The sequence below is a fragment of the Nocardiopsis sp. CNZ308 genome (assembly GCF_004217075.1).
Window position 1 is genome coordinate 2,359,862 of the sequence record NZ_SHKJ01000001.1, and the last position, 114,756, is coordinate 2,474,617.

Sequence of the window (114,756 nt, forward strand, 5' to 3'; positions counted from 1 at the left end):
CACCGGCCCGGTGGCCGCGATCCTGGGCGCGGCGTTCAACCGCTCGACGCTGCTGGACACCGCCGAGCACCCGGTCACCGACCCCGCGGCGTTCTACAACCACGAGACCACCAACCGCTACGCGGCGGTCTTCCACGAGAACACCGTGGACGGCAAGGCCTACGGCTTCGCCTTCGACGACGTGTCGAACTTCGCCTCCTACGTCCAGGACCACGCGCCGGTGTCCCTCGACGTGACGCTGACCGCGTTCTAGCGCCTCCCGGGCCGGGCCCTCCCGAACCGGAGGCCCCGGCCCGGCCCCTGCTCCCGGCCGTTCCTCCCCGAAACCGAGGTGTTCCCCGTGCCCACCCGCATCCGTCCCGGCCACATCGCCCTGGCCTGCGCCGTCGCACTCCCCCTGACGGCCTGCGCGACGGGCTCCCCCGTCGAGGTCGAGCCCGTCGCCGACCAGACCTCCGCGTCGTGCGGCCTGTTCTTCGACGACTTCGACTACACCGGCCCCGACGACCCGGCCCTGCGCGACCAGGGCTGGAACGTCCGCAGCTGGCCCGGCGGCCCCGGCGTGCCCGGCGCGTCCTGGGACGCCGACAACATCTCCTTCACCGAGGAGAGCGGCGACTCCCTGCTGCGCCTGACCTCGACCACGGACGGCACCCCGGCGGGCACCAGCCAGGCCGAGCTGACCTTCGGCGAGGAGAAGTTCCACGAGGGCACCTACGCCGCCAAGGTCAAGTTCGCCGACGCCCCGGTCTCCGGCCAGGACGGCGACACCGTGCTCCAGACCTTCTACACGATCACGCCCCTGGCCTACGACAACGATCCCGCCTACAGCGAGCTCGACTTCGAGTACCTGCCCAACTCGGGCTGGGGCGCCCCGGCGGAGGCCATGTACCTGACCTCTTACCACACCTACCAGCGCGACCCCTGGGTCGCGGACAACACCAGCGACGTGGTGAACCGCTCCTTCGACGGATGGCGCGACCTGGTGGTCCAGGTGACGGACGGCGTGGTCCGCTACTACGTGGACACGCACCTGGTGGCCGAGCACAGCGGGAAGTACTACCCGTCGTCGCCGATGTCGATCAACTTCAACCAGTGGTTCGTCGACATGAGCGGCCACACCGGCGGCCCGAGCACCTACGTGCAGGACGTGGACTGGGTGTACCACCAGCAGGGCGAGTCCGTGGCGCCCGAGGAGGTCAACCGGCGCGTGGGCGCGCAGCGCAACGCCGGTGTCTCCCGCGTCGACGGGGTCGCCCTCGGCGGAACCTGCTGACGCCCCGACCCGCGGCCTGACCCGTTCCCGGGCGGCGGCCCCGACAACGCGCGAGCGCGTCGGGGCCGCCGTCCTGCCGTCCCGGGCCGCCCGGCGGACGGGGACCGGCATGACCGGTCGCACACTCACAAAACGGTTCGAGGCCCTCTGGCACCGTGATAGAGTCAAAGACGTCGCCAGGGAGACCGGGCGACACACAACTGAACAACCTGCACTCGTAGCTCAATGGATAGAGCATCTGACTACGGATCAGAAGGTTGGGGGTTCGAGTCCTCCCGAGTGCGCCACCTTGAGACAGTGGAGAAGAGCGCCCGACCTGCTAACCACAGGCCGGGCGCTCTCTTTTGTGCCACCCCGTGCGAAGACGCGATCAGGGCCGCAGTGCACATGCATCGCACACGGACCCTCAGGCGGCGAGTACGCGCGTCCGGGCGGCGTCCACGGCCTCGGCGACCTCGTCCAGGCGGTCGGGGAACAGGTGCCCCTAGCGGTCCAGGGCCAGGGACGCGGTGGCGTGCCCGGGCATCGCCTGGACCACCTTCACGTCGGCCCCGGCGGCGATCGCCAGGGACGCGGCGGTGTGCCGGAGCCGCGGCGGCGGTGACCCGACCGTACTTCGTGTGCAGAGCACCGCCCGCGGCCGCCAGCGCCTCCACCTGGGCGTGGTCGAGGCAGACGTGTTCGGCCTCTCGGATGACGATCTCGCCCCAGTCGGCCTTCGGGTCCGGCTCCTGCCCTGACCGGCTGTCCGGGTCCCACCAGAGCCGGGACAACCGAGCGTTCGTCCACCTGGACCCGGCCGCCTGAACGCAGGGAGATGGGAGGCGGGTGCGGCTGTGGCGTTACGCGGTCAACCTCGCGTCACCACAGGCCGAGCGCAAGGAGGCGGCCGAGCCGGCGGGTGCCGGTGTCACCAGCGAGTGGACGCCCTTCACCGCCCCGAGCGGGTCGGGACGGTGCGGGCCAAGACAGCTGACTCCCAGCACGGGACCTGTCCGTGCTGGGAGCCCTTGACATTCCGACGGGTTCCGACCAGAGGGAACCTCTCGCACGTGAGGCGCAGGCCGGGCGGTATCAGCGGTCGGCGGCCGTCCCGGGCCGGGACGGGACGGCCGCGTCGCTCAGGGCGAGGGCGTCGCCCGGTGGGGCGGCTCGTCCAGGGGGTGCACGGCGATGGCGACCTTGCCTCGTGGACGCCCCCGGCCCTGGCCGGAGGAGCCGCCCTCCAAGAGCGCGTGCGCCTGGGCGATGTCGGCCAGCGGTAGCACGGAGCCGATCACCGGCCGGAGTTCGCCCTGGTCGACCAAACGGCCGAGGGCTTCGAGCTTCGCCCTGTCGGGGCTGACGAAGAGGAAGTGGTAGGTGGCGTTCACGCCCCACGCGGCGAGCAGGTTCTGGGGTTCGGGGGTGTCCACGATGGACACCACGCGGCCCCGGTCGGCGAGGACCTCCGGGCTACGGGAGAGGGTGTCCCGGCCCACTGTGTCCAGCACGACGTCCACCCCGCCCAGCTCGCGGACCCGCTGCACGTGGTCACCGGCCGAGAAGTCGATCGCGACGTCGGCTCCCAGTCCGGTGACGAACTCGTGATCCCTGGCCCGTGCGGTGGTCACCACCTCGGCTCCCAGCGCTTTGGCGAGCTGGATGGCGGCCGAGCCGACCCCGCCCGCTCCGCCGTGCACCAGGATCCGTTCCCCGGCCTGCACCCTGGCGCGTTCGACCAGCGCCTCCCACACCGTCATGCCCACGAGCGCGAGGCCGGCGGCCTCGACGTGCGACAACCGTGCGGGCTTGCGGGCGACCAGGGTCTGGTCGACCACGTGGAACTCGGCGTAGGTTCCCTGTCCGGCGAAGATCGGCGCCAGGTACCAGACCTCGTCACCCGGCTGGAAGCCGTCCGCCCCGGGACCGGTCTCGACCACCACGCCGGACACGTCGTTGCCGATCACCGAGGGCAGTGCCACCTGGTCCCGGTAGTCGCCGCGCCGGGTCTGGAGGTCGAGGGGGTTCACGGACGTGGCCAGCACGCGCACCAGTACCTGGCCGGGCCCGGCGGTGGGTCTCGGCAGCTCGCGGGAGGCGAACGCGGTGTTCGCGTCACCGAAGCGGACGAGTTCCATCACACGCATCGAAGTAGACATGCGTCGACCCTAGATCGTCATATCCCGAATCGTCAATATGACTCGGATCGTCATATCCCGATTCGTCAATGGATGTGCGCTACGATCAACACATGTTCTCGGAGACGGAGTTGCTGGCTGTGTTCCGGGCCCTGTCCAACCCGGCCCGCCGCCAGATGCTGGTGTGGCTCAAGGAGCCGATGAGCTTCCCCGGCCAGGAGCCCGGCGACGTTGAGATCGGCGTCTGTGTGACCGACATTCAGCGGCGTGCAGGCCTGGGGCAGTCGACCACCTCGCAGTATCTCGCCATGCTGCGGCGAGCGGGGCTGGTCGTCGCCACGCGGCGGGGCAAGTGGACCTACTACCGCCGCGACGAGGCGAACATCGCCCGCCTTCTGGAGACCTTGGGCGACGTGTTCTAGATCCCATGCCGTGTGGTCAAGGCTGTTTGAGCGTGGTCAAGGACCGGTCCCGGCCAGGATGCCGGTGCTGATCGCGGCCTTGCAACCGGTCCGGTCCACGTCGCCTGTGGCGTTGCACTCGGAGACCACGCGTTCGACCACGCGGGGCCGGACCCGCACCCGCCGGTCGGGTGGCAGGTCTGCCGGAACACGGCGCCGATGGTACCGACGCGCACGGGGAATCGGTTCCGCGGCAGCCCGTCTTCTCGGCGTCGGCGGAAGCCGTGTGGTTATCACCTCCACGGAGGATCGCGTCTTCGAGCGGGTCACGGGACCGCGCGCCGCCGGTATCCGAGCGGAAGGGGTGGCCGCCGAGCTCACTGAGGAACCGATACTGACACCCGAACGCCGTGTTCGAGGAGGAGTCGGGAAGGACCCTCCTCCTTGCCGAGGAGTTCTTTGGATTTCAGGGATGTCTGAGCGGTGCCTGTGTCGATTCCGTCGTCGGTGTGTTTTCGGAGTTCGGAGTCGACGCGAGACTCCGATGGAGTCGAGGCAGCCTGCCGGGGTCCCGCGGGTGTGGTTGCGAGACCCCGGTGGGTCGCGGGTCAGGAAGTGGTCGAGGAGCGTCCGCCGAGGTGGCGGGCGAGGAAGCGCTCCAGCGTGGTGTACAGCTCGATGTTGCTGTCGGCGTTGACGAACCAGTGGCCCTCGTTCTCGTTCAGCAGGTACTCGACCTCGGCGCCTCGGGCACGCAGCGCCTCGAAGACCCGGTCGGAGTGGCGGCGGTGGACCCGGACGTCGTTGGCTCCGTGGACGAGCAGCACCGGCGCGGTGATGTCGTCCACCCGGCTGATCGGGGAGCGGGCCAGCATGTCGGCCCGCTGCTCGGGGATCTCGGGGTCGCCGAAGTAGCGCAGGTAGTTGTTCACGAGGCTGCGGCGGGCGAACGGGACGATTCCCTCGGCCAGCTCGGCCAGGTCGGACATGCCGGTGTAGCTGACCGCGGCGGCGAATCGGTCCGGGGTGAACGCGGCACCCACCAGGGCGGCGTAACCGCCGTAGGAGACGCCGTAGATGCCGACCCGGTCGGGGTCGGTGTGGCCCTGGGCGATGGCCCAGTCCAGGGCGTCGATCAGGTCGTCGTGCATCCTGCCGGCGAACTCGCCGATCGCGGCCTGGGTGTGGGCCTTGCCGTAGCCGGTGGAGCCGCGCATGTTCACCTGGAGCACCGCGTAGCCGCGGTTGGCCAGCAGTTGCACCTCGGGGTCGTAGGTCCAGCTGTCCCGGTACCACGGCCCGCCGTGCACCAGTACCACCGTGGGCAGGTCGCGCTGTTCGACCCCGACCGGCAGAGTCAGGTGGACGGGCAGGGACAGGCCGTCGCGGGCGGTCAGCGTGATCGGGGTGACCGGGGCGAGCCGGGCCGGGTCCAGGTGCGGGAAGGGCCGGAACAGGCGGCGAGCCCGCCCCGTGGTGTGGTCGTAGAACCAGGTCACCCCGGGATCGCGGTCGTGGGTGAAGTCCATCACCCACTTCTGGCCGGAGGCGTCGTTGGACACGAACGCCAGGTCTCCGTCGGAGAGCTCGGCCAGATGCGGCAGGACCTCGGCGAAGTGCGCGTCGAGCGGGTGGATCTCCTGGCGGGCGCCGAGGTAGCGGACGCCGAGCAGCTCCCCGGTGGTCGAGTGCACGATCACGGAGGAGGGGAAGCGAGTGTCGGCCTCGGGGCGGGGGGTGTCCAGGTCGAAGGCGGGATGGGAGTCCACCTCGGTCTGCTCGCCGGTGTCCAGGTCCAGGTGGACCAGACGGGTCAGGTCCGAGCCGGAGGCCGAGCCGATCCACAGCCCCGTGCCGTCCGGGGTGGGCACGATCGGTGTGATCCCGAAGGGCGTGTCGGTGCCCAGGAAACGCGCGACCGGGTGCGGCTCGCCCTGGTTCCACCGCGAGAAGACGTGGTCGCCGTTCTCCTCGATGGTGTGGGCCACCACCCGACTGCCGGTGGCCATCCAGGTGAAGACGTCGCCTGGGTTCTCGGCGACGGTGGTCAGCTCACCGGTGTCCAGGTCGAGCTCGAACAGGTCGATCAGGTCGGGGCGGCGCTTGTTGAGCTGCACGTAGATCGTCCCGGGGCGGTCCGGGGACTGGCCGGTGCCCATCAGCCGCACCCCCTCGTAGGGGGTGAGGTCGGCCTCGGGCTCCTCGGGCCGGGTCACGTCGACCCGGTACAGGTGCGTGTTCTCGTCGCCGTTCTTGTCCTGCTGGTAGAGCAGGTAGCGGCCGTCGGCGGTCCAGAAGGCGGCCTCGATGTTGCGCTGGTCGTTGGCGGTGACGCGTCGCGCCCCTGAGCCCTCGATGTCGTCGGGGGCGGACCAGTCCGAGTCCAGGTCGCGGACGAACACGTTGAGCCGGTCCCGCCAGGGGGCGAGGTAGGCGACCTTGGTGCCGTCCGGGGACAGCACGGCCCGGCTGCGGGCGGGCGGGTTGAAGAACTCCTCGACGGCGATCAGGTTCGACGGGGCGGTCATGGCGGTTCCTCCTGGTCGGTGGCTGCGGACACGGTCCAGTCCAGACTCCGACGTCGCGTCGGAGTCAAGGCCGCTTCGCGTGGCCTGGGCCACAGAGCTCGGTGGAGCCGGAGCACAGCGGTTTCGGAGCCCGGAGGGTTCAGGGCACGACGGGGTGAGGAAATGGTCAGCCCTGCTCGGGCCCGGTCGGGCGCCGCCTGTGCTCCAACCGCTGCAGGACCCTGCGCAGTACCCGGTGCTGGACGGGTTTGAGGGCCTGCTCGTTCAGTTCGTCCAGCAGGGCGGAAACCTTCGGGTCGGGCGCAGGCGTACCGGCCAACTGCTCTGACAGCGGTTCCAGTCCGGTGACCCAGGCGTCGATCAGGGACGCGACCTCGTCGTCGCGGGTGTCGGGCCCGAGGGCGTAGAACCGCGCCGTCAGCGGTTCCAGCCCCGCGAGTATCTCCCCGTCCACCCCGCCGAGCAGTGCGGCGAGTCGCGCCGGGCCGTCCTCACCGAGCAGGTGTCCGAGCAGGACCAGCTGTTCATGTTCGTGCCGGACCATGTCCTCGGGCAGCCCGGCCCCGGGACCGGAGCGCAGTACCGACAACTCCGGGGGCAGGTCGGGCGGGGAGCCGCTGCCGCGCAGGGCGGCGATGCTGGCCCGCCGGGCGTTGAGCCGTTCGATCTCGGCGGACGCCCGGCGGTCGAGCTCGTCCAGCAGCACCTCCGCGGCCTTCGGATCATCCAGCACCGACGGGAGCGCGGACAGGGGTACGCCCAGCGCGGTCAACCTCGTGATCCGCAGGAGCCGCACGAGGTCGCCCACGTTGTAGCGCCGGTAACCGCCGGTCGAGCGCGGGGGCTCGGGCAGCAGGCCGATCTGGTGGTAGTGGCGCAGTGTGCGGACGGTGACACCGGCCAGTTCGGCGAGTTCACTGCTGAGCATCGGGCGACTCCCCCTCCCCTGTCTACCCTGACCGAACGTAACCCGAGGCGGGACGTCCCGGCCGCCGGGGTTCGCCGCCGTCGTGATGTGGGCTGACTTCGATGAAGTGTCAACGAACTCTGTAGACTGCTCCTATGAATGAGGAACCACGCTGGCTCAGCCCGGACGAGCAGAGGGCCTGGGAAAACTTCATTCGTATGCAGGAAGCACTCATCGGAAGGCTGTCCCGCCTCGTCCGCTCCGACTCCGGACTGTCCGCCGCGGACTACATGGTGCTCGTCCGGCTCACCGAGGCGAAGGACGGGGAGATGCGCTTCCTGGAACTGGCCAAACTCGCCGAATGGGAGAAGAGCCGCATGTCCCACCAGGTCACACGGATGGCGAAGCGCGGACTCGTGACCAAGAGGGAATGCCCCGACGACGCGCGCGGAGCGTTCGTGGTCGCCACCCCGCTCGGCTACCAGGCGATCCGGGAGGCCGCGCCCGTGCACGTCGAGCACGTCCGCCGCCTGTTCATCGATGCCCTGACCCCGAACCAGCTCACCACCTTCGCCCGACTCTCCCATCGCGTCCTGGAACATATGGAGAAGCAGGCGGACTGATTCGGCGGCACGGCCTTCGCGCGGATCCGCGCCGGCCTTCCCTCATGGTCAGCGGTGCTCGGGGTTGGCGTTGTCGGGACTGCAACCGGCGTCCCAGGCCGCGCGCTGGTTGCCGTAGGCCGGGAAGCCGCCGGCGCGGCGGAGCATCGCGGCCGTGTGCATCAGGTTATGGGTCATGAAGCTGATGTTGCGGTTGGCGAAATCGTTCTCCGGGCCGCCGGAGCCCTCGTCCAGGTAGGACGGGCCGGGGCCGACCTCACCGATCCAACCGGCATCAGCCTGGGGCGGGATCGTGTAACCGATGTGCTGCAGGCTGAAGAGGATGCTCATCGCGCAGTGCTTGAGGCCGTCCTCGTTGCCGGTGAGCAGGGTGCCGCCCACGCGCCCGTAGTAGGCGTACTGCCCCTGCTCGTTGAGTACGCCGGAGTAGCCGTAGAGCCGCTCGATCACCCGGCGGGTCACCGAACTGTTGTCGCCCAGCCAGATCGGTCCGCCGATGACCAGGATGTCGGCGGCCAGAACCCGCTCCAGCAGCGCGGGCCACTCGTCGGTCTCCCACCCGTGCTCGGTCATGTCCGGACGGACTCCGGTGGCGATGTCGTGGTCGACGGCGCGGAACTGGTCCACGCTGACCCCGTTCGCCTCCATGATCGCCGCACTGCGGTCGATCACCCCCTGGGTGTGGCTGCGCTGCGGGGACCGGTTGAGAGTGCAGTTGATGTAGAGCGCGTGCAGCCCGCTGAAGTCGGGCTTCTCGCTCACGGGTACGGTCATTGAAAGTCCTTTCGGAAGTCCGGTAGCGCTGACCGGTGACTCGGTGCCGTCCGGTCCGCTGGTCGGCGTCGAAGAGAAGGCGGGACAGGGCGGGCTAACGGCTCGGTGAGGGCCCGGCGTGCGGTCTTCAACCGGCCTTGAGGGTCGCCTCGATGGCGCAGTAACCACCGGCCGAGGCCATGACCGTCCTGTCGGCGACGAACCCGGCAGCGCCCAGGAGAGCCGTGTACTCGGACTCGGTGCGTTCCCGTCCGCCCGCCATCGTCAGCATGATCAGATCGCTCAGCTTGCTCGGGTGCGGCTCGTCGCCCGAGGGCAGCAGCGACTCGATCACCACGAGCCGGGCGCCCGGTCGGGCCGCCTCGGTGATGCGCGCGAGCAGCCGCGCGCAGTCCTCGTCGGACCAGTCGTGCAGGACAGCGGAGAGCAGGTAGACGTCGGCCGAGGGCACCCCGGCGAAGAAGTCGCCGCCGACCGCGCTCACCCGGTCGGCCAGCCCGGCCGCGCTCATCCGGGAGGTGGCGGCGGGGACGACCTCGGGCAGGTCCATGACGATGCCGCGCCGCCCGGGGTCGTCGGCCAGGAGGGCTGCGAGCACCGAACCGTCGGCCCCGCCGATGTCAGCGACGACCTCGCCCTCCGGCAGCCGGTAGTCGGACAGCAGGGCCCGGCGCGGCCCCCCGTTCAGCTCGGCCATCGCGGAGGTCAGGGCGGGCAGGTGCTCGGGGTGCTCGCGCAGGTAGGGGACGAACTCCTGGCCGTGGTGCAGCGCGAACCCGGTGCGGCCGGTCCGCAGTGTGCCGAGGAGTTCCCCGAACGCCTCGTAGTGGGTCTCCATCCACATCAGCGCGGTTCCGTGCAGGGAACCGGGTGTTTCCCGGGCCAGGGTGGCGCCCAGGTCGGTGACGGCGAAGCGGCCGCCCTCCTGGTGGGTCACCACCCCGGCACCGCTGAGGGTGTGCAGGACCCGGCGCAGCGGGTCCTCCGGCACGCCGGCTTCCTCCGCCAGCTCGGCCGGTGTGCGCGGCCCCGCGAGCAGCTTCGCCGCGAGATCGAGCTTGGCGACCGCGTAGAGGGCCTGGGAGAGGGCGAACCCCGACAGCATCCCCGCCATCCGGGCGGAGAGCGCGCCGGAGGACTGCTCGTTCGAGGGGGCCGATGCCACTTCTGGGGCCATGGTGAATCTCGTTTCCCTGGGTTCGGGCCGCGTGCTCAGCAGTGCGGCCGCGCTATCGGCCAAAATTGAGGTTAGACATTGTGCATTGAATACGTCAAGTGTGTAGAAGTTAGAATCCGGACGTGTCTTCCGAGCCCAGGACCTACCGCTCCCCCCGCCGTGAGCGCGACGCCGCCCGCACCCGCGAGGAGATCCTCGACGCGGCGCGGGGGCTGTTCGTCAGCCGCGGGTACCTGCGCGTGACCATGTCCGACATCGCTCGCGAAGCCGGTACGGCGGTCAAGACCGTGTACGCCAGCGTCGGCACCAAGTCCGAACTCCTGCGCGAGCTGCTCAGGCTGGACGTGGCCGAATCCGCGGCCTCCGCGACCATCGAGGAACTCCGTTCCGCTCCCGACCTCGCGGCGGCCGCCGCCTGCCTCGCCCGGGGAACCCGGTCCGACCATGAGCGCTTCAGCGACTCGATCGACCTGCTGTACGCCTCGCTGGGCGACGAGGGCGCCGACCGGATCTGGGAGCAGGTCATGGGGAGCTACCGCGGAGCGCTGCGCGAGGCCGCGGCCGTCCTCGTCGCGAAGGGGTTCGTGTCCGAGCGCCTGGACGTCGAGGAGGTCTCGGACCGCCTCTGGTTCTGCTTCGGAATCGCCGCCTGGCGCACCCTGCTCAAGGACTGCGGCTGGGACTACGGGCGGGCCGAATCCTGGCTCGGTGCTCAGGCGGTCGCGGCCCTGGGCGGGCCGGGCTCCGGCTGACCTCGTCTGCAGAATCACCCTTCCCCCAACGGTCTCCCGGTGGCCGGACCGCCGGCGCTCCGGCGGCGATGCGCATGATTAAACCCCATTGGTTGACTAGTCATCAAATTTTGGGGTTGCTGGGAAGCGCCGGAAACCTGCCCCGAAGTGGGATTTTGGTGTCACGAAAGTCGATGCCTGGCCGGTCAATTTCTGGCAAGTGAGTTGATGCGTCAACTACATATTGCTAGCGTGATGGCGAGGTCAAACCCAACAGGCCCGGACCGACCGAAGACGGGCACCGCGGTGGCGGGGCAGGCATGAGGGGCCAACGCGGTCCGCCTCAGCGTGGTCCCGGCCCCGAAGGACACCGCGGCTCCGCCGAACAGCAGGAGCGGCCGGAACACGCCTCTGACGTGGACTTTCAGCTCAACCGCCGGATTCTCCGGCAGCGAGAGGCAGGAAAACCATGACCGCGCAGTTGGTCGGCAAGAGCTACAGGTTCGACCTGGGGCCGTTGAAGGTGAGGTTCACCTTCGACTCGCCGTCGCGGGGCAGCTTCGTCGTCGAGGAGGGCGGCGGGCTCGCCCCGGACGGTCACGCCGAGACGGTCAGGCTCAACCTGAGGAAGATCCGCGAGGGCGTCTACCTGAACTCGTGGACCGAGGCCGGCGGCGCCACCGTGACCCATGTGGAGGACTTCGCCAATTCGACGCTGTACTCCAACGTCACCGTCGACGGCGCCCTGTACAACCTCGTCGGAACCGTAACGGAGGCATGACCGTGATCCCCAGCACCGTCACCGAAACCGATCTGGCCAGGCGCAACACCGAGATCGTGCTGACCGCGATGCGCGAGCTCTTCACCGAGAAGGACCTCACCGCGCTGGACCGGTACTGGGCCGAGCCGTACGTGCAGCACAGCCCGCAGATGCCCGACGGCCTCGACACGCTGCGCGCCGTGGTGCCCGGCCTGGAGGGGTTCTCCTGGGAGCCGCAGCGGACCGCGGCCCAGGGCGACCTCGTGTTCACCCACAGCCTGGTCCACGGCTGGGGGCCCGGCCCGGTGGTGATCGTCGACATCTTCCGGCTGGAGAACGGCCGCATCGTCGAGCACTGGGACGTCGTCCAGGACCTCACCGGCCCCGAATCCACGGCCAGCGGAAACCCCGTGGTGTGAGCCCGTGTCCGGATGGACGGCCCCGGATCGGGTGCCCACGGGCAGGGCGGCCCGAAGAATGTCGGTCGAACCGAGCTGAAAAGCAGTCCCCCCCGGCCCGGTTCCGGGAACAGGGTCTCCCCTGGGCATGGAGGACTTCCGCGCCGACGTCGAGGCGGTCCGCGCCAGCGGCAAGCCGGCCCTGGTCCTGCACGGCACCGCGGACAACATCCCGCCCATCGACGCCACGGCCCGCCGGTTCCACAAGCTCCTGCCCCAGGCGCGGTACGCGGAGGTCGAGAACGCTCCGCACGGGCTGCTGTGGACGCACGCCGAGGAGGTCAACACCGCCCTCCTGGACTTCCTCGGCTAGCGGTCGGCCGCCCGCCGGATGCCGAGGAGAGCTGGCCGTCCCCGACGCACCCGGAGCCGTCGCACTCGTCGGCCTGATCGTCTGGGCCGCGTGGAGGCGTCGCGTACCGGTGGGGCGCACTGACGCCACCGGCCCGGGGCGGTGGTGGGCCGCACCGGCAGAGTAGTTGACTCATCATCTAAATTGAGTGAGTGTACGTCCGCGTCCGAAGACGTCAGAAGGAGAAGACATGTCTGTAGAAGTGAGTGACGCGCCCGAGGCGAAGCGCTACGAGGCCCGAGTCGACGGAGCGACCGGCGTGGCCGGTCTGGCGCAGTACATCCGCACGGACGAGCTCATCGCGTTCGTGCACACCGAGGTGTCGCCGGAGCACGAGGGCCGGGGGGTCGGATCGGCACTGGTGCGTACGGCTCTGGACGAGGCCCGCTCCGCTGGTCTGGGGGTCCTCCCGACCTGCCCCTTCTTCGCGGGCTGGATGTCCCGCCACCCGGAGTACCAGGACCTGCTGTACCGGTCCCGCAGCAAGGTCAGCGACTGATCGGACCCCGCCCGGAGGACGACCAGGGGCAGCACGGGGACCTTCGCGCTGACGAGGAGGTCCACCCGGGTCGGACGCCTACCTCTACTTCTTCTCCCACGTCCCACCGGAAGAGGGCCTGGAGAGGTACGGCGCCTACCACGGAGCGGAGGTGCCCTACGCCTACGACAACCTCGGCGCCGACAGCGACGCCGACTACACCGAGACCGACTACCGGCTCCGCGGCCAGATGAGCGTCTACTGGGTCAACTTCGCGCGCACCGGCGACCCCAACGGGCCCGGCCTGCCCGCCTGGCCCACGGTGGCCCAGGAGCCCGAGCAGGTCATGGAGTTCGACGGCGGCAGTGCGGTGGCGCCCCGCCCGCGCCCGGAGGCGGTCGACTTCTGGATGGAGTTCGACGGCCCGGTCCCCTGATGAGGGGTCACCGCCGTACGTGCGCCCCGCCGCTGTCGGGGCGCACGTACGGCCCGGCCCCGATCCGCTCAGGGGCCTGGAGCGACGCGAGGAACTCGTCCGTCCTCCGGACCTCGTCGGGGTCGTAGGTGCTGACGTTCGCGAGGACCTCCGAGGCACCAGTGCGCTCGATGAGCTCGGTGGGCGAGGCCTCCACCTGCGCCTACCCGATCACCGGGTGTCCGCTGGCGATCGAGATGCGGTTGAACGCGTTGATCAGGGTGGTCGTCCACTCCACCGCGGAGATCTGGGCGGTGGTCAGGTGGGCGGCCGCACGGGCGTTGACGGCCTGCCGGTCGAGGGCCGGATCGATCACGGTCAGGGACTCCGCCAGTTCCAGCGCGGCCCGCTGCTGATCCGTGAACAGCTTCGTCTCGCGCCACGCGGGCAGCACGTCCAGGGTGCTCTGCTCCACCCCGGCACTGCGGGCCTTGGGGAAGTGGATGCTCAGGCAGGTCGAGCAACCGTTGATCTGGGACACCCGGATGTTGACCATCTCTATGAGGTCGTCGCCCAGACCGGCCTCGTGCGACGCGGTCCGGGAGGCCTTGGCCGCCTTGAGCATCGCCCCGTAGACCTTGGGGTGTTCCTTGTCGATGAAGGGGCGTTCGGCGTTCACGCGTCACCCGCGTTCTCGACCGTCTCCTTGACCAGCGCGAGGTCGGCCGGCCTGGGTCGGCGGAACTTCCCTCCCTCGGCCTCGTACTCGTCGCCGTGCTCCTTCAGGTACCTGGCGAACAGCGGGCACACGGGCACGACGGTGAGGTTCCTGCGGATGCTGTCGGCCAGTGCCTCGCGGACGAGCAGCCCGGCCAGGCCCCGCCCGCCGAACTCCTCAGCGACCTCGGTGTGGAAGAAGACGCGCTCGTCGGCTGCCTGCGGCGGGTCGACGAAGTCCGCGCGCCCGGCGGGGGTCCCCCCGTCCACGCTCACGGTGTAGGCGCTGACGGCGCGCTCCTGGTCGAGCGCGATGGACACGGGCGCACCCGTCTTGTCCGTTCGCTGTTCGGTCATGTCGGACGCCTCTTCCTGTTTGCCTGCGGGCACGGTGTTCGGCCCGGTCTCTGGTGGGTGCGTTGGACGCGGCTGTCCCCGGTTCCTGGCGGGGCCCGTGTGCGCGGCGCCGGTCAGCCGTTGAACTGTGCGTGCGGCGGCGGGTTCTTCCTGGGGCGCATCCGCACCGGCGGCAGCTCCGGGGCCGGGATCCTCGCCATCCCCTCGCGGTTGCGGCCCGGGCCGCCGTGCCCCACGTAGCCCTCCACCTCCCCGAACCGCTCGCCGTGGTTCTGCCACTCCTCCCGGTAGCGCGTGATCTCCTCCGTCGTACGGCCCAGGAAGTTCCACCACATGAGGACCTCCTCGCCGAAGGGGGTACCGCCCAGGAGCACGAGCCTGGCCTGTTGGCCGCCCTCGTTGGCCACCCGCAGGGTCTGCGCACCCACCCCGGTGTAGCCCACGGCGTCCTTGGGTACGTGCACTCCTTCGAGTCTGACCTGATCGCCGGTGTCCACCAGCAGGCCGTGTTCGAACCCGGGGTCGACCGGCAAGGCGAGGACACCGCCGGGTTCCAGCCTGAGCTCGGCCCCTACCAGGGGCGTGTACATGCGCACCGGCGACCGCGAACCGAGCAGGGAGCCGAGGAACACGAGCGCCGTGCCCGCGTCGAACTCGACCGGCTCGGGCACGTAGTGCTCGAACCCGCGTTCCGGGCTGTGCCGGACCTCGTCGGGCAGGGCGACCCAGAGCTGCACGCCGTGGATCCGGACCGCCTCCGGGGTGGAGGTCTCGGAGTGGCAGATGCCCGACCCCGCCGTCATCAGGTTCATCTGGCCGGGCAGGATGGTGCCCGCGTTCCCGCCGGAGTCGTTGTGCTCGATGGCGCCGTCGAACAGCCAGCTGACCGTCTGCAGCCCCGTGTGCGGGTGCGGGGCCACGTCCATTCCGCCGGTGTCCGCCACCTCGTGCGGGCCGAAGTGGTCGACGAAGCACCACGCGCCGATCAGCGAGCGCTGCCGCTGCGGCAGGGTGCGGCGCACGTTGATCGCGCGCGGCCCGCCCAGGGGCACGTCGCGGGCGGTGATGATCTCGACCGGAGCGCCGCCCTCGCACGCGGCCAAGGGGCCGGGGAGGCCGCCCCCGCTACATACGAAGGCGTCCGGACGGGTCTCTGTATTAGTCATGGCGGTGCTCTTCCTGGTTCACGGACGCGGACGCGGATACGGGTGCGGGCGCGCCCCGGCGGGCGGGCGCGGATCGGAACGGGTGTCCGTCCCGCGGGTTCGCCGTCGCGCCTCAGCCCGTCGCCGCCGCGGAGGCCTCCCCGGCGGCGCGGGCGGCGAGCAGCGAGGCGTGGGTGGGGGCGTCGGGCACGCCGGTCGGCCGGTTTCTGGCGAATTCCCTCCTCAGCTCCGGCAGGACCTCCTCACCGAGGATGTCGAGCTGCTCCAGCCCGGTCTTCAGGGGGACCCCGGCGCCGTCGACGTTGAACAGCTGGCGCTGGTAGTCGCCGAAGTCCTCGCGGAAGGTGAGGGTCTTGTCGACGACCTGCTGCGGGCTGCCGACGGTCAGCGGGGTCTCCCTCCCTGTGGTCGCTGCTTCGACTGGTGTGGTGAACGAGGCGCCGGGCCCGGTCGCGCCTGTCCCGGCATCGTCGCCGTCCGGTGGGTCAGGCAACTGCAAGCTTCGGATTTTTTGTTGTCCTATCAACCATATTCGTGCTCGCTTGCTGATCGCGGCCGCCGGTTGCCTCCGGTGGACACCCGGTCAGCTTCCGTCGCTCCCCGCGGTCGCGGGTGTTCCGTGCCACCGCAGGGGGTCGTCCTCCAGCGCGGAGCGGTCCCAGCTCCCGAGGTCCGCGGCGGCCTCGTAGGTGGTGCGCAGGAACTCGGCCACCGCGCGGTCGGGATCGGGCGCGGTGCGGGCGGCCTCGTAGGGCAGCAGGAACTGCTGGAACTCGGCGCTGTAGTACGCGCCCTCAGGACCCACCGGCCGGTCGGCGAACCCGCCGGGTGCGGGGTAGGCGTAGGAGTAGAAGGCGCCCTCCTCGCCGCCGCCGGGCCAGAACCCGCAGCTGGACAGCTCCCGGGAGTAGCCCTCGACCATGACCCAGTCCCCGCAGTTGGGCGCTCCGCCCGGGTGGGGCGGGGCCGTGCGCCCGGAGAAGCGGGTGCAGGCCAGGTCCATCGCCCCCCAGAAGAAGTGCACCGGACTGACCTTGCCCACGAAGTGCGACCGGAACTCGCCCATCACCCGGTTCGCCTGGAGGAGCTGGCGCCAGAACAGGGCGGCCGCCTCCCCGTCGTAGGAGGCGTGCTCGTGGTCCTCGGCGAAGGGGATCGCGGGCTCGACCTCGTTGGGGCTCGGTCGGATCGGGGCCTGGATCCCGAGTCGGCCGAGCGTGTCCATGATCTGGGTGTAGAACTCGGCGACCGGCATCGGCCGCAGCGCGAAGCTCCGCTCGCCGCCGTCGCTGCTGCGGATCCGGAGCTGGTGGCCGACGAAGTCGAACTCGATCTCGAAGGCCCCGGTGCCGTACGGGACGGCTGAGGTCGTCAGCCCGCGCGGGCTGACGTAGAGGGTCACCTGCCACCAGTGGTTGATCAGCGGAGCGTGGGCCATGCGGATCTTGCCCACGATCTGGGTCCACATGTGCAGGGTGTCGCGGGTGGGGGTCCAGTCCGAGACCCGCAGGCTCGGCCAGTTCGTCGCTGACGGGCTGGTCATCGCTCACTCACTTCCTTCTCCCCGGTGTCGCGGACCTCGGGCGTTCAGGGCCGCACCATCCTGATAGTAGATGATCCATCAACTTCTGCGTGAAGCCCGCGGAGGAACGGGGCTGCCCCTGCATTTAGTTGATGCATCATCTGTTGATCCTATTGGATGATGAATCAACCAATTGGACGGCGATGCGTCGTCCGAGCCCCCAGGAACACGAGACCCCGGAGAGGGACCCCCTATGAGCGCCAAGGCCAGAAACGGACTCGACGCGCTGCTGACCCCGCAGGAGAGCGTCCTCCTCCTGATCGACCACCAGCCGTTCCAGGTCGCCAACCTGCACAGCCACGAGCCGTCGATGGTCGTCAACAACACCGTCGGCCTCGCCAAGGCCGCCGCGCTGTTCGACCTCCCGACCATCCTGACGGCCGTGCTCGCCGAGCGCGGCGGCCACCTCGTCCAGGCGATCCAGGACGTGTTCCCGGACCAGGAGCCGATCGACCGCACGCTCATCAACACCTGGCAGGACGAGCGCGTCGTCGACGCCGTCAGGGCGACCGGCCGCAAGGAGCTGGGCATCGCCGGTCTGTGGACGGAGACCTGTGCGGCCATGCCGGCGATCCACGCCGCGGGCGAGGGCTTCGAGGTCTTCACCGTCACCGACGCGTCGGGCGGTGTGTCGGCGGAGGCCCACGACATGGCCGTGCGGCGCACGGTCCAGGCCGATGTGTCGCCGCTCACCTGGCTGGCCGTGGTCGCGGAGTGGCAGCGTGGCTGGGCTCGTGAGGAGACCGTGCAGGGCCAAGCCGAGATCCTGATGCAGCACGGCGGTGGCACCGGTGTCGCCTTCGCCTGGGAGACGCAGCTGCTGGCCGGCCGAGCCTGAGAGGGGGCGGCACGGCAGCGGAACGGACTCCGCCAACGGTCGGTGGTCCGCGGAGTCGGTGACGGCGGCTCTGTGGCGCGGACCACGGTGCTGTGGCCTTGAGCCGGACGCGGCGTCGGAGTTTTGACTGGGCGGCGTCCCCACGGACCGACCTTCGGCGGCGCACACCCCCGCCCGGTCCGGCCCTCAACACCCTCACCTTCATCTTCTGGATCGCCCTGAACGCCGACATCTCCATCAGGCTCGACCGCTCGGCCGGAGGGTTGGACACCGCTCTGCTGATCACCGGGTCCCTCGTCCTCATCGGCACCGCAGTGGTCGTGTGGTTCCGGACCCGCAGGACCGGCCCGGCCACGACGCCGCCGGAGCCGCGCGGGGGCCGGGGCGACCGGCTCGACCCCGTCTCAGGAACGGCTTGACCCTGTCCCGGCGACACGGTGTCCGCCGTCCCCGGGACACCAGCCGTACCGAAGGGGGCGGGGGCATGGCGCGCACGTGGTCCAGGAGCGCCCCGGTCCGCGCCGGGGTCCAGACCATGGCCGGGCCGCCGCCGGGCCGGGTCAGGCCGGGGTGATCCCGGAGACCGTCGACGCGCCCATGTCCGGGTTGGCGCAGACGCGGTCGTTCCCACCCGTGGGCACGTAGGCGGCGCCCTCGTCGTTCTGGAGGAACAGGTGGGCCCCGGCCACCTCGGTGGGGCCGCACTCCTCGGGGTCGTAGACCTCCGGGTTGGGGCGGGACACGGTCACCGTGGCCGCGTCACCCGGGTACAGCGCGAAGACGCCGCCGCCCTGGCCCTCGACCTCCGCGTCGGCCCCGATCCGGTTGCCCTCGGAGTCGCCCCAGTACATGTTCGCGGCGGAGGGGTACATGGTGCACGCCACGTCGTCCTGGGGGTTGAGCGGTTCCTGCTTGACCATCTCGAACTCGACGTGGACGGTACCGGCCGCGCCCTCGCGCGCGGTCTCGGAGATCTCGAAGTCCGCCGCGGTGCAGTCGCGGACGCTCATGGCCCCCGCACCGGAGTCGGCGTCCTCCGCGACCGCGGGCGCGGACGCGAGCAGAAGAGCGGGCAGCGACACCGCGCCCAGGGCCGCGACTCGGACCGAACCAGTGCGAAATGCGCTCGTCATGGCGAACATCCCCTCATTGCGTGTTCCGTCTGTCGACGTCGCTCCATGCTCGGCTACGGGTGATACGACGTCGGTCCCCCCTGTGTCGTTCTCTCCCGAAACCGATTTAAACAACGTTTACCTATGTCGTGCCGGCAGACGGTGCCGAGACGCCCCGGCGCACCGGGCCCCGAACCCCCGCCGGAAGGCCCGGAGACTCATGGCGCGGTCCCCGGGCGCACCGGGCGAAGGGCCGCCCGGCTATCCTCCGGGAAGCCGCCTGCCGTGGCGGCGCCCGGGAACCGGAAACCGTACACCGCCTGCCCCCACCCACGGAGCGCCCATGTCAGCACCGCACGCGCAGACCACCAACTGGGCGGGCAACGTGACCTTCGGCAGCCCGCGGGTCCACCGGCCCCGGACGCTGGACGAACTGCGCCGCGTCGTCCGCGACAGCGCGCGGATCCGCGCCCTGGGCAGCGGCCACTCCTTCAACCTCGTCGCCGACTCCGACGCCGACCTGGTGCGCCTGGACGGGCTGCCCGCGGAGGCGGAGATCGACGCCGAGGGGCGGACCGTCACCGTCACCGCAGGCACCCGCTACGCCGAGCTGGTCACCGCGCTGCACGGGCGGGGGTTCGCGCTGGCGAACCTGGCGTCGCTGCCGCACATCTCGGTCGCGGGCTCGTGCGCGACCGGCACCCACGGGTCCGGGGACGGCCAGCGCTGCCTGTCCGCCGCCGTGCGCGCGGTGCAGCTCCTGGGCCCCGACGGCGACCTGGGCTGGCTGAGCCGCGACGCGGACCCGCAGGTCTTCCCCGGCGCGGTGGTCGCGCTGGGCGCGCTCGGCGTCGTCACCCGGCTCTCCCTGGAAATCGAACCGGCGTTCACGATGACCCAGCGGGTCCGCGTCGGGGTGGCCCTGGACGAGGTGGCCGACCACGTCGACGACGTGTTCGGCGCGGCCTACAGCGTCAGCCTGTTCACCGACTGGCTCGGGGAGGGCTCCGTGTGGCTCAAGCAGCGCACCGACCGCCCCGGGGGCGCCTGGAGGGGCGGTCGGCCCGCGTCCGGGCCGGTGCACCCCGTCCCGGGGATGCCTCCGGAGCCCGGCACGGAGCAGATGGGGGTCGTCGGCCCCTGGCACGAGCGGCTCCCGCACTTCCGTCCCGAGCTGGAGCCGAGCGCGGGCAGGGAGTTGCAGTCCGAGTTCTACGTGCCGCGCGAGGCCGCGGGCGCCGCGTTCGCCGCCCTGGGCGGGATCGGGCACCTGCTCGCTCCGGCGCTGTACGTCGCCGAGGTGCGCACGGTGCGTGCGGACGACCTGTGGCTGAGCCCCGCCCACGGCCGGGACTGCGTCACCTTCCACTTCACGTGGCTGCCGGACCCGCGGGCCGTGGCGCCGGTCCTGGCGGCCGTGGAGGAGCGCCTCCTGCCGCTGGGCGCCCGCCCCCACTGGGGCAAGCTCACCGCGATGGACCCGGCCGACATCACCGCCCGGTACGAGCGCGCGGCGGACTTCGAACGCCTCACACGCGCGCTCGACCCGGCCGGGAAGTTCCGCAACGCCTTCACCGACGCGCTCTTCCCCCGCGGGTGAGACCGGGCCCGCGGCGGCGGGCCGCCTCGCCGGGCCCCCGACGAGGCGGCCCGGCGGCGGAGCGCGGTCAGGCCGGGTCGACCCGGTACAGGGTGGTCGTTCCGGAGACCTCGTTGGCCACGGCCAGCATCGGCACGCCCCGGATCGGCGAGTCCGAGGCGCTGATGAAGGCCAGGCCCTCCGCGCCGAGGTCGCCCGCCTCGCCGGTGCCGGGATCGGCGGTGAAGTCGCGGTTGTTGAGGTACTGCACGAAGGACGCCTCGCGGGGGTCGGTGACGTCGTAGACCATCACCCCGCCCACCCGCTCCAGGCCCACGAACGCGTAGGTGCGGCCCGCCACCTCGCCGAGCACGACCCCCTCGGGCTCGGGGCCCTTGTCGTCGCTGCGGTTGTCGAAGGCGTTCTCCGAGTGGTTGGAGTTGAAGAACTCCGGCTCGGCCTCGGCGGTGATCCGCTCGAAGTCCGACCCGGAGTCGAAGAGCAGCTCGCCCTCGGTGGTGAAGATCGAGAACGAGCGTCCGCCGAACGCGTACACGTCCTCGTAGCAGCTGCCGTCCTCGCGCAGGCCCTCGGCGGCGGTGACCGTCAGCCTGCCCATGTTGGCCTCGTCGAGCAGTTCCCCGGTGCTGTCGACGCCCAGGTCGTTGTCGGCCAGGAACTCCCGCAGGCGCGGGGAGTCCTCGCACAGCGGGGTCTCCTCGGCCAGGTCGCCCAGGCGCGTCTCCTCGGAGTAGCCGTCCCAGTCGCGGGTGTCGCCCTCGTTCGCGGTGACCATCAGGGTCTGGCCGCGCCAGCGGTAGGTGTCGAACCCGTCGGGCTGGTACATGCCGTACACCGGCCAGTTGGCGATGCGGATGGCGTCGTCCCGGTTCGACACGTCCAGCTCGTTGCCGGGCTCCATGTGGTCCTTGAGGCCCAGGGGCACGATGTCGGTGAACTCGGCGGTGCGCAGGTCCAGCAGCGCGACGGCGTTGGCCTCCTGGAGCACCACCTGGGCGCTGTAGGCGGTGTCCGCGGAGATGTACTCCGGTTCCAGGTTGCGCGCCACCCGGCCCGGGGTGCCCGGTTCACCGGTGGACAGGTCCGGCCCGAACACCCGCACCCCCGGGGGCAGCTCCCGCTCCCCGTCCCAGGCACGGAAGTCGGCGGTGCGCACGTCGTCCTGGGTGAGGGCGGCGGGCCTGCGGTTCACTCGGATGACGCTCACCGAGCCCTCGGGGTCGGCCGAGTAGTCGTCGCTGGGCTCCCCCTCGTTGGCCACCAGCAGCAGTCTGCCCTCGGGCGTGAAGGCGGCCATGTCCGGCAGGGCGCCGACCCGGACCGCGTTGAGCGCGGTGCCGTCGGTGTCGTAGAAGACCACCCAGCCGTCGTGGGTGCGGTCGGGGGCCTCCACCGCCACGGCCACGGTGTCGCCGTGGACCGCCACGGAGTTGGCGACCGCGCCCTCCGGCACCACCGAGCCGTCGGCCGCCTCGACCCCGGGCGTGCGCAGGTCGAACAGCTTGGCGGGGGCCGTGGGGTCGGAGACGTCGAGCACCTCCACGGTGGCGGCCAGGGCGTTGACCACGTACAGGCGCTGGGCGCGCGGGTCGTGGGCGACGATCTCCGCCGCCGCCTCGTCGAAGGAGCCGGTGCGGTAGCTGCCGAGGGCGGACAGTTCGACGCCGTCGCGCCCGCCCTCGCGGGGCTCCTGCCGCTCCGCGTGTGCGGGGGCCGCCGTACCGGTGAGGGCGACGGCGAGGGACACCGCGACCGCCGTGGTCTTGCGCATACGTGCTTCCTGAGGGCTCTGGGGGAATGGGCGCGGTCACGCCCGCGCCGAAGCCAACCAGGGGCGGACGAGGTCGGGCTGAACGCCCGGTGGCGCGGGGGTGAAGGCGGGTGGCGACCGGTCCGAGGCGGCGGGGCCCGGTGGGAGGGGACCGCGGGCTTCGGGCACGGGTGACCCGTGGCCGGACGGAGAGCCGGGCGCTCGCGTGCCAGCGCCGTGACGGCGGCCGTCCTCTGGCGACCCTATCGGTCGCGGGAATGTGCTTGACGCTGTCCTACCTGTGGAAATTCCGCGCGCATGATGCCAAATCGGTGCATTCGCAGACCGGCGCACCGGAGAAATCCGCGGAAAGGGCCGCCGCGGGCACGTGCCCGAACGGCACGGGAAAAGGGCGCGGCGCGGGTTCGACGGGTGTCGGGCCCCGGTGGCGACGGATGCGGCGGGGCCGCCGGGAAAGGCCGGGGGAAAGCCCCGGGGAACTCAGTGACCGGCCGACCGGAGCCTGTGCCAGGCGGTCGTCCAGCGCTGGCGCTCGGCGGCGTCCTCGCCGGCGCAGGCGGTCACGAAGGCCATCAGGAAGACGTACCGGGGCAGCTGGGTCCCCTCCAGGACGTCGCGGAAGGTGGTCGCACGCACCGCTCCCCCGCACAGGTACTCCAGCTCCAGGTAGGACCAGTCGCCCGCCCAGACGAGGTAGCGGCGCATGACCAGCAGGAACTCCGCGGGCGTCTCGGCGTCCAGGGGGTTGGGCCGACCCTCGTAGCCGTCCAGGGCGCGGACGGTCGGGTGGCGCTCGACGGCGGAGCTGGGGGTCGTGAGGACCCGGTCGAGCCAGCTGGTGCGACCGAGGGACCGGTTCGGTCCGGTGGGTTCGAGGACGCCCGTGGTGGTCACACCTTCTCCTTTTCACCGGTCGAAATCGACGTCATGGGGGTTCTCTCGTACGCGCCGCGCCTGTTCGGCGCGCACGTGAGCAGGGGGATGGAGAGAACGACGAAGGCCGGATACCAGCTGTTGTGGGGAGAACTCCGACGCTTCGGTTACGGAGAAACCTACCGGATGAACACGGAACGCGAAAGCGCCTGGCGGCACGGTTTCGGAGAGGCGTTGGTCTCCCCCGTGTGTGACGTCGCCGCTGTCGCTTCCACTGTTGTGTGCTTTTACCGCAAAGGACAACAAAGGACATCTGGAACACCGAGCAAAACGTCCCCCGTGACGGTAGTGCCCGAAACGCGACCACCTGGGACGTCAGGGGGGAGGCTCCCGGGTCCACCAGATTAGTTTGTCCGAATAGGTAATTTAAGGGCGACCGTAACCAGGGTCACGGTGTCCACGCCAGCACCGTGGCGTCGTCGCTCCCCTTGCCGCGCGGATGACGGAGCCGGTCGGGGTCGGCGGCCTCCAGTCCGCGCACCCGGTCCAGCAGGGCGCGCGGCCCCCTGTCCGAAACCAGGGCGAAGGCCCGGTCCCAATCCAGGTCCCCGAAGAGGTCCACCACCCGGCTCGCCCCGTCGGTCATGGCGGTGAAGCGTCCGAGGGGCAGGGTTCCGGTCAGCGCCTCCTCGGCCGCCCGGGGGTGGGCTCCCGCCGTCCAGAAACCCCCGGGAACGTTGCGGTACGCGCGGATGGCGTCCCAGGGGCTCCCCCGGCGGGCCAGATCGCCCCTGAGGTCGTCCAGACGGGTGTCGGTGAGCACGCGCACCCCGCCCCCGTCCTCCACCAGCAGCACGGAGTCGGACAGCACCAGGTACTCCAGCGCGTCGGAGTCCGCCCGGACCGCCACGACCGTGGCGGACGGGCTCTCCTGGTTGGCCAGGTCGCAGGTGTGCGCGTGCAGGGCGGAGGCCGTCGCGATCGCCTCGGCCAGGGCCTCGCGCAGGGGGAGTCCCGCGTCGGCCCCGGCCAGCAGCAGCGCGCCGAGCCGCCGGGTGTACCAGGCCACCCCGTGGGAACAGCCCGTCTCCACGTCCCGCGGCGCGCTCGCCCCGTCCAGGAGGACCGCGCTGGTCGCGGTCGCCGCGGCGAAGTCCTCGTTGGGTCGGCCGGGGTCACCCGGCTCCGTGGCGACGTGGAAGGGCACTGCCGGATCTCCCGTTCACGGACGGCGCGTCTGTCGTGGTCACCGCGGCCCCGCCCCGGAGCCGCGATGACCGCTCCCTACCCCGGGAAGTCACACCCATGGAAAGCACATCTTTCGGGTAGGTGAACAGTTCAGTATATTTCTGGAGGCCACCGGCATTGCGCGATCCGACTCGGGTGAGGGCGCGGGCAGAGGAAACACGCTCCGCGACGAAAGCGGCGACCCGCACACGCGGGGACCAGAAAAGGACGAGAAGCCGACAAAGGGACGGATCCCCATGCGGAATATTCCCTACTACTTCCGGAGAGCCAGGCGAATACTCAGGAGAATGGTTCCGGTCCCGGTCAGGAAGGTGCTCTTCCTTCCCGTCTCGTGGAGGCACCGGAGGAGGGACCCGGAGCTCACCGTGTCGACCTACCGGCGCGAACCCGTCCTCGCACGGCGCTGGTCCGGTCCCTTCGACGTCGAGGACTTCGTCGCCCGGCAGACGAACCGCTTCGCCGACCTCCTGCGTGAACGGGGGATCGACTACTTCTTCTCCCGGTCCAACGGCGTGTACCACCGTTCGGTCGCCGTGTCCGAGGAGGACAGGGCCGAGGTCCTGTCGGTCCTCGCCTCCCGCTACAGCCTCCGCGGCTCGTACGTGAGGACCCCGGCCGGGTACCGGCCCCTGTCCCCGCTCCGGCTGCGCCGGCTCCGCCGCGCCCCGGTGATCCGGCTCGGGGAGCACGTCGTCGGCGACCGGGGCCCCGCGGCCGTCGGCCCCGCCCACGGCTTCACCGTGGAGTTCTGGCAGGAGGGCGAGAGGTTCCTGGCCTCCCCCGACCACGAGGAGAGGCTCGACCGGCTCCGGGTCGTGGCGCCCGAACACGTCCTGCGGGAGTCGCTCATCGCGCCGCAGCCCAACCCGGTGAGCGAGGTGATCCCCGGCAAGGCCCGGAAGACCGCCGAGATCAGGGTCGGCGACCGGACCCATCCCACTCTGGACGCCTTCACCTGGGAACTCGCCACCGACCTCGCCTTCGAGATCGACGCCGTCTACACCTGGGTCGACGGGGCCGACCAGGCCTGGCGCGCCAAGCGCGACGCCCACCTCGGGGCGAACGCCCCGGCCAACCCCCACTCCGCCTCCGACTCCCGCTACACCAGCCGGGACGAACTCCTCTACTCCCTGCGCTCGCTGGAGATGTTCGCCCCCTTCGTACGCAACGTCTACATCGTCACCGACGGCCAGACGCCGCCGTGGCTGGACACCGACCATCCACGGGTACGGGTGGTGGACCACACCGAGATCTTCACTGACCCGTCGGTCCTCCCGGTGTTCAACTCGCACGCCATCGAGTCGCAGCTGCACCACATCGAGGGCCTGGCCGAGCACTACCTGTACCTCAACGACGACGTGTTCTTCGGTCGGCCCGTGTCCCCCTCCCTCTTCTTCCACCCCAACGGGCTCGTGAAGCTGAACCCCTCCCCCTACCGTTTCGGCCTGGGCGAGGTCAGCGAGGAGGACCAGCCCGTGGACGCCGCCGCCAAGCGCAACGGCGCGCTGCTGGAGAAGCACTTCGGCAAGGTGCCCGTGTCCAAGTTCAAGCACACGCCCATCCCGCAGCGCCGGTCGGTGGTCCAGGAACTGGAGGAGAGGTTCCCCGAGATCTTCAGGCGGACGGCGGCGTCGCGGTTCCGGCACCCGGACGACCACTCCGTGCCGTCGTCCCTGCACCACTACTACGCGCTGTTCACGGGCAGGGCGGTGATGGGCGGCCTGCGCTACACCTACCTCAACCTGGCCGACCTGGACGCGGTGCGGTACCGGACCGCGTCCCTGCTGGCCCAGCGCGACTTCGACACCTTCTGCGTGAACGACACCACGGAACCGGACGAGGAGGCCGAGAGGTACGTCGACGGGTTCCTCGGCGACTACTTCCCCTTCAGGAGCGGTTTCGAGAGATGAGGGGCCGCCAGGTGGGGGCGGGGCGGCCCGGCCGCGACCGGGCCGCCCCCGGGGTCAGCGCACCAGGACGGTGGTGTGCACGTCGATGTTGCCGCTCTCCCAGAGCCAGTCCATCGCGGCCAGGCTCACACGGGCGCACCCGTGGGAGGCGGGCTGGGCCGGGACGACCGGGTACCCGTGCACGGCGATGCCGCCGTTGAAGTACTTCGGTCTGTACAGCGCGCCGTAGGGACCGGGGTCCCAGGCGTCGACCTCGCGGAAGACGGTGTAGGTGCCGGTCGGGGTGGTGGCGATCCGCTCGGTGCCGTCCGAGGACTCGTAGGGCTGGCCGGATCCGGTGGAGGTGTTGAGGACGCGCTCCACCTCGCCGCCGGAGACCACCAGCAACAGCTGCCGGTCCAGGTCGATCTCCAGCAGGTCGCCGGAGGTGCTCTGGGCCTCGGGGAGCACGCCCTCGGCGAGGGCGGCGCGGGTGGCGGGGCCCACGACGCCGTCGCGGGCGATCCCGGCGGCCTTCTGGAGCGCCACGACGGCCTGCTCGGTGTGGAAGCCGAACTGGCCGTCCACGCCGTCGATCCAGTAGCCCAGTTCGGCGAGGCGCTCCTGGACGGCGCTCACCCCGGCTCCGGAGCTGCCCTGGCGCAGTTCCGGTCCGGTGCTGACCGAGGTCGGGGCGGCGTGCGCGGACGGGGCCGCCACGACGACGCCCAGGATCAGGGCGAACGCCGCGGCCACGGCCAGGAGGAGGGTGTGCTTCGGGTGCGGTGTCGGGAGGAATCGGGGGGTTGCCATACGTCCTCCTTACCCACCCGGAGCGCGGTTCTCCCCGCCCCGCGGAACCTGTGGACGACTCTCCTCTCCGTGCGCGGGCGGACGTGTGCGGACGCGCTGGCGGTTTTTCGGGCCGCGCGCCCGCCGCGACGACACGCGGACGCTGACGGCGGGCGGCGGCCGGACCCGAGGCGCCCGGCGCCGGCCGTCAGGGACGCCTCCCACCACGCGCTCGGCGCGCGGTCCGGGGCGGGCCCGGCCGGGTTCAGCGCCCTCCGGGTCCCGGATCGTGCGAACGCGCGTGCAGGGACGAGGCGACGTGGGCCAGGGCCCGGCACCGGGCGAACTCCACGGCGGTGAAGGGGATGACCTCCCGGCGGACGGTCAGGACGCCGCCGTCGGGCGCCGGAAGGGTCATCACCGTGCCGGACAGGTCCTCGCGGGCCGCTCCGGCGGGCGGTTCGGCGGTGTGCTCCACGGCCCGTGCCGAGGCCAGGGACAGCAGCGAGCGCTCCAGCGTGGTCGCCCCGGTGACCAGGGCGCTGACCAGGGCGAGCGTGCGGCTGGTGGTGTCGCTGAGCTCGTGGACGTCGGCGCGGCGCACGGCGGCTTCGCGCCCGCCCGCCTCCCGTACGGCGGTGTACAGGTCGCCCTCCCCCACGTGCGCGGGAGCGCTGACGAAGAACTCGTCCACGGCGTCCGCCCCCGCCGGGTGCACCTGCATGAGCCGGATGTCGATCCCGAGGGCGGCGAACCGCGCGGTGAGCGCGGCCAGGCCGCCGGGCACGTCGGCGACCGTCGCGCGGACGCTCCACAGCAGGTCGTCGGACGGCGCCGTGTTCCCGGACGGCGCCGTGTTCTCGGATGTCCCGGTGCCGCGGGACGCACCGTCGCCGCCGGTCAGCCCGCCGTTCGCGTACGGTCCGGTACCCGCGGGCGGCCCGGCGCTCCCGGACGCGTTCACCGCTCCGGAGCCCCGGGGCGGCCGGGGAGCGGACGCGGCCTTGTGGCGGCGCCACCGGTGGACCGCGGAGACCGCGAGCAGCAGCAGTCCCACGGTGATCAGGACGCGGACGCCCGCGTCGCTGTGCCCGAGGGAGAGCACCACCAGGTGCGCCGCACCGGCGGCGAGGAGCAGGGTGCCCAGGTCGAGTGCCTCGCGGCCGAAGAAGCCGTGGCGGTGGTCGTCGGTTCCGTGCTGTCCTTCGGAAACGTCCATGGGACCGAAGATCCCAGGGCGACGTTGCGCCCGTTCGCCCCCGCGTGAAGGACCGGTAACGGCGGAGGGTGACTCTGGCCACTCCGACGGTACGCGCACGTCCCCGAGGCGGACGCGCCCGGAGGCGGACGGCTCCCGGCCGGGGCCGGGAAACGGCTGCCGCACCGGCGTTCCCGCGACCGTGACGCTCTCCGAAAGCCCGCCCGAACAGCGGGGACGTCGGCCGTCCCGGTTTCGCGCACACGGAATGTGCCGTGCCGCACAGCGCTTCTACCGTGAGGTGGAACGACACCGGTGTGTCCTCCCCATGACGGCACCCTCCCCGTTGGACGCCTTCCGTCCACAGACGCATGGAGCACGCGGAACACATGAAGCGCGACGTGACCAGGACCGGACCGCAGAACAGGGCCCGCCATCCGCACCCGCGAACACCGGGCGGTTCCGAGGCGCCGGTGCGCACACTGCGCGCCCGGCACCCGCTGCCGCTCCTGGTCACCGGGGCCGCCGCCTCCCTGGTGGCCCTCCTGGCGACCGCCGAGATCACCGCCACCCTGGCGGGCAGTCCCCTGCACCACCAGAGGTCGGCCTGGTTCGACGCCCACGGCCACGACCAGCTCTGGGCGACCCCCGAGACGATGCTCGCGTCCGCGCTGCTCATGTCCCTGGGGCTGACCGTCGTCGTGCTCGCGCTCGTTCCCGCGCGCGGCGACTGGATGGCGCTGTGCGACGACGGGGTCCGGCCCGCCGACGGCGTGCCCGGCCCGGTCCGCGAGGCGGAGGAGCAGGCGCCGACGGCTCCGCCCTCACCGTCCCGGGGCCGGGTCGTCCAGGTCGACGACATCGATGTCGAGGCGGGCGACGGGCAGACCGAGCCGCTGTTCGGCCAGGGAGCGCATGGCGCGCCGGGCGGCGTCGGCGGCGTCCGGGATGGGGAAGCCGACGGCGACCCGCGCCGTGGCCCGGACGGAGAGGCCCTCGCGGGTCTGCTCGACGCGGCAGCGGCCGACCACGACCCCCGGAACGGACTCGACGGAGGTCCGGAGCATGGCCGCCACGGCCGACTCCCTGACCTCGGTGCCGCCGGGGCCTGAGCCGCTCAGGACGATCGTCCCCTCGGAGCGGCGCTCGGCGCGCACCACGCGCATGACGTCCGTGAGCAGCCCGGGAGGCGCGGTGACCTCCTCCTCGTCGTCCCGGCGCACCGCTTCGACGAGTGGGCGCAGCTCGCCCGCCTCCGCCCGGCAGTGCTCGCAGGAGGACTCGTGCTCGGTGAGCCGACCGGACAGCAGGTCCCTCAGGAGTGCGTCCACCGAGGTCCCGCAGGGCAGTCGGTCGTGGTCGTCGGACGGGTCTACCGCCATGGCTCAAGCGCCTCCACGAGATGGGTACGCGCGCGGTGAATACGTCCACGCACAGCGGTCGGGGTCGTGTCGACGATCTCCGCTATCTCTTCATAGCCCAATCCTTCCATTTCGCGCAGAACCCAGCAGATCCGCTGCGGGGGCGGCAACCCCGACAGCGCTTCGAGCAGCGCCTCGCGCAGGTCGCCCGCGAGCGTCTCCCCCGCCGGTCCGGGTTCCCTCGCCTCCAACCGTTCGTCGTCCTCCACCGGTTCCACCGGTCTGCGGTCCCGCAGCATGTTCAGGGCGCGCCGTCCCACGATGCGGTTGAGCCAGGCGGGGAAGCTCTGCGGGTCGGCGAGTTCGGGAAGCCTGCGCCACGCGGTGATCAGGGCCTCCTGGGCCGCGTCGCGCGCGTCCGCGGGATCGCGCAGCACACGCAGGGCGATCCGGTAGACGGTGTCCTGGTGCCGACGGACGAGGTCCTCGAACGCCCTGTCGTCCCCGTCCTGGGCGCGCTCCACGAGCACGCTCTCCGGAAGTGCGGTTTCCCTGTGCATCGCCGCCGCGGCCACCCCTCCCCGTACACGAGCACAGAGAAACTACCCCAGGTTCGTGCCGAACTCGGCGGTCCCGCACCCGCGCCTCCTCCACACTAGTAGTGACACAGGTCACACGATGATGGCCGTGAGCCGACGGCCCTTCCCCGTGTCCTCCCCTGTGACGGCGCCACGACGGGTGGCGCCGAGCGAGCGAGGAGAACCAACCATGGCCGCGAAGAGCGCCCAGAGCAGTGAACTCGCCCCCGCCGAGCTGCGCGAGGCGGGCGGCGCGAGCAGCGTCCCCGTGCGCGCCCAGAACTCCCATGAGCTGAACACCGGCACCGGGCGCACCTCGATCGCCGACCACGTGGTCGCCAAGATCGCCGGTATGGCCGCCCGGGAGGTCCGGGGCGTCCACCACATGGGCGGCGGGGCCGGACGCGCCTTCGACGCCGTCCGCGAGCGCATCCCCGGCTCCACCTCCACCGGCACCGCGGCGCGCGGCGTGGCCGTGGAGGTCGGTGAGCGCCAGGCCGCGGTGGACATCAACCTCGTCGTCGAGTACGGCGTCTCGATCCCCGACCTGGCGGCCGCCGTGCGGCGCAACGTCATCTCCGGCGTGGAGCGGATGACCGGTCTGGAGGTCACGGAGGTCAACGTGACCGTGGACGACATCCACCTGCCGGACGAGGAGGAGAGCCGTTCCGCCGCCGAGCCGAGGGTCAGGTGACGGCGGAGCGGACAGCGGCACACCGGCAGACACGACGTGAGGGAGTGAGGACCCATGTGGTCGATCGTCGGACTCGCCTTCGGGGCGGTCCTCGGGCTCGCCGCCGCCTTCGGCGGCTTCGGGGCCTTCCTCCTGGTCCTGGTCCTGGGAGCCGCGGGCTTCCTGGCCGGGAGGGCCTACGAGGGCGAGGTCGACCTCGCCGAGCTGTTCACGCGCCGTGAGCGCGGTGGTCGCCTGTGAGCGCCGCCGAGGCCTCCCCGGGGAGCCGCGGACCGGCCCCCGGGGAGGACGCCGCGGGGACCGGGGCGGCCGTGGAGGCCTCCGGAACACCCGGCGCGCGCACCCGGTCCGGCGCCGGGCCGGACCGGCACGCGCCCCGGGTGCCGCCCGAGGAGCGCGGCACCACGGTCGTGTCCGACCGGGCGGTCCGCCGCCTGGCGTGCGCGGCCGCCGCCGAGCACCGGTCCACCCGTCCCCTGGGCGACCGGCTGGGCGGGCTGGCGGGCGAGGGCCGCGGGGCCCGCGCCGAGGTGCGCCGGGGCGGCTCCCGCGTGGGGCTGCGCCTGGAGATCGCCGTCGCCTACCCCTCCCCGCTCGCCCGCACCGCCGAGGAGGTCCGCGCGCACGTGGCCGCCGCGGTGGAGGGCCTCACCGGGCTGACCGTCCACAGCACCGACATCGAGATCGTCGAACTCGTACCCGCGCCGCGGGTGCGCTGAGCCATCGGAGGAAGCGGAGATGACTCCCCTCCAGGAGGAGGCGCGGACCCACGAGGCGTCCGCGGACCCGGGCGGCCCCCCGCCCGGGGGCCGGCGCGGGGACCTCGGGGCCCGGCGGACCGCGGTGAGGGTCTTCCGGCCCCGGCGGACGCTGCCCGCCGTCGTGGTCGCCGCCTCGGTGGCGGTGGTCTCCGGGCTGGTGCTCGCCGTGATCACCGCGAGCATGGTCGGCGCGCCCGCGCCGTTCCCCGCGGTGGACGGCGTGGCCGCCCGCGCCGCCACGGTCCCGTGGGAGGCGCCCGAGACCATGCTGGCCTCAGGGGTCGCCGCCGCCCTGGGCCTGACTCTGCTGACCGCGGCGTCGCTGCCCGGGTACGGCGGCCACCTGGTCCTGCGCACCGACGACCGCGACATGGCCGTGGGCCTGTCCCGGCGGGCGCTGCGCGACCTCCTCGCCGTCTCGGCGCGCGGGGTGGACGGCGTCCGCGGCGCCCGGGTGCGGGTGGGCCGCCGCACGGTGCGGGTGCGGGCGCGCACGCACATGCGCGGCGCCCACTGGCTGAGGCGGGACGTGGACGCGGCCGTGCGCCGGAGGCTTGAGGAACTCGTTCCGGTCCGCGCTCCGAGGGTCCGCGTCCGGGTGCGGGAGGAGGCGTGAGCATGGACGGACAGCGATCCGCACCGGAGCCGGACCCGTCCGGAACGACACGCGCCGACGCGCCCCGCCCGGACTCTCCGACCCGGTCCACGATCCGGGGATTCCCCCACCGCCGCAGCAGGAGGACCGCGCGGGGCAACCGGATCGGGCTGTTCCTCACGGGCCTGGTGCTCCTGGTCGGCGGCGCGGCCGGACTCGCCGTCGGCGGCGGCCTGTTCGGCGACGGCCCCGCCGCCGCCCCGCTGACCGGCCTCGAACCGGTGGCACGGGCCCTGGCCTGGCCCTGGACACCCCATGCCGCCGCGGCGGTCGCACTGGTGCTCACCGTGCTGGCCGTGCGATGGCTCCTGGTCCAGGGCCGCGCCCACCGCCCGCGCAGGCTGATCGTGGGCGCGGACACGGCGGCGGGACGGACCGAGGTGTCGCCGTCCGCCGCCGGGAACGCCCTGGTCGCCCGGCTCAGCGCGCACCCGCGCGTGGTGCGCGGCAGGGCGAGGTTCACCGAGTCCGCGCGGGAGCCGCGCCTGTGGCTCGACCTGGTGCTGACCGAGGACGCCGATCCCGTGGAGGTGTGGCACGCCTGCCGGGACGAGGGGGTCGGCTCCCTGCGCGAGTCCCTGGAACTGGAGCGGCTGCCCACCGTCATGCGCATGTCGGCCTCGGGGCGCGGCGGGGGCAGAGACCTCGCCTGACCCCGTACGCCCCACTGGGGAGAACGGAAGCCAGGCCCCGCCTGGCCCCGTACTCCCCGCTGGACACACGTGGGTGAGGCCCCCTGTCCCGCACGCCCCGTTGGAGAGAGGCGGGCGCGGACTCCTCACCTGCCCCGCACCCCCGCCGAGGGGGCGGGAGCGAGGACCCCGCCCGGTCCGTGCGTCCCCGATGAGGGGAGGGGGACGTGACCGGGCGGGCGACGGGGGCGGCGCGGTCCGCCGGTGGATCGGGGAGACACCGGCGTGACCCCGCCCCCGTCATCACATGCGCCTTCCGCGCGCCCGGCTCTCACCGCGACCGGGACCTGTGGCGGCCCCGCGTGTGCTATCTTCGCCACTCGCGGCGACCCGGACCTGAGCCCCGTGCGTCAGGGACGTGCCGGACCCCCGTGTCTCCCCCGGCCCCCGGTGTCGAGACCGGTAGTTCACCACCTGCACGTCTCGACACACCAGGAGTCCACGCCCGTGCGCGTCTACTTCGCGGTGTACGCCCGAGGGCTGCACCGCTACTCCACCTACCGCGCGGCCACGATCGCCGGGATCTTCACCAACTCCGTCTTCGGCACGATCAACGCCACCGTCATGCTCGCCCTGTTCGCGGCGCGCCCCGAGATCAACGGCTACGACGCCGGGGACGCCGTCACCCAGGTGTTCGTCAGCCAGGGCCTGATCGGCATGGTCGCCATCATGGGTCCGCCCCTGGAGCTGGGCGAGCGGGTGCGCTCGGGCGCCGTGGGCACCGACCTGCTGCGGCCGGTCTCCCTCCAGGGCTGGTGGCTGGCCGAGGACCTGGGCAGGGCCACGTTCAACCTGGTCTTCCGCGGGGTGCCGACGTTCGCGGTCGGGATGGTGCTGTTCGATTTGGACCTGCCCGGCGACCCGCTCCGCTGGGCCGCCGTCCTGCTGTCCGCCGTACTGGCCACGCTGGTCTCGTTCGGGCTGCGCTACCTGTACGAGCTGGCCGGGTTCTGGATCCTGGACTCCAGCGGGGTCTGGGCCGTGGCCGGGCTGCTCGGCCCGGTGGCCGCCGGGATGCTGCTGCCGCTCACCCTGTTCCCCCCGGCGCTGGCCGACACCCTGCGTCTGCTGCCGTGGGCGTCGATGGTCCAGATCCCCGCCGAGATCATGCTCGGCAAGGACACCCTGCCGGGCGGCACCGTGCTCGGCGGGCTGGCCCTCCAGGCGTGGTGGGCCGCCGCCCTGTTCGGCCTGGGCGCGTGGGTCACCGCCCGCGCGACCCGCAGGGTGGTGGTCCAGGGTGGCTGACCTGCTCTCCCGCGCCCGCGAGTCCGTGGCCTGGCCGCTGCGCGCCTACCTGCTGCTGGCCTGGACCTGGTGCCGGGCCCTGGCCCAGTACCCGACCTCGCTGGTGCTGATGACCCTGGCGACCTCGATCGGGGTGTTCGCCGAGATCGGCGCCGTCCTGGTGGTGTTCGGCCACGCCGGGCGGCTGGCGGGGTTCGACCTCGCCGAGGGGCTGCTCATCGCCGGGCTGGCCGCGACCGCCTTCGCCTGCGCCGACATGCTCCTGGGCAACGTCGAGCGGCTGGGGGAGCACATCCGCACCGGGTCGCTCGACGTGATGCTGGTGCGCCCGGTGCCGCCGCTGGTGCAGATGGCGACCGACCGGTTCGCGCCGCGCCGTCTGGGCCGGATCGTCCCGGGCTCGGTCGTGACCGTCTTCGCCCTGGCCGCGTGCGACATCGACTGGACCCCCGGCAGGGTGCTGATGCTGCCGCTGCTGCTGGCCTCGGGGACCGCGATCTGCTGCGCGGTCTGGGTCATCGGGGCGTGCCTCCAGTTCCTCGTCGCCGACGCCCGGGAGGCGGCCAACTCGGTCACCTACGGCGGGCAGGCCCTCACCGAGTACCCGCTGGCCATCTACGGCCGCGACCTCGTGCGGGCGGTGACCTTCGTGCTGCCGCTCGCCTTCGTCACCTGGCAGCCCGTCCTGTACCTGCTCGACCGCCCCGACCCGACGGGGCTGCCGGACGCCCTGCGCCACGCCACGCCCCTCGTCGCCGCCGTCCTGTGCCTGCTCGCCGCCGCCTGCTGGCGCTTCGGGCTGCGCCACTACCGATCCTCCGGGAGCTGAGCATGACCTCCGTCCGCGAGTCCGACGCGTCCGCCGCCGAGCCGATCATCGAGGCCGTCGGCCTGGGCCGCGACTTCGTCCTGTCCGAGGGGCCGTTCCTGCGGCGCAGGCGGCGCACCGTCAGCGCCGTGCGCGACGTGAACCTCACCGTGCGCCCCGGCGAGATCGTCGGTTACCTGGGCCCCAACGGCGCCGGGAAGAGCAGCACCATGAAGATGCTCACCGGCATCCTCACCCCCTCCTCCGGACACCTGCGGGTGACCGGCCTGGAGCCCTCCCGCCAGCGGACGAGGCTGGCGAGCCGGATCGGCGTGGTGTTCGGCCAACGCACCACCCTGTGGTGGGACCTGCCGCTGCGGGACAGCCTGGAGCTGACCCGGCACATGTACCGCGTTCCGGCCGCCGACCACGCGCGCCGCCTGGCCGAGATGACCGAACTCCTCGAACTCGGGCCGTTCCTCGCCACCCCGGTGCGCCAGCTCAGCCTGGGTCAGCGCATGCGCGGCGACCTCACCGCGGCCCTGCTGCACGGCCCCCGGCTGCTGGTGTTGGACGAGCCGACCATCGGTTTGGACGTGGTCAGCAAGTCGAGCATCCGCGAGTTCCTGCTGCGGCTCAACGCCGAGGAGGGCACGACCATCCTGCTGACCACGCACGACCTGGGCGACGTGGAGCGCCTGTGCGAGCGGGTGGTGGTCATCGACCGGGGGAGCCTGGCCTACGACGGCGGTCTGGACGGGCTGCGCGCGAGCGTGCCCGCGCCGCGCGTGCTGGTCGTGGACCTGGCCGAGCCCGCCCCGGATATCGAGGTGGAGGGCGGCCGGTGCGTGCGCGTGGACGGCCCCCGCCAGTGGCTGGAACTGTCGGAGAACCCGGCGGCGGTGATCGCCCGCGTCGCCCAGCGGCACGAGGTCGTCGACCTGACCCTGCGCGAGCCCGACATCGAGGGCGTGGTGGCCGCGCTGTACCGGGGGACGGCCGTCGGCGGGGTCTAGGGCCTGTTTTTTGAACCGGTCTCAGCTTGTGGGGGGGTGGTTCGGGCGCCCACGGGGTTCTGGAGGTGGCGGAGGCGGGTTCGTGAGGAACGAGCGAACCCGCCGGAGACACCGAAGGTTCCCGTGCTCCGGGCGCCCGAACACGGACCGAAGCGAAGCGGAGGTCCAAAAAAACACTGCCTAGGGCCGGCCGGAGGCACCGCCGGTGCCCCTCTCCGCGAACCGCTTCTTCGCCGGGGTCCCCGTGCGGTCGGAAACCCCGTGCCGACCGAGGTTTTCCGGCCCCCGAGGCGCCCCGGGCCCGGGGCGGCGGGATCATCGCTGTCATGGAATCAGGCGTGGTGTCGGGGATCGCGTTCGCGCTGCTCTCGTGTACGGCCTACACGGCCGCCGCGGTGGCCCAGCGCAGGCTGGCGGTACGGGTGGCCGGGCCGCTCACCGGCGGTGGGCAGGTCGCGGCCCTGCTGCGGCACCCGCTGTGGTGGCTCTCGCTGCTGTTCAACGGGGGCCGGGCCGGTTTCCAGGTGGCGGCGGTGAGCAACGCGCCGCTGACCGTGGTGCAGCCGCTGGGCGTGCTGGTGCTGGTGTTCGGCATCCCGTGGTCGGCCCGGCTGGACGGGCGGCGGGTCACCCGCGAGGAGTGGCGGGGCGCGGCGTTCACCTCGCTGGCGCTGGGCGTGCTGCTGGTGGTGACGGTGACCGGCGATCAGGGCGGTGTCCTCGACGACACCGGCTCGGTGGTGGTCGGCGGCGGTACGACCGCGCTCCTGCTGGCCACCGCGTGGGCGGCGGGCCGGGTCCGCTCGGCGGCCTGGCGCAGCTACCTGCTGGCGGGCGCGGCGGGCGCGGCCTTCGGGGTCTCCTCGGCCACGGTCAAGACGGCGGTGGCGGTCATCGGGGAGGCCGGCGCGGTCGGGCTGGTGCACGCGTCCTCGCTGGCCACGCCCGTGATCGCGGTGCTCGGGCTGTTCCTGGCCCAGGCCGCCTACCAGGGCATGGAGCTGGGCGCCCCGCTGGGGATCACCACCTTCACCAACCCCGTCTCCGCCACGGTGGTGGGCGTGGCCTTCATGGGCGAGACCTACGCGGGCGGGTGGATCGGCGGCGCGGTCGCGGTGGTGTGCGCCCTGCTGGCGGCGTACGGGATCCGGCTGCTCACGGTTCCGCGGGGTCCGGCCCCCGAGCCGGGGCCGGAGAGGCGGCGGGAGTCCGAAAGCGTGACCGGGGAGCACTGAGCGGTCAGCGCGCCCGGACGGGACGACGGGTCGGGCGCGGCCATTGCGTTGGTGGTTCGGAGTGCCCTTCGGACGCTTTTCCGTTGGCCTGAAGGTGACGAAACCCGTTGCGTAGCCGATCACGATTTCGTTGCGTTGTTTCGTCACCTGAAAACGCGTTCGGTCGCACCCTGCCGGGCACCCTCCCGGAGGCGCGGCCGGGCCACCGCGGCGGTGCCCGCCGGGGTCGGCCTCCGCGTCCCGGTGTGTGCGGCGCGGCCGCCCGGGGGTACCCGCCGAAAACGCGACCGGGCGTGCGGCACCGCCTCCGGCACCCTCGGAAGACGTCACCACGCACGCGCGGCGCGATCGGACCGCGCCTGACGGGAAGCGCGACCGGGCGTGCGCACACCGTTATGGGAACGCTCCCAAAAAGGGGGATGGGCACCCTCTGAAAACTGGGGGATACTGACCGCCATGGCCGGTACGGTCCCGCTCCGACTGCCGCGCGCCACGGTGTTCGCCGCGGTGTGCACGGGTGTGTCCTCCACCGGCCACGTCCTGGCCTCCGGGCACGCGGTGTCGCCGCTCGGCCTCGCGGCGGGGTTCGTCCTCGTCCTCGCCGTCGCCCACGGGCTCTTCCGCTCCGAGCAGCGCCTCGGTCCCCTCGTCGCGACGACGCTGTGGGGGCAGACCGCCCTACACCTGCTGTTCGCGGTCGCGTCGCCGGGCGGCTCCGCGTCGCACGGCGCCGCCCACGCGGCCGGTTCCGGGGCACTGGCCGGAGCCGGGGTCGGGCCCGGCATGCTCCTCGCCCACGCCGCCGCCGGGGTGGTGTGCGCGTGGTGGCTGCGCCAGGGAGAGCGGGCGGTCCTCGCCCTCGTCGACCTCGTGCGCTCCCTGTTCCACCGCCTGCTGGTCCTCGCCTCGGCCCCCGCCGTTCCCGCGCGCGGCGGGTCCGCGCGGATCCGCGGACGCACGCCGCTCCGGCACGGCGTCGTCCTCCTGTTCCTGCGGCACGTCCGGATCCTGCGCGGACCGCCCGCGGCCTTCCTGTCCTGAGCCATCCGCCGGTGCCGCCAGCGCCCGGCCTCCACCGACACGTCGGTGCCCCAGGCGTGCCCGCACCCCCCGGGCCGCTCCGAACCAGACCCAGGAAGGTCGCCCCCATGACGTCCCATGCCCCCGACCGGCTCGACTCCCCCGAGACGCCTCCCCCTCCGGACCGCCGCTCCCCCGTCTGGGCGGCCCTGCGCCAACTCCTCCTACGCCTGCACTTCTACGCCGGAGTCCTCGTCGCGCCGTTCATCGCCGTGGCCGCCCTCACCGGACTGCTGTACGCGTACGCGCCGCAGCTGGAGCAGGTGCTCTACGCCGACCAGCTCCGCGTCACCCCCGGAGACAGCGCGCTGCCCCTCCAGGAACAGGTGGACACCGCGGTCGCGGCCCATCCCGAGGGAACGCTGAGCGCCGTGCGCCCGGGCACGTCCCCCGACGAGAGCACCCGCGTCCTGCTGGACGTGGAGGGCCTCCCCGAGAGTTACCGGCTCGCCGTCTTCGTCGACCCCTACGACGGCGAGGTCCTCGGCGAGACGACCAGCTACGGCAGCAGCGGCGCGCTGCCCGTGCGGTCGTGGCTGTCCGAACTCCACCGCCACCTGCACCTGGGCGAGTTCGGCCGCCTCTACGGCGAACTCGCCGCGAGCTGGCTGTGGGTGGTCGCTCTGGGCGGGGTCGTGCTGTGGACCGCGCGCCGGCGCAAGGCCCGCCGCCTGCGCCGCACCCTGCTGCCCGAGCCCTCCGCCAAGGGGCGGAACCGGACCATGTCCTGGCACGGGTCGCTCGGCGTCTGGGCCGTAATCGGCCTGCTGATGGTGTCCGCCACCGGGCTGACCTGGTCCCGGTTCGCCGGAGCCAACGTGACCGACATGCGGGTGGCCCTCGGCTGGACCACGCCGTCGCTGTCGGCGCCCGCCCCGTCGGAGCACGCGGACCACGAGGAGCAGGCGGACCACGCGGGGCATGAGGGCCACGGCGACCACGCGGACCACGGCTCGGCCGGACAGGACGTGGACCTGGACACGGTCCTGGAGTCGGTGCACGCCGCGGGGATCGACGGCCCGATGGAGATCTCGGTGCCCGTGGAGGAGGGCGCGCCCTTCACCGTCCAGGGGACCGGGCGGAGCTGGCCCGTGCACCAGGACGCGGCGGCCGTGGACGCGACGAGCGGTGAGGTGGTCGAGGAGCTGCGCTTCGAGGACCATCCCTTCGTCGCCAAGATGGCCACGTGGGGGATCGCCTTCCACATGGGCCTGCTGTTCGGCCTGCCGAACCAGCTCCTGCTGACGGGGATCGCCCTGTCCGCGCTCTTCCTCGTGTTCTGGGGCTATCGGATGTGGTGGCTGCGCCGCCCGACCCGGGACACCGCGTTCTCCATGGGACGGCCGCTCGCCCCGCGCGGGACCTGGCGGGGGCTGCCGTGGTGGTGCCTGGCCCTGGTCGCCGCGGCGGCGGTGGGCGTCGGCCTGTTCCTGCCGGTGTTCGGGGTCTCCCTGCTGGCCTTCCTCCTGGTGGACGCGGCCCTGGGCCTGCGGCGCGGGCGCACGCGCCCGGAGTCCGTCCCGGAGCCGTGACCGCGCCGCCGGGGCCGGACACACCCGACGCGTCCGGTCCCGGCGGGTCCGGTCGTCCGCGCAGGACCGCCGACGGGCGCGGATGAAGAGTTCCTCATGTTCGTTTCATCTCGTATTCCCCCGCGCCCGGAAGGCTCGGGGAGTATGAGATCACCACTGTTGTTGCTGTTAGCGGGCACCGTCGCGGCCTTCCTGGCCGCGGGGGCGGTCCTGGTGTGGGCGATGCCCGAGCGCACCCCGGACACCGCCGCCCCGGGTGAGGTCGTGGTCGGGGAGTCCCCCGGCGCCAGCCCCGCCCCTCCCTCCGACGAGGACGTCGTCGCTCCCCCTCCCCCGATCACCGACCACGACGGCGACGGGACCCCCGACGCCGAGGACCCCGACCACTCCGAGGCGTCGGCCGGACCCTCGCCGTCCCCCTCCTCGACTCCGAGTCAGACCCCCGCCCCCACCTGCGGCAACGGCGGCGACGATGATGATGACGACTGCGACGACGACAACGACGACAACGAGGGCGGCGACGATGACGACTGAGGGTCGTTTCGACGGGGACTCCCCGACCGAGGACCTCAGCGGCGTGGTCGGCGGGCACTCCTGGAGCGCGTCCGCGCACACCGACGTGAACTCCACCATGGTCATGAGGGGACCCCAGCCGGAGGTACCGCAGAAGCGGCGCATCCCCGCCAGGCTCCTCATCATGGCCTGGGTCGTCCTGCTGATGGCCGCCGTCCTCGTCCTGGTCAACATCCTCACCTGGAGCGCGCTCACCGCGCGCAACGACGAGCGCGTGGACGGGGCGCTGTCCCAGGAGATCGGCGAGTTCCAGGAGTTCGCCGCCGTGGGCGTGGACCCGAACACGGGGGAGCCCTTCACCGACGTCTCCACCCTCATCCGGCTCCACCTGGCCCGCCAGTACCCCGACCGGGCCGAGATCCTCTTCGGCTGGGTGGAGGAGTCGGCCTCCGGCGGCGGCGCGGGCGGCGCCCCGGACGCCGCGGCCCAGCCCGGGCGCATCCGCCAGGGCCAGGAGCCGCCCTTCGACGTGTCCGCGGATCCCGCGATGGTCGCGGAGGTCCTGGAGGCGTCCAGCGCCCGCGGCACCCTGGACACCCCCGCCGGTCCGATGCGCTGGGAGAAGATCCGCGCCCTGCCCCCGGGCGGCGGCACCGACGCCGAGGGCGCGGGGTGGTTCGTCATCGGCTACTTCACCGAGGCCGACGAGGACACGGTCACCTCCACCACGCAGACGATCGCGCTGGTCAGCCTGGCCGGGCTGATCGCCGCGAGCACCGCGGCCTGGTGGGTGGCGGGACGCTTCCTCGCACCCGTGCGCCTGGTCCGGCAGACGGCCGCGCACATCACCGAGGAGGACCTGACCCGGCGCATCGACGTGTCCGGTCGGGACGACATCGCCGCGCTCGCCGAGCAGTTCAACAGCATGCTGGACCGGCTGGAGGGCGCCTTCACCGCCCAGCGGCAGTTCGTGGACGACGCCGGGCACGAGCTGCGCACGCCCATCACCATCGTGCGCGGCCACCTGGAGCTGATGGGCGACGACCCCGAGGAGCGGCGCGAGGTCCTGCGCCTGGTCACCGACGAGCTGGACCGCATGAGCCGGATCGTGGAGGACCTGCTGCTGCTCGCCAAGGCCCAGCAGCCCGACTTCCTGCGCGAGGAGGAGGTGTCCCTGGCCGAGCTGACCAGCGACATCGACGCCAAGGTGCGCAGGCTCGGCGACCGCGACTGGCGACTGGAGTCGCTGGCCGAGGGGGTCGCCAGGCTCGACCCGCAGCGCGTCACCCAGGCCGTGGTGCAGCTGGCCGCCAACGCGGTGCGCCACACCGCGCCGGGGTCCACACTGCGTGTGGGCTCGGGGTTCAGCGGCGACGACGTGCTGTTCTGGGTCTCCGACCAGGGACCCGGTATCCCGGCCGAGGAGCACGGCCGGATCTTCGAGCGCTTCTCGCGGGGCAGCGGAGCGGCCAGGGGGGACCGGGGCGCCGGTCTGGGCCTGGCCATCGTCCGCGCCATCGCCGAGGCCCATCACGGACGGGTGGACCTGCGCTCCGCGCCGGGCGTCGGTTCGACGTTCACCCTCGTCATCCCCACCGGAAAGAGGTACGTGTGAGTCGCATCCTCATCGTCGAGGACGAGGAGCGGATCGCCTCGTTCGTCCGCAAGGGCCTGGACGCCAGCGGGTTCACCACCACCGTGGTGGGCACGGGGGCGGAGGCCGTGGACTACGCGGTGACCGGCGGGTTCGACCTGATGCTGCTGGACCTGGGCCTGCCGGACACCGACGGGTTCGACGTGCTGCGGCGCGTGCGCTCACTGGGCGTGGACATACCCGTGGTCATCCTGACCGCGCGCGACGGCGTGCGGGACACGGTGACCGGCCTGGAGATCGGGGCCGACGACTACGTCACCAAACCGTTCCGGTTCGAGGAGCTGCTGGCCCGGGTGCGGCTGCGGATGCGCAACGAGCGCCCCACCGAGCTGACGGTGCTGCGCGCGGGCGGCCTGGCCCTGGACCTGCGCACGCGGCGGGTGGCGGTGGAGGGGACGTCCGTGGACCTGACCGCGCGCGAGTTCTCCCTGCTGGAGCTGCTGATGCGGCACCCGGGCCAGGTGCTCACCAGGCAGCAGATGCTGTCGCACGTGTGGGGCTACGACTACGATCCCGGGTCGAACGTGGTGGACGTGTTCGTGCGGGCGCTGCGCCGCAAGGTGGGCGCGGAGAGGATCGTGACCGTGCGCGGGATGGGCTACCGGTTGACCGGGTGAAACGGGTGGCCCGGGCGGCCCTGTGCTGACTCGGGTGGCCCGGGTGGTCCGGGTCCCGAGCGACCGGCGTGACACGGACGACCCGGACCGCCCGGGCCATGAGCGGCCAGCGTGATACGGACGGCCCGGTGTGACCCCGGATGACCGGGGCGCTCCGGGTCGGCAGGGTCCCGGTGCGCGGCGGGCGATGTCCTGGTGACGAGGGGGCGGGGGTGTCGGTGACACCCCCGCCCCCTCGTCCGTGTCGCGGATGACCGGTGCGTGACAAACATGAGGGTTCCCTCATCCGCTCCTCATGGGTTCCTCACCGCCCGTCCAGAGGATGAACGCATGTTCTGGTTCGCACTGGCGGTCAACACGACCGCGATCATCGTCCTGTCCTACGCCATCTACTTCCGCCGCCACGGGCGCCGCGACCTGCTGCTGGCCTACGTGGCGCTCAACACCGGCATCTTCGCCGTGGTGTCCATGCTGACCAACCAGGAGGTCGGCCTGGCCGTCGGCTTCGGCCTGTTCGGCGTGCTGTCGATCCTGCGCCTGCGGTCGGACCTCATCAGCCAGGGCGAGATCGGCTACTACTTCACGGCGATCGCCCTGGGCCTGGTCAACGCGGTGGCGGCCCCGATGCCCTGGGTGCTGCTGGGCCTCAACGCCCTGCTGCTCACCGGCATGTACGCGGCCGACCACCCGCGCCTGCTCTCGCGGCACGAGCGCCGCATCCTGACCCTGGACGTGGTGCACGAGGACCCCGTGGCGCTGCGCCAGGACCTGGAGGCCCGGCTGCGCGGCCGGGTCACGAAGATCGAGGTCACCGAGGTCGACTACGTGCGCGACCTGATGGTCGTGGACGTGCGGTTCCAGGCGCCCCGGATCGCGTCGGTCCCGGGCCCCGGACGCGGGTTCGGGCAGGGCTTCACCTCCGTGGCGGGACGGACGGGACGCCGATGAGCACGGCCGCCCTCGCCCCTGCGGAAGCCCCCGTCACCGTGGAGAGACCCATGATCCTGGACGCCCTCGGACCCGTGGAAACGCCCGCTCCGGTGGATGTTCCCTCCCCGGTCCTGGCGGCGCTGCGCCCGATGTCGCTCGCCGAGATCAACGAGCGCGCCGCCCTGGTGACCCGGACCTGCCGCAAGTACCTGGTGCCCGTCGAGCTGCTGGAACCTCTGTTCGCGGCCGCCGGGGACCGGTTCGGGGTGCTGACCATCGACGGTCAGCGGGACTTCCAGTACTCGTCCACCTACTTCGACACTCCCGACCTGCGGACCTTCCACGACCACCGCCAGGGGCGGCGGGTGCGCTTCAAGGCCCGGACGCGCACGTACGTGGACACGGGGACGCGCATGTTCGAGATCAAGCTCAAGGGCGCGCGCGGGATCACCGACAAGACGCGGATCGCCTACACGGGGCCGCCGGACCGGATGACCCCCGAGGCCCGGCGGTTCCTGGACGACACCCTGCTCTCATACGGCATCGAGGCACCCGACGTGCTGGCCGCCAGCGCGGTGACCGACTACCGGCGCACGACGGTGGTGGCCTTCTCGGGTGAGGAGCGGGTGACGGTGGACACCGGCCTGGTCGGCTACCGGGCGGGCTGGTCGGTGCGGATGCTCCCGGAGGTGGTGCTGCTGGAGATCAAGACGCGCGGCGGGCTCACCGCGACCGAGCGCAGGCTGCACGAGCACGGGGTCCGGGAGGCGCGGTTCACCAAGTACGGGGCGACGGTGGCCGCTCTGGAGCCCCGGCTGCGGGGCAACCGGTGGCACCGGGCGATGGGCGCGTGCCTGGACCACCCGGCGCCGTGCGCCCTGGAGCGGGCGCGGGTGGGGACGGCGCCCGCCCTCCGACGGGGCCGTTGACGGGCACGGGAACCCGCACCGTCCGGGTCCGCCGGGTGGCCGACGGCCCGTCACCCCGCGTCTCGGGGCGCCGTTCCCTCCGTCCCCGCACGGAAAATCCGGATGCGCTCCCCGCCCCCGGTCTGTGACCATGTCCACCGCACGACAGAGGGAGGCCGGGATGCGGGACCAGGACGGGTGTCTGATCCTCTCGGGAATGCCCGGGGCCGGAAAGTCGACGGTGGCTCCGTTGGTGGCCGCACGGTATCCGCGTGCGGCCCACATCAGCGGGGACGTCCTGTCCTACATGGTCGTCCAGGGACGCGTCGGCTTCAACGGGCGGCCCGCGGAGGAGGCGCGGCGCCAGCTGCGGCTGTGCATGCGCAACATGTGCGACCTGGCGGCCAACTTCGCCGACAACGGCGTCTTCCCGGTCATCGAGTACACCATCGACAACCGCCGGATGCTGGACGCCATGGTGGAGATGCTGCGGCCCAGGCCGGTCATGTTCGTCGCCCTGTTCCCGCCCCTGGAGGTGTGCCGGCGGCGCAACGCCACGCGCGACCCCGAGCACCGCGTCGACTTCGACTTCGCGCCGTACTACCGGGCGATGCGGGAGGATCTGGGCGGAGTCGGCTGGTGGTTGGACACCGCGGCCCTCACTCCGGAGGAGACCGCCGACCTGATCCGCGCCCGCGCGCACGAGGAGGCACTCCTCTGACGGACCGGTACCGAGGCCCCGGAGCCCGACCGCGCGGGAAACGGCACCGGCGCGACGGGGGCGACGCTCTGAACTGGGGCGAGACCGACCCGAAGCTGTGGGGCGCGGTGAACGAGGTGGGCGCCCGGCCCGCCGAGGACCTCACGCCGATCTGCTTCCGAGGCCGGGCAGGTCCCCGGGGCGGATCGGACGGGGCCTCCGAACGCCTCGTGCACGAATACTTTCAATTCCGGCATGAGGGATTTTTTGGATGGGGCCATCATTGCGCACTGGCCCCTTTCTCATGCCCGCTGAGCTGGCACGACAGAGCCGGAACGAACTTTTTCCGGCCGCTTCGCGGAAAACGTGCTCCGCCCGAACAGACGTGCCCTAATCTGGCTGCGACCACACAACTGAACCCGCACGATGACCCCGCAACGGTTGATTGCCGTTCGGGGCCGTGGCCAGCAACATCCACCCTTTAGACACAAGGAATTGCCAGCATGCGCCAGTTTAGCGCTGCCCTTCTCAGCCGTGCCCTCGGCCCGCTGATCGCCCTCCTCTGCGCACCCTGCGGACGCCACTCCACGGTGGCCGGACGCCGCCGACGCCGCTCCACCCGCGTGCGACGCTACGTCCCCGCCCCTCCCCCGGCCCCGCTTCCGCCTCCCCGCCTGGCACCGCCCGGCACGCCCTTTCCGGCCGAGGACATCGCCCTGGTCAGGCCCTACTTCACCGCCCACGAGCGTTCGCGCGCCGCCGCGTCCGGCGTTCCCGTGCCCCGCGTCCCGGCACCCCGTGTTCCCGAACTCCACGCTCCTGTGCCCCGGATCCCCGCCGCGCCACGGGATCCCGAACTCGCCTCCGAGACGGAGGAGGTCCGGCGCGCGTTCGCCCTCGCCCTGGAACGCGCCGCCGCCCTGTGCCAGCAGTGGAAGGACGATCCCGGCGGCGATCTGCTCGGCGAACCCGCGCCCCGTTTCGGGGCGGTCAGGGGGCGGGACGCGTTCTCCGGCCTGCCGCACACCCGGCCCGTCCGGCAGCGCCAGACCGCATCCGCGTGACTTCAGCCCCGACAGCCCCGACAGCCCCGACAGCCCCGACGAGGAGACGTATGCCCGGCCGAGAACACTGGATGAGGGCTTGATGGCCTTGGACACCTACAAGTGGCAGAGCGACTTCACGCGCAAGTACGTCGGTATGGGCCGAGAAGAGGGTCGCGAAGAAGGCCGGGAAGAAGGCCGTGAGGAGGGCCGTACCGCCGAGGCGGCGAACAGCGTCCTGCTCTTCCTCGACGCACGCGGCCTGACCGTCTCCGACGAGGTCCGCCAGCGCGTCGAATCCCGCACCGACCTGGAGACCCCCCGGACGTGGATCCGTCGCGCCGGCGAGGCCGAGCGCGCGGAGGACGTCTTCGGCTGACACGCCCGCGACCAGCTCGAAGGTTTCACGTGAAACCTCGCTGAGCTGCGAGAACGAGGCAGCCACCGTCCCGTATCCGATCGGGACGGTGGCCTGTCGCGATGCCCCTCCCGCTACCGGAGGGACGCCGCGATCCTCCAGAGATTACCGGGTCGGGTTCCGCCGTTGACGGGACCTTCGCCCCTCAGGAGGAGGCGCTCAGGTCCACCCGGCGCAGCAGCTGGGCGTTGAGCGCCACTATGATCGTGGACAGGCTCATCAGCACCGCTCCCACGGCCGGGGCGAGCACGATCCCGACCGGCGCCAGCACCCCGGCGGCCAGCGGGACTGCGGCGACGTTGTACCCGGCGGCCCACACGAGGTTCTGCACCATCTTGCGGTAACCGGCCGCCGACAGCTCGCGGACCGCCACCACGCCGCGCGGGTCGTCCGAGGCCAGCACGACCCCGGCGGACTCGATCGCCACGTCGGTGCCCGCGCCGATCGCGATGCCGACGTCCGCCCTGGCCAGGGCGGGCGCGTCGTTCACACCGTCGCCGACCATCGCCACCCGGTTCCCCCTCGACTGGAGGTCGCGGACCACGGCGTCCTTCTGGTCGGGCAGGACCTGGGCGAAGACCTCGTCCAGGCCGAGCCGCTCGGCCACGGCGTCGGCCACGTTGCGGGCGTCGCCGGTCACCATCGCGACGCGCACGCACCGTTCCTGGAGCCGCCGGACGGCCTCGGCCGACTCGGGGCGGACCTCGTCGGCCAGCGCCAGGGCACCGGCCACCCCGCCGTCCACGACCACGTGCAGCACCGTCGCGCCGCGCTCGCGCCAGGGACCGGTGCGTCCGGCCAGCTCGTCCGGCTCGGTGAGACCGAGCGAATCCAGCAGGGACGGGCCGCCCACGTGCACGTCGGAGCCCTCGACCGAGGCGCGGACACCGCGCCCGGTCAGCGACCGGAAGCCGGTGGCGGCGGGCACCGCGCCCGCCTCCCGCGCCGCCCGGACGATCGCCCTGGCGAGCGGGTGCTCGGAGTCGGCCTCGACCGCACCGGCCAGGGCCAGCACCCGATCGGAGGTGTGTCCGGAGGCGGCGACGGTGTCGGTGACGGCGGGGGCGCCCCTGGTCAGGGTGCCGGTCTTGTCGAAGAGCACGGTGTCCACGAGGCGGGTGCGCTCCAGGGCCATGCGGTCCTTGACCAGGATGCCGTTGCGGGCGGAGACGGCCGTGGAGATCGCGATGACCAGCGGGATCGCCAGCCCCAGGGCGTGCGGGCAGGCGATGACGAGGACGGTCACGGTGCGTTCGACGGCCTCGGTGACCTCACCGAGCAGGGTCCACACGGCGGCCGTGAGCACGGCGGCGACCAGGGCGAACCAGAACAGGAGGGCGGCGGCCCGGTCGGCGAGCGCCTGCGAGCGCGAACGGGACTCCTGCGCCTCGCTGACGAGCCGCTGGATGCCGGCCAGGGCGGTGTCCTCGCCGACGGCGTCGACGCGGACCCGGACGGCGGAGTCGGTGGCGACGGTCCCGGCGACGACACGGTCGCCCTCGGAGCGGGTGACCGTGCGGGACTCGCCGGTGATCATCGACTCGTCCACGGCGGCGCGGCCCTCGACCACGGTGCCGTCGGCCGGGACGCGCCCGCCGGAGCGCACCAGAACGGTGTCGCCGGTGCGCAGGTCGGCGAGGCCCACCTCCTCGACCCCGCCGTCGGTGCCGACCCTCTCGGCGCGGTCGGGCAGGAGCGCGGCCAGGGCCTCCAGGGCGCCGGACGCCTGGCCGAGGGCGCGCATCTCCAGCCAGTGGCCGAGGAGCATGACCACGACCAGCAGGACCAGTTCCCACCAGAAGTCGAGTTCCATGCCCACCACGCCGAACGTGGCGAGCACGCTGGAGCCGAAGGCGACGGTGATCGCCATGGCGACCAGGGTCATCATGCCGGGCCTGCGCCCGCGGAGCTCGCCGACGACGCCGGAGAGGAAGGGCCAGCCGCCGTAGAGGTAGACGACCGTGCCGAGGATCGGCGGCACCCAGGTCAGCGCGGAGGGGACCTGGTAGCCGAGCCAGCCGGAGACCATGTGGCTGGTGAGGACCACGGGAACGCTGAGCAGCAGGCTCCACCAGAAGCGGGCCCGGAACATCGCGGCGTGGTCCCCGTGACCACCGTGGCCTCCGTGCCCGCCATGGCCTCCGTGACCGGCGTGTTCACCGTGTCCCGGGGCGTCTCCGCGACCCTCATGAGCGGTGTGCTCACCGTGTGCGGAGGCACCCGCGTGCGCGGTGTGGTCGCCGTGGTCGTCGCGCGGACCGTGACCCGAGGTGCCCGTGCGCCCGGCACGCCCCTCGGAGCCCTCGTCCAGCCCCCGGGCCCGGTCACCTCCGCGGCCGTGCGGCCCGTGTTCACCTGCGGTCATGTCGTTCTCCCCCTCATTCTCGCAACATACCCCTTAGGGGTATCCACGGGACAGACGCCCACCCCGTCGGCGTGTCACTACCAGCAATATACCCCCATGGGGTATTCCCACAAGGGGTGACGGCGCACTCCCCGTTCTCGAACCGACCTCTCCCACTGCGGTCCCGCCTCTCCGGAGGCAACGGGGCGGTCCGCGCCCAACCCCGGACCCGGGCGTCCGGCACGGCGCCACCCAGACCGGCAGCCCGACGCGGCACCCCGCGAACAGCGCGGCCCCGCACAGCGCCGCCCGGGTTCCCTCCCGGGACGCTGGGGTAGGCCGGTGCCGAGTGGACCTGGAGGGACACCATGGCCGGACGCGAGATCGACGAACGCGGGCTCCTGAGCGGCCCGAACACCACCGAACGCCCCCGGGCCACGAGCACGGCGGTCTACACGGCCCACTTCGACGCGCCGCCCGACCGGGTCTTCGCGTTCTGCACGAGCCGGTCTGGCCTGGAGGACTCCATGCCCGGAGGGGTGCGCGTCCTGCGCTGGCCCGAGGCGGGCTTCGCCGAGGGCGAGACGATGGTGATGCGCTGGCGCCTGGCCGGGCTCCTCCCCGTACGCTGGGTCGGCGTCATCGACTCCTTCGAGGAGGGCGACCACTTCACCGATCTCCAGCTGCGCGGTATGTTCCGGTACTTCCGGCACACGCACACGACGGCACCCGAGGGGGCCGGGACCGCCTACACGGACCGGGTGGAATTCGCCAGCCTCTTCGGTCCCATTGTGGACAGAACCGTACTAAGGTTTGTGATGGACCGGATGTTCCTGCAACGTCTGGCCCGCATGCGGGAACTGGTGGAGGCCGGAGCCTGACCGCGGGGAGCCCTCCCGGCTCCCCCACGTCAGTTCCACGGACCCGCCAGCGCCCCCACCAGCACGTACGCGGAGGCGTCGACACGTCGGCGCACCCGGCACCGTCCCGGACGGGCGTCGGGACCGCGGACAAGCGCGGCGCCCGCCGGACCGGGTCCGACGGGCGCGGTGCCACGGGTGGGAGAGCGGCTCAGCCCCTCGCGGGAAGCGCGCCGTCCCCCTCTCCGTACCAGGGCCACCACTGCGTGGTGCGCCCGGACGGGATCATCCGGTCCAGCCGGATGGTCACCCGCAGGGCGAAACCGCCCGCGACCATCCCCGCCACCAGATCCGTGAACCAGTGGAAGTGCAGGTAGATCGAGACGATGGACTGGAGCAGGGCGATGCCGACGATGCAGTACGCCAGGCGCCGGATGATGTGCGGACGGGCCGCCCCGAACCGGATGATCAGGAAGAGCACCAGGCCGTAGATGAGGATCGCGTTCGCCCCGTGCCCGGACGGGAAGGCCACGTTGCCCGGCCCCATGAAGAAGTCGGGGTTGAACTCCTTGGCGTGCCCCCGGTTGATGGCCAGCTTCATCACCGACACCAGGGACATCATCCCCACGACGCCGACCGCGCCCAGCACGATCGGACGCCAGCTGCGATGCCAGTAGGCCAGCTGGAGCGCGGTGACGCCCAGGACCGGCAGCGCGACCGCACGGGAGGCGACGGTGTCCGGCCACAGGATCATGGGCTCGCGGAGCGTGTCCCAGTAGGGCCGGGGCAGCTCGTTCAGGAAGTTGTCGACCGGGTGCAGCGGCCCCGCGGCCAGCATCGTCATGACGAGCAGCGCCACGGCGAGCATGATGGCGACGCGGTCGGACGCGATGCCCCACGCGATCTCGCTCACACTGGGCCAGCGGACCGGGCGCACGACGGGCCGCCCAGGGTCGTACACGGTGGTACGCACCATGGGGATCGGCCCGCTGTAGGGTCCCGGGAGCGGTGTCGCCCGCTCTTGCCTGTCGTGTGGCTCGGTCAACTGCCTCGCCCGTGGATGTCGTCGTGTCCTCGAAGAGTGCGTCATGTGCTCAGTGCTGTCTCACACGTCGTGGGCTTGCCTGTGGCACTTGTGAAGCGTGGGGGACGGGCTAGCCGTGGTTACTGGAACTGATCTGACGTCCTCAGCGCCGACTCGGAGTGGACATGACGGAGAGTTCACTACTCTCCGCCCACTCCGTTCGACGGCCGGTCCTTCGGGCTGGTTCACTACGTCGTGACCGGCCTCTGGGCAGGATCGGCGTCCGAGGAACAAGGGGTGTCGACAGTGGCGTCTGCGGTGCGCCTGATGCCCGGCCCGAACCAGTCGGCGCGGACCGCTCGGGCGCGGGTGAAGGCGGCGCGGGTCGGGGCGCCTCATCGAACTCCTCGTCGTTATGCGCGTCACGCTCCGTACAGCTTTGTGTGAATATTGCCGACAGATGAGCCTACCTGGACAGTTCCCCCCGTCGGTGGTGTGGTGGCCCACGTACGTTCGCCGCCACCTCGGACTTTGCCCCACGCCCCGGCACTGGACGTTGGCGGTTCACCGCCATGCGACCTGTTCGTGAGCCTTCTGTTAGCGGTTCGAGGCCTGCTGTCCGGTTGACCCGCAGGGGTGTGGCACTCTTCAAGGAGTTTGTACGACGCTGAGTGAGCCGGTCCGCGCACGGGCCGTGTGCTGGACGTGGAACGGAAGGGCTCTGGATGGTCGACCTGCCCCAGCTGCCGGATGATCCCTCCAAGCTGGCTCGCGAGCCGCTCAGGGAGCAGATCCGGCAGGTACTGGTCGAGGGCCTGCTGTCCGGTCGCTGGCAGCCCGGCGAGCGGATCGTGGAACGCCGCGTCGCCACGGAGCTGAGGGTGAGCCAGGCCCCGGTGCGCGAGGCGCTGCGCGAGCTGGAGACCCTGCGCCTGATCGAGACCGTCCCCAACAAGGGCGCCCGGGTGCGGGCCTTCGGGGTCCAGGACATGGCGGAGATCTACCCCGTGCGCGCCGGACTGGAGCTGGTCGCGGCGCAGTTGGCCGCGCCCCGGCTGGCCGACGACCCCTCCCCCCTGGAGCGGGAGGTGGAGGCGCTCCAGCGGGCGACCGCCCGGGGCGACGTGTCCGAGCAGATCCGGCACAGCGTGGAGTTCCACCGCGAGGTCGTGCGCGCCGCCCGCAACAGCGTGCTGCTGCACACCTGGGAGTCGCTGGGCGTGGAGGTGTGGACCGCGCTGTCGGTGCGCTGGCTGAACATGGAGCTGCACGCCAAGGCCGCCGACCACGCCCAGATCACGCGCGCCTTCATCGAGGGCGACCCCTCGGTGGGCCAGATGCTCAGCGACCACGTGCTCAACTACGTGGAGGCGGCGCTGAAGTCCCACGAGAGCGCCCGCTGACCCCTGGCCCCTCCGCCGCCCGATGCCACCGGCCCGTGGGGGCGCGGTGACCTGCCCCGTCGCACCGAAACCGGACCTTCTGGCATAGAGTTGTATTGATCGATCATCGATCAGACCGTAGAGTGTGCGCGACACACATCACACACGAGCGGACCCCTCCCGGGCAAGCGGAGTCGTTCATCCGGCCGGTGGACGAACCCGTGCGACCGGCACCGCCGCGTCGGGCCACGAACGCATACGCCGGTGCAGACCGGGAAGCAATGCGGCAGGGGTTCTGCGGACAACTGCACACGAGACCCCACCAGCGCTTCGTGTCCGGGGGAGGACGAGCCACCTTCCCCCGGGACGCGCCCCGCAACAGCCACAGAGCGCCGCCACCGCATGAGCCGGGTGGCTGCGCACGCCACGGTCGCACCCGACAGCGCGGCCACGGCGGGCCTGGTACCCCGGTCCACAGACCCGGGGCCCCAGGCCTTCTCGTACGTAGAAAGGCACACCATGGCTGACACGGCCAAGCCGAAGGGCCGCCCCGCCAGGTCCTCAGGGACCCGGCGGCGCACCACCCGCAAGGACACCTCCCCCGGCCTCGCTGACGAGAAGCCCGACACCCTGCTCGACTACTACCGCCAGATGCTGTTCATCCGGCGGTTCGAGGAGCGCACGGCCCAGGCCTACACCCAGGCCAGGATCGGCGGCTACTGTCACCTCAACCTCGGCGAGGAGGCCACGGTCGTCGGCCTGATGACCGCCCTCCAGGAGCGCGACTACCTGTTCACGAACTACCGTGACCACGGGTACGCGATCGGCAAGGGCATGGACCCCAAGCGGGTCATGGCCGAGCTCTACGGGCGCGTCGACGGCGTGTCCAAGGGCTGGGGCGGCTCGATGCACATGTACGACACCGAGACCCGCATGCTCGGCGGCTACGGCATCGTCGGCGGGCAGCTGCCGCTGGCCGCCGGCGCCGCGCTGGCCGTCTCCTACCGGGGCGGCGACGAGGTCGTCATGTGCCAGATGGGCGACGGCACCACCAACATCGGCGCCTGGCACGAGACGCTCAACATCGCCAAGCTGTGGAACCTGCCGATCGTCTTCGTGGTGATCAACAACTTCACCGGCATGGGCACCACGGTCGAGATGTCCTCCGCCGAGCCCGAGCTGTACAAGCGCGGCTCCGCCTTCCGCATCGAGGGCGAGCGCGTGGACGGCCGCGACGTGCTCGCGGTCCGCGACACCGCGTCCAGGCTCATCGAGCGCGCCCGCGAGGAGCAGACCCCGTTCCTGCTGGAGGCGTGGAGTTACCGGATGAAGGGCCACTCCGTGGTCGACCCGGCCAAGTACCGCACCGACGAGCAGAAGGACGAGGCGCGGTCGGAGGAGAACGACCCGATCGCCCTGTTCGAGGCCAGGCTCACCGAGGAGGGCCTCCTCACCGACGAGCTGCGCGAGGAGATCGCCGCCTCCGTCAAGGCCGAGGTGACCGAGGCCGCGGACTTCGCCGAGAACAGCCCGCACCCGGAGGTCTCCACCCTCTTCGACTACACCTACGCCACCCCGGTGCCCAACGAGTCCACCCGCATGCCCGCCGACCCGGTGTTCGCGGAGTAGGGAAGGAACCCACATGTCTGTGATCACTTACCGCCAGGCTCTGCGGGACACCCTTCGCGCCGAGATGGTCCGCGACGAGAACGTCCTCGTCATGGGCGAGGAGATCGGCGTCTTCGAGGGCTCCTACAAGATCACCGAGGGCCTGCTCAAGGAGTTCGGCCCGCGCAGGGTCAAGGACACCCCGATCGCCGAGGAGGGCTTCGTCGGCGCGGCCGTCGGCGCGGCCATGCTGGGCCTGCGCCCGGTCGTCGAGCTGATGACGATCAACTTCTCGCTGATCGCCATCGACCAGATCATCAACCACGCCGCCAAGATCTACGGCATGTTCGGCGGACAGACGAGCGTGCCCATGGTCATCCGCACGCCCGGCGGCGGCGGCCAGCAGCTCGGCGCCACGCACTCGCAGAACATCGAGCTGTTCTACTCGTTCATCCCCGGCCTGAAGGTGCTCGCTCCCAGCACCCCGGCCGAGGCCTCGCAGATGCTGCGCGCGGCGATCCGCGACGACGACCCGGTCCTGTTCCTGGAGAACCTGGGCCTGTACAACTCCAAGGGCGAGGTCCCCGACGACTACGCCGAGCCGGAGAACGACACCGTCGCCACGATCGGCCGCGCCAAGGTCACCCGCGAGGGCAGCGACATCACCCTCATCGGTTACTCCCGGATGGCCATGGTCGCGACCCAGGTCGCCGAGAAGCTGGCCGAGGAGGACATCGACGTCGAGGTCGTCGACCTGCGCAGCCTGCGCCCGCTGGACCGCCAGACCTTCGTGGACTCGGTCAAGAAGACCGGCTCCGCGGTGATCTGCGAGGACGACTGGCTGACCTACGGGATCGGCGCGGAGATCGCCGCCTCGATCCAGGAGGGCGCCTTCGACTACCTCGACGCCCCGGTCCGCCGGGTGGCGATGGCGGAGGTCCCCATGCCCTACGCCAAGCCGCTGGAGACGGCGGCCCTGCCGTCGGTCGAGTCGATCAGCACCGCCATCAAGGAGACCCTGAGCGCCGTCGGCAAACGGGTCGGGTAGAGGGAGTTTCAAGCATGAGCGAGATCCAGATGCCGCGCCTCTCCGACACCATGGAGGAAGGCGTCATCAGCACGTGGGTCAAGAACGTGGGCGACAAGGTCGCCTCCGGTGACGTCCTGGTCGAGATCGAGACCGACAAGGCCGTCATGGAGTACGAGGCCTACGAGGACGGCTACCTGGTCAAGCAGTCCGTCTCCGAGGGCGAGACGGTGCCGATCGGCGCGGTCATCGGCGTGATCGCCGACTCCCCGGACGCGGTACCCGAGGACTCCGGCGACGGCGGCTCGGAGCCCGAGGCCGCGCCCGCCGAGGAGGAGCAGGGCGAGAAGGCGGAGGAGATCCGGGAGGCCGCCGAGGGCACCGAGGCCGAGAGCGCCGGGGAGTCCGCCGACTCCTCCGGCGATGAGGCCGCGCGCCCGCGCACCTCCCCGCTGGCCCGGCGTCTGGCCAAGGAGTACGGCCTGGACATCAACAAGATCCAGGGGTCGGGCCCCAAGGGCCGGATCGTGCGCGCCGACATCGAGGCCGCCCGGGAAGGCGGTGCCGCCGAGCAGGCCGCACCCGCCGCGCAGTCCAAGGAGGAGGCCGAGCCCGCCGCGGAGAAGGCGACGACCACTCCCGCCTTCGACGACGGCCGCGCCTCCGAGGAGCTCAAGGTCAGCAACGTGCGCAAGGTGATCGCGCGCCGCCTGACCGAGAGCAAGCAGACGGTGCCGCACTTCTACCTGCGCCGCACGATCGACGCCGAGGCGCTCAAGGCCTTCCGCGCGCAGATCAACGAGCAGCTGTCCAGCACGGGCGTGAAGGTCAGCTTCAACGACCTGATCGTCAAGGCCAGCGCGACGGCGCTGAAGCTGCACCCGGCGGTGAACACCTCGTGGGTGGACGACAAGCTGCTCCAGCACCACCGGGTCAACGTGGGTGTGGCCGTGGCCGTGGACGCCGGGCTCGTGGTGCCGGTGCTGCACGACACCGACAAGGCGACGCTGTCGGAGATCTCCACGCGCACGCGCGAGCTGGCGGGCAAGGCCCGTGACGGCAAGCTCAAGCCGCAGGAGATGAGCGGCGGCACGTTCAGCGTGTCCAACCTGGGCATGTTCGGCGTGGACAGCTTCTCCGCGGTGATCAACCCGCCGGAGGCGGCCATCCTCGCGGTCGGCGCGATGCGCCAGGAGCCGGTGGTCGTGGACGGCGAGGTCGTCGTGCGCAACCGGATCTCCCTGGAGCTGTCGGTGGACCACCGCGCGGTGGACGGCGCCGTGGGCGCCGCGTTCCTCAAGGACCTCGCGGAGATCCTGGAAGAGCCGATGCGGATCATCCTGTAGCGTCCGGCGCTCGGTACACGCGACGCCCCGGCCGGGAACGGCCGGGGCGTCCGTCGTTCCCGGACCCGCGCGTCCGGGCGGGCGCGGCGGCTTCTGTCCACAGGCTGTGGACAAGTGGACGCGGAGACATGCCGACGAGTCGACACGGCGACGAAGCGACAGGGTGACAGAGTGACAGGGCGGCGCCCGCACCGTTCCGACGCCGATGGTCCCGGCGTGGCGGCCACCGCCGTCCACAGGCTGTGGACAGCCGGACGAGCATGCGGCAGGAGAACACGTCACCAGGGCGATGCGGCGGCCTGACCGGTTCGGCCGTCCGCGCCCGCGGGGGCCCGCCTTCCCCGGCCGGGCCCACGACAAAGCCCCGGGCGCGTGGAACAGAGGCGGCACCGGGGCGTTCTCCGCAAAGATAGCCTCTCCGCATGCCTGGTGTCGATGATGACGTTGACCTCGTGTGGAGTCGGCTCTCCGAGCCCCGGATGGCCCCCTACCTGGACATGACCGGGGGCGACAGACGCGCCGCCCTCGCGGTGTACGAGTGGAGCGGCCGCATGGCCGCGGCGGCGTTCGAGGACGTCGGCCACCTCGAAGTCCTGCTGCGCAACACCCTGGACCGCTGCCTGCGCGACCACTACCGGGAGGACACCAGCGGCATCCCCTGGTTCCTCACGCCCGTACCCGGCGGCGAGTACGTCGGCGAGGCCGTGGAGTTCGTGCGCCAGCGCCTGCGCGGGAACACCACGCGCTTCCCCGCCCCGCGCGAGACGCGCGACCAGATCGTGGCGGGCCTGACCTTCGGGTTCTGGTCCGGCCTCGTGGGCGCCAGGTACGAGCAGCTCTGGCGCGACTGCCTGCACCGGGCCTTTCCGCACTCCTCGGGGCAGCGCAAGCAGGTCTCCGTCGCCCTGGACGGGGTGCACAAGTTCAGGAACCGCCTGGCCCACCACGACTCCATGCTCAACGTCGACGTCCCCTTCGAGATCCGGCGGGTCTTCGAGGCGGCCGGGTACATCGACCCCCGGGTGGCCGCCTGGCTCAGGCGGCGCAGCCGGGCGCTGCGGGTGTACCGGCAGCGCCCGGTCGACACCGAGGACACCGTGGTCGTGACCGCCGACGACGCCTGGCCGCTCTACCGGGAGTGCCACGCCTACGTCTGCCGGGCGGGCCGCTTCTTCCGGGACGTGGAGCGGATCGCCTTCCACACCGACGGGGAGGTCAAGGCCGCGGTACCCGCGATCGTCCACCGGCGCGACCAGGTCGAGTGGACCCCCGGAGCCGCCGCACGGCTCCTGGCCTCGCCGGACGGCGACGACCGCAGGATCGCCGAGGTCATCCGCGCCTCCCGGGCCCTGGGATGGCGGGAGGGCCGCTACCAGGTCTTCCTCCTGACACGCGACGGAGACGCCCGCCACCGCGAGCTACCGGCCGGGCTGCCACACGAGCGGACCGGGGACGGAGCCGCCTTCACCCGGGACCAGCGCTACACCTCACTGCACGTCCTCCAGGCGGCGGAGACGACGGCGGACCTGTGATCGCGCCTGCCCGCGCGCGTTGTCCACAACCTGTGGACAACGACCCGACGCACCCCGACTGGTGTACGGTCGGCCGCATGCCCCACGTGCTGCACATGACCGAACTCGAACGCTGGACCTCCGGCGGCGACATCGAGGCCGACTCCCTGCGCACGCAGGGGTTCGTGCACGCCTCGCCGGACGAGCCCACGCTGCTGGCGGTGGCCAACGCGTTCTACACCGACGCCGCCGGACAGCTGGTCGCCCTCGTCGTGGACACCGGCGCGGTCGGCTGCGAGGTGCGCTGGGAGGCCGCCGAACCCGCCCCGCCGCCGGGCGCGGGGGACGACGTCCTCTTCCCGCACGTGTACGGGCCGATCCCCCGAGCAGCCGTGACGGGCGTGCGCTACCTGCGCCGCGACCCCTCGGGCCGGTACACGGGCGCCGAGGAGCGGCCCGCCACGGCCGAGGCGCTGAACCTGCTGCCGCACCCCGAGGGCGGCTGGTACCGGCAGACCTGGCACAGCGGCGTCACCGTGCACCCGCAGGGCTATCCGGGGCCGCGGTCCACCGCCACCGGCATCCACTTCCTGCTCGGCCCCGGGGAGGAGTCGCGCTGGCACCGGGTGCGCTCCGACGAGGTGTGGGTGTTCAACCGGGGCGGGCCCCTGGTGCTGGAGTACGGCGGCACGGGAGGGGCGCCCGAGCCCGACGGACAGGTGACCCTGGGCTCGGGGATCGAGCGGGGGGAACGCCTCCAGGCGGTGGTCCCGGCCGGTACCTGGCAGGCCGCCCGCCCGCTGGGCGGTGAGGAGGCCCTGGTCAGCTGCTTCGTCTCCCCCGGTTTCGACTTCGCCGACTTCGAGGCGGTCTGACCTCACCCGACCCTCTCGCGGACGCGGTCGGCGAGGTCCCCGTCGCGCGCGATCCGGGCCAGCCCGGCCGCCAGGCGCGCGACGTCGTCGCCCTCCACGAGCTTGGCGAGCTTGCCGCCGTCCTCCGGCAGGCCGACCTTCTTGGCCCCGCCCAGCACGTACTTGTCGGTGTAGGGCCGCAGCCAGGGCCACACCGCCTGGACCTCCCGGCAGAACATCACGGCGCCCGTCGGCCCGATGCCGGAGAACTCCTGGACCATCGACTCCACCCGGCTCGCCCGGTGCTCGGAGCGCTCCCCCAGCCTGCGCAGGTCACCCTGGTACTCCTCGCGCACCCGGTCGACGCACTCGCCCAGCCGGGTCGCGGTGCTCTCGTCGTAGCGCACGTAGTGCCCGCGCCCCAGCGCGTCCACGCGGTCCTGCCAGCTGAGCGAGGCCATACCGTCGGGGGTCGTGCCGCCCGCCTCGTTGAGCTCACGGGCGGCGGCGATCGCGATCCGCGCCGAGATGCGCGCGGACAGCAGGTTCACCAGCACCAGCAGCTGCCACAGCGCTGAGGGTCTGTCCGCCATCCGGATCCCGGCCTCTGCGGCGAGGGTCGTCCCCGCCTCCTCCACCACAGCGCGGGCGACGTCGGCGTTCCTGGCCATCTCCCGGTCCCCTTCCAGGTGTGGTCGGATGCGTCCTGGTACAGGGCTGATACCCGACCGGAGGACGCTGACGCGGTTGTCCACAGGGCTGTGCACAACTCTTCCCGTACGGCTCCGGACACGGGAGAGCCCCGGATCCGGGTCCCGTCCCGGTTCCGGGGCTCTCCTCCCCGCCGCGGCGCCCGGCTCCGGGCTCAGGCGTGGCTCAGTCCGTTGCGGTGGGGCGGCACGTCGCTGTGCTGGCCGACGCTGGTCGGGATCGTGTGGCGCGCCTTCCCCTTGTCGATGCCGAGGAAGCGGTTGAGGTGGCCCTTGCGGCCCACCACGAACCAGGCGATCGCCCCGAACAGCGGGAACCAGAGGATGAAGATGACCCACAGCAGCTTGCCGCCCGCGGAGGTGTCGCGGTCGACCAGCGCCGAGATGACCGCGGCGAGGAGCAGGACCAGCAGCGCCAGGCCCACGAGCGCCAGAACCACTCCGAAGATCCCGCTCATCCAGGTGACGGCCGTGTCCGCGCGGTCCGCGAGGTTCGTGATCATGGTCTCCCCCAACAAGGCACACTCCCTATTATTACGCAGAGTAACCTTTTGAGCGGGGGATCCCGTGGCGCTTCCGGTTTTCGGGCGTTTCCACTACGCAAGGACCGGATTCCGTTTCCGTGGTGACTTTCCGAACTCACGTCACTACTTTCAGGTAATTCCACCTGTCAGGCCCTCGCGCTGCTTTACTGGGAACCATGGGCGAGCTTCGGCGATCTGGCAGGTTCACTCCCCTTCTCCCTCCCGGGTCCCCCACCGGAGACGGTGGCGGCCCCGGCACCCGCGACCACGGCGTCCCCGTCCCCCTGGCCAAGCGCAGAGACCAACGGGCGACGGGAGGCCGCACGGCCGAGGCCCAGTGACCATGGGCAGGCAACCCAGGTACCTCTGGCTGGCGGAACAGCTGCGCGGGCCGATCCTGAGCGGGGAACTGCCGCCCGGCACGCGTCTGCCCTCCCGGACCCGGCTGGCGCGCTCCTACCGGGTCAGCGAGCAGATCTCCCGCACCGCGCTCCGACTCCTGGTCACCGAGGGCCTGGTCGAGTCCAGGCCCGGCTCCGGGTACTACGTGCGCACCGTCCCCGAGCTCTTCCGGATCTGCCGGACCGACTCCTCCTCCGGCTCCGGCCTGGGGCGGCTCAGCCGCGAGTCGATCGGCACCGAGCAGGAGCAGTGCGCGCCGCCGCTGAGCCTGCGGCTGCGGCTGCGCGAGGGGGAACCGGTGTACCGCACCACCTCACGCGGGCTGTCCTCGGAACTGCCCATCACCCTGCACCGGTCCTGGGAGCCCGCGTCCCTGACCGCGGGCACCCTGCGCACCCCCTTCGACAGCTCGCCCGGCAGCGGACTGCTCGAACGGCTCAGCGCGGCGGGCCACCCGGTGGACCGGGTGGTGGAGGAGGTGGGCGTCCGCGCGCTGCGCGACTCCGAGGCCTCCCTGCTCGGGTCGGCGCCGGGGATACCCGTGCTGGTGGTGGAGCGCACCCACTTCAGCGGCAACCGGCCGGTGGAGACCTCCGACCTCATCGGCTCGTCCGAGCAGTGTCGACTCCTCTACAAACTGACACTGGCCCGGCCCCGCCGCGTCGGCGACCCGCGGCGGTACTGACCCGGGCTCGCGCGGGTTCGGCGCTCCGGGACCGGAACCCGGGCGCCGTCCCCGGACACGCGTGAGGGCGGCGGCCCCCTCCTTCGAGAGGGGGCCGCCGCCCTCATCGCCCACCGGCAGCCGCACCGGTACGGACACCACCGGGCGCCTGCTCCGCCCAGCCGTTCCCCGTCACGCGGAGTGACCGACTGGAGGCGCCCGGCGGTGTGCGCGGTCAGGCCCGGGTGAACTCCCCGGCCACGACCTCGGCGATCTGCGCCGTGTTGAGCGCGGCGCCCTTGCGCAGGTTGTCACCGCACAGGAACAGGTCCAGCGACTTCGGGTCGTCCAGCGACTGGCGGATGCGGCCGACCCAGGTCGGGTCGGTGCCCACGACGTCGGCCGGGGTCGGGAACTCGCCGTTGGCCGGGTCGTCCTGGACCCGCACGCCCTCCGCGGAGCCGAGCAGCTCGCGGGCGGCGTCGGCGGGCACCTCCTCGGCGAAGGACGCGTGCACGACCAGCGAGTGGGTGGTGATCACGGGGACGCGGACGCAGGTGGCCGAGACGCGCAGGTCGGGCAGGCCCAGGATCTTGCGGGACTCGTTGCGGACCTTGAGCTCCTCCGAGGACCAGCCGCCGTCCTTGAGCGAACCCGCCCACGGAACGACGTTGTAGGCCAGCGGCGCCGGGAACGGCCCCAGCTCGCCGACGGCGGCGCGCACGTCGCCCGCGGTGTCGCCCAGACTGCGGTCGGCACCGGCCTTGGCCATCTGGTCGCGCAGGGTGTCGATGCCCTCCTGGCCGGCGCCGGAGGCGGCCTGGTAGGAGGAGACCACCAGGTCGGTGACGCCGTAGGCGCGGTGCAGGGCGCCGATGGCCACGATCATCGACAGGGTGGTGCAGTTGGGGTTGCTGATGATGCCGCGCGGGCGGTTGCGGACCTGGTCCGCGTTGACCTCGGGCACCACGAGCGGGACGTCGGGGTCCATGCGGAACGCGCCGGAGTTGTCGACGGCGACCGCGCCGCGGGCGGCGGCGACCGGCGCCCACTCCTTGGACACCTCGTCGGGGACGTCGAACATGGCGACGTCCACGCCGTCGAAGACCTCGGGGGCCAGGGCCTGGACCACGACGTCCTCGCCGCGCACGCGCAGGACCTTGCCCGCGCTGCGCGGGGAGGCGACGAGGCGGATCTCGCCCCAGACGTTCTCGCGCTGGGTCAGGATGTCCAGCATCACGGTGCCGACGGCGCCGGTGGCGCCGACGACGGCGAGGGTGGGAAGACGGTTGCTCATCGGCCGGTACCTCCGTAGACGACAGCCTCGACCTGGTCGGCGTCGAGCTGGAACTCGCTGTGGGCGGCGCGGACGGCCGCGTCGATCTGGTCCTCCTCGACGATCACCGAGATGCGGATCTCCGAGGTGGAGATCATCTCGACGTTGGTGCTCGAACCGGCGATCGCGTCGAAGAAGCGGGCGGTGACACCCGGGTAGGAGCGCATGCCCGCGCCGATCAGCGACACCTTGCCGATCTTGTCGTCGTAGCGCAGGGACTCGAACCCGACCTTGTCCTGCACCTTCTTGAGCGCGGCGACGGCCTCCTTGCCGAAGTCCTTGGGGACCGTGAAGGAGATGTCGGTGCGCGAGGTGGAGACCGCCGACACGTTCTGGACGATCATGTCGATGTTGATCTCGGCGTCGGCCAGGGCCCGGAAGATCGTCGCGGCCTCGCCGACCTTGTCGGGCACGCCGACGACGGTGATCTTGGCTTCGCTCCGGTCGTGAGAGACACCGGAGATGATCGGCTGTTCCATGCCTTCGCTTTCCTCGACTTCCGGGACGACCCAGGTCCCCGGCTTCTGGCTGAAAGATGAACGGACGTGAAGGGGGATGTTGTACTGACGCGCGTACTCGACACAGCGCAGGTGCAGGATCTTGGTCCCGGACGCCGCCATCTCCAGCATCTCCTCGTAGGAGATCTGGGGGATGCGCTGGGCGCTCGGCACGATGCGCGGGTCGGCGGTGAACACACCGTCGACGTCGCTGTAGATCTCACAGGCGTCGGCCTCCAGGGCGGCGGCCAGCGCGACGGCGGTGGTGTCGGAGCCGCCCCGGCCCAGGGACGTGATGTCCTTGGTGTCCTGGGAGACGCCCTGGAAACCGGCGACGATGCAGATCGCGCCCTCGCCCACGGCCTCCTGGATCCGGCCCGGGGTCACGTCGATGATCTTGGCGTTGCCGTGCAGCGACGTGGTGATCACACCGGCCTGGGAACCGGTGAAGGACCTGGCTTCGAACCCCAGGTTCTCGATGGCCATCGCCACGAGTGCCATGGACATGCGCTCGCCCGCGGTGACCAGCATGTCCAGTTCGCGGGCCGGCGGCATCGGGCTGACCTGCTCGGCCAGGTCCAGGAGTTCGTCGGTGGTGTCGCCCATGGCCGAGACCACGACGACGACGTCATATCCCGCCTTTTTCTGAGCGACGATCCGCTGGGCTACTCGCTTGATGGCTTCCGCGTCTGCCACGGAAGACCCACCGTACTTCTGCACGATTAGGGCCACGATCGATGCTCCTGAGGAGTTGGGATCAAGACAATGAAATGGAGTGTAGCCACAGACGACCTCATCCACCCCATCTGACCTGCGACGGGAGGGCGTGGCGTCTTGACACACCGGCGATGGGGCTTACCCGGTCAGGCGGAGGTTACTCGTGTTTCGCGCGGATGAACGGCGAATGTGAGCTAGAACTCCAGGACGCGGCGCGCTAGAACTCCAGGCTGCGGCGGCCCTCGAAGGCACGGCCGAGGGTGACCTCGTCGGCGTACTCCAGGTCGCCGCCCACGGGCAGACCGCTGGCCAGACGGGTCACCTTCAACCCCATGGGTTTGACCAGCCGCGCCAGATAGGTCGCGGTGGCCTCCCCTTCCAGGTTGGGATCCGTGGCCAGGATCAGCTCCGTCACCTGGCCGTCGGCCAGGCGGGTCATGAGTTCCTTGATGCGCAGGTCGTCGGGGCCCACACCCTCGATGGGGCTGATGGCGCCGCCCAGGACGTGGTAGCGGCCCCGGAACTCGCGGGTGCGCTCGATGGCGACGACGTCCTTGGACTCCTCGACCACGCAGATGATGGCGGGGTCGCGGCGGACGTCGCGGCAGATGCGGCACTGGTCCTCTTCGGCGACGTTGCCGCAGACCGAGCAGAAGCGCACCTTCTCCTTGACCTCGACGAGCGCGCTGACGAGGCGTTTGACGTCGGCGTGCTCGGCGGACAGGAGGTGGAAGGCGATGCGCTGCGCGCTTTTCGGACCGACGCCGGGCAGCCGCCCGAGCTCGTCGATCAGATTCTGCACCGCGCCTTCGTACATCGCCTACCCATCAGTGACGGACCGGGTCTGTCGGGGCGGTCCGTATCCCCACACCCCACCGTATCCGGCGCGGCGGACTCGCGCGTACGCGCGGGCCCGCCTGACCGGTTCCCGGTGCCGGGAACGGCGGCGGGAACGACGGGAGCGGCCCCGGTGCCGGTCCGCGGACCGGCACCGGGAGGTCCGTGCGGCTGGCGCGGACCGGGCTAGAAGCCGGGGAGGCCGGGCATGCCGCCGGGCATCCCGCCGCCGCCCAGACCCTCGGCGAGCGGGCCCATCTTCTCCTGCTGGAGCCGCTCCACCTGCGCTTCGGCGTCGCGGATGGCCGCCAGGACCAGGTCCGCGACGGTCTGGGCGCTCTCGGCGGGGTCGGCCGGGTCGATCGCCTCGGGGGCGACGGTCACGTCCTCGACCTGCCCGCGCCCGCTCAACTTGACCTTGACCAGGCCGCCGCCGGAGGTGCCCTCGACCTCGGCGTCCTCCAGCGCCTGCTGGGCCTCCACGAGCTGCTGCTGCATCTGCTGGGCCTGCTGGAGCAGGGCCTGCATGTCCATTCCGCCAGGGTTCACGGCCGTCTCCTCGCCGCACGCTTGGTGCTGGTTCTCGCTGTCATGTCGCTGTTGCTGTGAGCGTAACCGGTCATCAGCGAACATGCGGGCGGGCCCGTCGGCGGCGGGAGGAGGCGGACCGGGCCGCCGGGAGCGAGCGGCGCCGATCGGTGCGCACGCCGGGCTCCGGGAGAGCCCGCTCGACCCGATCCGGCCCCGCGCGGGCTCCTCCGCGAGGGGGCGGAGACGGCGGCGGCGCGGGGCGGGGCCGCCCGGCGGAGGACGCCGCGCCCCACCGGTAGGACGACTCTCCCGAAAGGGCACCTACCAGGAGCGAGAACCAGGAGTGGCGCTAACATCACTCTCGGTTGGAAAGGTGTTCTGCGGGGCACAAAAGTCCCGGTAGTGCCCTCGGGCACCACCGGTAACGCTGAGAGCCACGGGGGAGTGAGGACGTGTTGACCGCCAGAGAGCGCCACTCGGCGCTGGTCGAGGCGATGGTCGCGGACGGCACGCTGACCGACGCCGCCCTCACCGACACGTTCCGGTCGGTGCCCAGACACCGGTTCGTCCCCGAGACGGGCGCGCTGACCGCGCACGGGACCGCCCTCAACGCCAACAGCAACCCCGAGCGGTGGCTCGCGGCCGTGTACACCGACAACGCCATCGTGACCCAGGTCGAGGGCCCCGACCCGTCCGCGTACCGGGAGGCGCCCGACCCCCGGGCCCCCGGGTTCCGGGCGCCCGGCGAACAGGAGCCGGGGCCCCGGGAGCAGCGCGTCCACGACGACCGGGAGTCCGCTCCCTGGAGCCGCGGGTCGAGCGGCCCAGGCCCCGGGGAACGGTCGGAGGCGGCGACCTCGTCCGTCTCGGCGCCCCGGGTCCTGGCCCGCCTGCTGGAGCTGTCCGACCTCGCCAACGGGCAGAGGGTCCTGGAGGTGGGCACCGGGACCGGCTGGAACACCGCCCTGCTGGCGCACCGGCTCGGCGACAGCGCCGTCACGTCCGTGGAGACCGACCCGCGCCTGGCCGGGGTCGCCCGCGAGGCCCTGCGCGCCGAGGGCTACTCCCCCGCCGTCCACCTGGCCGACGGCTACGACGGCTACCCGCCCGGCGCGCCCTACGACCGGATCACCTCGACCTGCGGCGTGCGCCGTGTGCCGCCCGCGTGGGTGGAGCAGCTGCGCCCCGACGGCCTGGTGGTGTGCCCGTGGGGGCTGCTGGAGGGGGCCGGGGTAATCGCGCGTGTGGAGTGCCCCGGGGACGGCTCGGCCCGGGCGAGCTTCCACGGCGGTGTGGGGTTCGTGCCGCTGAGGACCCCCGACGCCCAGCCCCGCCCGGTACGGGACTCGGGACAGCAGCCCGACGAGTACCGGCTCACGCAGACCGATCCCGTGGCGCCGCTGATGGCCTTCCCGTCGGCGTTCGCGCTGTCGGTGATGGTGCCGGGCTGGCGGGTGCGGCGGCGGTGGATCGGCACCGGGTCGGGCGTGTGGGTGTTCGACCGGAGCGGCGCCTCGTGGGTGCGCGTGTACCCCTACGGCACCTCGTGGATGATCGAGCAGGGCGGCCCGAGGAGCATCTGGGACGAGTTCGAGGAGGCCCTGGAGCTGTGGAAGCGTTTGGGCGCGCCCGATCCGGACCGCTTCGGGCTCTCGGTGGGCGCCGACGGCACGCACCGGGTGTGGTTGGACTCACCCGACGGACACGGCTGGACGGTGTGACCGCGGCGGGACGCGGACGCCGACGGCCCTCTCGGAGGAGGGCCGCCGCGCGTTCACGCCTTGCCCTGGGCGCCTTCGGTCTTCTCGGACGCCGCGTCCGCGTCCTTGCCCTGCTTCTCGCGGAGCTTGCGCAGCAGCTCCTGCTTGCGCTCCACGGCGTCGTCGCTGGGACCGCCACGGCCGCCGCCCTTGCCCCCGCGAAGCGCGGAGCGCGAGACGGTGTTGCGCTGTCCGCCCATGCCCAGAAGATTGTCGCTGTTCCTGCCCACGCGGACCTCCTTTCCCTCCAGGCGAGGCGAAACGCCTCGCCAAGTCGATCCGACCTCCGTAGGATATCGGCACCAAGACGATACGTCTCGTCATTTTTCAGCGGTTAACGTGGCAGGTATGGCAGAGAACACCGCACAGGAAGAGACCAGGGTCCGCCGCGGTCCCGATCCCCGACGCCGCAGCGAACGCGCGCGGCGCGCCATCGTCGACGCCGCCACCGAGCTGATGGGCGAGGTCGGCTACGCCAGGCTCACGATGGAGGCGATCGCCGCCAGGGCCAGGGTCGGCAAGCAGACCATCTACCGCTGGTGGCCGTCCAAGGCGGCCGTGGTCCTGGACGTGTTCACCGCGCTGACCGGCGGGGTCGCCGGTGAGCCCCTGCCCGACACCGGCGACCTGGCCCAGGACATGCGGACGGTGCTGCGCGCCACGGCGGACGAGTTCCGCATCCCGGAGATGGACCGGACCACGCGCGCGTTCACCGTCGAGCTCCAGCACGATCCCGCCTTCGCCGAGGTCGTCCAGGAACGCCTGCTGGGCCCGAACGCGCGGGCGTTCGAGGACCGGCTGCGCTCCGCCGTGGCGGCGGGCGAGGTGGACCCGGAGATCGACCTGCGGCTGGCCACGGAGCTGTTCCTCGGACCGTTCCACCAGCGCTGGCTGCTGCGCACCGGGCCGCTCACGCACGAGTACGTGGACGAGCTCGTGGACACGGTGCTGCGCGCGCTGCGCCCCCGGGACTGACGCCGCGGACCGCCGGAACGCTCCCGCCGTGGACGATCCCGCTCCCGGAGGCGCTGTCGGCGGCCCACCGTGCTCCCGGGAGCGGGAACACCGGCGAGGAGGCTTCCGCGCACCACACCGTCAACGGTCGGCGCACCGGCCCCGGGGAACCCGACCCGCCGGCGGCGGCGGACGCGTGACCGGGGAACCTAGAGGGACGGGTCCGGGGCCTCGTGCTCGATCTCGTCGATGACCCGGCCGCCGAGCTCGGACTCGATCAGCCCGGCGCCCGACGCCCCCGAGGCGCTGGAGGGCCGGGAGGCTCCCGCTCCGCCCGGGGCGGCTCCGGCGGGCGGCGCCGCGCTCTCGGGCCGCGGCGGGGCGGGCTGGGAGGGCGGGGCCTGCTCGACCACGGGCGAGGAGTCGCCGTACTCGGGCGGCGGCGCGGCGGCCGCGTCCTCGTAGGGGTCGGGCGGCGGTTCCTGGAGTCCGGTGACGATGCGGTCCGGCGGCGGCCCGGTCGGCGCGGGCTCCGGTGCGGGGTTCGGGGCCGCAGCGGGTTGCGGAGCCTGTGCGGGGCTCGGGCCGGAGGCCGCCTGCGGCGCGGGTTCGGGCGCCCCGGACCGCACGGGTTCGGCGGCGGGCGCGTCCCATCCGGCGGGTTCGGCCGGGCGCGCGGGCTCGGGCCTGCGCGCGGGGGCGGCGGAGGCCGCGGCGGCGCTGCCCGCGGCGGCGACGCGCACCTCCATGCCCAGGACCTGCTGGATCGCGGCGGCCACCACCTGGTCGCTGCCGCTGTTGCTGAAGCCCTTGGCCTCGTTGGGCCGCGAGAAGCCGAGCAGGACGGCGTTGCCCTCCACACCGACCGGACGGACCTCGCTGCCGCTCAGCACCATCCAGGTGAACCGGCGGCGGCCCTTGACCGCCTCCAGGATCTGCGGCCAGGCGCCCTGCACGCGCCCCAGGTCCAAGGAGCCGCCGGACGCCGCGGGCGCCTGGCTCCGCGCGGGGGCGGCCTGCCGGGCCGGGACGTCCCAGCCCGCGGGCTCGGAGCGCTGCTGTGCCGGGGTCGGGGCGGCGGGGGCCTCCGCAGGAGCCGGAGCGACCGACGGGGCCGGAGCCGCGGCGGCGCGCACGGGTTCGGAGGGCACCACCGGAGAGGCCGGGGTGACCGGTGCGGGAGCGGGCTGGACCGGTGCGGGAGCGGGCTGAACCGGTGCGGCGGAAGGGGCGGGGGCACCGGAGGCGATCCGGCGCTCCATCTGCTCCAGGCGAGCCAGCAGGGCCACGCCCTGGTCGCCGTCGGCGGCCGGGAGAAGCACCCGCGAGCACATGAGTTCCAGCAGCAGACGGGGCGCGGTGGCGCCGCGCATCTCGGTCAGGCCCTGGTTGAGGATGTCGGCCGCGCGGCTCAGCTCGGCCGGGCCCAGGCGCGCGGCCTGGTCCTTCATCCGCTCGGTCGCCTCCGGATCGACGTTGACCAGGCCCTTGTCCAGGGCGTCGGGCACGGCGGCCAGGACGACCAGGTCGCGGAAGCGCTCCAGCAGGTCCGTGGTGAACCGGCGCGGGTCGAGTCCGCCCTCCACCACGCGGTCGATCAGGCCGAACACGGCGGCGCCGTCGCGGGAGCCGAGAGCGTCGACCATCTCGCCGAGCAGGCTGGAGTCGGTGTAGCCCAGCAGGGAGACGGCGCCCTCCCGGGTGATGCCGCCCTCGTCCGAACCGGCGATGAGCTGGTCCAGCACCGAGAGCGTGTCGCGCGCCGAGCCCGCGCCCGCGCGCACGACCAGCGGCAGCGCGGCCGGGTCGTAGGAGACGCCCTCCTCCTTGAGCAGGTCCTCCATGAGCTCCTTGAGGGTGCTCGGCGGGATCAGGCGGAACGGGTAGTGGTGGGTCCGCGAGCGGATCGTGCCGATGACCTTCTCGGGCTCGGTGGTCGCGAACACGAACTTCAGGTGCGGCGGGGGCTCCTCGACCAGCTTGAGGAGGGCGTTGAAGCCCTCCCGGGTCACCATGTGCGCCTCGTCGATGATGTAGATCTTGTAGCGCGAGTTGACCGGGGAGAAGAAGGCGCGTTCGCGCAGGTCGCGGGCGTCGTCCACACCGCCGTGGGAGGCTGCGTCGATCTCGATGACGTCGATGCTGCCGCCCCCGTCGGGGGCCAGGGCGACGCAGGAGTCGCAGGTGCCGCAGGGGTCGGGGGTGGGGCCCTCGGCGCAGTTGAGGGAGCGGGCCAGGATGCGGGCGCTGGTGGTCTTGCCGCAGCCGCGCGGGCCGCTGAACAGGTAGGCGTGGTTGATCCGTCCGCTGCGCAGCGCCTGGCGCAGCGGGTCCGTCACGTGTTCCTGGCCACGCACCTCGCCGAACGTCGCGGGCCGGTACTTGCGGTACAGCGCGATGCTCACGGTGTGATTCCTCCCCTGGTCCCTGCCACGTGTCCATTCAACCCGCGGGCGGTGACAGCTCGCGCCGGTTGACGAGGACCGGGAGGGGTTCGACCGGGCCGGAGAAAGACAAAGGACCCCCCGCGCACCCGCCAGAGCCCATTTATCCTTGCTGCCTTCCGGCCCTGGGGAGGTTCATAGGGTGACGCCGCACGAGGGGTCTGCCCCGAGTGTATCCGAACCCCGGACCGCTCGGGCAACCCGTGCCCCGGCCCTCCCCCCGGGGCGGGTCGCCTCCGGAGCGGGTCCTCCTCCGGAACACGGAAACCGGGCGGAACGCACCTCCCGGACCGGGCGTCTCATCTCGGGCACAGGGCCCACGGGCCCGGACCGGCACACACGTAACCTCTCAGAGATCATGGACGGCATGGGCATGCTCGACCGGCTCGATTCCACCGACAGCTCCGCGGAGCGCCGCGACCTCATCGTCGCCACGCTGGAGAACGCCTTCTCGGACCTGATGGCCGCCGACCCGGCGGCGTTCCGCGTCAAGTTCCGCAAGATGGCGGCCAACCCGTTCGCCTTCTACCGGGGCAGCGCCGCGCTCTTCTACGACGACGTCTCGGGCATGGACGACCCCTGGGCCGACGAGCGCACCTCGCGGGTGTGGATCCAGGGCGATCTGCACGCGGAGAACTTCGGCACCTACATGGACTCCACCGGGCGGCTGGTGTTCGACGTCAACGACTTCGACGAGGCCTACCTCGGCCACTTCACCTGGGACGTGCTCAGGTTCGCGGCCAGCATCGGGGTCATGGGCTGGCAGAAGGCCCTGTCCGACGAGGACATCAGCGCGCTCCTGCCGCACTACCTCGACGCCTACATCGCCCAGGTGCGCGAGTTCGCGACGACGGGCAACGACTCGGAGTTCTCGCTCAAGCTGGGCAACACCGACGGCACCGTGCACGACGTGCTCCAGCAGACCCGGCTCAACAGCCGCGCCGAGATGCTGTCGTCCATGACGACCCGCGACGGGTACACCCGCCGCTTCGCCGAGGGCCCCCGGGCGCGCCGCCTGGACGACGCCGAGCGGGAGCGGGTCCTGGCCGCCTACGAGGCCTACCTGGGCACCATTCCCGAGGACCGGCGGTACGCGTCGATCAACTACGCGGTCAAGGACGTGGTGGGCAGCGGCGGCTTCGGGATCGGCTCGGCGGGACTGCCCGCCTACACCCTGCTCATCGAGGGCCAGTCGGAGGCGTGGGACAACGACATCGTGCTGTCCATGAAGCAGGGCAACGTGGCGGCGCCCTCGCGTGTGGTGACCGACCAGCGCATCATGGACCACTTCCAGCACCACGGGCACCGCACCGCGATGTCCCAGCGGGCGCTCCAGGCGCACGCGGACCCGCTGCTGGGCCACACCGAGATGGGCGGCGTGGGCTTCGTGGTGAGCGAGGTCTCCCCCTACACCAACGACCTGGACTGGGACGACCTCACCGAGCCCGCGGAGATCGCGCCGGTGCTCGACTACCTGGGGCGCGCCACCGCCAAGGCGCACTGCGTGTCCGACTCGCACGCGGACGCCACGCTCGTGCGCGGCCAGACCGAGGAGGCGGTCATGGCGGTGCTCGACGGCCGCGAGGCGGAGTTCACGCGGTGGTGCGTGGACTTCGCGCACCGGTACGCGGCCCAGACCCGGGCCGACTACTCGCTGTTCGTGGACGCCTTCCGCAACAACGCCATCAGCGCGGTGAGGTCCAGCCGGGACCTGTGACCCGGGGTCGGGAGGCCCGGTCCCGGGCCCGTCCGGGCGGCCCTGGGAGGGGCCGCGAAAACCTGTTCAGAGCACCCCGTGACGGCATGTAGAGTTGTTCGCGGAGGATTCGCCTAGTGGCCTAGGGCGCACGCTTGGAAAGCGTGTTGGTGGCAACGCCTCAGGGGTTCGAATCCCCTATCCTCCGCGGCGGCTAGCAGCCGAAACGCAAGGCCCCGACCGGACACCGGTCGGGGCCTTCGTCGCCCCTAGGCCCAGTCGGCCTGTTCAGGATCGGGATCGCCCTCCTCCCGCAGGTCCCCCGCGGCCTCCCGCTCCAGGGCGGCCCGGCCCCGCTCCCCCGGTACGCGAGGTGCGCCCGCGACCCTTTTTGCAACTTGTTGCATAATGAGTGCGGGCCGGCCGGACACAGGCCCGCGAGGCACCGCGCGAGGAGACGACATGGGCGACTACCCCCACCTGCTGGAACCGCTGGACCTGGGCTTCACCACCCTCGCCAACCGCGTGGTCATGGGCTCCATGCACCTGGGCCTGGAGGAGGCGCCGGGCGGCTTCGAGCGGATGGCCGCCTTCTACGCCGAGCGCGCCCGGGGCGGCGTCGGCCTCATCGTCACCGGCGGCATCGCCCCCAACCCCGAGGGCGCCACCTACAAGGGCGCCGCGAAGATGACCACCGAGGCGGAGGCCGAGGAGCACCGCGTGGTCACCTCGGCGGTGCACCGCGAGGGCGGGCGCATCGCCATGCAGATCCTGCACACCGGCCGCTACGCCTTCAATGAGGACGCCGTGGCGCCGAGCGCGGTCCAGGCCCCCATCAGTGCCTTCACGCCCCGGGCGCTCACCGGCGACGAGGTCGAGCGCACCATCGAGGACTTCGCCCGCTCCGCCGAACTGGCCAGGCACGCCGGGTACGACGGCGTGGAGATCATGGGCTCCGAGGGGTACCTGATCAACCAGTTCGTCGCCCAGGCCACCAACAGGCGCGAGGACGACTGGGGCGGCTCCTTCGAGAACCGCATGCGCTTCCCCGTGGAGATCGTGCGGCGCGTGCGCGAACGCGTCGGCCCCGACTTCATCGTGGTCTACCGGCTGTCCATGCTCGACCTGGTGCCCGGCGGCTCCACGTTCGACGAGGTGGTCCGGCTGGCGAAGGCCGTGGAGGAGGCCGGGGCGACCATCATCAACACCGGCATCGGCTGGCACGAGGCGCGCATCCCCACCATCGCCACGTCCGTCCCGCGCGGCGCCTACAGCTGGGTGACCCGCAGGCTCCGGGGCCAGGTGTCCGTGCCGCTCGTCGCGGTCAACCGCATCAACACCCCCGAGGTGGCCGAGGCGATCCTGGCCGGGGGCGACGCCGACATGGTCTCCCTGGCCCGCCCCTTCCTGGCCGACCCCGACTTCGTCGCCAAGGCCGCGGCGGGTACCCCCGAGCAGATCAACACCTGCATCGGCTGCAACCAGGCCTGCCTGGACCACACGTTCAGTCTGAAGACCAGCTCCTGCCTGGTGAACCCGCGCGCCTGCCACGAGACCGAACTCGTGCTCTCCCCCACCCGCCTGCGCAGGAGGGTGGCCGTCGTGGGCGCCGGACCCGCCGGGCTCGCCTTCTCCGTGTCCGCCGCCGAGCGAGGGCACGAGGTCACGCTGTTCGACGCGGCCGGGGAGATCGGCGGCCAGCTGAACCTGGCCCGCCGCGTGCCGGGCAAGCGGGAGTTCGACGAGACCCTGCGCTACTACCGGGTCCAGCTCGACCGGCACGGGGTGGACGTGCGGCTGGGCGCCCGGGTGGGGGCCGCCGACCTGGAGGGCTACGACGAGGTCGTGCTCGCCACCGGCGTCACCCCGCGCGTGCCGGGGATCCCGGGCGTGGACCACCCCAAGGTGGTGGGCTACGCGGACGTCCTGCGCGGGAACGTCGAGGTCGGCGAGCGCGTGGCGGTCATCGGCGCGGGCGGCATCGGCTTCGACGTGGCCGCCTTCCTCACCGACGGCGGGGGCGACGTCGACACCGGGGAGTTCCTGCGCAGGTGGGGCGTGGACACCGACCCCGCTTCCAGGGGCGGCCTCGGCGAGCCCCGGCGTCCGGCGTCGCCGCGCACCGTGCACCTGGTCCAGCGCAGGGCCGGCAAGGTCGGCGCGGGCCTGGGCAGGACCACGGGGTGGATCCACCGGTTGGAGCTGCGCCACCGCGGCGTGGAGACGGTCGCGGGGGCCGAGTACGACCGGATCGACGACGAGGGCCTGCACCTGACCGTCGACGGGGAGAAGCGCGTTCTCGACGTGGACACCGTCGTGGTGTGCGCGGGCCAGGAGCCGCTCCGTGACCTCGCCGACGAGCTGACCGCCTCGGGCCGCGCGGTCCACCTGATCGGCGGCGCCGACGAGGCGGCCGAGCTCGACGCCAAGCGGGCGATCGACCAGGGCACCCGCCTGGCCGCCGCGCTGTGACGCCCGCCCCGGCCTCCCCGGCGCAAGGGCCCGGGAAGGCCGGGGAAAGCCGGGTTCAAGGTTCCGCGCGGCTCCGGTTCCCGTGAGTGACACGCGCGCGCTCCGGGTAGCCGCACCACCATGAGAATCGGTGAACGCATCCGCCGGATCGAACGCGACGAGCAGCTCGACCCCGCGGTCTCCAGCATGAAGAGCCTGGCCGAACGGATCCCGTCCGGCACCGTCCGCGACATGCTGCACGGGGTCCAGCTCGGCCACCCCGTCCATCCGATCCTGGTGCAGCTGCCCCTCGGTACGTGGATGGCGGCGGTCCTGCTGGACTCGCTGCCCGGGGACCACCGGCGCAGCGCGCACGCGCTGGTCAACGCCGGGCTGGTCACGACCCTGCCCGCCGTGGTGAGCGGCCTGGCGGACTGGTCGCAGCAGCACGAGCGCCAGCAGCGCGTGGGCGTGGTCCACGCGGCGACCAACGGCGTCGGCACTCTGCTGTTCGGCGCCTCCTCGCTGGCGCGGGCCCGCGGCCGCCAGGGCTGGGGGAGGCTCCTGGCGCTGGTCGGCGTGGGCATGGTCGGCCTGAGCGGGTCCCTGGGCGGGCACATGGCCTACTACCGGTCGGCGGGCGCCAACAGCGCCGACCACCTGGTCGACCTGCTGCCCGAGGGCTGGCACGACCTCGGCCCGCTGGACGGGTTCGACGACGGCGGGCTCGGCGGGGGCGACGTGGCGGGCGTCCCGGTCCTGGTGGCGCGGACGGGCGGCTCCGTGAGCGCGATGCTGGGCACGTGTCCGCACATGGGCGCGCCCCTGGCAGAGGGCGAGCGGGTGGACGGGTGCGTGCGCTGCCCCTGGCACGGCAGCGAGTTCCGCCTGGACGACGGAACGGTGGTCCACGGACCCGCGACCGCTCCGCCGCAGGTCCTGGAGGCGTCGGTCGTGGAGGGCCGGGTGATGGTCCGCCTGCCCGAGTCCGCCCCGTGACGGAACGCGGCTTCCGCGACGCTGCCTAGAATGCGCCCATGTCCCTGCCCCACGCCATCCTGACCGCCCTGCTGGAGAAGCCCTCGTCCGGCCTGGAGCTGGCCCGGCGCTTCGACCGCTCGATCGGGTACTTCTGGTCGGCCACCCACCAGCAGATCTACCGGGAGCTGGGCAAGCTGGAGCGGGCGGCGCTGATCCGGGCGCTGGCGGCGGACGGGCCGACCCGCGGAGGGCGCAAGGAGTACGAGGTGCTGCCCGCGGGACGGGAGGAGCTGGAGCGCTGGGTGGACCTGCGCGAGGACCCCAGGGCCTCCCGCGACCCGCTGCCGCTGCGGCTGCGCGCCGCCGGGGTGGTGGGCGTGCGCGGTCTGGTCCCGGAACTGCGCCGCCACCGCGACCTGCACCTGCTGCGGCTGGAGGAGTACCGAGGGTTCGAGCGGCGCGACTACCCGGACGGGCCCGTCACCGAACGGGAGCGGGTCCAGCGCCTGGTGCTGCTCGGCGGCATCGACGTGGAGGCCGGGTGGGTGGCGTGGCTGACCCGCGCCGTCGAGGAGCTGGAGGGCGCCCCGGACGCCTGACCGCGTCGGCCCGCCGGGCTCTCAGTCCCAGTCCGCCCCGGACTCCGACAGGTTCTCGGGCAGGCGCAGCCCGGGGCGCAGCGGAACCAGTTGGCCCTGTAGGACCATGGCCGCCGCGCCGATGGCGGGCGCGGTCGCGGCCGACGTGGACATGCGCACCTCGACCGGGTGGGCGGCGCGGGCGAAGAAGGCCCGGTCCAGCTCCTCCTGGATGACGGGCAGGTAGACCGACCCCGCCGCGGCCAGGCTCGGACCGGTCAGCACCAGCAGGTCCAGGTCCATCAGGTTGGCCATCGTGCGGACCGCCACGGCCAGGTGGCGGGCGGAGCGGTCCAACAGGGCGCGGGCGGTGGGCTGGCCCAGGCGGGCCGCGCGGACCACGGCGGTGAACTCCGCGCCCACCGAAGGCCGGACCGGGCCGCCCTCCCCGGTGAGGCCGGCGGTGCGGGCGAGCTCCCCGTCGGCACGGGCGGCCGCCACGACGGCGGCCGGACCGGCGACCGCCTCGGCGCACCCGCGTCCGCCGCACCAGCACACCGGCCCGTCCACGTCCAGGCACACGTGCCCGACCTCTCCGGCGTTGCCGCTGGCCCCGTGGTAGGGGATGCCGTTGACCAGGACCCCGGCGCCGACGCCGGTGGCCATGTACACGGCGGCGAAGATGGACGACCCGCCGACCACGCCGGACCAGTACTCGCCGAGGGCGGCGGCGGTCGCGTCGTTGCCGGGGACCACGGGCAGGCCGACCGCGCCCTCCAGTTCCTCGGCCGCGGGGTAGTCGGCCCAGTGCCGCAGCGAGGGGTGGCGGTGGAGCCCGCCGGTCGGGGAGACCAGTCCGACGCCGAGCACCCGTCCGCGGTCCACCCCGGCGCCCTCCACCAGGGCGTCCACCTGCCGGGACATGCGGGAGGTGGTCTCGGCGGGGTCCTCGTCCCGGTTCACCCCGGCGCGGGTCATCCTGGAGACCACGGCGCCGGTGAGGTCGATGAGGGCGTAGGTGATGCCGATGGGGTCGATGTGGACGCCCACGGCGTAGCGCGACTCCCGGTTGAGCCGGAGCAGGACGCGCGGCTTGCCGCCGGTGGACTCGGCGCGCCCGGTCTCCAGGACCAGGCCGTCGTCGATGAGCCTGCGGACGACGGTGGAGATGGTGGCACCGGTGAACCCGGTGGCCTCCACCAGTCCCACACGGCTGATCGTGCCCGCGGCACGGATGACGTCGAGGACCGCCGCCCTGCTCGTCGTGTGCGGAATCGCCCGTGACGGCCCGCCCAATGCCACCTCCATCCGGTCACGTCGCGCCCGCGCGCGGGGACCCGCCCCTCCGCGTCCGGCGGGCGGGCGTGGGCCAAGTGTCGCGCCCGCGCGCGGGGACGGCAACCCGGCTCCCCCGGCCGGGTTCAGAGCCGGGTGGCGCGCACCAGGACCAGCCGTTCCGGGAAGAGCACCGGCGCCTGGAGGCCCGCGCGCTCCAGCGTCCCGCCCCTGACGCGGACGCCCTCGGGGGTCCACCAGGGCAGCGGCACCCCCCACCGGTGGGCGTTGCCGTCGGGCACGTCCCCGGGCGCCTGCGGGCGGACCCGGTAGACCGCCTCCGGACGCAGGCCCGGCAGCCGGACGGGCCCGGTCGGGTACAGCTCCGAGGTTCCCGTGGCGACGATCGCGTAGAGCGCCTCGGACCCGTCCTCGGCGACCACCCCGTGCACCCGGACCGCCGGGTCCGGGTGGTCGCCGTGCACGGCGGTCCCCGTGTGCAGCAGGCCGCGCAGCTCCTTGTACGACTCCACCCACTCCCGCAGGCGGGCCAGGTCGGCGGGGTCGGCACGGGTGAGGTCCCACTCGATCCCGAAGTGCCCGAACAGGGCGGTCCCGGCCCGGAAGTCGACGGTGTGGCGGCGGTCGGTGGTGTGCGCGGTGCCCGCCCCCACGTGGGTGCCCATCAGCTCCAGCGGGACGAGCGCGTTGGTCCATCGCTGGATGTCCTGCCGCTCCAGGGCGTCGATGCAGTCGGAGACCCACACGCGGTCGGTGCGCTCCAGCACCCCCAGGTCCACCCGTCCGCCGCCGGACGAGCAGGACTCGATCTCCACGCCCGGGTGGCGGCGGCGCAGTTCGTCCATCAGCCGGTACACCGCCAGGGTCTGGCCGTGGACCCCGGCCCGCCCGGTCGGCCGGTGCCCGGCGTCGACCAGGTCCCGGTTGTGGTCCCACTTGAGGTAGGAGATCGGGTAGGCGGACAGCAGGTCGTCCAGGCGCTCCAGGACGTACGCGAACGCCTCCGGACGGGCCAGGTCGAGCACCTGCTGGGAGCGCGCCGGCCGGGGAAGCCGGTCCCCCGCGGCCATGATCCAGTCCGGGTGCGCGCGGGCCAGGTCGGAGTCCTCGTTGACCATCTCCGGCTCCACCCACAGCCCGAACTGCATGCCGAGCCCGGTGACGTGGTCGGTGAGCGGGCCCAGCCCGTCCGGCCACACCTCGTCGGAGACGTACCAGTCGCCGAGGCCGCGCCGGTCGTCGCGGCGCGAGCCGAACCAGCCGTCGTCGAGCACGAACCGCTCGGCGCCCACGCGGGCGGCGGCGTCGGCCAGCTCGCGCAGCCGGTCGAGGTCGTGGTCGAAGTACACGGCCTCCCAGGTGTTGACGACCACCGGACGCGGGGTGGAGGGGTGGTGCGGGCGCGAGCGCAGGTGCCGGTGGAAGCGGGCGGAGACCTCGTCCAGCCCGTGCCCGTGCGAGCCGTACTGCCACGGGGTGGTGTAGGACTCCCCTTCGGCCAGCACGACCTCCCCGGAGAGCAGCAGCTCGCCCGAGCCCAGCAGGGACACCGCGTGGTAGGTGCGCTCGGCGAAGGTGCGGTGGTTGCCCGACCAGGCCGTGTGCACGGCCCACACCTCGCCGGAGCGGTTGCCGGAGCCGTGCGTCCCCGCGGCCAGCAGGTGGGCCGCGTCGTAACCGGTGCGCCCGGTGCGGTTCTCGCGCACCCGCAGGCCCTGGGTGAAGGCGGTCCGCTGCGGGCTGCGCTCGCGCATGTGGCGCCCGCCGAAGTCGAGCAGCTCGACCGCCTCGGCCGGGACGGGGAGGACGAGGTTGACGGCGTCCACGGCGAAGGGGGACGCGGCCCGGTTGGTGACGGTGGCCCGCTGGCGGACCAGGCCCGAGGGGGTCAGCTCGACCACGAGGTCCAGGGAGAGCCCGGCCCGGTCGTCCTCGGCGCGCACGGTCAGGCGCCCGCCCGCCGGGGAGCGGTGCTCCACCGCGGACTCGCGCACGCGGAAGGCGGTGGAGAAGTCGGCGCCGCCCCGGTTGCCGACCAGGCCCGGCGTGCCGAGCCAGCCGGCGGACTGCTCGGGCAGCACGGCCACCTCCACCGGCCCGTCCACGGAGAACCCGACGGGCTGCGGGCTCAGCGCCAGGCGCAGGTCGTCCAGCTCCCCGCGGGAGAGGTCGCCCAGGTCCGAACCCCAGTGCAGGACCCGGGGCAGGGTCTGGCCGGTCAGGTCCAGCAGGAGGCTCGCCCCGGCGGCGCGCAGGTGGGGGAGGTCGGAGCCGCCGGAGAGGGGGCGGTGCGATGCCACGGACGCCACGTCCTTCGCGGTCGGGAACAGGGTTGACTTACTTTGTTCGGAAAAGTAAGAATCCCCGAAGTGGCTGGTTCGCGCAAGAGGGACCGCCGCCCCACGACGACCGCGACGCCCCGCGGAGCGCGCTCCGCGGACACGCCGGGCGTCCCCGCCCCCGAAGCCCCGAGAGGCACAGATGATCCGTCACACCCTGCACGACGGCTGGCAGCTGTCCGCGACGAGCGGGCCCGTCCCGGAGAACGTCGCGGGCCGCACCGTCCCCGCCCAGGTCCCGGGGAGCACCCACCTGGACCTGCTGGCCGCCGGGCTGATCCCCGAGCCCTACCTGGACAGCAACGAGACCGAGCTGGCCTGGATGCACCGCGCGGGCTGGCGCTACTCCCTCACGTTCGAGGCGGACGCGGTCGAGGACGGCGAGCGCGTCGACCTGGCCTTCGACGGCCTGGACACGGTGGCCACCGTGGAGCTCAACGGCACCGTGCTCGGCACCACCGCCAACATGCACCGCGGGTACCGCTTCGACGTGCGCGACGCGCTGCGCGCCGGGGCCAACGAACTCGTGGTCGTCTTCCGGTCCGCGCTGGAGTACGCCGAGCAGGTCCGCGGGGAACTCGGCGAGCGGCCGCACACCAACACGCACCCGTACAACATGGTCCGCAAGATGGCCTGCTCCTTCGGCTGGGACTGGGGGCCCGACCTCCAGACCGCCGGGATCTGGAAGCCCGTGCGCCTGGAGCGGTGGCGCACCGCCCGCCTGGCCCAGGTGCGCCCGCTGGTCACCGTCGGCGAGGACGGCACCGGCCGTGTGGAGGTGCACGCCGACGTCGAGTGGTCCGGGAGCGCTCCCGGTTCCGGCCTGGTCCTGTCCGCGGAGGTCGCCGGTGTGCGGGCCACCGCCGACGTGGCGCCCGGCGCGGAGAGCGGCGTGGTCGTGGTCGAGGTGCCCGACGTCCGCCTGTGGTGGCCGGTCGGCCACGGCGACCAGCCCCTGTACGACCTGTCCGTCACCCTGACCGCGGACGGGCGGGCCGAACCGCTGGGCTCCGAGAACCGCCGCGTGGGCTTTCGCACCATCACCGTGGACACCGCGCCCGACGAGCACGGCACCCCCTTCACCGTCGTGGTCAACGGCAAGCCGATCTTCGTCAAGGGCGCCAACTGGATCCCCGACGATCACTTCCTCACCAGGATCACCCGCGAGCGCCTGGCCCGGCGCGTGGACCAGGCCGTCGGCGCGCACATGAACATGCTGCGCGTGTGGGGCGGCGGCGTCTACGAGAGCGAGGACTTCTACGACGTCTGCGACGAGCGCGGCGTCCTCGTGTGGCAGGACTTCCTCCTGGCCTGCGCCGCCTACCCCGAGGAGGAGCCGCTGTGGGGTGAGTTCGAGGCCGAGGCCCGGGAGAACGTCGCGCGCCTGACCTCGCACGCCTCGTTGGCGCTGTGGAACGGCGGCAACGAGAACCTCTGGGGCTTCATGGACTGGGGCTGGCAGGAGCGGCTCGGGGACCGGACCTGGGGTTACGGCTACTACACCGACCTCTTCCCCCGCATCGTGGCCGAGCTCGACCCCACCCGGTTCTACGCCGACGGCAGCCCCTACACCCCGGGGTACGCCCCGAAGGAGGTCCACCCCAACGACGAGGCGCACGGCACGCGCCACGAGTGGACCGTGTGGAACCAGACCGACTACCGGGCCTACCAGGACCACGTGCCCCGGTTCTGCTCCGAGTTCGGCTTCCAGGGCCCGCCCACCTGGGCCACCCTCACCGACTGGGTGCACGACGAGCCCCTCACGCCCACCTCGCCCGCCTTCCTGCTGCACCAGAAGGCCGAGGACGGCAACGGCAAGCTCGCCCGGGGCCTGTCCGCCCACCTGCCCACGCCGAGGAACTTCGAGGACTGGCACTGGGCCACCCAGCTCAACCAGGCCCGCGCGGTGGCGTTCGGCATCGAGCACTTCCGGTCCTGGTGGCCGCGCACCGCGGGCGCCCTGGTCTGGCAGATCAACGACTGCTGGCCGGTCACCTCCTGGGCGGCCGTGGACGGCGAGGAGCGGCCCAAGCCGCTCTGGTACGGGCTGCGCCGCGCCTACGCGCCGCGCCTGCTCACCGTCCAGCCCAGGGACGGGCGCCTGGTGCTGGTGGCCGTCAACGACACCGACGAGGCCTGGTCGGAGCCGGTCAGCGCGCAGCGCCAGACCTTCGGGGGCGAGGTGCTGCACACCGCTAGGATCGAGCTGGCCGTGCCGCCCCGTTCCGCGGCGGAGTTCGACCTGGCGCGGGAGCTGCTCGCGGCCGGGGACGCGAAGGAGGAGGTGCTCGTGGCCGCGACCCGCGACGCCCGCCTCGTGCGGCCCTTCCGCGAGGACGTCCACCTGTCCTACGACCCCGACGCGCTGACCGCCGTCGCCGCGCCCGTGGAGGGCGGCTACCGGGTGGAGGTGCGCGCCTCGTCCTTCGCCAGGGACGTCTCCGTCCTGGCCGACCGGGTGGCCCCCGACGCCGAGGTGGACGACATGCTCGTGGACCTGCTGGCCGGGGAGACGCACAGCTTCCTGGTGCGCACCGACGCGGAGGTGGACCCGACGGCGCTGACCGCCGCCCCCGTCCTGCGCTCGGCCAACTCCCTGCGCGCGCGGCGGGCGTGATGGACGGGTCCGGGACCGGAGGCGCGGTCGGACTGGTCCTGGCCAGGCCGCGCCGCCTGCTGAGCGCCGAGCCCTTCTTCATGGAGTTCATCGCCGGGATCGAGGAGCGGATGGCCGAGCGCGACATGTCGGTCCTGCTGCACCTGGTGACCGGCCGGGAGGCCGAGCTGGCCGCCTACCGCCGGTGGGCGGAGCGGCGGCTGGTGGACGCGGTCGTGGTGGTCAACCCGATCGAGGGGGACGAGCGCCCCGCCGTGCTGCGCGAGCTGGGCCTGCCCGCCGTGGTGGCGGGCAGCCCGGTCCCGGACCCCGCCGCGCCCACCGTCCTGACCGACCACGTGTCCCCGGTCCGGACGGCGCTGGAGCGCCTGCTGGAACTGGGGCACCGGCGCGTCGCCCGGGTGAGCGGGCCGGTGGAGCTGCTGCACACACGCGCCCGCACGGAGGCCCTCGCGGAGGGCTGCCGGGCGGCCGGGGTCCCCGCCCCGGTGGTCCTGGAGGGCGACTACTCCCACGAGGCGGGCGCCCGGCTCACCGCCGAGCTGCTCAAGCGGGAGGACCCGCCGACGGCGGTCCTGTACGACAACGACGTGATGGCGGTGGCCGGGCTGGAGGCCGCCCGCGGCCTGGGCGTGCGGGTCCCCGGGCAGCTGAGCCTGGTGGCCTGGGACGACTCGAACATGTGCCGCCTGGCCGAGCCCGCGCTCACCACCATGAGCGTGGACGTGTACCGGTACGGGGTCGCGGTCGCGGAGTCGGCCCTGGAGTGCGCCGACGGGACGGCCGTCGCGCAGCGGTGGTCGCCCGCGGCGCGCTTCGTGCCCCGGGGCAGCACCGGCCCGGCGCCCGCCGGGGAGTGACCGCACCGGCCCGTCGCCACGGCGGCTTGTCGGTCTGTCGACGGGGCGACCTGTCGACAGGCCGACATGTCGCTCCGGGGCCGCGCTCCGGCCGCCGGAAGCCGGTCCGGGAAACGCGAAGGGCCGGTTGCTCCGTGCCGCGCACACCGTGCGTCGGCTCGGACCAACCGGCCCTCGCTACCTCTACCGGTCCCGCGCTCACCTGGGTGAACGTGGACCTCGTGCGGTGGAGGAGGGATTTGAACCCTCGAAGGGTTGCCCCTTACCCGCTTTCGAGGCGGGCGCCATCGGCCACTAGGCGACTCCACCGCGAGACACTCTACCGGATACGGCGCCGTGCGAAAAACCGGCTCAGGAGATCGGAGCACCTGTCCGAGAGCTCCCGCGGCACCAGGTCCGGCGGGACGACCTCCGGGCGGTGGTTGAGACGGGGGTCGCGGACCGCGTCCCACACCGACCCGGCCGCTCCCGCCTTGGCGTCCCTCGCGCCGTAGACCAGCCGGTCCACGCGGGAGAGCACCGTCGCGCCCGCGCACATCGTGCAGGGTTCGAGGGTGACCACCAGGGTGCAGCCGCCCAGCCGCCACTCGCCGCGCGCGCGTGCGGCGGCCCGCAGCGCCAGCACCTCGGCGTGCGCGGTGGGGTCGCCGGTGGCCTCGCGCTCGTTGCGCCCGGTGCCCAGGACGGCGCCGTCGGCGTCCAGCACGACCGCGCCCACCGGCACGTCGCCCGTCTCCAGGGCGGCCTCGCCCTCGGCGATCGCCGCGCGCAGCGCGGCGTCGAGGACGTCCCGTCCGATCACAGCCTCATACCGTCGAGGATCTCGGCGAAGCCCGCGCGCTCGGCCACCACGGCCAGGACGTCGCTGGGCAGGACCCCGCCGCCGACGGACAGGGAGCGCAGCTCCTCCTCGGTCAGGCCCAGGTCGGAGAGCAGCCCCCCGTCGCCGTCGGGCCGCGGGTCGGGCCGGGCTCCGGCGCTCTCGGAGGGCGGCGGCGCGCCCAGCCCTCCGGCCTCGGACAGCACCGAGGCCAGCGGGTGGTCGTGCACCACCCGCGCGTCGGAGAGGTACACGCGCGGCTCACCGCCGTCGTCGTCGGCGCGCACGATGGCGAACCACTCGTCGTCGGCCTCCACGAGCAGGATCGAGACCTCGCTGCCCCGATCGGTCGCGAAGTCGAGCATCAGTTCGGTGACGTCGTCGATGACGTCCACGTCCCCGAGTTCGACCTCGGTTCCCCGCCACGTCCTCCCGTTGGGAGCGAAGACCGCTGCGAAGGTCGACACCGCGTGCTCTCCTGTCCGCCCGGATGCTCTTCTAGAGCAGGTCCTTACCCCATACCGTCCAGTACACGCTGGAAGGACTGGGCGAATCCCAGCCGCTCGGACACGCTGGCCAGCACCTCGTCGGGGTACAGGTCCAGATCGCCCGCCAGGGCGCCCAGCTCCATCTCGTCCAGCCCGAGGTCGGCCACGATGGACAGGTCGCCCGCGGGCAGCACCTGGTCCAGGTCGTCGTCGTCCGGCTGGTCGATGTCCAGGTAGTCCAGGACGTCCCGGGCCACCTGCCAGTCCACGGACGCGGTCACGTCGGACAGGAAGAGGGAGACGTCCTCACCGTAGACGCGCACGATGATGAAGAAGTCGTCGCCGACCGAGACCAGACCGAGGGAGCCGCTGATGCTCGGCTGCTGGCGCAGGGCGTGGATCAGCCCCTTGAGGTCGTGCGTCAGGGTCACGGGGAGCAGGTCGACGTCCCAGTACTCCTCTTCCCTGTACGCGATGGCCGCGAAGTCGCCCGAGTCGTCGTCACCATGATCGAGCACTGTCATCGTCACCCCAACCCGGCCGGTGTATCGGTGCGGACGAAGGAATCCCGGATCGCCCGTGCGAGTGACATGGTAACGATCACTCCGGTGCCACCGTCCCCCTTGGTCCGCGTCATTCCGGACCACGCTCTCATGAGAACCGGATCCCCGCTGCCCCTCCGCCGCTCCCGCGCCCCTCGGGCGGCCCCGGCCGCGCGGCCGCACCGGTCCGGAGCGGGGACCGCGCGGCCCTCGGCGCCTCCGGTCCGGTGGGTGCGCGCGGTTAGACTCGGGCAGGCCTCCTCCCCAGCCACCGTCTTGTTGTCCCAGCTCAACCGGAGAACGCTTTGGAAACCCTGGTCGTCGACCACCCCCTGGTCGCGCACAAACTGACCACCCTGCGCGACGTGGGTACCGACTCCCCGACCTTCCGGCGCCTGACCGACGAGTTGGTGACCCTGCTCGCCTACGAGGCGACCCGGGACGTCCGAGTGACGGACGTCACCATCCGGACCCCGCTCGTGGAGACCACCGGAACCCAGCTGACGCGCCCCACGCCGCTCGTGGTGCCGATCCTGCGCGCGGGCCTGGGCATGCTCGACGGGATGACCCGCCTGCTGCCCACCGCCGAGGTCGGCTTCCTGGGGATGGCCCGCGACGAGGACACCCTCCAGCCCGCCACGTACGCCGACCGGCTGCCGCAGGACCTGTCCGGCCGCCAGTGCTACGTGCTGGACCCGATGCTGGCCACCGGCGGCACCCTGGCCGCCGCGCTCAGGCTCCTGGTGGAGCGGGGCGCCGACCACATCACCGCGATCTGCCTGCTCGCCGCCCCCGAGGGCCTGACCGCGGTGGAGCGCCGGCTCGCCGAGGAACTGGACCCCGACCACGGCGCGACCCTGCGCGTGGTGACGGCCGCGGTGGACGAGCGGCTCAACGAGCAGGGGTTCATCCTGCCGGGCCTGGGCGACGCGGGCGACCGCCTCTACGGCTGCGCCTGAGGCACACCCGCCCCATCCACCCCCAGCGCCCACCGGATCACGGTTGGGCGCTTTTTCGGCTCTTTTTGCGGCCGGAGGAATGAACGACCGAAAATCGGGCATGCCTGCTGCCGACTCCCCTGTTCGCCCAGGTGGACACGGCGATCCGGCGCAAGCGCCGACACGGCTTTGCATTAGCCGAATTCATTTCGAGACGGTAATGTAACAGAGAGGAGCGAGGATGGTTCCCGCACGCCCGTAAGCGGAGACCAGCCGGACCGAAACACCCCCTCACCCCAGACCCCTCTCCTCAGCCCGCTGACGCCACACGCCCGCGCCTCCTCCGGCGCGACGCTTCGTCCACCCTCCAGCGGCTACCGAAAGATCCCGGAAGAACACACAGCGCGACCCCCGTAGCCCCCAAGGAGTGAGATGACCGAGAACCCCTCCACCTCGACCGCCCGCGACTCTCGCTTCGAACCGGTGCGGAGCCGGTTGGCCGAGGAGTTCTCCGAGGTGCACCACACCTCCACCGTCACGCGGTGCGTGGACGCGGCGCGGCACGGCGCCGAGGACGTGACCGGCAAGGCCACCCCCGACCTCGTGGAGCGGATCGCCCGACAGCACCTCCAGGTGCTCGCGCTGGCCTTCGCCGAGCAGTCCTAGCGAATCCGAGCAGGTCCTACCGAGGTTTTCGGCCTGTCCGAACTCCGGTGACCTGGACAGGGGGCTATGAATTACCCCCTTATATCCAGCAGTGTCCTTAATGTCATAGTCCTCGGTGGACCTGAACCACATTCCGGACCACCAATCACTGGGTTACCAACACCACCGGAACCGGACACAGCCCGCATGCGAGGAAGGTCCGACATACCGCCACGCCGAGGGTGCGCCTCAGGCTTTACGGGCATGATGGTCGGTGCGACAATCACTGCTGGGTTGGTGGGTCAGGTGGATTCCAAGGGGAGTCAGTCGTGGCGAAGTTGAAAAAATGGGGCGGCTACGCGCTCATCGCTTTCGTGGCGTTCTATCTGTTCACACAGCCGGAAAGCGCCGCGGGGGTCATCGAGAGCGCTCTGGGCGGTCTGATGGGGGGCGCGGAGTCGATGTCCCGTTTCGTCAACGCGCTCCTGTAACCGGAACGGTCGGGTGGCATGCGGCTCGTAGCGTCGAGTAACAGCGCTCCTGCGTCGGTCAACCGCTACCTCCTGCCGCACGAGCAGGACGTGGTGACCATCCGTCGGCACCCCGCGGTGCTGATCGGTCCGGTCGGAGCGGTCCTCGGCGCGCTGATCCTCGCCGGGATCCTCAGCAACACCTCCATCGCCGCCAGCGCAGCGACGCTGGCGATCATCTGGTGGGTGTGGCTGCTGGTGTTGGTGTGGTTCGTGTGGCGGGTAGCGGAGTGGTCGGTGGACTACTTCGTCATCACCTCCGCACGGCTCCTGCTGACCACCGGCCTGATCGTCCGGCAGGTGAACATGATGCCGCTGGGCAAGGTCACCGACATGAGGTTCGAGCGGACCCTGCTGGGCCGCTTCCTCGGTTACGGGACCTTCGTGATGGAGTCGGCCGGTCAGGACCAGGCCCTGAGCCGGATCGACTTCATCCCCTACCCGGAGCAGCTCTACCTGGAGGTCGTGGGGCTCATCTTCAAGGAGTGACCGCCGCACCTCAAGGCCCACGCGGAGCACCCGCCGTCCCGGCGGGTGCTCTCGCTGTGTCAGGGCCCCTGCGGGGCAGGCGGTAGGCGGGCCGCGGCCTCCGCACACGGCCGGGCCCTCCGGTGCGGTGGCGCCGCCGCACGGCGCCGGGCACGCGGCGACCGGACCACAGGACGGCCCGGACCGAGCATCCGCCCTCGCGCTTCGTTCACCTTCCGTTCACCTTCCCTTCGAGTGACATACTCCTGCCCTCGACACAGGTCAGCGGATCGTCACGCAACGCGTTCGACGCACCACGCATAGAACTTCCCGACGTGGGCAGATCTCCCAACAGGCCTCACCCGGAGGCCGAGCCCCGATGGACCAAACCCGCGAACTCCGGCGAATTGACTCGAAGGTGAACGTACGGTTAACTTGGGACATCTGAAACGGAAACGAGGAGGGTCCCATGGCGCGCAGGACGGACCGTGCACCCCACCCCACTCGGTTCTCGACGACCCGCCGGCGCATCCGCCTCTCGGCTGGGACCAACCGCCTCTCCGGTCTCGCGACCGAGCCGGTCAACGTCCCGCAGCCCCGCGAGGACGCCGACGCGACGACGTCGGGACACCCGATCATGCACTGGGTGCTGGTCACCGACGACAAGGGTCGGAGCCGCCCCGAGGTCCGCTGGCTCTAGCCAGCGGCTCGAACGAAGGCCTCCCCGCCGGATCCTCCGGACGGGGAGGCCTTCGTCGTTGGCCCCGCGGCCGACCGCGCCCTCCGTACGGACGGGCCCGGTCAGTGAAGGGCCGTGCCGGGCCCGGGGCACGGGTGCGCGGCGGACCGAGGCGAGTGGAGGGGGCCGCCCCGGGGGGCGGCCTCCTCGTCGTGCGCGGAGTCCGCGCGGGCCTCCCGGCGACGCCCTCCCGGCGCCACGTCCCTTTGTCGACAAATCGGCTTGACCATAAAGAGCAAAGTGGTTAGCCATTACAGGGCCCCTGCCGCCCCGAATCCCGTGATGTCGGTCTCACGGAAGCCCGCTTGACGGCCAATAAAACGAGACGTATCGTCTTCCACATGAGGCTGATCTTCCTGTAGTCCCGCGTCCGACGCCCGAGCCGCCGCCGCCAGCGCCCAGTGCCGCACGGCGACCTCCCCGCGCTCCCCGGCGTCGCCGTACCGCGGTCGACCACGGAAGGCCTCACCGTTCCCCTCCTCGGACCCGCGCCATCGCCGCGCCCTGTCCGAAACCCGGAACGCCAGCGCCCCACCGTCGATCCGCGGTTCCTCTCCCAGCCACACCGCAGATCAGGAGGCGCGCATGCTCACCGCCCGAGTACGAGCACAGTCCCAGCTCACCCTCAACGACATCACCCACCGCTACGGCGACCACACCGTGCTCGACCGTGTCACCCTCACCATCAGCCCCGGCGAGCGCGTCGGGATCATCGGCGACAACGGCTCGGGCAAGAGCACGCTGCTGCGCCTGCTCGCCGGGGAGGAGGAGCCCACCAACGGCGACCTCACGGTCCGGGCTCCGGGAGGAACCGGCTACCTGCCGCAGACCCTGGATGCGGTGGGGGTCTCCACCGGCACCGTCGGCGACGCGATCGACTCCGCCCTGGCCGTCCTGCGCGACATGGAGGCGCGCCTGCGCGCGGCGGAGAGCACGCTCGGCTCCGCCACCCCGGAGGAGCTGGACGCCTACGGCGACCTGCTCGCCCGGTTCGAGGCGCGAGGCGGCTACGACGCCGACGCGCGCGTCGACGCCGGACTGCACGGGCTGGGCCTTCCCGGCCTGGACCGCGACCGCCCGCTGAGGACCCTCTCCGGCGGGGAGCGCTCGCGCCTGGCTCTGGCCTCGATGCTGGCGGCCTCGCCCGAACTGCTCCTGTTGGACGAGCCCACCAACGACCTGGACGACCGCGCGGTCGCCTGGTTGGAGGACCGGCTCCGCCGCCACCGGGGCACGGTCGTGGCCGTCACCCACGACCGGGCGTTCCTGGCCAACGTGACCGACACCGTCCTGGAGGTCGACCACGACCTGCGCCGGATCCACCGGTACGGCAACGGCTACGACGGGTTCCTGGCCGCGAAGGCCTCGGCCAGGGCCCGGTGGATCCGCGAGTACGAGGAGTGGAGGGCCGACCTGGCCCGACAGCGCAGGCTGGCCGAGAACAGCATCGCGGCTCTGAAGGCCATCCCGCGCAAGATGGAGAAGGCCGCGTTCGGCCACGGGGCGTTCAAGATGCGGGGGGCCGCGCACGGTTCCATGGGCCGCGTCCGCAACGCCAAGGAGAGGGTGGAGAGGCTGACCGCCGACCCGGTGGCACCGCCGCCGGTACCGCTGCGGATGACCGCCGGGTTCACCGGCTCCCGCACCGGTGAGAGCGCTCCGGCCGCCTCGCTGGAGGGGGTCCGTGTGGACCACCGCCTGGAGGTGCCCCGCCTGGACCTCGCTCCGGGCGAACGCGTGCTGGTCACCGGGCCGAACGGGGCGGGCAAGACCACCCTGCTCCGGCTCCTGTCCGGGGACGCGGTCCCCGACGAGGGGCGGGTTTCGGTCCCCGGCCGGGTGGGTTACCTGCGTCAGGAGGACGGTTCCTTCGCCGCCGGACAGACCGTCCTCGGCGCCTACGCCGCGGGGCGGCTCGGGTTCGCCGAGGACCACCGGGACGAGCTCGCCTCGCTCGGGCTGTTCCGGCCCGGGGAGCTGGACCAGCCGGTGGCGTCCCTGTCGGTGGGCCAGCGCCGCAGGATCGAGGTCGCCCGGCTGACGTCGGGGGCCTACGACCTGCTGCTCCTGGACGAGCCGACCAACCACCTCTCGCCCGGTCTCGTGGAGGACCTGGAGGAGGCGCTGACGCGTTACGAGGGCACGCTGGTGGTCGTCACCCACGACCGCAGGACCCGGCAGCGCTTCACCGGCCGCCACCTGGAACTACGGGAGGGGATCGTGGTCAGCGACTCCTCGTGAAGCGGACGTAGCGCTTTGTCGACAAATCGGCTTGGCCATAAACCGCTATTACGACTAGCCGATATCCGGGGCCCGCTGCGCGGCGGGCCCCGACGCGTCGGTCTAGCCGGGCGCCATGTCCACGAACCGGCTGTAGTGGCCCTGGAAGGCCACGGTCACGTCCGCCGTGGGGCCGTTGCGGTGCTTGGCCACGATGATGTCCGCCTCGCCCGCGCGCGGCGACTCCTTGTCGTGCACGTCCTCGCGGTAGAGCAGGATGACCATGTCCGCGTCCTGCTCGATCGAGTTGTGGACGTTGATCCCGTCGGCCACGAAGTTGTGCGTGCCCTCGACCGTGGCGTCGAAGACCTCGCGCTCCCCCAGCGGCTCGATCTCCACGATCTCGTCCCAGAAGACGTCGTTGGTGGCCAGGAGTTCGAGTTCGGCGTCTTCCAGGACACCGGCGACGCGTGAGAGCCGGGTCCGGCTGGGAGCGTGTTTCCACAAAGTGCTCCCGCAGAACTCCGTCCCCATGGCGGAGGCGAACTCCCGATGGGTCATCTTCTGCGCCTGGATGCCCATCCGGACCCTGTCCCACACCTGGACTGGAATCGTGTCCAGGTTCGTGTTCGACTTTCTTTCGGCGAGCCCGGCCATGCAGACGGCCAACTGCTCCGCCCGTGCTCCGTGGCAGCCGACCAGCTCGGCGAACCGCCGCTGGTTGTCGATACCGTAGATGTCCAGGGTGTGGCAGACGCGGTGGGTCCCCTTCCGGCTCTGCTTGATCCGGGTCATGATGTTGAGCCGTGCCAGCAGCCTGGCGACGTCGTCAACCAGGCGACGGCTCGTGGTGGCGTAATAAATCCGAGCCTGGTTTCCCCGCTGGTTCCAGTACGCGCATCCGTCAGTAGCCCAAAGATGCCTAAGGAACAGGGCGACCTGCCGGTTCGAGAGGGAGAAGACCTCGTCGGGTACGAACTTCTCGTGGCTGCGCAATCCGAACAGCCCCAGTTCGTCGAGCCAGGCGGCGATGGGGTTACGCTTCCCATGGGTCAGCCTGAAAGGTGCCGGCAGCCTGAGCGTGGTCGTCCGCGCGGCGGCGTAGTCATCTCGCACAGCTGTGACACCGAAGTGCCGGGCGGCCTCCTCCACTACAGACAGGTTCGCCTCGTCGGTGTTGGCATAGCGGATCGGCTGACGGCGCACGAAGGAGCCGTCACCGATGAGATGGGCGAGCATGACCACCTTGGCTTCGGGCCACTCGGTGGTGCGCTCCGGTTCGGGGATGCTTCGTGCCACGGCGACCTTACCGCCGATCCTGAGGCTTTCCAGGGCTTCCCACCCGTCGATGGTGAGGAACGGGTGGTTCCCGGAGGCGGTGACCTCGCGCCCTGAAGCCAACCGCAGACGAAACACCTCCTTCACCCCGCTGGAGAAGACATGCGTCAGGGTGCGGGGGACCAGGCGAAGACGTTCGTCGAGCGACCAGACCGGAACGTCGCGCTCCCCTCTCTGGAAGAGTTCCCCCATGGTCACCTCGGCGCCGGTGTCCGCACGCAGAACCCGGGTCTCCGCGACCAGACATCCCGATTCGCGAAGGTCGGACACCTGCGGGCGTTTGTCGGTGCGCTGCTCGGGGCCTCGGTTGAGCTGGGAGAGCGCCACCACCGGGACCTCCAGCTCCTTGGCGAGGAGCTTGAGGGACCGGGACATCTCCGAGACCTCCTGCTGGCGGCTCTCCACCCGGCCGGGCGAGCTCATCAGCTGGAGGTAGTCGACGATGACCAGCTTGAGGTCGTGCTGCTGCTTGAGCCGTCGGCACTTGGCCCGGATCTCCATCATCGACATGTTCGGGGAGTCGTCGATGAACAGGGGCGCGTTGGCCACCTCGCCCATGCGCCTGGCCAGGCGGGTCCAGTCCTCGTCGGTCATCAGACCGGAGCGCATGGTGTGCAGGGGCACCCGGGCCTCCGCCGACAGCAGGCGCATGACGATCTCGTTGCGCCCCATCTCCAGGCTGAAGAAGACCGCGGTCATGTCGTGCTTGATGGACGCCGCGCGCGCGAAGTCCAGCGCCAGCGTCGAGTTGTGGGTGGGGACCATCGACCGGGTGGCCAGGAACAGGTGGTCCGGGTGGTCCACCTGGACGCAGCGGACCGGAACGCTCTCCACCGGTCGCACCTCGGTGACGAACCGGGAGCCGATCCGCGCGTAACCTCGGTCGGCGCCGCGCTCCCGGTGCGCACGCCTCTTGCGTTCGAGCCGGAAGACCTCGTCCCTGGAGCCGAAGGTGACCGTGTAGCAGGTGGATGACTCCTCCGACCGGCCGCCGACCCGCCTGGTCGACATCCCGGTGCGGTACCCCAGGCTGTGCGCCAGCTCCCGGAAGCCGTTCGCCAGGCGCTGGTTGGTGACCGCGAACTGCACGGAGCCGGTGGCGTTCACCGTGCCGTCCGTGTCCAGCAGACCGGCGAGGAGGGCGCGCCGCTGGTCGGCCGAGGCGCGCAGGTACTCCTGGGGGATGTGCTTGTTCCCCAGAACCCCGAGGGTGCGCAACCGCGCCTGGACACTGCCGTGGCTGGCGACGCGCTCACGGGCCGCGGGCGCGGTGTCCTCCTCCGGCAGGAAGACACCGTAGGTCATGCCGGTGGAGCCGACCGGCTTGGTCACGAGTCCCTCGGCCTCGATGTTGAGCAGGACCTCGGGGTCCGTGCTGGTGACCCGGGCGGCGGAGGAGGCTCCGTCACCGAGCCAGGCGCCGAGGAAGTAGGGCGGCAGGGGGAGATCGCGTTCGGACAGCTCGATCGCCGCCGTGTTGACCACGGAGTGGTTCAGCCTGCGGTCGGCGGTCTCCGTACGCAGGGTCCGGGCGATCTCCCTGGTGGTCCGCACCTCGGGCAGCACACGGGGAACAGTGCCCCTGGCCCCGGCCTCCTGGGCCGCGCGCCGCGAGGCCCGCGTGTGGGTCAGCCACTGGTGGTCGCCGTCGGCGACCACGGCGGTGCCGTCGTCGAACACGACCTCGAAGCAGGGCCGCCCGGTCATGACCTCGGTGGCGGCGACCACCCGGGTGGGTGTCCCGTCGGCGGCGATCAGCTCGGTGCCGACCTCCACCTCCCCCATGGTGGTCCATCCGCCGGGTGTCGGGAGGGGCGTGTCCAGGGCCAGCGCCTTGCCCACGGCGGGGCGGGCGGCGATGATGACCATCTGGCCGGGGTGGAGGCCGTTGGTGAGGGCGTCGAAGTCGGCGAAGCCGGTGGGCACGCCGGTCATGGTCCCGTCGTTGGCGCCGATCGCCTCGATCTCGTCCAGGGCGCCCGGCATGATGTCGGCGAGCGCGACGTAGTCCTCGCCGGTGCGCTTCTCCGCGACCTTGTAGATCTCGGCCTGGGCGTGGTCGACCAGGTCGTCCACCTCGCCGTCCCCGGCGTAGCCGATCTGGGCGATGCGGGTGCCCACCTCGACCAGGCGGCGCAGGACCGCGCGGTCGGAGACGATCTTGGCGTAGTAGCCCGCGTTGGCCGCGGTCGGGATGGCCTCGGTGAGGGTGTGCAGGTAGAGGGCGCCGCCGACCCGGGTGGCCTCGCCGCGCTTGGTCAGCTCGGCGTTGACCGAGATGGCGTCCACGGGCTCGCCGCGGGAGAAGAGGTCGACGATGCTCTCGTAGATGATCTGGTGCGCGGGGCGGTAGAAGTCGGCGGAGCGGATGATCTCCACGACCTGCGTGATGGCGTCCTTGGACAGCAGCATGCCGCCGAGCACGCTCTGCTCGGCCTGGATGTCGTGGGGCGGGGTGCGCTCGTATCCGCCTTCTTCAGGTGGCTGCTCAGCGACACTCACGAACGCTCCCCCGGGACGGTACCTGCGTCGACCCGGGAACGGGCCGACCCTTCCAGGATGCCCCATGGCGGACGCCGGAGGCGCCTCGGCCGGAGGTTGTGGACACGTCCCTTACCACCATGCCCGGTGCCCCGCAGGGCATCCCGAACCGGGGTTGTGCACATCACCTGTGGATAACTTTGCCACGACCGCTGCATATAGCCTTTGACCTGCCAAAACGCAGGATGCAGCCAGGGGGTGCAAGATGTCTCACAGGGCGCGTTTCCACAAGTTATCCACAGGCTTCGGACGGGGTGTGGATAACTCCACACCCGCGTAGAACGCGTGTCCGATACTGTGTGCTGGTCATGCCACAACTGCTTTCGGCCGCCCCTTTCCGGCACCGCCACGACCGCGAGATCCTCGCCCTGGCGGTCCCGACGTTCTTCGCGCTCATCAGCGAGCCCCTGTTCCTGCTCACCGACTCCGCGATCGTCGGCACGCTGGGCACCGAGGCCCTCGGCGGCCTGGGCGTGGCCGGGCAGGTGCTGCTCACGCTCGTGGCCGTCTGCGTCTTCCTCGCCTACGGCACCACCGCGGCGGTCTCGCGCAGGTTCGGCGCGGGCGACGTCCCCGGGGGCGTGCGGGACGGCGTGGACGGGCTGTGGCTCGCGGTCCTGCTGGGCCTCGCGGCCGTCGCGATCGGCTGGCCGCTCGGCCCGGTGATGGTGGAGGCGCTGGGCGCCTCGCCCGACGTGGCGCCCCACGCCCTGACCTACCTGCGCATCAGCCTGCTCAGTACGCCGTTCCTGCTCATCGTCATGGCGGGCACCGGTGTGCTGCGCGGCCTCCAGGACGCCCGGACCCCGCTGGTGGTGGCGGTCTGCTCCTACGTCGCCAACGCGGCGCTGTGCGCGGTGTTCGTGCTGGTCCTGGACTGGGGCATCGCGGGTTCGGCCTGGTCGACGGTGCTGGCCCAGGGCGGGGGCGCGTTCTGGTACGTGATGACGATCGCGCGCGCGGCCCGGCGCGAGGGCGTGTCGCTCATGCCCACGACGGCGGGCCTGCGCGCCTCGGCCTCGGCGGGGTTCGCCCTGTTCCTGCGCAGCGTGTCGATGCGCGTGGTGGCCCTGGTGACCACGGCGGTGGCGGCCCGGCTGGGCGACGCTTCGATCGCCGCGCACCAGGTGAGCCACAACATCTGGGCGCTGCTGGTGTTCGCCATGGACGCGATCGCCATCGCCGGGCAGTCCATCGTGGGCCGCTACCTGGGCGCGGGGGACGTCCAGGGCACCCGGGACGCCACGCGGCGCATGGTGGAGTGGGGCGTGGGGCTGGGCCTGGTCTTCATGGCGCTGGTGTTCCTGGTGCTGCCGTGGGCGTGGATCCCGTTCACCTCCGACCCCGATGTGCGGGTCCTGCTCACGGCCTCGCTGGTGGTGGTCGCGCTGTTGCAGCCGCTGAGCGGGGTGACCATGGTGCTGGACGGCGTGCTGATGGGTGCCGGGGACCAGCGCTACCTGGCGTGGGCTTCCCTGTGGACGATGCTGGTCTTCCTGCCGTTCGCCCTGGTCCTGCCGCGGCTGGCGGACGGCCCCCTGTGGGCGCTGGTGAGCCTGTGGATCGCCTTCGGGGTGTGGATCCTCGCCCGTGCGGTCACCCTCGGGTTCCGGGCCCGGAGTACGGCCTGGCTTGTCACCGGCGCGTACCGGCCCTGACCAGGGGCCCGCCACGGCGCGGCCGTGACGGGCCCGGTGCCCGTGTCCCCCCGGTGGCCCGGCGGGGTCACGTGAACGTGTCGCGCTCACCGACGGCGGGTCCGTGACTGTAGGGCCTCACCTGCTCGTCCCTCGGCACGTCGGGGTAGGTGGGCAGCTGGTCGGGCTCCGGCGCGGCGACCGCCGCCGCGCCCGGGTGGGCGAGCTGCTCCCGCATCCTGCTCCTGACGGTGGAGCGGAGTTGGGGAAGCGCCGCGTAGAGCTTGTCGCCGGGGCAGCCCGTCGCGTTGAAGTCGCGGTGGCCGACGATGGCCTCGTCGGGGTCCAGCCGGTAGGCCAGGCACAGCCAGGCGCAGGTGTCCGCCAGCGAGTCCAGCAGGGCCGCGGGCGGGGCGGCCGAGGTGTAGGTGCCCTCGTTCTCGATCCCGATCGCGTGCTCGTTGTGGTTGGCGGTGTGCGCGCCGAGCACGTGGTGTCCCGCGCTGACGGCCCGCAGGCTCTGGTCGCGCCCCTCCATGATGTGGCCGCCGCGGCTGATGGTGAACTGCTGCCCCATGTCGCTCCACCCGTTGGTGTCCATGTGGTACCGCTGGATGGAGCGCGACAGCGACGCGGCGTGCGAGGTCGAGGTGTCGGACGCGTTCGCCGTGGCGGTGTGGTGCACGACGATGTGCGTGGCCCCGCGGCGCACGACCTCGATCTTGTTCTTCGGAGCGCGCGCCCCCCAGTCGGCGCGCGTGTACACCTTGGGTCGCGTGGACGCGGAGGCCCGGTCCGCGACGGGGAACCCGGTGATCCCGCCGAGGAGCACTCCCCCGGCGGCGAGGGCGGTCCCCCGCAGAACGGTCCTGCGGTCCACCCGTGTGTGTCGGCCCGGCTCGTCTCTTCTTTCCACGGTCATGGCTCTGCGTCCTCTCCGTGCTGGGTGGTGCAACGTACGACACCAACACAGAGAACACGATAGATTACAAAGAGTAATCAAAGGGTTGTCTGTCGGCCAGGCGTGTCAGGAGAACCGCGCGAGGACGCGGTCCGCCTCCGGGAGGTCGGGCCTCGGGGGAAGCGCCGGGGGTGCGACGCAGACCTCGGGAGAGCACGGAGAAACAGCGGGGCCCCGCCTCCCGGAAGGGAGACGGGGCCCGACGTGCACGGCGTCGGTCAGGAACCGACGACGTCCAGCTTGATCGTCGCGGAGACCTCGGGGTGCAGGCGGACCTGGACCTTGTGGCTTCCGACGGCCTTGATCGGGTTCTTGATCTCGATCCGGCGCTTGTCCAGGTCGGGACCACCGGTCGCCTTGACGGCGTCGGCGATGTCCGCGGGCGTGACCGAACCGAACAGGCGGCCACCCTCGCCGGCGCGCTGCTTGAGGCGCACGGTGAGCGCGTTGACGCGGCCAGCGACCTGCTGGGCCTCGTCGAGCGTGCGGATGTCACGCGCGGAGCGCGCGCGCTGGATCAGGTCGATCTGCTTCTGACCGCCGCGCGTCCACCGGATGGCGAACCCGCGGGGCAGCAGGTAGTTGCGACCGTAGCCGTTCTTCACCTCGACGACATCGCCGGGGGCTCCGAGACCGTTGACCTCGTGGGTCAAAATCAGCTTCACGACAAAAACCTCCCTCGGATATCGCCGTTAGCGGGCGGTGCTGGTGTAGGGCAGCAGGGCCACCTCGCGCGCGTTCTTGATCGCGGTCGCGACGTCGCGCTGGTGCTGGGTGCAGTTACCCGTGACGCGGCGGGCGCGGATCTTGCCGCGCTCGGAGATGAACTTGCGGAGAAGCGTGGTGTCCTTGTAGTCGATGTAGGACTGCTTCTCCTGGCAGAAGAGGCAAACCTTCTTCTTGGGCTTGCGCGCTGCCGGCTTAGCCATCGTGGTGCTCCTTCGCAAGAGCCCCGGGGTCCTCCCGGGGATGGTCTGGTGTGGAAAGGGTCTGGCGCCTCGGGGCGCCGGACGGGGTACTCGCCGCGGTTAGAACGGGGGCTCGTCGGAGAAGCCCCCGCCTCCGCCGCCGAATCCGCCGCCGCCACCGCCGCCGTTGGTCGCCCACGGGTCGTCGGCCGGGGGACCGCTGCGGCCTCCGCCGCCCTGCGACCCGCCGAAACCGCCGCCCTGGTTCCCGTAGCCGCCGCCCTGGGGCTGGCCGCCACCGAAACCGCCGCCGCCACCGCCGCCGAAGCCGCCTCCGCCGCCGCCCTGGCGCTGCGACTTGGTCACCTTGGCGGTGGCGCTGCGCAGGGCCGGGCCGACCTCGTCGACGTCGATCTCGAAGACGGTCCGCTTCTCACCCTCGCGGGTCTCGTACGAGCGCTGCTTCAGCCGGCCCTGCACGATGACGCGCATGCCGCGCTGAAGGCTCTCGGCCACGTTCTCCGCGTACTGCCGCCAGACGGTGCAGGTGAGGAACATGGACTCGCCGTCCTTCCACTCCCCCGACGCGCGGTCGAAGGTGCGGGGCGTCGAGGCCACACGGAAGTTGGCGACCGCGGCTCCACTGGGAGTGAAGCGCAGTTCAGGGTCGTCGACCAGGTTGCCGACGAGCGTGATCTGGGTTTCGCCTGCCATGGATGGGCTCCGGTTCGAGGTAGTCGGATCAGGCGGTTTCGCCTGTTCCCCCGATCATCCGCGCGACCACCGACATAACAGACGGGGCCGGGGGTTGGATCGGGGCGGGGGACGGCGGCGGTGCGCCGCCTAGTGGACCTCGGGGCGGAGCACCTTGGTGCGGAGCACGGCCTCGGCGATACCGAGCTGGCGGTCCAGCTCCTTGACCGTGGCGGGCTCGGCGGTGAGGTCGATCACCGCGTAGATGCCCTCGGCGTTCTTGTCGATGTCGTAGGCGAGACGGCGCTTGCCCCAGATGTCGACCTTCTCCACCGAGCCGCCGTCGTTGCGGACGACACCCAGGAAGTTCTCCAGCGACGGGGCGACGGTGCGCTCGTCGAGGTTGGGGTCGAGGATGATCATGAGTTCGTAACGACGCATAGGCGTACGTTCCTCCTCTGGACTGTCGCGGCCATGGAATCTCCATAGCAGGAGGGCAGGAGTCCGGGACGGGTTCCGCGCCGCGGGGGCGGGCGTCGCGCGGACTCTGAGCCATACGGGACCCAAGATTACCAGCAGCCGCACACCTTCCGGTGCGGCCTGTGGACGGAGCCCGGGCACACGCGGAGGGGGCCGGTGCGCTCCACGCGCACCGGCCCCCTCTCCCCTCAGGGACCGGGTCAGTCGTCCCGGCCGAGGATCACCAACCTGCCGGGTTCACCGCTGGTGTTGGTCGTCCTCCCGAAGATCCCGCCGCCCTGCTCCCCGCCGTCCTGCTCGGGGTCGGAGGCCTCACCGCTGGGGTCGGTGTCCTCACAGGCGGGCTGTCCCCAGCCACCGCACTCCTCCTGGCCCCCCGAGCCGGGGCTCTCCGGGCAGTCCCGGCCCCACCCGGGCTCACAGGGCTCCTCGGTCTGCTGGCCCTGGCACTCCGGGGAGTCCGGCATGGACGGGTCGCACTCCCCCGGGCTCTCACTCGGGGACTCCTCCACCGAGGGCTCGTCGCTCGGCTCCTCGCTCTCCTCGGCGCTCGGGGACGGCGTGGGCACGAAGCTCTGTTCCGTACCGACGTAGGCGGGCGGCGGGAACTGCGCCGGTTCGACGCCCTCCATGGCGGTCGTCATGAACTCGCGCCACACGTTGGCCGAGGTGGTGCCACCGAAGATCTCGCCCGCGGTCTGGCCGTCGAACTCCAGGGCCTGGTTGGCGTCCGCGCGGCTCAGGCCCACCGCGGCGACCAGCTGCGGCGTGTACCCCACGAACCACGCGGAGACCGCGTCGCTGGAGGTACCGGTCTTGCCCGCGACGGGGCGCCCGTCGGGCAGCGCCGCCTGGTCGCCACCGCCGCCGGGCTCGACGACCTGGGTCATGGCGTAGGTGACGTCGGCCGCGACGCCCGCGGTGACCACCTGCTCACCGTTCTCCAGCAGTTCGGCGTCGTTGGGCGGGATGACCGTGCCGTCCGAGGTGCGCAGCTCGGTGACCATGTGCGCCGGGCGGTGCACCCCCCCGGCGGCGAAGGTGGAGTAGCCCTCGGCCTGGTCCAGCGCGCTCACCTGGTGGGTGCCCAGCGCGATGAGCGGCCCCTGGGCCGAGGTCGTGGTCTGCTCCTCGGCCACACCGGCCTGGACCGCGAGCTGGTCCACCGCGGCCGGGGTCATCTGCACCGCCAGCTCGACGAAGGGGGTGTTGATCGACTGGGCGGTGGACTGGATCAGGTTGACCGGTCCCCAGCTCCTGCCGCTCGCGTTGATGACCTCGCTCTGCAGCCCCGGGAACTCCTGGGGGGAGTCGCCGTCGAACGTGCTGTTGAGGCTGATGCCGTTCTCCAGCGCGGTGGCGAGCACGTAGGGCTTGTAGGACGAGCCCGCCTGCGTCCGGTGGGTCAGCGAGTTGTTGACGTCCTCGACCACGTTGTCGCCCCCGTGGAAGGCGACGATCCGCCCCGTGGCGGGATCGACCGCGGTCAGGCCCATCATCGTGTCCTCAGGGGTGTTCGGCAGGACGTCGAAGGAGCTGCGCGCGGCGTCCATGAGCGCGGGGTCCAGCGAGGTCTGCACGACGAAGCCCTGGGTGGCGATGTCCTGGGCGGTGATGTTCTGCTCGGAGTAGCGCTCCTCGATCTCCTGGACGACCGCCTGGCGGACGTAGTCGAACTTGGGGTCGTACTCCTGCTCCTCCTCGCCCTCCTCCGTGCCGTACGGAACGAGCTCGGGGATCTCCAGGGCCTCGGCCTCAGCCCGGGGCAGGCCGAGATCGGGGTCCTCCTCGTGCATGAGCGCCAGCTGGTTCTGCACGTAGGGCCAGCGCTCCTCGTTGAGGTAGGTCCTGGTCCAGTCGCCCATCTCGCCCTGGAAGTTGCTGGGCATCTGGATGATGATGCCCAGGAAGGCGCCCTCGGCGTCGGTCAGCTCGTCCAGGTCCTTGCCGAAGTAGGACTGGGCGGCCATCTGGATGCCCATGGAGTTGCGGCCGAAGTAGATGGTGTTGAGGTAGGTCGAGAGGATCTCGTCCTTCTCCATCTGCTGGTTGAGCTTGATGGAGATGAAGATCTCGCGGATCTTGCGGATGTACTGGTTCTCGATCTCCAGGTCGCTGTAGTAGTTCCGCGCCATCTGCTGGGTGATGGTGGAACCGCCGCCGGCCTCACCGCCGGAGAGGAGGGCGCGCCCGATGCCGGAGATGCTGATGCCGGGGTCGGTGTAGAAGGTGCGCTGCTCGGCGGCGAGCACGCCGTTGATGACCGTCTGCGGGATGTCCTCGCTCTGGACCTCGACCCGCCTGACCTCGCCCGTGGTGACCGCGACCTCGGGCTCGGCGTCGCCCTCCGGGGCCCACATGATCTGGGTGGCGGACAGGTCGGCGTCCGACTTGGCCTCCAGCTCGTTCACGTTGGGGGCCATGGCGTACAGGACCGCGAAGGCGGCCACGCCGCCGATGATCATCAGGCCGAAGACGGCCAGGGCGGGTTTCCAGGCCTTGGACAGGAAGCGCTTGAACCAGGGGCGGTCGTCCGGCTCCTCGTCGCGGGAGCGGCGTCTGCCGCCTCCCCCGCCTCCCCGGCCGCCGCCGGCGGCGCGGGAGCCGCGGCCCGGGGCGCGCCGCCCCTCGGAGCGGGCGGCGTTCTCGCGGTCGCGGCCGCGGTCGCGGGGGTCGCGCGGCCCGGAACCGGCCGCCCTGCGGCGGCCGCGGGGGTCCTCGTCCGGGCGGCGGCGCTGTCCCTCGGGACGGCGCGGACGCTCGCCCTCGGCACGGCGGCCGGAACGCTCGCCGTCCTGGGGCCGTCGGGGGCGCTCGCCCTCGGGGCGGCGGCGGGGGCGGTCGTCGTCCGCGGGGGCGCGGCGCTGTCCCTCGGGGCGACGGGGGCGGTCGCCCTCGGACCGGCGTCGGCCCTCGGACCGGGCCTCCTGCTCCGGGGGGCGTCGGCGGCGCGGGCGCTCGGGCCCGGCGTCGTCTCCCCAGAAGCCGTCACCGGCGTCCGGACGGCGGCGGCCTCCGGAGGGTTCGTCCCGGGGCGGGCCGTCGGCCCGGCGCCGTCCGCCGCCGCCGCGCGAGCCGTCGGCCGGGCCGTCGGCCCGGCGACGGTCGCCATCGGCGTTCCGTCGTCGTTCGGTACTCACGTGGTCCTCGATTGCCTCTCACGGCCGGTCGGCCTGACGATTCCTTGGTGGAAACGGGGGGACGGTCCCCCTGGGGGATCGGTGATCCGCGACCTGTTTCTCGCGACGACTGCGTGGACCGGACCGGCGTGGCCGTGTCCAACGCTGTGCCTGTCGTTCAAGGCTTGATAAAGGACGCCTGAAGGCGCGCGGGGGTTTTCACACAGGTCGCGAAGACGTAAGCCGCTTCTTCCTCCTGGTCGTTGGCCTGCGGGAGCGACAGCCCTCGGTGCTCGGTGCCTACGGAAACGCCGCCGCGGCAGGGGCTGGGTCCGGGGGCTCTACCGGCTACGCACGCAAATCACAGGTCACGTTAGAGCGATCGAACGGTATAGCACAACCCACGCGCGAGGTTATCGCGCGTCTTGGGACACCTGGTCATGTTTCGCCGGGAACCGCCCGTCGTGCCAGTTCAGAGCGGGCAAACCGAACGCCGACAGGTCGGCCGGCCGAAGACCCGCCCGTGAGGTGTTCGGTGTCGGCGCTGGTAGGGATGGGTGTGTGAGATTTTCCCCGCAGGATTCCGAGGGTTCACGGACGGCGTTCGACGTCCGGACGCACGCGCGCGGACACGTGTCACAGGTCTGGCAGGCGGGCCCGCAGGTGGGCGGGGATAGAGTCAGAACTGAACAAAACAGCCAGACATGCATGTTCCCCCTGCGGTTCCCGGTCGCGGGACGCGAACCGTGCCCTGGCCGTCCGCCGAGGACGGCACGGAGGGCACGGGGGCCGCGCGCCGGACACCGCCCGTCGAGGGCGGTGCAGGTCGGCGGGTGGGAACAGAAACGCCGTGTGCGCTGCTGACCACATACGGGAAACGAACGCGTGGCGACGGGACCCGGAACCGCCGTCGGCGCGGTCCCGTCGTCGTGCGCCGTGGAATCCATGTTCGCGAAGAAGAAGGAGCAAGGACCAATGGGTTCGGTACGTGTAGCCGTCGTGGGCGTCGGCAACTGTGCGGCGTCGCTCGTCCAGGGCGTGCACTACTACAAGGACGCCAACCCCGAGTCCCGGGTACCAGGCCTGATGCACGTGCAGTTCGGCCCGTACCACGTGAGCGACATCGAGTTCGTCGCGGCCTTCGACGTGGACGCCAAGAAGGTCGGCCACGACCTGGCCGACGCCATCACGGCCAGCGAGAACAACACCGTCAAGATCTGCGACGTGCCGCCGACCGGCGTCACCGTCATGCGCGGACCGACCTACGACGGGCTCGGCAAGTACTACCGCGAGGTCATCCAGGAGTCCCCCGAGGACGCGGTGGACGTGGTCGCGGCCCTCAAGGCCAGCAAGGCCGACGTGCTCGTGTCCTACCTCCCGGTGGGCTCGGAGGAGGCCGGCAAGTTCTACGCCCAGTGCGCGATCGACGCGGGCGTGGCCTTCGTCAACGCCCTGCCGGTGTTCATCGCCTCCGACCCCGTGTGGGCCGAGAAGTTCACCAGAGCGGGTGTGCCGATCATCGGCGACGACATCAAGTCGCAGATCGGCGCGACCATCACCCACCGCGTGCTGTCCAAGCTGTTCGAGGACCGCGGCGTGATCGTGGACCGCACGTACCAGCTCAACTTCGGCGGCAACATGGACTTCAAGAACATGTTGGAGCGCGACCGCCTGGAGTCCAAGAAGATCTCCAAGACCCAGTCCGTCACCTCCCAGATCCCGCACGAGCTGAAGGCCGGCTCGGTGCACATCGGCCCGTCGGACCACGTGCCGTGGCTCGACGACCGCAAGTGGGCCTACATCCGCCTGGAGGGGCGCGCGTTCGGCGACGTGCCGCTGAACCTGGAGTACAAGCTGGAGGTCTGGGACTCCCCCAACTCCGCGGGCATCATCATCGACGCGGTCCGCGCCGCCAAGATCGCCAAGGACCGCGGCATGGGCGGCCCGATCCTGGCCCCGTCCTCCTACTTCATGAAGTCCCCGCCCGAGCAGTACAGCGACGCCGAGGCGCACGAGAAGGTCGAGCAGTTCATCTCCTCGGGCCAGCACGGCGGCGCCGACGAGTAGGGAGCGGGACGCTCGTGAGGACGGTCCCGGCGCACGGCCGGGGCCGGCTCCTCCCCGGGGCCGCCCCGGCCCCGGGCACGGCCTACCCTTGGTGCCGTGTCCTTCTTCGGTGATCTGCGCGTGGTCCTGCGGGGGCCCCGGTTCCGCCGCCTGTTCGGCACCCGGCTGGTGGCGCAGTTCTCCGACGGGGTGTACCAGGCCGGGCTGGCGGGCTTCGTCTTCTTCACCCCCGAGCAGCACACCAGCGCGGGCGCCGTCGCCGCGGCCTTCGCGGTGCTGCTCCTTCCGTTCTCGGTGGTGGCGCCGTTCGCCGGGGTCCTGATCGACAGGTGGCCCCGGCGCCAGATCCTGCTGCTGTCCTCCCTGGCCAAGGCGGCGCTCGCTGTGGCGAGCGCGTTCCTGGTGGCGCGGGGCGAGAGCCCGGCCTTCCTCCTCACCGCGCTCCTGGTGCTGAGCGTCAACCGCTTCTTCCTGTCCGGGCTGTCCGCCGGACTGCCCTACGTGGTGGCCCGGGACAAGCTGATGATGGCCAACGCGGTCACACCGACCAGCGGTACCGCGGCGAGCTTCCTGGGCGCGGGGGCGGGCGCCGCGATCGGGCTGCTCGGCGGCGAGGAGGCCCTGGGCACCGGGCTCATCCTGTTCGCGGCCGCGCTCGGCTTCGCCGGGGCGGCGCTGGTCTCCCTCACCCTGGGCCATGACGAACTGGGACCGCACCTGGAGCGGGAGCCGGACGAGGTCGCGGCGGCCGTGCGCAACGTGGTGCGGGGCATGGTCTCGGGGGTGCGCCACCTCTGGGCGCGCCCGGAGGCCCGCGACGCGCTGCTCACGATCGGCGGCCACCGGGTGCTGTTCGGGATCTCCACGCTGCTGACGCTGCTGCTGTACAACAACACCTTCACCGGCGGCGGCGTGGCCGGGCTGGCCGGTTTCTCGGTGGCGATGGGCCTGTCGGGGGCGGGGTTCCTGGTGGGCGCGGTGGCCACGCCGTGGGCGACCGCCCGGATGGACCCGGGGACGTGGATCGCGCTGCAGCTGGCGGCGGCGTCGGCGGTCCTGGTGGTGTTCGGACTGCCCTTCTCGCCCGTGCTCTTCCCCGTGGCCGCGTTCGCGCTGGGCTTCGTCTCCCAGGGGGTCAAGGTCACCGTCGACACGTCGGTTCAGCGACATGTCGACGACGCGTTCCGGGGGCGGGTGTTCTCGGTGTACGACGTGCTGTTCAACGCCACGTTCGTCCTGGGCGCGGCGCTGGCCGCCGCGCTGGTCCCGCCGTCCGGGGTGAGCCCCGCGGTGGTCGTCGCGATGGCCGCGGCCTACCTGGTGATGGGCGCCGCCTGGGTCGTGCGTGGGCACCGCGCCAGCGCCGCCGAGGCGGAGCGCGAGGTCGCGTAGCGCCCTGTCGACCTGGCGACACATCGACACGTCACCATGTCGTCACGTGTTGTAGTGTCCACGGGGAGACTTGTCGACAGCGGGGATGGTCCTCCATGAACACCGGTGACGCACTGTGCGACGCCTCCAGCGCCTTCGGGCCGAGGGGGGTGGTCAAGCGCGTCGGGGCGGTGACCCGGCAGCTGCCCGTCCGCGGCGACCGCCTGCTCGACGTGGGCTGCGGCGACGGCACCTACACGGTCGAACTGGCCGGGGGCTACGTGCGGGTGGACGCGATCGACCTCGAACCCGAGCGGCTCAACGCGTTCGCCGGGCGCATCGCGGGCACGGGGCTGGAGGACCGGATCGGCATCCACAAGATGTCCGCCGACGCGCTGGCCTTCGACGCCAACACCTTCGACCGCGTGACCGCGTTCGAGGTGGTCGAGCACGTCGACGACCTGGAGGGCGCCCTCCGCGAGGTCCGCCGGGTCCTCAAGCCGGGCGGCGCGTTCTCCCTGACCACGCCCAACCGCTGGTTCCCCTTCGAGACCCACGGCGTGCTGTGGGGCGGCCGGCGCCGCTCGGCGCTGACCGCGCCCTTCCTGCCCTGGGTCGGGCCCCTGCACGCGCGCATGTCGGACGCGCGCGCGTTCACCACCCAGCAGATGGGTCGGCTGCTGCGGGGGGCCGGGCTGCGCGTGCGCGCCATCGACTACCTGATGCCGCCGTTCGACCGCCGCACCACGGCGTTGCAGACCCTGTCCGACACCCTGGAGGACACCCCGCTGCGCGTGTTCGGCATGGCCATGGCGGTCACGGCGGTCAAACCGGGCCGCTGACCCTCACAGGTGCTCGGCCGCCCAGGCGCGCAGCTCCTCGGTCGCGGCCTCCCTGCCCATCGGGCCGTTCTCCAGGCGCAGCTCCAGCAGGAAGCGGTACGCGCGCCCGACCACGGGACCCGGCTTGACCCCCAGGATCTCCTGGATCTCGTTGCCGTCCAGGTCCGGGCGGATGCGGTCCAGCTCCTCCTGCTCGGCGAGCAGCTCGATGCGCCGCTCGATGTCGTCGTAGGAGCGCGCCAGCGCCGCCGCCTTGCGCCGGTTGCGGGTGGTGCAGTCGGCGCGGGTGAGGATGTGCAGCCGCTCCAGCTGCGAACCGGCGTCGCGGGCGTACCGGCGGACCGCGGAGTCGGTCCACTCGCCCCTGCCGTAGCCGTGGAACCTCAGGTGCAGTTCGACCAGGGTGCTGACGTCGGACACCACGTCCTTGGGGAAGCGCAGCGCGGTGAGCCTCTTGCGGCTCATCGAGGCGCCCACCACCTCGTGGTGGTGGAAGGTCACCCGCCCCCCGGACTCGAAGGCGCGCGTCTTGGGCTTGCCGACGTCGTGCAGCAGCGCGGCCAGGCGCAGCACCAGGTCGGGCTCGTGTCCCCGCTTCTGCTCCAGCTCGATCGCCTGGTCCAGGACGGTGAGCGAGTGCTCGTAGACGTCCTTGTGCCGGTGGTGCTCGTCGATCTCCAGGCGCAGCTTGGGGATCTCCGGAAGCACGTACCGGGCGATGCCCAGGTCCACCATGAGCTCGATGCCGCGGTGCGGGTCGGGGCTGAGCATGAGCTTGGTCAGCTCGTCGCGGACGCGCTCGGCGGAGACGATGGAGAGCCGGTCGGCCATGTCCCGGGCGGCCTCGGCCACCTCGGGCGCCAGGGTGAAGCCGAGCTGGGCGGCGAAGCGGACCGCGCGCATGATGCGCAGCGGGTCGTCGCTGAAGGAGTCCTCGGGCCTGCCGGGGGTGCGCAGCACCTTGGCCCGCAGGTCGGCCAGACCGCCGAACGGGTCGACGAACTCCAGGCCGGGCAGGCGCACCGCCATGGCGTTGACGGTGAAGTCGCGGCGCAGCAGGTCGTCGTGGATGTCGGTGCCGTAGGCCACCTCGGGCTTGCGGGACTTGGGCGAGTAGGACTCGCTGCGGTAGGTGGTGACCTCCAGCTGGAGGCCCTTCTTGCGCAGGCCCACGGTGCCGAAGTCGATGCCGACGGTCCACACGGAGTCGGCCCAGCCGTCCACGAGCTCCAGGATGCGCTGGGGCACCGCGTCCGTGGTCAGGTCCACGTCGTTGGCCGGCCTGCCCAGGAGGGCGTCGCGCACCGGCCCGCCGACGAGGGCGAGCTGCTGGCCGTGCGCGGCGAAGCGCTCGCCGAGTTCCTCCGAGACGGTCGGGAAGGAGTCCGCCAACGCCGTGACCGCGGCACGCTGCGCACCGGTCAGCGCACCCGCACCGGTCGCGTCCCCGGCGTCCGGCTGCTGGGCGGTGTCGTTCTCCCGCGAAAACTCTGTGTTCGGCACACCACGAGACTAGGCGGCGCCCGAAGCAAACCGCGAATCGTCCCCACCCCCGGTACCGGGCCGTACACGGATCGGCGTCCGCCGCGGCGGACGCCGCCGTCCGGCGGGGAACCAGGTTTCCCCCACACGCCGCGCGGCGGGCGCGACCCGACTCCACGCACGGGGAAGGCGGTATCTTCGAGGGAAGTGGTAGGACGCCCCGGTTGCCCCGCGTCCGCCCGACCCGCGTACGCCGTGTGCGCCGTGCGGGTACTTCCGACCGTCCCCCCGCACCGCGTCACCGGCGGGACGGCCACCTGGACCCGAGTCAGGAAACCGGTCAAGCGTTGCGTCGATTTGTCTCCGCGACGGTGGTCATGGCCTTCACCACCGCGCTGCTTCCGATACCGGCCACGTCCGCGAACGCGGAGCAGACGGCCGATCCCCTCGTCGTCGAGCGCGTCACACCGGACGCGGCCGACGAGGACAGCACCCTGCGGGTCACCGGCGAGGTGACCAACACCACCTCCGAGGACCTGACCGACGTCAGCGTGCGGCTCAGCTACTCGCGGCACCCCTTCAGCGACCGCGGCGAGCTGGACGAGTTCGCCTCGGGAGAGGGCTGGCAGCCCGACGCGCCGGGGCCCGACGAGGAGGTCACCGCGGAACTGGCCCCCGAGGCCAGCGCCGAGTACTCCCTGAGCGTGCCGGTCGAGGACCTCGACCTGGACTCCTACGGCGTCTACCCGCTGGTCGTCGAGGCCGTGGACGGGGGCGGCCGGGTCATCGGCTCCCAGTACACCTTCCTCCCCTACACGGGCGGGGAGGACGTCCCCTCCGTCGACATCGCCTGGGTGTGGCCGCTGATGGCGTCGCCCCAGCGCGCGGACGAGGACACCTTCCTCGACGACGACCTGCACTCGTCGGTCGCCGCCGACGGCCGCCTGGGCCGCCTGCTGGCCGCGGGGGCGCAGGCGCCGGTGTCCTTCGAGGCCGGGGAGGAGGACCTGGTCGAGCTGCTGGGCCTGAACGAGGAGTCCGAGGGGCCCTCGGAGGGCACGGCCACCGCGGAGGAGACCGCGGAGGCCCTCCCCACCGAGGAGGCCACCGGCGAGGGCGCGGAGAACGCGGAGGACGGGGAAGAGTCCGCCGAGGAGGTCACCGAGCGCGCCGAGGGGGTCCCGGTCACCTGGGCCGTGGACCCCGGCACGCTCGACGACATCCTGCGCATGGCCTCCTCAGGGCACGCGGTCGTGGAGGACCCCCTCGCGGTGCCCGCCGAGTCCGAGCCGGTGCGGCACGAGGTCGAGGCCAGCGAGGCGGCCCAGGTGTGGCTGCGCGAGGCCCGCCGCGTGCTGGCCGCCGACCACGTCGTGGCCACCCCCTACGCCCGGGCCGACCTGGCCGCCCTGCTGCGGCACGACATGGGCTCCGACGCCGAGGCGGCCCTGAGGGTCGGCCAGGAGGCTGTCCTGCGGGCGCTGGAGACGGAGGCCGACGAGGCCTTCGCCCTGCCCCCCGGCGGCCTGATGGACCGGGGCGTCCACCAGCTGCTCGCCTCCCACGGCGCGACCCGCTTCCTGCTCGACGAGAGGGCCCTGCCCGCCGTGTCCTGGCTGTCCGCGACCCCCACCGCGCAGGCCCCGCTGCCCCCGCCGGAGGAGGAGGCGTCCGAGGAGCCGTTCGCCCTGGTCGCCGACCAGGGCATCACCGACGTGCTGTCCATGCCCACCGGGAAGCCGGGCCAGTCCGAGCTCGCGCTCCAGCGCTTCGCCGCGGAGACGGCGATGATCGCGGGCGAGAACGCCGGGGGCGGCCGGGTGGTCGTCGCCTCACCGGAGCCGGACTGGAACCCCGACGCCGAGTTCGCCCGGGGCGTGCTGGCCGCCTCCGAGGACCTGCCGTGGCTGACCCCCCGCGGCCTGGACGGGGTCGAGCCGCCCGACGCCGGTGAGCGCGAGCGGACCCGCCGGTCCCTGACTTACCCCGACAGCGCCTACGGGGAGGAGCTCAGCTCCACCTACCTGGAGCTGATCGAGGACGTGAGCCGGGACGTGCGCCTGTTCAACAGCGTCCTGGTCGGCGACAGAGACCCGCTCCGCCCGGCGCTGCTGCGCCTGGAGTCGGTGTACTGGCGGGAGGAGGAGGCCATGGCCGGCGCCACCCGCTCCCTGGTCGCCCAGGACGTGCAGGCCCGCATGAACGACGTGCGGGTCATCCCCGGCGAGCCGGTCACCCTGGCCAGCCGGACCGGCACCACCGGCGTCCTGGTCGCCAACGACCTGGAGGACGAGACCGTCTTCGTGAACCTGTCGGTCTTCTCCGAGAACTCCGACCGCCTGAGCGTCGGCGAGTACAACCACTCCTTCGAGCTGGGGCCGGGCACCAGGACCACGGTGTACATCCCGCTGTCGGCCCGGGTCAACGGCCGCACGGTCCTCAACGTGGGGCTGCAGAACTCCGAGGGCGAGCCGATCAGCAGCCAGGACGTCGAGATCCCGGTGAACGCCACCGGTCTGGGCACCCAGGCGCTGGCCATCAGCGGTATCGGCCTGCTGATCCTCGTCGCGGCCCTGGCCCCGCGCGCGCTGCGCAAGTGGGTCCGCAGCAAGGCCGCCGCGGCCGCCTCCGAAACCTCCGGGGCCGCCCAGTCGCCCGAGGCCGCGGAGGCCTCCGGGACCGCCGCCGGGACGGACCGGGACGGCGCGAACACCGAGGACTCCGCGGGCGTCCCACACTCCGGGGGAACGCCCTCCGAGGACCCGTCCGGGAGCACTGCCTCCGCGACGGACCGCGACACCGCCTCCGACACCTCCGGGGACCCCTCCTCCGCGCAGGACGCCTCCCCCGCCGGGGAGGCCGCCCCGGGCGGGGACGCGGACGGAGCCGAGGACACCGAGCGGCCGGAGGACCCCTCCGGCCACGAGAAAGCCGACTCCCCAGCCGCGGCGGGCAGCGCGGAGCGGGACCGCGACGGCACGGGCACGTGACCCAGCGGTTCCGGAGAGGGTGACATGGCTCCCTACCGACAGGACGCCATGTCGACACACCCGCACGTCTCCATGTCGGCGCACGCGGCCCGCACCCGCGTGGCCGACCCGCGGACGCCGGACCACGGCGCCGCGGCCGGACATTCCCCAGTCGGACGAAAGGAAGCCTGATCCACGGTGGTCACCGACTCTTCGAACGGCGGCGGGAAGCACCGCCGACGCCCCCAGCCGCAAGCCCCGCTCCCGAGCGCGGTCCGTCACGAGAGCGGCCCCGCGCCCACCTTCGAGGAGGGTGAGCTTCCGGGTCCCGTCACCGACTCCGCCCCCGGGCACGGGTCCGGAGGGGACTCCGGCGGCGGCTCCGACCAGGGCGGGGACGCCGGGTCGGGCGGCGGCGGCATGATGCGCTCCAGCGCCATCATGGCCGTGGGCACCCTGGCCTCCCGGATCACCGGCTTCGCCCGCACCATCGTGCTCGGCGCCGCCATCGGCACCCACCTGCTCGGTGACGCCTACCACACGGCGCACACGATCCCCTTCATCCTCAACGACCTGCTCATCGGCGGGCTGATGGCCAGCGTCATCATCCCGTTCCTGGTCAAGCGGCGTAAGCGCGACGCGGACGGCGGCAAGGCCACCGAGGACCGGCTGTTCACCACCACGCTGCTGGCGCTGCTGCTGCTCACCGCGGTCGCGATCGCGGCCGCCGAGCTCCTCATCTGGCTCTACGGCTCCCGGTTCACGCCGGTCCAGTTCGACGCCTCGGTCTACCTCGCGCGGTACCTGCTGGCGCAGATCTTCTTCGTGGGCATGAGCGGCCTGCTGAGCGCCATGCTCAACACCCGCAACCGGTTCGGCGCGGCCGTGTGGGCCCCGGTGCTGAACAACCTCGTCATCATGAGCGTGGCGGCCGTGTTCCTGTGGGTGGCCGGTCCGGGCCGCACCCCCGAGACCGTCACCGACGGCCAGCTGACCCTGCTGGGCGCGGGCACCGCGGCCGGCATGGCGCTCCAGGCCGTCGTGCTGTTCGTGGCCCTGTCCCGCACCGGCTACCGCTGGCGGCCCCGCCTGGACCTGCGCGGCTCCGGGCTCGGCGACGCCGTGCGCACCGCCGGGTGGATGATGCTCTACACCCTGCTCACCCAGGCCGGGCTGTGGATCACCACCAACATCGCCAACGCCGCGAACGTGGCGAGCATCAGGGAGGGCCTGGACGTCGGCGCGGGCATCAGCGCCTACAACCTGGCGTACCAGCTCTTCCAGCTGCCGTACGCGATCATCGCGGTCTCCCTCATCACCGTGCTGCTGCCCCGGATGAGCGCCCACGCCGACGACCACGACTGGGACGCCGTCCGCGCGGACTTCTCCCGCACCCTGCGCGTCTCCGCGTTCGTGCTGGTGCCGACCGCCTTCGCGGTGGCGATGTTCGCCGAGCCGCTGTCCGTCCTGGCCTTCGCGCGCGGGTCCATCTCGGTGGACGACGCGGAGAGCATCGGCCAGATCCTCGCGGTCATGTCGCTGGGGCTGGTGCCCTTCACCGTGTTCCAGCTCATGCTGCGCGTGTTCTTCGCCATGGGCGACACCCGCACCCCCGCGATGCTCGGCCTCGCCAACCTGGCCGTGCACAGCGCCCTGGCGCTGACGTCCTACCTGGTGCTTCCGCCGAACCTGGTGGTCGTGGGCGTGGCCGCGGGCTTCATGATCTCGTTCCTGTCCGGGCTGACCATCGCCGGAATCGTGCTGAGCCGGCGCATCGGGGGGCTTGACGGCAAGCACGTCATTGGCACATTGTTGCGCCTGCACCTGGCCGCCGTCCCGAGCATCGCGGCCGGCCTCGGTGTGCTCTGGGCCTTCGACACCTACGTCGGCCCCGGCCTGGCCACCTACATCGGCGCCCCGGCCGCCGGATGCGTCCTGGGCGCGCTGCTCTTCCTGGGATGCGCGCGGCTGCTGCGCGTCCCGGAGCTGACCGGTGCCGTGGAACTGATCCGCGCCCGGCTGCGTCGTTGATGCCGTGACCCCCCTCCCCCGGCTCTGCCCCGCCGAGGCCCCGAAGCCGCCCGAACGAGAGTGAAGGACAGCACGACGGTGTCCAGCGAGCTGCCGCAGCGGACGTCCCCCGGGGACGCCGAGCCGCCCGACGGGAACAGAACCCCTCGGCGGCCCGCCATGGTGATGCCGGAGGACGTGCTCGACACCTACGAGCGCGAGGAGCCGGGCACCGAGCCCGAGACCGGACTGCACACGCTCCGGGATCCGAGCGACATCGGTGACGTGGGCACCGCCGACCGCATGGAGGACGGCGACGAGATCGGCGGCACCTCCCACACGGCGCCGGGCAACCTCGCCCGGTCGAGCGCGATCATGGCGCTGGGCACCATCGTCTCCCGTGTCACGGGGTTCGTGCGCACCATCATCCTGGCGGCGGCGATCGGCACCCAGCTGCTGGGCGACGCCTACCAGACGGCGGGCATGGTCCCGTACATGGTCTACGACCTGCTCATCGGCGGGTTGCTGGCCAGCGTGTTCGTGCCGTTCCTGGTCAAGCGGCGCAAGCTGGACGCCGACGGGGGCAACGGCGTCGAGCAGCGCCTGGTCACCCTGATGCTGCTGGTGCTGTTCGCCCTCACACTGGTGTCGGTGCTGGTCGCGGAGTGGTTCATCCGCATCTACGCGGGCGGGTTCTCCGGCGCCCAGTACGAGGTCTCGGTCGTCCTGGCCCGGTACCTGGTCACGCAGATCTTCTTCATCGGCGCCAGCGGGCTGGCCAGCGCGATGCTCAACGCGCGCAACAGGTTCGGCGCGCCCATGTGGGCGCCGGTGCTGAACAACGTGGTCATCATCGGCGTCTGCGTGTGGTTCCTGAACCTGGCCGGTCCGGGGCGCACCCCCGAGACCGTCACCGACGGCCAGCTGATGCTGCTGGGTCTGGGCACCGCCCTGGGGCAGGTGGTCCAGGCCGCCGTCCTGGTGTGGGCGCTGGCCGCGGCGGGCTTCCGCTGGCGCCCGCGCCTGGACCTGCGGGGCTCGGGCCTGGGCGAGGCGGCCGGAGCCGCCTCGTGGATGATGCTCTACATCGTCGTCGCGCAGGTGGGGGCGCTGGTCTCCACCAACGTGGCCACCCGCGCGGGCGCCCTGGCCGCCGACGCGGGCTTCGAGTCCGGCGCGGGCATCGCGGCGTACAAGTTCGCGTCGATGCTCTTCCAGCTCCCGTACGCGGTCATCGCCGTCTCGGTGATCACCGCGCTGCTGCCCAGGATGAGCGAGCACGTGGCCGCGGGCCGCAAGGACCAGGTGCGCAGCGACTTCTCACGCGGCTTCCGGCTGTCCTCGGTGCTGATCGCACCGCTCTCGGTCGCGATGATCGTGTTCGCGATCCCGTTCTGCGTGCTGATCTACGCGCAGGGCAGCACGAGTGCCGAGGACGCGGCCGCCATCGGGCGCATCCTCATGGTCTTCTGCGTGATGCTGATCCCGTTCACGCTCTTCCAGCTCCAGATGCGCGTGTTCTACGCTCTGGGCGACACCCGGACCCCGGCCCTGGTGTCGATCCCCTCCGAGATCGCCCACGCGACCACGGCGATCGGCCTGCTGTTCCTCGTCGAACCGCAGCACGTCGTGGTGTGGCTTCCCGTACCGTACGGCCTGTACTACGTCGTCGGTTCCGTCATCATGTGGTGCGTGCTGCACCGGCGGCTCAACGGCCTGGACGGGCGCCGGACCGCGGCCACGCTGTTCCGGCTGCACCTGGCCGCCGTCCCGTCCGCGGCCTTCGGGGTGGCGATGATCTACCTCTTCCGGGGCCTGCCGGGCGAGGTCTGGCCGGGTCTGGCGGCGATGGCGGCGGGAGGCGCCGTCGGAGCCGTGCTGTTCGTGGTGACCGCAAAGCTCCTCAAAGTGACAGAAGTCACATCCTTCCTCGATTTGCTCAAAACCCGGTTGCGACGCCGCTGATCACCAGGAATAGCTGAGATTGAGCGGACCCGCTCCGTTACGCACCGGAAGGTGGCCGAGTATCCGTTGTCCTCCGAAGATGCTGTTCACGCGTCCTAGCATGGACAGGCATCGCTTTACCGCTACCGCATTGTTCAACCGAACTGCCCGAAGGGAGGCTGGGGACAGCAGGCAGGGCCGACGGACCCCTCGCGCGCACCCCGTACCGCTCCGGTCCGCAGACGGCCAGGGAGCGCGGACGCACGCG

Annotated in this window: 103 protein-coding genes, 3 tRNA genes, 1 other RNA gene and 2 pseudogenes (1 of these 109 running past the window's edge); 64 read left to right on the top strand and 45 right to left on the bottom strand. The window is 72.0% G+C overall.

From position 1 onward, the window contains the following. The 3 genes from EV372_RS10170 to EV372_RS10180 all read left to right on the top strand — a co-directional run. Positions 1–253: the final stretch of a glycoside hydrolase family 64 protein gene (locus EV372_RS10170; RefSeq protein ID WP_130395821.1), read on the top strand. It extends 929 nt beyond the left edge of the window; the window shows 253 of its 1,182 coding nt (coding positions 930–1,182); its start codon lies off the left edge, out of view; it ends in the stop codon at positions 251–253. Positions 254–340: 87 nt separating this feature from the next. Further along, positions 341–1,276, top strand: coding sequence for a glycoside hydrolase family 16 protein (locus EV372_RS10175; protein ID WP_253795671.1), 936 nt, complete (start codon positions 341–343; stop codon positions 1,274–1,276). Positions 1,277–1,487: 211 nt separating this feature from the next. Further along, positions 1,488–1,563 (top strand) — tRNA-Arg (locus EV372_RS10180). 197 nt (positions 1,564–1,760) lie between these two features. Here EV372_RS10180 and EV372_RS10185 read toward each other — a convergent pair. Next, a complete protein-coding gene (locus EV372_RS10185) occupies positions 1,761–1,907 on the bottom strand; it encodes a hypothetical protein (protein ID WP_253795673.1) in 147 nt (48 codons plus the stop codon). Between the two features lie 490 nt (positions 1,908–2,397). Beyond that, entirely contained in the window at positions 2,398–3,417 is a 1,020-nt protein-coding gene (locus EV372_RS10190) for a zinc-binding dehydrogenase (protein WP_130395823.1), read from the bottom strand. Positions 3,418–3,509: 92 nt separating this feature from the next. On the opposite strand from EV372_RS10190, the gene EV372_RS10195 reads away from it, so the two are divergent. Beyond that, the gene (locus EV372_RS10195; protein WP_061081358.1) at positions 3,510–3,818 is read left to right on the top strand and encodes an ArsR/SmtB family transcription factor; all 309 of its coding nucleotides are present in this window, start codon (positions 3,510–3,512) and stop codon (positions 3,816–3,818) included. Between the two features lie 587 nt (positions 3,819–4,405). Here the strand turns inward: EV372_RS10195 and EV372_RS10200 are convergent. Together EV372_RS10200 and EV372_RS10205 are read right to left on the bottom strand one after the other, a co-directional pair. After that, on the bottom strand, positions 4,406–6,325 hold the full coding sequence (locus tag EV372_RS10200; protein WP_130395824.1) for an alpha/beta hydrolase family protein: 1,920 nt from the start codon (positions 6,323–6,325) through the stop codon (positions 4,406–4,408). Positions 6,326–6,491: 166 nt separating this feature from the next. Further along, positions 6,492–7,253, bottom strand: a complete 762-nt coding sequence (locus EV372_RS10205) for a MerR family transcriptional regulator (RefSeq protein ID WP_130395825.1) — start codon at positions 7,251–7,253, stop codon at positions 6,492–6,494. A gap of 134 nt (positions 7,254–7,387) precedes the next feature. Between EV372_RS10205 and EV372_RS10210 the strand changes: the two genes are divergently transcribed. Continuing rightward, positions 7,388–7,855 carry a MarR family winged helix-turn-helix transcriptional regulator gene (locus EV372_RS10210; protein WP_130395826.1) on the top strand — a complete coding sequence of 156 codons (468 nt, stop codon included), beginning with the start codon at positions 7,388–7,390 and terminating at the stop codon, positions 7,853–7,855. Positions 7,856–7,903: 48 nt separating this feature from the next. Here the strand turns inward: EV372_RS10210 and EV372_RS10215 are convergent, their stop codons facing one another. Together EV372_RS10215 and EV372_RS10220 are read right to left on the bottom strand one after the other, a co-directional pair. Next, positions 7,904–8,629, bottom strand: a complete 726-nt coding sequence (locus tag EV372_RS10215) for a flavodoxin family protein (RefSeq protein ID WP_130395827.1) — start codon at positions 8,627–8,629, stop codon at positions 7,904–7,906. A gap of 127 nt (positions 8,630–8,756) precedes the next feature. Beyond that, positions 8,757–9,806, bottom strand: a complete 1,050-nt coding sequence (locus tag EV372_RS10220; protein WP_130395828.1) for a methyltransferase — start codon at positions 9,804–9,806, stop codon at positions 8,757–8,759. 122 nt (positions 9,807–9,928) lie between these two features. Here EV372_RS10220 and EV372_RS10225 point away from each other — a divergent pair, with 122 nt between their 5' ends. The 6 genes and pseudogenes from EV372_RS10225 to EV372_RS10250 form a co-directional block, all read left to right on the top strand. Continuing rightward, positions 9,929–10,558, top strand: coding sequence for a TetR/AcrR family transcriptional regulator (locus EV372_RS10225; RefSeq protein WP_130395829.1), 630 nt, complete (start codon positions 9,929–9,931; stop codon positions 10,556–10,558). 448 nt (positions 10,559–11,006) lie between these two features. Further along, positions 11,007–11,318, top strand: coding sequence for a MoaF-related domain-containing protein (locus EV372_RS10230; protein WP_130395830.1), 312 nt, complete (start codon positions 11,007–11,009; stop codon positions 11,316–11,318). Beyond that, positions 11,315–11,716: a nuclear transport factor 2 family protein gene (locus EV372_RS10235; RefSeq protein WP_197044399.1), complete on the top strand. Its 402-nt coding sequence runs from the start codon at positions 11,315–11,317 to the stop codon at positions 11,714–11,716. The genes EV372_RS10230 and EV372_RS10235 overlap by 4 nt, the downstream gene beginning before the upstream one ends. A gap of 127 nt (positions 11,717–11,843) precedes the next feature. Further along, positions 11,844–12,068: an alpha/beta fold hydrolase gene (locus EV372_RS10240; RefSeq protein WP_308210337.1), complete on the top strand. Its 225-nt coding sequence runs from the start codon at positions 11,844–11,846 to the stop codon at positions 12,066–12,068. 229 nt (positions 12,069–12,297) lie between these two features. Beyond that, positions 12,298–12,606, top strand: a complete 309-nt coding sequence (locus EV372_RS10245) for a GNAT family N-acetyltransferase (RefSeq protein ID WP_061081323.1) — start codon at positions 12,298–12,300, stop codon at positions 12,604–12,606. Positions 12,607–12,685: 79 nt separating this feature from the next. Further along, a pseudogene (locus tag EV372_RS10250) lies at positions 12,686–13,021 on the top strand (carboxylesterase family protein); the annotation flags it as partial. Between the two features lie 7 nt (positions 13,022–13,028). Here the strand turns inward: EV372_RS10250 and EV372_RS10255 are convergent. The 6 genes and pseudogenes from EV372_RS10255 to EV372_RS10280 form a co-directional block, all read right to left on the bottom strand. Next, positions 13,029–13,217, bottom strand: a complete 189-nt coding sequence (locus EV372_RS10255) for a hypothetical protein (RefSeq protein WP_253795690.1) — start codon at positions 13,215–13,217, stop codon at positions 13,029–13,031. 6 nt (positions 13,218–13,223) lie between these two features. Continuing rightward, positions 13,224–13,679, bottom strand: coding sequence for a carboxymuconolactone decarboxylase family protein (locus EV372_RS10260; RefSeq protein ID WP_130395831.1), 456 nt, complete (start codon positions 13,677–13,679; stop codon positions 13,224–13,226). Then, positions 13,676–14,074 (bottom strand): N-acetyltransferase, encoded by a 399-nt coding sequence (locus tag EV372_RS10265; protein ID WP_130395832.1) that lies wholly within the window; start codon positions 14,072–14,074, stop codon positions 13,676–13,678. Before EV372_RS10265 ends, EV372_RS10260 begins: the two co-directional genes overlap by 4 nt. A 113-nt stretch (positions 14,075–14,187) precedes the next feature. Further along, the gene (locus EV372_RS10270; RefSeq protein ID WP_130395833.1) at positions 14,188–15,240 is read right to left on the bottom strand and encodes a pirin family protein; all 1,053 of its coding nucleotides are present in this window, start codon (positions 15,238–15,240) and stop codon (positions 14,188–14,190) included. Positions 15,241–15,352: 112 nt separating this feature from the next. Next, a pseudogene (locus EV372_RS10275) lies at positions 15,353–15,640 on the bottom strand (5,10-methylene tetrahydromethanopterin reductase); the annotation flags it as partial. A 183-nt stretch (positions 15,641–15,823) separates the two neighbouring features. Further along, a complete protein-coding gene (locus EV372_RS10280) occupies positions 15,824–16,783 on the bottom strand; it encodes a DUF5996 family protein (RefSeq protein ID WP_130395834.1) in 960 nt (319 codons plus the stop codon). A 232-nt stretch (positions 16,784–17,015) separates the two neighbouring features. On the opposite strand from EV372_RS10280, the gene EV372_RS10285 reads away from it, so the two are divergent. Together EV372_RS10285 and EV372_RS10290 are read left to right on the top strand one after the other, a co-directional pair. After that, positions 17,016–17,660: a hydrolase gene (locus EV372_RS10285; protein WP_130395835.1), complete on the top strand. Its 645-nt coding sequence runs from the start codon at positions 17,016–17,018 to the stop codon at positions 17,658–17,660. Positions 17,661–17,758: 98 nt separating this feature from the next. Beyond that, positions 17,759–18,079 carry a hypothetical protein gene (locus EV372_RS10290; RefSeq protein WP_253795692.1) on the top strand — a complete coding sequence of 107 codons (321 nt, stop codon included), beginning with the start codon at positions 17,759–17,761 and terminating at the stop codon, positions 18,077–18,079. Positions 18,080–18,220: 141 nt separating this feature from the next. On the opposite strand, the gene EV372_RS10295 is transcribed toward EV372_RS10290, so the two are convergent. Then, positions 18,221–18,793: a DUF4232 domain-containing protein gene (locus EV372_RS10295; RefSeq protein WP_130395836.1), complete on the bottom strand. Its 573-nt coding sequence runs from the start codon at positions 18,791–18,793 to the stop codon at positions 18,221–18,223. A 322-nt stretch (positions 18,794–19,115) separates the two neighbouring features. Between EV372_RS10295 and EV372_RS10300 the strand changes: the two genes are divergently transcribed. Further along, a complete protein-coding gene (locus tag EV372_RS10300; protein ID WP_130395837.1) occupies positions 19,116–20,372 on the top strand; it encodes an FAD-binding protein in 1,257 nt (418 codons plus the stop codon). 67 nt (positions 20,373–20,439) lie between these two features. Here EV372_RS10300 and EV372_RS10305 read toward each other — a convergent pair whose 3' ends face one another. The 3 genes from EV372_RS10305 to EV372_RS10315 form a co-directional block, all read right to left on the bottom strand. Next, entirely contained in the window at positions 20,440–22,143 is a 1,704-nt protein-coding gene (locus EV372_RS10305; protein WP_130395838.1) for a choice-of-anchor I family protein, read from the bottom strand. Between the two features lie 480 nt (positions 22,144–22,623). Further along, positions 22,624–23,037, bottom strand: a complete 414-nt coding sequence (locus EV372_RS10310) for a hypothetical protein (protein WP_013155757.1) — start codon at positions 23,035–23,037, stop codon at positions 22,624–22,626. Positions 23,038–23,464: 427 nt separating this feature from the next. After that, entirely contained in the window at positions 23,465–24,223 is a 759-nt protein-coding gene (locus tag EV372_RS10315; protein WP_130395839.1) for a protein phosphatase 2C domain-containing protein, read from the bottom strand. A 406-nt stretch (positions 24,224–24,629) separates the two neighbouring features. On the opposite strand from EV372_RS10315, the gene EV372_RS10320 reads away from it, so the two are divergent. Further along, complete coding sequence (locus EV372_RS10320) at positions 24,630–26,174, top strand: stealth family protein (RefSeq protein WP_253795694.1); 1,545 nt, start codon at positions 24,630–24,632, stop codon at positions 26,172–26,174. Positions 26,175–26,228: 54 nt separating this feature from the next. Here EV372_RS10320 and EV372_RS10325 read toward each other — a convergent pair whose 3' ends face one another. The 4 genes from EV372_RS10325 to EV372_RS10345 all read right to left on the bottom strand — a co-directional run bounded on the left by EV372_RS10325 (position 26,229) and on the right by EV372_RS10345 (position 30,064). Further along, positions 26,229–26,966 carry a L,D-transpeptidase family protein gene (locus EV372_RS10325; protein ID WP_130395841.1) on the bottom strand — a complete coding sequence of 246 codons (738 nt, stop codon included), beginning with the start codon at positions 26,964–26,966 and terminating at the stop codon, positions 26,229–26,231. Between the two features lie 244 nt (positions 26,967–27,210). Continuing rightward, positions 27,211–28,164, bottom strand: coding sequence for an ACT domain-containing protein (locus EV372_RS10330; protein ID WP_130395842.1), 954 nt, complete (start codon positions 28,162–28,164; stop codon positions 27,211–27,213). A gap of 803 nt (positions 28,165–28,967) precedes the next feature. Beyond that, positions 28,968–29,525: an anti-sigma factor gene (locus EV372_RS10340; protein ID WP_130395843.1), complete on the bottom strand. Its 558-nt coding sequence runs from the start codon at positions 29,523–29,525 to the stop codon at positions 28,968–28,970. After that, positions 29,516–30,064 (bottom strand): RNA polymerase sigma factor, encoded by a 549-nt coding sequence (locus EV372_RS10345; protein ID WP_130395844.1) that lies wholly within the window; start codon positions 30,062–30,064, stop codon positions 29,516–29,518. The genes EV372_RS10340 and EV372_RS10345 overlap by 10 nt, the downstream gene beginning before the upstream one ends. Before the next feature lie 208 nt (positions 30,065–30,272). On the opposite strand from EV372_RS10345, the gene EV372_RS10350 reads away from it, so the two are divergent. From EV372_RS10350 to EV372_RS10450, 19 genes are all read left to right on the top strand, one after another. After that, a complete protein-coding gene (locus EV372_RS10350) occupies positions 30,273–30,776 on the top strand; it encodes an Asp23/Gls24 family envelope stress response protein (RefSeq protein WP_130395845.1) in 504 nt (167 codons plus the stop codon). Positions 30,777–30,830: 54 nt separating this feature from the next. Further along, complete coding sequence (locus EV372_RS10355; protein WP_019609456.1) at positions 30,831–31,016, top strand: hypothetical protein; 186 nt, start codon at positions 30,831–30,833, stop codon at positions 31,014–31,016. Beyond that, on the top strand, positions 31,013–31,495 hold the full coding sequence (locus EV372_RS10360; RefSeq protein ID WP_130395846.1) for an Asp23/Gls24 family envelope stress response protein: 483 nt from the start codon (positions 31,013–31,015) through the stop codon (positions 31,493–31,495). Before EV372_RS10355 ends, EV372_RS10360 begins: the two co-directional genes overlap by 4 nt. Positions 31,496–31,514: 19 nt before the next feature. Next, entirely contained in the window at positions 31,515–32,153 is a 639-nt protein-coding gene (locus EV372_RS10365; RefSeq protein ID WP_130395847.1) for a DUF6286 domain-containing protein, read from the top strand. 2 nt (positions 32,154–32,155) lie between these two features. Next, complete coding sequence (locus EV372_RS10370; protein ID WP_130395848.1) at positions 32,156–32,845, top strand: hypothetical protein; 690 nt, start codon at positions 32,156–32,158, stop codon at positions 32,843–32,845. 486 nt (positions 32,846–33,331) lie between these two features. After that, positions 33,332–34,132, top strand: a complete 801-nt coding sequence (locus tag EV372_RS10375) for an ABC transporter permease (protein ID WP_130395849.1) — start codon at positions 33,332–33,334, stop codon at positions 34,130–34,132. Continuing rightward, positions 34,125–34,961, top strand: coding sequence for an ABC transporter permease (locus tag EV372_RS10380; RefSeq protein WP_130395850.1), 837 nt, complete (start codon positions 34,125–34,127; stop codon positions 34,959–34,961). The genes EV372_RS10375 and EV372_RS10380 overlap by 8 nt, the downstream gene beginning before the upstream one ends. 2 nt (positions 34,962–34,963) lie before the next feature. Beyond that, complete coding sequence (locus EV372_RS10385; RefSeq protein WP_019609462.1) at positions 34,964–35,956, top strand: ABC transporter ATP-binding protein; 993 nt, start codon at positions 34,964–34,966, stop codon at positions 35,954–35,956. Between the two features lie 326 nt (positions 35,957–36,282). Further along, a complete protein-coding gene (locus EV372_RS10390; protein ID WP_130395851.1) occupies positions 36,283–37,191 on the top strand; it encodes a DMT family transporter in 909 nt (302 codons plus the stop codon). Between the two features lie 456 nt (positions 37,192–37,647). Next, positions 37,648–38,232 (top strand): hypothetical protein, encoded by a 585-nt coding sequence (locus EV372_RS10395; RefSeq protein ID WP_130395852.1) that lies wholly within the window; start codon positions 37,648–37,650, stop codon positions 38,230–38,232. A gap of 107 nt (positions 38,233–38,339) precedes the next feature. Then, entirely contained in the window at positions 38,340–39,803 is a 1,464-nt protein-coding gene (locus tag EV372_RS10400; RefSeq protein WP_130395853.1) for a PepSY-associated TM helix domain-containing protein, read from the top strand. A gap of 144 nt (positions 39,804–39,947) precedes the next feature. Then, positions 39,948–40,337 carry a hypothetical protein gene (locus tag EV372_RS10405; protein ID WP_130395854.1) on the top strand — a complete coding sequence of 130 codons (390 nt, stop codon included), beginning with the start codon at positions 39,948–39,950 and terminating at the stop codon, positions 40,335–40,337. After that, positions 40,327–41,931, top strand: a complete 1,605-nt coding sequence (locus EV372_RS10410) for a sensor histidine kinase (RefSeq protein WP_130395855.1) — start codon at positions 40,327–40,329, stop codon at positions 41,929–41,931. The genes EV372_RS10405 and EV372_RS10410 overlap by 11 nt, the downstream gene beginning before the upstream one ends. Beyond that, positions 41,928–42,587 carry a response regulator transcription factor gene (locus tag EV372_RS10415; protein ID WP_013155784.1) on the top strand — a complete coding sequence of 220 codons (660 nt, stop codon included), beginning with the start codon at positions 41,928–41,930 and terminating at the stop codon, positions 42,585–42,587. Before EV372_RS10410 ends, EV372_RS10415 begins: the two co-directional genes overlap by 4 nt. Positions 42,588–42,917: 330 nt before the next feature. Continuing rightward, positions 42,918–43,535: a DUF4956 domain-containing protein gene (locus EV372_RS10425; RefSeq protein ID WP_130395857.1), complete on the top strand. Its 618-nt coding sequence runs from the start codon at positions 42,918–42,920 to the stop codon at positions 43,533–43,535. Between the two features lie 50 nt (positions 43,536–43,585). Further along, positions 43,586–44,446: a polyphosphate polymerase domain-containing protein gene (locus tag EV372_RS10430; RefSeq protein ID WP_253795699.1), complete on the top strand. Its 861-nt coding sequence runs from the start codon at positions 43,586–43,588 to the stop codon at positions 44,444–44,446. Positions 44,447–44,576: 130 nt separating this feature from the next. Further along, positions 44,577–45,146, top strand: coding sequence for an AAA family ATPase (locus EV372_RS10435; RefSeq protein WP_486484124.1), 570 nt, complete (start codon positions 44,577–44,579; stop codon positions 45,144–45,146). A 482-nt stretch (positions 45,147–45,628) separates the two neighbouring features. Further along, a complete protein-coding gene (locus EV372_RS10445; protein ID WP_130395860.1) occupies positions 45,629–46,189 on the top strand; it encodes a hypothetical protein in 561 nt (186 codons plus the stop codon). Positions 46,190–46,271: 82 nt separating this feature from the next. Further along, entirely contained in the window at positions 46,272–46,547 is a 276-nt protein-coding gene (locus tag EV372_RS10450) for a hypothetical protein (protein WP_253795705.1), read from the top strand. 184 nt (positions 46,548–46,731) lie between these two features. On the opposite strand, the gene EV372_RS10455 is transcribed toward EV372_RS10450, so the two are convergent. Next, complete coding sequence (locus tag EV372_RS10455; RefSeq protein ID WP_130398856.1) at positions 46,732–48,678, bottom strand: heavy metal translocating P-type ATPase; 1,947 nt, start codon at positions 48,676–48,678, stop codon at positions 46,732–46,734. A gap of 620 nt (positions 48,679–49,298) precedes the next feature. On the opposite strand from EV372_RS10455, the gene EV372_RS10460 reads away from it, so the two are divergent. Next, the gene (locus EV372_RS10460) at positions 49,299–49,811 is read left to right on the top strand and encodes an SRPBCC family protein (RefSeq protein WP_130395861.1); all 513 of its coding nucleotides are present in this window, start codon (positions 49,299–49,301) and stop codon (positions 49,809–49,811) included. Positions 49,812–50,001: 190 nt separating this feature from the next. Here EV372_RS10460 and EV372_RS10465 read toward each other — a convergent pair whose 3' ends face one another. Next, positions 50,002–50,766 (bottom strand): phosphatase PAP2 family protein, encoded by a 765-nt coding sequence (locus EV372_RS10465; RefSeq protein ID WP_130395862.1) that lies wholly within the window; start codon positions 50,764–50,766, stop codon positions 50,002–50,004. 773 nt (positions 50,767–51,539) lie between these two features. Here EV372_RS10465 and EV372_RS10470 point away from each other — a divergent pair. From EV372_RS10470 to EV372_RS10495, 6 genes are all read left to right on the top strand, one after another. Further along, positions 51,540–52,217 (top strand): GntR family transcriptional regulator, encoded by a 678-nt coding sequence (locus EV372_RS10470; protein WP_130395863.1) that lies wholly within the window; start codon positions 51,540–51,542, stop codon positions 52,215–52,217. A gap of 498 nt (positions 52,218–52,715) precedes the next feature. Next, positions 52,716–53,825, top strand: coding sequence for a pyruvate dehydrogenase (acetyl-transferring) E1 component subunit alpha (gene pdhA, locus EV372_RS10475; protein ID WP_019609478.1), 1,110 nt, complete (start codon positions 52,716–52,718; stop codon positions 53,823–53,825). Between the two features lie 13 nt (positions 53,826–53,838). After that, positions 53,839–54,852, top strand: coding sequence for an alpha-ketoacid dehydrogenase subunit beta (locus EV372_RS10480; protein ID WP_013155796.1), 1,014 nt, complete (start codon positions 53,839–53,841; stop codon positions 54,850–54,852). 14 nt (positions 54,853–54,866) lie between these two features. After that, positions 54,867–56,177, top strand: coding sequence for a dihydrolipoamide acetyltransferase family protein (locus tag EV372_RS10485; RefSeq protein ID WP_130395864.1), 1,311 nt, complete (start codon positions 54,867–54,869; stop codon positions 56,175–56,177). Between the two features lie 422 nt (positions 56,178–56,599). Beyond that, on the top strand, positions 56,600–57,709 hold the full coding sequence (locus EV372_RS10490; RefSeq protein ID WP_486484125.1) for a hypothetical protein: 1,110 nt from the start codon (positions 56,600–56,602) through the stop codon (positions 57,707–57,709). Between the two features lie 77 nt (positions 57,710–57,786). Further along, a complete protein-coding gene (locus EV372_RS10495) occupies positions 57,787–58,563 on the top strand; it encodes a cupin domain-containing protein (RefSeq protein ID WP_130395865.1) in 777 nt (258 codons plus the stop codon). Positions 58,564–58,565: 2 nt separating this feature from the next. Here EV372_RS10495 and EV372_RS10500 read toward each other — a convergent pair whose 3' ends face one another. Both EV372_RS10500 and EV372_RS10505 read right to left on the bottom strand, forming a co-directional pair. Further along, positions 58,566–59,213 (bottom strand): endonuclease, encoded by a 648-nt coding sequence (locus tag EV372_RS10500; protein WP_130395866.1) that lies wholly within the window; start codon positions 59,211–59,213, stop codon positions 58,566–58,568. Positions 59,214–59,407: 194 nt separating this feature from the next. Then, positions 59,408–59,755, bottom strand: coding sequence for a PLD nuclease N-terminal domain-containing protein (locus tag EV372_RS10505; RefSeq protein ID WP_130395867.1), 348 nt, complete (start codon positions 59,753–59,755; stop codon positions 59,408–59,410). Positions 59,756–60,119: 364 nt separating this feature from the next. Between EV372_RS10505 and EV372_RS10510 the strand changes: the two genes are divergently transcribed. Continuing rightward, complete coding sequence (locus EV372_RS10510) at positions 60,120–60,863, top strand: GntR family transcriptional regulator (RefSeq protein ID WP_013155802.1); 744 nt, start codon at positions 60,120–60,122, stop codon at positions 60,861–60,863. 214 nt (positions 60,864–61,077) lie between these two features. Here the strand turns inward: EV372_RS10510 and EV372_RS10515 are convergent, their stop codons facing one another. The 4 genes from EV372_RS10515 to EV372_RS10530 form a co-directional block, all read right to left on the bottom strand. Then, the gene (locus EV372_RS10515) at positions 61,078–62,139 is read right to left on the bottom strand and encodes an aspartate-semialdehyde dehydrogenase (protein ID WP_019609489.1); all 1,062 of its coding nucleotides are present in this window, start codon (positions 62,137–62,139) and stop codon (positions 61,078–61,080) included. Continuing rightward, positions 62,136–63,407 carry an aspartate kinase gene (locus EV372_RS10520; RefSeq protein ID WP_013155804.1) on the bottom strand — a complete coding sequence of 424 codons (1,272 nt, stop codon included), beginning with the start codon at positions 63,405–63,407 and terminating at the stop codon, positions 62,136–62,138. The genes EV372_RS10515 and EV372_RS10520 overlap by 4 nt, the downstream gene beginning before the upstream one ends. Positions 63,408–63,609: 202 nt before the next feature. Next, the gene (gene recR, locus EV372_RS10525) at positions 63,610–64,209 is read right to left on the bottom strand and encodes a recombination mediator RecR (protein ID WP_013155805.1); all 600 of its coding nucleotides are present in this window, start codon (positions 64,207–64,209) and stop codon (positions 63,610–63,612) included. A gap of 206 nt (positions 64,210–64,415) precedes the next feature. Continuing rightward, on the bottom strand, positions 64,416–64,763 hold the full coding sequence (locus EV372_RS10530) for a YbaB/EbfC family nucleoid-associated protein (protein ID WP_017562872.1): 348 nt from the start codon (positions 64,761–64,763) through the stop codon (positions 64,416–64,418). Positions 64,764–65,215: 452 nt separating this feature from the next. Between EV372_RS10530 and EV372_RS10540 the strand changes: the two genes are divergently transcribed. Beyond that, complete coding sequence (locus EV372_RS10540; protein WP_130398858.1) at positions 65,216–66,481, top strand: methyltransferase domain-containing protein; 1,266 nt, start codon at positions 65,216–65,218, stop codon at positions 66,479–66,481. 53 nt (positions 66,482–66,534) lie between these two features. On the opposite strand, the gene EV372_RS10545 is transcribed toward EV372_RS10540, so the two are convergent. After that, positions 66,535–66,750 carry a DUF6243 family protein gene (locus tag EV372_RS10545; RefSeq protein ID WP_165435978.1) on the bottom strand — a complete coding sequence of 72 codons (216 nt, stop codon included), beginning with the start codon at positions 66,748–66,750 and terminating at the stop codon, positions 66,535–66,537. A 118-nt stretch (positions 66,751–66,868) separates the two neighbouring features. Between EV372_RS10545 and EV372_RS10550 the strand changes: the two genes are divergently transcribed. Continuing rightward, positions 66,869–67,495, top strand: a complete 627-nt coding sequence (locus tag EV372_RS10550) for a TetR/AcrR family transcriptional regulator (RefSeq protein ID WP_130395869.1) — start codon at positions 66,869–66,871, stop codon at positions 67,493–67,495. 188 nt (positions 67,496–67,683) lie between these two features. Here EV372_RS10550 and EV372_RS10555 read toward each other — a convergent pair whose 3' ends face one another. Together EV372_RS10555 and ffs are read right to left on the bottom strand one after the other, a co-directional pair. Then, positions 67,684–69,879 carry a DNA polymerase III subunit gamma and tau gene (locus EV372_RS10555; RefSeq protein ID WP_130395870.1) on the bottom strand — a complete coding sequence of 732 codons (2,196 nt, stop codon included), beginning with the start codon at positions 69,877–69,879 and terminating at the stop codon, positions 67,684–67,686. 108 nt (positions 69,880–69,987) lie between these two features. Next, positions 69,988–70,083, bottom strand: an RNA gene (ffs, locus tag EV372_RS10560) — signal recognition particle sRNA small type. A 193-nt stretch (positions 70,084–70,276) separates the two neighbouring features. Between ffs and EV372_RS10565 the strand changes: the two genes are divergently transcribed. The 5 genes from EV372_RS10565 (at position 70,277) to EV372_RS10585 (ending at position 75,645) form a co-directional block, all read left to right on the top strand. Beyond that, positions 70,277–71,635, top strand: a complete 1,359-nt coding sequence (locus EV372_RS10565; RefSeq protein WP_130395871.1) for a DUF2252 domain-containing protein — start codon at positions 70,277–70,279, stop codon at positions 71,633–71,635. Positions 71,636–71,737: 102 nt separating this feature from the next. Continuing rightward, positions 71,738–71,822 (top strand) — tRNA-Ser (locus tag EV372_RS10570). A 254-nt stretch (positions 71,823–72,076) separates the two neighbouring features. Continuing rightward, complete coding sequence (locus EV372_RS10575; RefSeq protein ID WP_130395872.1) at positions 72,077–74,086, top strand: NADPH-dependent 2,4-dienoyl-CoA reductase; 2,010 nt, start codon at positions 72,077–72,079, stop codon at positions 74,084–74,086. Between the two features lie 120 nt (positions 74,087–74,206). After that, the gene (locus EV372_RS10580; protein WP_130395873.1) at positions 74,207–75,064 is read left to right on the top strand and encodes a Rieske (2Fe-2S) protein; all 858 of its coding nucleotides are present in this window, start codon (positions 74,207–74,209) and stop codon (positions 75,062–75,064) included. Positions 75,065–75,102: 38 nt separating this feature from the next. After that, positions 75,103–75,645 (top strand): PadR family transcriptional regulator, encoded by a 543-nt coding sequence (locus EV372_RS10585; protein WP_130395874.1) that lies wholly within the window; start codon positions 75,103–75,105, stop codon positions 75,643–75,645. A 21-nt stretch (positions 75,646–75,666) separates the two neighbouring features. Here the strand turns inward: EV372_RS10585 and EV372_RS10590 are convergent, their stop codons facing one another. Together EV372_RS10590 and EV372_RS10595 are read right to left on the bottom strand one after the other, a co-directional pair. Continuing rightward, a complete protein-coding gene (locus EV372_RS10590) occupies positions 75,667–76,920 on the bottom strand; it encodes an ROK family transcriptional regulator (protein ID WP_130395875.1) in 1,254 nt (417 codons plus the stop codon). Positions 76,921–77,045: 125 nt separating this feature from the next. Beyond that, complete coding sequence (locus EV372_RS10595) at positions 77,046–79,229, bottom strand: alpha-galactosidase (protein ID WP_130395876.1); 2,184 nt, start codon at positions 79,227–79,229, stop codon at positions 77,046–77,048. A gap of 172 nt (positions 79,230–79,401) precedes the next feature. Here EV372_RS10595 and EV372_RS10600 point away from each other — a divergent pair, with 172 nt between their 5' ends. Beyond that, positions 79,402–81,876 (top strand): glycoside hydrolase family 2 protein, encoded by a 2,475-nt coding sequence (locus EV372_RS10600; RefSeq protein WP_130395877.1) that lies wholly within the window; start codon positions 79,402–79,404, stop codon positions 81,874–81,876. Then, entirely contained in the window at positions 81,876–82,736 is an 861-nt protein-coding gene (locus EV372_RS10605; RefSeq protein WP_130395878.1) for a substrate-binding domain-containing protein, read from the top strand. The genes EV372_RS10600 and EV372_RS10605 overlap by 1 nt, the downstream gene beginning before the upstream one ends. Before the next feature lie 224 nt (positions 82,737–82,960). Here EV372_RS10605 and EV372_RS10610 read toward each other — a convergent pair. The 4 genes from EV372_RS10610 to EV372_RS10625 all read right to left on the bottom strand — a co-directional run bounded on the left by EV372_RS10610 (position 82,961) and on the right by EV372_RS10625 (position 84,568). Continuing rightward, positions 82,961–83,045, bottom strand: a tRNA-Ser gene (locus EV372_RS10610). A 10-nt stretch (positions 83,046–83,055) separates the two neighbouring features. After that, the gene (locus tag EV372_RS10615; RefSeq protein ID WP_013155819.1) at positions 83,056–83,538 is read right to left on the bottom strand and encodes a nucleoside deaminase; all 483 of its coding nucleotides are present in this window, start codon (positions 83,536–83,538) and stop codon (positions 83,056–83,058) included. Beyond that, the gene (locus EV372_RS10620; protein WP_013155820.1) at positions 83,535–84,023 is read right to left on the bottom strand and encodes a tRNA adenosine deaminase-associated protein; all 489 of its coding nucleotides are present in this window, start codon (positions 84,021–84,023) and stop codon (positions 83,535–83,537) included. The genes EV372_RS10615 and EV372_RS10620 overlap by 4 nt, the downstream gene beginning before the upstream one ends. 44 nt (positions 84,024–84,067) lie before the next feature. Then, on the bottom strand, positions 84,068–84,568 hold the full coding sequence (locus EV372_RS10625; RefSeq protein ID WP_013155821.1) for a tRNA adenosine deaminase-associated protein: 501 nt from the start codon (positions 84,566–84,568) through the stop codon (positions 84,068–84,070). 323 nt (positions 84,569–84,891) lie between these two features. Between EV372_RS10625 and upp the strand changes: the two genes are divergently transcribed. The 6 genes from upp to abc-f all read left to right on the top strand — a co-directional run bounded on the left by upp (position 84,892) and on the right by abc-f (position 90,147). Beyond that, positions 84,892–85,545, top strand: coding sequence for a uracil phosphoribosyltransferase (gene upp / locus EV372_RS10630; RefSeq protein ID WP_130395879.1), 654 nt, complete (start codon positions 84,892–84,894; stop codon positions 85,543–85,545). Between the two features lie 411 nt (positions 85,546–85,956). Then, positions 85,957–86,190 carry a hypothetical protein gene (locus EV372_RS10635; protein WP_019609506.1) on the top strand — a complete coding sequence of 78 codons (234 nt, stop codon included), beginning with the start codon at positions 85,957–85,959 and terminating at the stop codon, positions 86,188–86,190. 308 nt (positions 86,191–86,498) lie between these two features. Then, on the top strand, positions 86,499–86,660 hold the full coding sequence (locus EV372_RS29020) for a hypothetical protein (protein WP_013155824.1): 162 nt from the start codon (positions 86,499–86,501) through the stop codon (positions 86,658–86,660). Positions 86,661–86,678: 18 nt separating this feature from the next. Then, on the top strand, positions 86,679–87,188 hold the full coding sequence (locus EV372_RS10640; RefSeq protein WP_130395880.1) for a PH domain-containing protein: 510 nt from the start codon (positions 86,679–86,681) through the stop codon (positions 87,186–87,188). A 448-nt stretch (positions 87,189–87,636) separates the two neighbouring features. Next, positions 87,637–87,867 (top strand): hypothetical protein, encoded by a 231-nt coding sequence (locus EV372_RS10645; protein WP_013155826.1) that lies wholly within the window; start codon positions 87,637–87,639, stop codon positions 87,865–87,867. A 624-nt stretch (positions 87,868–88,491) separates the two neighbouring features. Beyond that, a complete protein-coding gene (gene abc-f / locus EV372_RS10650; protein WP_130395881.1) occupies positions 88,492–90,147 on the top strand; it encodes a ribosomal protection-like ABC-F family protein in 1,656 nt (551 codons plus the stop codon). Positions 90,148–90,249: 102 nt separating this feature from the next. Here the strand turns inward: abc-f and EV372_RS10655 are convergent, their stop codons facing one another. Next, positions 90,250–93,966 carry a replicative DNA helicase gene (locus EV372_RS10655; RefSeq protein ID WP_130395882.1) on the bottom strand — a complete coding sequence of 1,239 codons (3,717 nt, stop codon included), beginning with the start codon at positions 93,964–93,966 and terminating at the stop codon, positions 90,250–90,252. 347 nt (positions 93,967–94,313) lie between these two features. Between EV372_RS10655 and EV372_RS10660 the strand changes: the two genes are divergently transcribed. Continuing rightward, positions 94,314–95,663 (top strand): MATE family efflux transporter, encoded by a 1,350-nt coding sequence (locus tag EV372_RS10660; protein WP_130395883.1) that lies wholly within the window; start codon positions 94,314–94,316, stop codon positions 95,661–95,663. Between the two features lie 67 nt (positions 95,664–95,730). Here EV372_RS10660 and EV372_RS10665 read toward each other — a convergent pair whose 3' ends face one another. The 6 genes from EV372_RS10665 to EV372_RS10690 all read right to left on the bottom strand — a co-directional run bounded on the left by EV372_RS10665 (position 95,731) and on the right by EV372_RS10690 (position 101,824). Further along, positions 95,731–96,564 carry a peptidoglycan recognition protein family protein gene (locus tag EV372_RS10665; RefSeq protein ID WP_197044402.1) on the bottom strand — a complete coding sequence of 278 codons (834 nt, stop codon included), beginning with the start codon at positions 96,562–96,564 and terminating at the stop codon, positions 95,731–95,733. Positions 96,565–96,821: 257 nt separating this feature from the next. Beyond that, the gene (rplI, locus tag EV372_RS10670; protein WP_026338380.1) at positions 96,822–97,268 is read right to left on the bottom strand and encodes a 50S ribosomal protein L9; all 447 of its coding nucleotides are present in this window, start codon (positions 97,266–97,268) and stop codon (positions 96,822–96,824) included. 27 nt (positions 97,269–97,295) lie between these two features. After that, on the bottom strand, positions 97,296–97,532 hold the full coding sequence (rpsR, locus tag EV372_RS10675; RefSeq protein WP_013155832.1) for a 30S ribosomal protein S18: 237 nt from the start codon (positions 97,530–97,532) through the stop codon (positions 97,296–97,298). Positions 97,533–97,631: 99 nt separating this feature from the next. Then, positions 97,632–98,225, bottom strand: a complete 594-nt coding sequence (locus EV372_RS10680; protein WP_130395884.1) for a single-stranded DNA-binding protein — start codon at positions 98,223–98,225, stop codon at positions 97,632–97,634. Positions 98,226–98,354: 129 nt separating this feature from the next. Further along, a complete protein-coding gene (gene rpsF, locus EV372_RS10685; protein WP_013155834.1) occupies positions 98,355–98,645 on the bottom strand; it encodes a 30S ribosomal protein S6 in 291 nt (96 codons plus the stop codon). 239 nt (positions 98,646–98,884) lie between these two features. After that, positions 98,885–101,824, bottom strand: coding sequence for a transglycosylase domain-containing protein (locus EV372_RS10690; protein ID WP_130395885.1), 2,940 nt, complete (start codon positions 101,822–101,824; stop codon positions 98,885–98,887). A gap of 954 nt (positions 101,825–102,778) precedes the next feature. Between EV372_RS10690 and EV372_RS10695 the strand changes: the two genes are divergently transcribed. The 3 genes from EV372_RS10695 (at position 102,779) to EV372_RS10705 (ending at position 106,083) form a co-directional block, all read left to right on the top strand. Further along, positions 102,779–103,870, top strand: a complete 1,092-nt coding sequence (locus tag EV372_RS10695) for an inositol-3-phosphate synthase (RefSeq protein WP_130395886.1) — start codon at positions 102,779–102,781, stop codon at positions 103,868–103,870. Positions 103,871–103,966: 96 nt separating this feature from the next. Then, a complete protein-coding gene (locus EV372_RS10700) occupies positions 103,967–105,262 on the top strand; it encodes an MFS transporter (RefSeq protein WP_130395887.1) in 1,296 nt (431 codons plus the stop codon). Between the two features lie 95 nt (positions 105,263–105,357). Continuing rightward, the gene (locus tag EV372_RS10705; RefSeq protein WP_013155838.1) at positions 105,358–106,083 is read left to right on the top strand and encodes a class I SAM-dependent methyltransferase; all 726 of its coding nucleotides are present in this window, start codon (positions 105,358–105,360) and stop codon (positions 106,081–106,083) included. 3 nt (positions 106,084–106,086) lie between these two features. Here EV372_RS10705 and EV372_RS10710 read toward each other — a convergent pair whose 3' ends face one another. Then, positions 106,087–107,586, bottom strand: coding sequence for a CCA tRNA nucleotidyltransferase (locus EV372_RS10710; RefSeq protein ID WP_130395888.1), 1,500 nt, complete (start codon positions 107,584–107,586; stop codon positions 106,087–106,089). A 356-nt stretch (positions 107,587–107,942) separates the two neighbouring features. On the opposite strand from EV372_RS10710, the gene EV372_RS10715 reads away from it, so the two are divergent. From EV372_RS10715 to murJ (EV372_RS10725), 3 genes are all read left to right on the top strand, one after another. Next, on the top strand, positions 107,943–110,555 hold the full coding sequence (locus EV372_RS10715) for a DUF6049 family protein (RefSeq protein ID WP_130398861.1): 2,613 nt from the start codon (positions 107,943–107,945) through the stop codon (positions 110,553–110,555). Positions 110,556–110,732: 177 nt separating this feature from the next. Then, positions 110,733–112,565 (top strand): murein biosynthesis integral membrane protein MurJ, encoded by a 1,833-nt coding sequence (gene murJ, locus EV372_RS10720; protein ID WP_130395889.1) that lies wholly within the window; start codon positions 110,733–110,735, stop codon positions 112,563–112,565. A 159-nt stretch (positions 112,566–112,724) separates the two neighbouring features. Beyond that, positions 112,725–114,509: a murein biosynthesis integral membrane protein MurJ gene (gene murJ / locus EV372_RS10725; protein WP_130398862.1), complete on the top strand. Its 1,785-nt coding sequence runs from the start codon at positions 112,725–112,727 to the stop codon at positions 114,507–114,509. The last annotated feature ends 247 nt before the right edge of the window (positions 114,510–114,756 follow it).

Coding starts and splice junctions, on each gene's coding strand:
- EV372_RS10190 (WP_130395823.1), bottom strand. CDS start 3,417: ATGTCTACTTCGATGCGTGTGATGGAACTCGTCCGCTTCGGTGACGCG.
- EV372_RS10195 (WP_061081358.1), top strand. CDS start 3,510: ATGTTCTCGGAGACGGAGTTGCTGGCTGTGTTCCGGGCCCTGTCCAAC.
- EV372_RS10200 (WP_130395824.1), bottom strand. CDS start 6,325: ATGACCGCCCCGTCGAACCTGATCGCCGTCGAGGAGTTCTTCAACCCG.
- EV372_RS10205 (WP_130395825.1), bottom strand. CDS start 7,253: ATGCTCAGCAGTGAACTCGCCGAACTGGCCGGTGTCACCGTCCGCACA.
- EV372_RS10210 (WP_130395826.1), top strand. CDS start 7,388: ATGAATGAGGAACCACGCTGGCTCAGCCCGGACGAGCAGAGGGCCTGG.
- EV372_RS10215 (WP_130395827.1), bottom strand. CDS start 8,629: ATGACCGTACCCGTGAGCGAGAAGCCCGACTTCAGCGGGCTGCACGCG.
- EV372_RS10220 (WP_130395828.1), bottom strand. CDS start 9,806: ATGGCCCCAGAAGTGGCATCGGCCCCCTCGAACGAGCAGTCCTCCGGC.
- EV372_RS10230 (WP_130395830.1), top strand. CDS start 11,007: ATGACCGCGCAGTTGGTCGGCAAGAGCTACAGGTTCGACCTGGGGCCG.
- EV372_RS10235 (WP_197044399.1), top strand. CDS start 11,315: ATGACCGTGATCCCCAGCACCGTCACCGAAACCGATCTGGCCAGGCGC.
- EV372_RS10240 (WP_308210337.1), top strand. CDS start 11,844: ATGGAGGACTTCCGCGCCGACGTCGAGGCGGTCCGCGCCAGCGGCAAG.
- EV372_RS10245 (WP_061081323.1), top strand. CDS start 12,298: ATGTCTGTAGAAGTGAGTGACGCGCCCGAGGCGAAGCGCTACGAGGCC.
- EV372_RS10265 (WP_130395832.1), bottom strand. CDS start 14,074: ATGACCGAACAGCGAACGGACAAGACGGGTGCGCCCGTGTCCATCGCG.
- EV372_RS10270 (WP_130395833.1), bottom strand. CDS start 15,240: ATGACTAATACAGAGACCCGTCCGGACGCCTTCGTATGTAGCGGGGGC.
- EV372_RS10280 (WP_130395834.1), bottom strand. CDS start 16,783: ATGACCAGCCCGTCAGCGACGAACTGGCCGAGCCTGCGGGTCTCGGAC.
- EV372_RS10285 (WP_130395835.1), top strand. CDS start 17,016: ATGAGCGCCAAGGCCAGAAACGGACTCGACGCGCTGCTGACCCCGCAG.
- EV372_RS10295 (WP_130395836.1), bottom strand. CDS start 18,793: ATGACGAGCGCATTTCGCACTGGTTCGGTCCGAGTCGCGGCCCTGGGC.
- EV372_RS10300 (WP_130395837.1), top strand. CDS start 19,116: ATGTCAGCACCGCACGCGCAGACCACCAACTGGGCGGGCAACGTGACC.
- EV372_RS10305 (WP_130395838.1), bottom strand. CDS start 22,143: ATGCGCAAGACCACGGCGGTCGCGGTGTCCCTCGCCGTCGCCCTCACC.
- EV372_RS10325 (WP_130395841.1), bottom strand. CDS start 26,966: ATGGCAACCCCCCGATTCCTCCCGACACCGCACCCGAAGCACACCCTC.
- EV372_RS10330 (WP_130395842.1), bottom strand. CDS start 28,164: ATGGACGTTTCCGAAGGACAGCACGGAACCGACGACCACCGCCACGGC.
- EV372_RS10340 (WP_130395843.1), bottom strand. CDS start 29,525: ATGGCGGTAGACCCGTCCGACGACCACGACCGACTGCCCTGCGGGACC.
- EV372_RS10345 (WP_130395844.1), bottom strand. CDS start 30,064: ATGCACAGGGAAACCGCACTTCCGGAGAGCGTGCTCGTGGAGCGCGCC.
- EV372_RS10350 (WP_130395845.1), top strand. CDS start 30,273: ATGGCCGCGAAGAGCGCCCAGAGCAGTGAACTCGCCCCCGCCGAGCTG.
- EV372_RS10355 (WP_019609456.1), top strand. CDS start 30,831: ATGTGGTCGATCGTCGGACTCGCCTTCGGGGCGGTCCTCGGGCTCGCC.
- EV372_RS10365 (WP_130395847.1), top strand. CDS start 31,515: ATGACTCCCCTCCAGGAGGAGGCGCGGACCCACGAGGCGTCCGCGGAC.
- EV372_RS10370 (WP_130395848.1), top strand. CDS start 32,156: ATGGACGGACAGCGATCCGCACCGGAGCCGGACCCGTCCGGAACGACA.
- EV372_RS10385 (WP_019609462.1), top strand. CDS start 34,964: ATGACCTCCGTCCGCGAGTCCGACGCGTCCGCCGCCGAGCCGATCATC.
- EV372_RS10390 (WP_130395851.1), top strand. CDS start 36,283: ATGGAATCAGGCGTGGTGTCGGGGATCGCGTTCGCGCTGCTCTCGTGT.
- EV372_RS10395 (WP_130395852.1), top strand. CDS start 37,648: ATGGCCGGTACGGTCCCGCTCCGACTGCCGCGCGCCACGGTGTTCGCC.
- EV372_RS10400 (WP_130395853.1), top strand. CDS start 38,340: ATGACGTCCCATGCCCCCGACCGGCTCGACTCCCCCGAGACGCCTCCC.
- EV372_RS10405 (WP_130395854.1), top strand. CDS start 39,948: ATGAGATCACCACTGTTGTTGCTGTTAGCGGGCACCGTCGCGGCCTTC.
- EV372_RS10410 (WP_130395855.1), top strand. CDS start 40,327: ATGACGACTGAGGGTCGTTTCGACGGGGACTCCCCGACCGAGGACCTC.
- EV372_RS10425 (WP_130395857.1), top strand. CDS start 42,918: ATGTTCTGGTTCGCACTGGCGGTCAACACGACCGCGATCATCGTCCTG.
- EV372_RS10430 (WP_253795699.1), top strand. CDS start 43,586: ATGATCCTGGACGCCCTCGGACCCGTGGAAACGCCCGCTCCGGTGGAT.
- EV372_RS10435 (WP_486484124.1), top strand. CDS start 44,577: ATGTCCACCGCACGACAGAGGGAGGCCGGGATGCGGGACCAGGACGGG.
- EV372_RS10445 (WP_130395860.1), top strand. CDS start 45,629: ATGCGCCAGTTTAGCGCTGCCCTTCTCAGCCGTGCCCTCGGCCCGCTG.
- EV372_RS10450 (WP_253795705.1), top strand. CDS start 46,272: ATGGCCTTGGACACCTACAAGTGGCAGAGCGACTTCACGCGCAAGTAC.
- EV372_RS10455 (WP_130398856.1), bottom strand. CDS start 48,678: ATGTTCCGGGCCCGCTTCTGGTGGAGCCTGCTGCTCAGCGTTCCCGTG.
- EV372_RS10460 (WP_130395861.1), top strand. CDS start 49,299: ATGGCCGGACGCGAGATCGACGAACGCGGGCTCCTGAGCGGCCCGAAC.
- EV372_RS10465 (WP_130395862.1), bottom strand. CDS start 50,766: ATGGTGCGTACCACCGTGTACGACCCTGGGCGGCCCGTCGTGCGCCCG.
- EV372_RS10470 (WP_130395863.1), top strand. CDS start 51,540: ATGGTCGACCTGCCCCAGCTGCCGGATGATCCCTCCAAGCTGGCTCGC.
- pdhA (WP_019609478.1), top strand. CDS start 52,716: ATGGCTGACACGGCCAAGCCGAAGGGCCGCCCCGCCAGGTCCTCAGGG.
- EV372_RS10480 (WP_013155796.1), top strand. CDS start 53,839: ATGTCTGTGATCACTTACCGCCAGGCTCTGCGGGACACCCTTCGCGCC.
- EV372_RS10485 (WP_130395864.1), top strand. CDS start 54,867: ATGAGCGAGATCCAGATGCCGCGCCTCTCCGACACCATGGAGGAAGGC.
- EV372_RS10490 (WP_486484125.1), top strand. CDS start 56,600: ATGCCTGGTGTCGATGATGACGTTGACCTCGTGTGGAGTCGGCTCTCC.
- EV372_RS10495 (WP_130395865.1), top strand. CDS start 57,787: ATGCCCCACGTGCTGCACATGACCGAACTCGAACGCTGGACCTCCGGC.
- EV372_RS10500 (WP_130395866.1), bottom strand. CDS start 59,213: ATGGCCAGGAACGCCGACGTCGCCCGCGCTGTGGTGGAGGAGGCGGGG.
- EV372_RS10505 (WP_130395867.1), bottom strand. CDS start 59,755: ATGATCACGAACCTCGCGGACCGCGCGGACACGGCCGTCACCTGGATG.
- EV372_RS10510 (WP_013155802.1), top strand. CDS start 60,120: ATGGGCAGGCAACCCAGGTACCTCTGGCTGGCGGAACAGCTGCGCGGG.
- EV372_RS10515 (WP_019609489.1), bottom strand. CDS start 62,139: ATGAGCAACCGTCTTCCCACCCTCGCCGTCGTCGGCGCCACCGGCGCC.
- recR (WP_013155805.1), bottom strand. CDS start 64,209: ATGTACGAAGGCGCGGTGCAGAATCTGATCGACGAGCTCGGGCGGCTG.
- EV372_RS10530 (WP_017562872.1), bottom strand. CDS start 64,763: ATGGACATGCAGGCCCTGCTCCAGCAGGCCCAGCAGATGCAGCAGCAG.
- EV372_RS10550 (WP_130395869.1), top strand. CDS start 66,869: ATGGCAGAGAACACCGCACAGGAAGAGACCAGGGTCCGCCGCGGTCCC.
- EV372_RS10565 (WP_130395871.1), top strand. CDS start 70,277: ATGGACGGCATGGGCATGCTCGACCGGCTCGATTCCACCGACAGCTCC.
- EV372_RS10575 (WP_130395872.1), top strand. CDS start 72,077: ATGGGCGACTACCCCCACCTGCTGGAACCGCTGGACCTGGGCTTCACC.
- EV372_RS10580 (WP_130395873.1), top strand. CDS start 74,207: ATGAGAATCGGTGAACGCATCCGCCGGATCGAACGCGACGAGCAGCTC.
- EV372_RS10585 (WP_130395874.1), top strand. CDS start 75,103: ATGTCCCTGCCCCACGCCATCCTGACCGCCCTGCTGGAGAAGCCCTCG.
- EV372_RS10600 (WP_130395877.1), top strand. CDS start 79,402: ATGATCCGTCACACCCTGCACGACGGCTGGCAGCTGTCCGCGACGAGC.
- EV372_RS10605 (WP_130395878.1), top strand. CDS start 81,876: ATGGACGGGTCCGGGACCGGAGGCGCGGTCGGACTGGTCCTGGCCAGG.
- EV372_RS10625 (WP_013155821.1), bottom strand. CDS start 84,568: ATGACAGTGCTCGATCATGGTGACGACGACTCGGGCGACTTCGCGGCC.
- EV372_RS10635 (WP_019609506.1), top strand. CDS start 85,957: ATGACCGAGAACCCCTCCACCTCGACCGCCCGCGACTCTCGCTTCGAA.
- EV372_RS10640 (WP_130395880.1), top strand. CDS start 86,679: ATGCGGCTCGTAGCGTCGAGTAACAGCGCTCCTGCGTCGGTCAACCGC.
- EV372_RS10645 (WP_013155826.1), top strand. CDS start 87,637: ATGGCGCGCAGGACGGACCGTGCACCCCACCCCACTCGGTTCTCGACG.
- abc-f (WP_130395881.1), top strand. CDS start 88,492: ATGCTCACCGCCCGAGTACGAGCACAGTCCCAGCTCACCCTCAACGAC.
- EV372_RS10660 (WP_130395883.1), top strand. CDS start 94,314: ATGCCACAACTGCTTTCGGCCGCCCCTTTCCGGCACCGCCACGACCGC.
- EV372_RS10665 (WP_197044402.1), bottom strand. CDS start 96,564: ATGACCGTGGAAAGAAGAGACGAGCCGGGCCGACACACACGGGTGGAC.
- rpsR (WP_013155832.1), bottom strand. CDS start 97,532: ATGGCTAAGCCGGCAGCGCGCAAGCCCAAGAAGAAGGTTTGCCTCTTC.
- EV372_RS10680 (WP_130395884.1), bottom strand. CDS start 98,225: ATGGCAGGCGAAACCCAGATCACGCTCGTCGGCAACCTGGTCGACGAC.
- rpsF (WP_013155834.1), bottom strand. CDS start 98,645: ATGCGTCGTTACGAACTCATGATCATCCTCGACCCCAACCTCGACGAG.
- EV372_RS10695 (WP_130395886.1), top strand. CDS start 102,779: ATGGGTTCGGTACGTGTAGCCGTCGTGGGCGTCGGCAACTGTGCGGCG.
- EV372_RS10705 (WP_013155838.1), top strand. CDS start 105,358: ATGAACACCGGTGACGCACTGTGCGACGCCTCCAGCGCCTTCGGGCCG.
- EV372_RS10715 (WP_130398861.1), top strand. CDS start 107,943: ATGGCCTTCACCACCGCGCTGCTTCCGATACCGGCCACGTCCGCGAAC.
- murJ (WP_130398862.1), top strand. CDS start 112,725: ATGGTGATGCCGGAGGACGTGCTCGACACCTACGAGCGCGAGGAGCCG.